This window comes from Caldifermentibacillus hisashii, from assembly GCF_039654145.1.
In the GTDB taxonomy this organism is placed as follows: domain Bacteria; phylum Bacillota; class Bacilli; order Bacillales; family Caldibacillaceae; genus Caldifermentibacillus; species Caldifermentibacillus hisashii.
On sequence record NZ_CP155467.1, the window covers coordinates 353,015 to 468,357 of the forward strand.

The 115,343-nt window shown below is 38.8% G+C and carries 87 protein-coding genes and 3 pseudogenes (1 of these 90 cut by a window edge); 64 read left to right on the forward strand and 26 right to left on the reverse strand.

Features of this window, described 5'->3' with window-relative positions:
• The 4 genes from narI to NSQ14_RS01840 form a co-directional block, all read right to left on the reverse strand.
• Positions 1–112, reverse strand: partial view of a respiratory nitrate reductase subunit gamma gene (gene narI / locus NSQ14_RS01825; protein ID WP_251241651.1) — the 5' end (the start) only. Its footprint begins 578 nt before the window's first position; the window shows 112 of its 690 coding nt (coding positions 1–112); the start codon lies at positions 110–112; the stop codon falls past the left edge of the window.
• A gap of 40 nt (positions 113–152) precedes the next feature.
• Positions 153–668 (reverse strand): nitrate reductase molybdenum cofactor assembly chaperone, encoded by a 516-nt coding sequence (narJ, locus tag NSQ14_RS01830; RefSeq protein WP_251241612.1) that lies wholly within the window; start codon positions 666–668, stop codon positions 153–155.
• 65 nt (positions 669–733) lie between these two features.
• Positions 734–2,206 carry a nitrate reductase subunit beta gene (gene narH, locus NSQ14_RS01835; RefSeq protein ID WP_034767461.1) on the reverse strand — a complete coding sequence of 491 codons (1,473 nt, stop codon included), beginning with the start codon at positions 2,204–2,206 and terminating at the stop codon, positions 734–736.
• Positions 2,196–5,879, reverse strand: a complete 3,684-nt coding sequence (locus NSQ14_RS01840) for a nitrate reductase subunit alpha (RefSeq protein WP_346216798.1) — start codon at positions 5,877–5,879, stop codon at positions 2,196–2,198. Before NSQ14_RS01840 ends, narH begins: the two co-directional genes overlap by 11 nt.
• A 700-nt stretch (positions 5,880–6,579) precedes the next feature.
• Here NSQ14_RS01840 and NSQ14_RS01845 point away from each other — a divergent pair.
• Both NSQ14_RS01845 and norA read left to right on the forward strand, forming a co-directional pair.
• Positions 6,580–7,767, forward strand: coding sequence for a nitrate/nitrite transporter (locus NSQ14_RS01845; protein WP_034767465.1), 1,188 nt, complete (start codon positions 6,580–6,582; stop codon positions 7,765–7,767).
• A 359-nt stretch (positions 7,768–8,126) separates the two neighbouring features.
• The gene (gene norA, locus NSQ14_RS01850; protein ID WP_034767467.1) at positions 8,127–9,308 is read left to right on the forward strand and encodes a multidrug efflux MFS transporter NorA; all 1,182 of its coding nucleotides are present in this window, start codon (positions 8,127–8,129) and stop codon (positions 9,306–9,308) included.
• Between the two features lie 55 nt (positions 9,309–9,363).
• Here the strand turns inward: norA and NSQ14_RS01855 are convergent, their stop codons facing one another.
• Positions 9,364–10,128 carry an ABC transporter permease gene (locus NSQ14_RS01855; protein ID WP_346216799.1) on the reverse strand — a complete coding sequence of 255 codons (765 nt, stop codon included), beginning with the start codon at positions 10,126–10,128 and terminating at the stop codon, positions 9,364–9,366.
• Positions 10,125–10,844, reverse strand: coding sequence for a phosphate ABC transporter ATP-binding protein (locus tag NSQ14_RS01860; protein WP_034767470.1), 720 nt, complete (start codon positions 10,842–10,844; stop codon positions 10,125–10,127). The genes NSQ14_RS01855 and NSQ14_RS01860 overlap by 4 nt, the downstream gene beginning before the upstream one ends.
• Positions 10,845–11,253: 409 nt before the next feature.
• Here NSQ14_RS01860 and NSQ14_RS01865 point away from each other — a divergent pair, with 409 nt between their 5' ends.
• From NSQ14_RS01865 to aceA, 3 genes are all read left to right on the forward strand, one after another.
• Positions 11,254–11,385 (forward strand): hypothetical protein, encoded by a 132-nt coding sequence (locus NSQ14_RS01865; RefSeq protein WP_268753563.1) that lies wholly within the window; start codon positions 11,254–11,256, stop codon positions 11,383–11,385.
• Positions 11,386–11,678: 293 nt separating this feature from the next.
• Positions 11,679–13,256 carry a malate synthase A gene (aceB, locus tag NSQ14_RS01870; protein ID WP_346216800.1) on the forward strand — a complete coding sequence of 526 codons (1,578 nt, stop codon included), beginning with the start codon at positions 11,679–11,681 and terminating at the stop codon, positions 13,254–13,256.
• Positions 13,257–13,324: 68 nt separating this feature from the next.
• Positions 13,325–14,602, forward strand: coding sequence for an isocitrate lyase (aceA, locus tag NSQ14_RS01875; protein WP_034767479.1), 1,278 nt, complete (start codon positions 13,325–13,327; stop codon positions 14,600–14,602).
• A 367-nt stretch (positions 14,603–14,969) separates the two neighbouring features.
• On the opposite strand, the gene NSQ14_RS01880 is transcribed toward aceA, so the two are convergent.
• Positions 14,970–16,667: a methyl-accepting chemotaxis protein gene (locus NSQ14_RS01880; RefSeq protein ID WP_034767483.1), complete on the reverse strand. Its 1,698-nt coding sequence runs from the start codon at positions 16,665–16,667 to the stop codon at positions 14,970–14,972.
• Between the two features lie 539 nt (positions 16,668–17,206).
• Between NSQ14_RS01880 and NSQ14_RS01885 the strand changes: the two genes are divergently transcribed.
• Together NSQ14_RS01885 and ybaK are read left to right on the forward strand one after the other, a co-directional pair.
• Positions 17,207–18,322, forward strand: coding sequence for an NAD(P)/FAD-dependent oxidoreductase (locus NSQ14_RS01885; protein WP_269920136.1), 1,116 nt, complete (start codon positions 17,207–17,209; stop codon positions 18,320–18,322).
• Between the two features lie 226 nt (positions 18,323–18,548).
• The gene (ybaK, locus tag NSQ14_RS01890) at positions 18,549–19,019 is read left to right on the forward strand and encodes a Cys-tRNA(Pro) deacylase (protein WP_034767488.1); all 471 of its coding nucleotides are present in this window, start codon (positions 18,549–18,551) and stop codon (positions 19,017–19,019) included.
• Positions 19,020–19,073: 54 nt separating this feature from the next.
• Here the strand turns inward: ybaK and NSQ14_RS01895 are convergent, their stop codons facing one another.
• Positions 19,074–21,167: a DNA topoisomerase III gene (locus NSQ14_RS01895; RefSeq protein WP_346216801.1), complete on the reverse strand. Its 2,094-nt coding sequence runs from the start codon at positions 21,165–21,167 to the stop codon at positions 19,074–19,076.
• A gap of 182 nt (positions 21,168–21,349) precedes the next feature.
• On the opposite strand from NSQ14_RS01895, the gene NSQ14_RS01900 reads away from it, so the two are divergent.
• The 7 genes from NSQ14_RS01900 to fni all read left to right on the forward strand — a co-directional run bounded on the left by NSQ14_RS01900 (position 21,350) and on the right by fni (position 28,803).
• Positions 21,350–21,802 carry a MarR family winged helix-turn-helix transcriptional regulator gene (locus NSQ14_RS01900; protein WP_034767493.1) on the forward strand — a complete coding sequence of 151 codons (453 nt, stop codon included), beginning with the start codon at positions 21,350–21,352 and terminating at the stop codon, positions 21,800–21,802.
• Positions 21,803–22,864: 1,062 nt separating this feature from the next.
• Positions 22,865–23,134: a hypothetical protein gene (locus NSQ14_RS01905; protein ID WP_034767503.1), complete on the forward strand. Its 270-nt coding sequence runs from the start codon at positions 22,865–22,867 to the stop codon at positions 23,132–23,134.
• A complete protein-coding gene (locus tag NSQ14_RS01910; RefSeq protein ID WP_041903324.1) occupies positions 23,135–24,490 on the forward strand; it encodes a tripartite tricarboxylate transporter permease in 1,356 nt (451 codons plus the stop codon).
• Between the two features lie 31 nt (positions 24,491–24,521).
• Positions 24,522–25,517 carry a mevalonate kinase gene (mvk, locus tag NSQ14_RS01915; RefSeq protein WP_041903325.1) on the forward strand — a complete coding sequence of 332 codons (996 nt, stop codon included), beginning with the start codon at positions 24,522–24,524 and terminating at the stop codon, positions 25,515–25,517.
• On the forward strand, positions 25,501–26,499 hold the full coding sequence (gene mvaD, locus NSQ14_RS01920) for a diphosphomevalonate decarboxylase (RefSeq protein WP_346216802.1): 999 nt from the start codon (positions 25,501–25,503) through the stop codon (positions 26,497–26,499). Before mvk ends, mvaD begins: the two co-directional genes overlap by 17 nt.
• Before the next feature lie 16 nt (positions 26,500–26,515).
• A complete protein-coding gene (locus tag NSQ14_RS01925) occupies positions 26,516–27,622 on the forward strand; it encodes a phosphomevalonate kinase (protein ID WP_041845836.1) in 1,107 nt (368 codons plus the stop codon).
• 149 nt (positions 27,623–27,771) lie between these two features.
• Positions 27,772–28,803, forward strand: a complete 1,032-nt coding sequence (gene fni, locus NSQ14_RS01930) for a type 2 isopentenyl-diphosphate Delta-isomerase (protein ID WP_041903329.1) — start codon at positions 27,772–27,774, stop codon at positions 28,801–28,803.
• Between the two features lie 244 nt (positions 28,804–29,047).
• Here the strand turns inward: fni and NSQ14_RS01935 are convergent, their stop codons facing one another.
• Together NSQ14_RS01935 and NSQ14_RS01940 are read right to left on the reverse strand one after the other, a co-directional pair.
• Positions 29,048–29,359 carry a spore coat protein gene (locus tag NSQ14_RS01935; RefSeq protein WP_041845834.1) on the reverse strand — a complete coding sequence of 104 codons (312 nt, stop codon included), beginning with the start codon at positions 29,357–29,359 and terminating at the stop codon, positions 29,048–29,050.
• A 58-nt stretch (positions 29,360–29,417) separates the two neighbouring features.
• Complete coding sequence (locus tag NSQ14_RS01940; protein WP_034767524.1) at positions 29,418–29,618, reverse strand: hypothetical protein; 201 nt, start codon at positions 29,616–29,618, stop codon at positions 29,418–29,420.
• 152 nt (positions 29,619–29,770) lie between these two features.
• On the opposite strand from NSQ14_RS01940, the gene NSQ14_RS01945 reads away from it, so the two are divergent.
• The 4 genes from NSQ14_RS01945 to NSQ14_RS01960 all read left to right on the forward strand — a co-directional run bounded on the left by NSQ14_RS01945 (position 29,771) and on the right by NSQ14_RS01960 (position 33,290).
• A complete protein-coding gene (locus NSQ14_RS01945) occupies positions 29,771–29,977 on the forward strand; it encodes a hypothetical protein (protein WP_034767526.1) in 207 nt (68 codons plus the stop codon).
• A gap of 12 nt (positions 29,978–29,989) precedes the next feature.
• Positions 29,990–30,352 (forward strand): spore coat protein, encoded by a 363-nt coding sequence (locus NSQ14_RS01950; protein ID WP_034767528.1) that lies wholly within the window; start codon positions 29,990–29,992, stop codon positions 30,350–30,352.
• 14 nt (positions 30,353–30,366) lie between these two features.
• Positions 30,367–31,503 carry a zinc-dependent alcohol dehydrogenase gene (locus tag NSQ14_RS01955; protein WP_216405317.1) on the forward strand — a complete coding sequence of 379 codons (1,137 nt, stop codon included), beginning with the start codon at positions 30,367–30,369 and terminating at the stop codon, positions 31,501–31,503.
• 326 nt (positions 31,504–31,829) lie between these two features.
• A complete protein-coding gene (locus tag NSQ14_RS01960; RefSeq protein WP_108897406.1) occupies positions 31,830–33,290 on the forward strand; it encodes a nicotinate phosphoribosyltransferase in 1,461 nt (486 codons plus the stop codon).
• Between the two features lie 150 nt (positions 33,291–33,440).
• On the opposite strand, the gene safA is transcribed toward NSQ14_RS01960, so the two are convergent.
• Positions 33,441–34,043: a SafA/ExsA family spore coat assembly protein gene (safA, locus tag NSQ14_RS01965; RefSeq protein ID WP_328187652.1), complete on the reverse strand. Its 603-nt coding sequence runs from the start codon at positions 34,041–34,043 to the stop codon at positions 33,441–33,443.
• Between the two features lie 268 nt (positions 34,044–34,311).
• Between safA and NSQ14_RS01970 the strand changes: the two genes are divergently transcribed.
• Both NSQ14_RS01970 and NSQ14_RS01975 read left to right on the forward strand, forming a co-directional pair.
• Complete coding sequence (locus NSQ14_RS01970) at positions 34,312–34,524, forward strand: hypothetical protein (RefSeq protein WP_034767532.1); 213 nt, start codon at positions 34,312–34,314, stop codon at positions 34,522–34,524.
• A gap of 313 nt (positions 34,525–34,837) precedes the next feature.
• On the forward strand, positions 34,838–35,809 hold the full coding sequence (locus NSQ14_RS01975; protein ID WP_343155712.1) for a rhodanese-related sulfurtransferase: 972 nt from the start codon (positions 34,838–34,840) through the stop codon (positions 35,807–35,809).
• Positions 35,810–35,935: 126 nt separating this feature from the next.
• Here the strand turns inward: NSQ14_RS01975 and NSQ14_RS01980 are convergent, their stop codons facing one another.
• The 6 genes from NSQ14_RS01980 to qoxA all read right to left on the reverse strand — a co-directional run bounded on the left by NSQ14_RS01980 (position 35,936) and on the right by qoxA (position 41,127).
• A complete protein-coding gene (locus NSQ14_RS01980) occupies positions 35,936–36,625 on the reverse strand; it encodes an LrgB family protein (protein ID WP_346216803.1) in 690 nt (229 codons plus the stop codon).
• Entirely contained in the window at positions 36,622–37,002 is a 381-nt protein-coding gene (locus NSQ14_RS01985; RefSeq protein WP_346216804.1) for a CidA/LrgA family protein, read from the reverse strand. The genes NSQ14_RS01980 and NSQ14_RS01985 overlap by 4 nt, the downstream gene beginning before the upstream one ends.
• 294 nt (positions 37,003–37,296) lie before the next feature.
• The gene (qoxD, locus tag NSQ14_RS01990; RefSeq protein ID WP_034767540.1) at positions 37,297–37,602 is read right to left on the reverse strand and encodes a cytochrome aa3 quinol oxidase subunit IV; all 306 of its coding nucleotides are present in this window, start codon (positions 37,600–37,602) and stop codon (positions 37,297–37,299) included.
• A complete protein-coding gene (gene qoxC / locus NSQ14_RS01995) occupies positions 37,603–38,208 on the reverse strand; it encodes a cytochrome aa3 quinol oxidase subunit III (RefSeq protein WP_227140303.1) in 606 nt (201 codons plus the stop codon).
• Positions 38,193–40,163: a cytochrome aa3 quinol oxidase subunit I gene (qoxB, locus tag NSQ14_RS02000; RefSeq protein ID WP_034767542.1), complete on the reverse strand. Its 1,971-nt coding sequence runs from the start codon at positions 40,161–40,163 to the stop codon at positions 38,193–38,195. Before qoxB ends, qoxC begins: the two co-directional genes overlap by 16 nt.
• A complete protein-coding gene (gene qoxA, locus NSQ14_RS02005) occupies positions 40,153–41,127 on the reverse strand; it encodes a cytochrome aa3 quinol oxidase subunit II (protein ID WP_041847736.1) in 975 nt (324 codons plus the stop codon). Before qoxA ends, qoxB begins: the two co-directional genes overlap by 11 nt.
• Positions 41,128–41,633: 506 nt before the next feature.
• Between qoxA and NSQ14_RS02010 the strand changes: the two genes are divergently transcribed.
• The 13 genes from NSQ14_RS02010 (at position 41,634) to NSQ14_RS02070 (ending at position 55,118) form a co-directional block, all read left to right on the forward strand.
• Positions 41,634–41,786 (forward strand): YpzG family protein, encoded by a 153-nt coding sequence (locus NSQ14_RS02010; RefSeq protein WP_072012629.1) that lies wholly within the window; start codon positions 41,634–41,636, stop codon positions 41,784–41,786.
• A gap of 599 nt (positions 41,787–42,385) precedes the next feature.
• Positions 42,386–42,997, forward strand: a complete 612-nt coding sequence (locus tag NSQ14_RS02015) for a DedA family protein (RefSeq protein ID WP_034767547.1) — start codon at positions 42,386–42,388, stop codon at positions 42,995–42,997.
• 41 nt (positions 42,998–43,038) lie between these two features.
• Entirely contained in the window at positions 43,039–43,875 is an 837-nt protein-coding gene (locus tag NSQ14_RS02020; RefSeq protein ID WP_041847735.1) for an undecaprenyl-diphosphate phosphatase, read from the forward strand.
• Positions 43,876–44,340: 465 nt separating this feature from the next.
• On the forward strand, positions 44,341–45,036 hold the full coding sequence (locus tag NSQ14_RS02025; protein WP_034767551.1) for a response regulator transcription factor: 696 nt from the start codon (positions 44,341–44,343) through the stop codon (positions 45,034–45,036).
• Positions 45,033–46,469 carry a sensor histidine kinase gene (locus NSQ14_RS02030; RefSeq protein ID WP_041845825.1) on the forward strand — a complete coding sequence of 479 codons (1,437 nt, stop codon included), beginning with the start codon at positions 45,033–45,035 and terminating at the stop codon, positions 46,467–46,469. Before NSQ14_RS02025 ends, NSQ14_RS02030 begins: the two co-directional genes overlap by 4 nt.
• Positions 46,470–46,989: 520 nt before the next feature.
• Positions 46,990–47,715 (forward strand): DsbA family oxidoreductase, encoded by a 726-nt coding sequence (locus tag NSQ14_RS02035; protein ID WP_326973357.1) that lies wholly within the window; start codon positions 46,990–46,992, stop codon positions 47,713–47,715.
• A gap of 341 nt (positions 47,716–48,056) precedes the next feature.
• Positions 48,057–49,370: a HAMP domain-containing methyl-accepting chemotaxis protein gene (locus tag NSQ14_RS02040; protein ID WP_346216805.1), complete on the forward strand. Its 1,314-nt coding sequence runs from the start codon at positions 48,057–48,059 to the stop codon at positions 49,368–49,370.
• Positions 49,371–49,771: 401 nt separating this feature from the next.
• Positions 49,772–50,035 (forward strand): hypothetical protein, encoded by a 264-nt coding sequence (locus tag NSQ14_RS02045; RefSeq protein WP_346216806.1) that lies wholly within the window; start codon positions 49,772–49,774, stop codon positions 50,033–50,035.
• A 545-nt stretch (positions 50,036–50,580) separates the two neighbouring features.
• Positions 50,581–51,129, forward strand: coding sequence for a helix-turn-helix domain-containing protein (locus tag NSQ14_RS02050; RefSeq protein WP_034767557.1), 549 nt, complete (start codon positions 50,581–50,583; stop codon positions 51,127–51,129).
• Positions 51,130–51,339: 210 nt separating this feature from the next.
• On the forward strand, positions 51,340–52,452 hold the full coding sequence (locus tag NSQ14_RS02055) for an ABC transporter ATP-binding protein (protein WP_034767559.1): 1,113 nt from the start codon (positions 51,340–51,342) through the stop codon (positions 52,450–52,452).
• The gene (locus NSQ14_RS02060) at positions 52,442–53,248 is read left to right on the forward strand and encodes an ABC transporter permease (protein WP_034767561.1); all 807 of its coding nucleotides are present in this window, start codon (positions 52,442–52,444) and stop codon (positions 53,246–53,248) included. The genes NSQ14_RS02055 and NSQ14_RS02060 overlap by 11 nt, the downstream gene beginning before the upstream one ends.
• The gene (locus NSQ14_RS02065) at positions 53,248–54,048 is read left to right on the forward strand and encodes an ABC transporter permease (RefSeq protein ID WP_034767564.1); all 801 of its coding nucleotides are present in this window, start codon (positions 53,248–53,250) and stop codon (positions 54,046–54,048) included. Before NSQ14_RS02060 ends, NSQ14_RS02065 begins: the two co-directional genes overlap by 1 nt.
• A complete protein-coding gene (locus NSQ14_RS02070; RefSeq protein ID WP_034767566.1) occupies positions 54,045–55,118 on the forward strand; it encodes an ABC transporter substrate-binding protein in 1,074 nt (357 codons plus the stop codon). Before NSQ14_RS02065 ends, NSQ14_RS02070 begins: the two co-directional genes overlap by 4 nt.
• 977 nt (positions 55,119–56,095) lie before the next feature.
• Here NSQ14_RS02070 and NSQ14_RS02075 read toward each other — a convergent pair.
• Positions 56,096–57,604 (reverse strand): annotated as a pseudogene (locus NSQ14_RS02075) (IS1182 family transposase); the annotation flags it as partial.
• Between the two features lie 889 nt (positions 57,605–58,493).
• Between NSQ14_RS02075 and NSQ14_RS02080 the strand changes: the two are divergent.
• A pseudogene (locus NSQ14_RS02080) lies at positions 58,494–60,002 on the forward strand (IS1182 family transposase); the annotation flags it as partial.
• 584 nt (positions 60,003–60,586) lie between these two features.
• Positions 60,587–62,095: pseudogene (locus NSQ14_RS02085) on the forward strand (IS1182 family transposase); the annotation flags it as partial.
• Between the two features lie 400 nt (positions 62,096–62,495).
• On the opposite strand, the gene NSQ14_RS02090 reads toward NSQ14_RS02085, so the two are convergent.
• On the reverse strand, positions 62,496–63,125 hold the full coding sequence (locus NSQ14_RS02090) for a hypothetical protein (RefSeq protein WP_043988571.1): 630 nt from the start codon (positions 63,123–63,125) through the stop codon (positions 62,496–62,498).
• Positions 63,126–63,425: 300 nt separating this feature from the next.
• Between NSQ14_RS02090 and NSQ14_RS02095 the strand changes: the two genes are divergently transcribed.
• The 3 genes from NSQ14_RS02095 (at position 63,426) to NSQ14_RS02105 (ending at position 67,082) form a co-directional block, all read left to right on the forward strand.
• On the forward strand, positions 63,426–64,346 hold the full coding sequence (locus tag NSQ14_RS02095; RefSeq protein ID WP_034767577.1) for a DUF1002 domain-containing protein: 921 nt from the start codon (positions 63,426–63,428) through the stop codon (positions 64,344–64,346).
• 216 nt (positions 64,347–64,562) lie between these two features.
• The gene (locus tag NSQ14_RS02100) at positions 64,563–65,399 is read left to right on the forward strand and encodes a nucleotidyltransferase domain-containing protein (RefSeq protein WP_034767580.1); all 837 of its coding nucleotides are present in this window, start codon (positions 64,563–64,565) and stop codon (positions 65,397–65,399) included.
• Between the two features lie 621 nt (positions 65,400–66,020).
• Positions 66,021–67,082 carry a hypothetical protein gene (locus NSQ14_RS02105; RefSeq protein ID WP_034767583.1) on the forward strand — a complete coding sequence of 354 codons (1,062 nt, stop codon included), beginning with the start codon at positions 66,021–66,023 and terminating at the stop codon, positions 67,080–67,082.
• A 337-nt stretch (positions 67,083–67,419) separates the two neighbouring features.
• Here the strand turns inward: NSQ14_RS02105 and NSQ14_RS02110 are convergent, their stop codons facing one another.
• Positions 67,420–68,424: an inorganic phosphate transporter gene (locus tag NSQ14_RS02110; RefSeq protein WP_041848389.1), complete on the reverse strand. Its 1,005-nt coding sequence runs from the start codon at positions 68,422–68,424 to the stop codon at positions 67,420–67,422.
• A 241-nt stretch (positions 68,425–68,665) separates the two neighbouring features.
• Complete coding sequence (locus NSQ14_RS02115; RefSeq protein ID WP_034767587.1) at positions 68,666–69,280, reverse strand: DUF47 domain-containing protein; 615 nt, start codon at positions 69,278–69,280, stop codon at positions 68,666–68,668.
• A 205-nt stretch (positions 69,281–69,485) separates the two neighbouring features.
• Between NSQ14_RS02115 and NSQ14_RS02120 the strand changes: the two genes are divergently transcribed.
• The 14 genes from NSQ14_RS02120 to panF all read left to right on the forward strand — a co-directional run bounded on the left by NSQ14_RS02120 (position 69,486) and on the right by panF (position 90,879).
• Positions 69,486–70,625, forward strand: a complete 1,140-nt coding sequence (locus tag NSQ14_RS02120) for a D-alanyl-D-alanine carboxypeptidase family protein (protein WP_346216807.1) — start codon at positions 69,486–69,488, stop codon at positions 70,623–70,625.
• 327 nt (positions 70,626–70,952) lie between these two features.
• Positions 70,953–73,289 (forward strand): RNA polymerase recycling motor HelD, encoded by a 2,337-nt coding sequence (gene helD / locus NSQ14_RS02125; protein ID WP_346216808.1) that lies wholly within the window; start codon positions 70,953–70,955, stop codon positions 73,287–73,289.
• Between the two features lie 211 nt (positions 73,290–73,500).
• Positions 73,501–74,535, forward strand: a complete 1,035-nt coding sequence (gene argC, locus NSQ14_RS02130; protein ID WP_251246093.1) for an N-acetyl-gamma-glutamyl-phosphate reductase — start codon at positions 73,501–73,503, stop codon at positions 74,533–74,535.
• 14 nt (positions 74,536–74,549) lie between these two features.
• The gene (argJ, locus tag NSQ14_RS02135) at positions 74,550–75,785 is read left to right on the forward strand and encodes a bifunctional ornithine acetyltransferase/N-acetylglutamate synthase (RefSeq protein ID WP_346216809.1); all 1,236 of its coding nucleotides are present in this window, start codon (positions 74,550–74,552) and stop codon (positions 75,783–75,785) included.
• A 196-nt stretch (positions 75,786–75,981) separates the two neighbouring features.
• Positions 75,982–76,770 (forward strand): acetylglutamate kinase, encoded by a 789-nt coding sequence (gene argB / locus NSQ14_RS02140; protein WP_346216810.1) that lies wholly within the window; start codon positions 75,982–75,984, stop codon positions 76,768–76,770.
• Positions 76,771–76,812: 42 nt separating this feature from the next.
• A complete protein-coding gene (locus NSQ14_RS02145) occupies positions 76,813–78,015 on the forward strand; it encodes an acetylornithine transaminase (protein ID WP_346216811.1) in 1,203 nt (400 codons plus the stop codon).
• A gap of 23 nt (positions 78,016–78,038) precedes the next feature.
• Positions 78,039–79,112 carry a carbamoyl phosphate synthase small subunit gene (locus tag NSQ14_RS02150; RefSeq protein ID WP_346216812.1) on the forward strand — a complete coding sequence of 358 codons (1,074 nt, stop codon included), beginning with the start codon at positions 78,039–78,041 and terminating at the stop codon, positions 79,110–79,112.
• Positions 79,099–82,296, forward strand: coding sequence for a carbamoyl-phosphate synthase (glutamine-hydrolyzing) large subunit (carB, locus tag NSQ14_RS02155; RefSeq protein WP_346216813.1), 3,198 nt, complete (start codon positions 79,099–79,101; stop codon positions 82,294–82,296). The genes NSQ14_RS02150 and carB overlap by 14 nt, the downstream gene beginning before the upstream one ends.
• 14 nt (positions 82,297–82,310) lie before the next feature.
• Positions 82,311–83,273, forward strand: coding sequence for an ornithine carbamoyltransferase (gene argF / locus NSQ14_RS02160; RefSeq protein WP_346216814.1), 963 nt, complete (start codon positions 82,311–82,313; stop codon positions 83,271–83,273).
• 319 nt (positions 83,274–83,592) lie between these two features.
• Positions 83,593–84,804 carry an argininosuccinate synthase gene (locus NSQ14_RS02165; protein WP_346216815.1) on the forward strand — a complete coding sequence of 404 codons (1,212 nt, stop codon included), beginning with the start codon at positions 83,593–83,595 and terminating at the stop codon, positions 84,802–84,804.
• 295 nt (positions 84,805–85,099) lie between these two features.
• Positions 85,100–86,476: an argininosuccinate lyase gene (gene argH / locus NSQ14_RS02170; RefSeq protein WP_346216816.1), complete on the forward strand. Its 1,377-nt coding sequence runs from the start codon at positions 85,100–85,102 to the stop codon at positions 86,474–86,476.
• A 327-nt stretch (positions 86,477–86,803) separates the two neighbouring features.
• The gene (locus NSQ14_RS02175; RefSeq protein WP_052480345.1) at positions 86,804–87,301 is read left to right on the forward strand and encodes a YckD family protein; all 498 of its coding nucleotides are present in this window, start codon (positions 86,804–86,806) and stop codon (positions 87,299–87,301) included.
• Between the two features lie 1,821 nt (positions 87,302–89,122).
• The gene (locus NSQ14_RS02180) at positions 89,123–89,428 is read left to right on the forward strand and encodes a YhdT family protein (protein WP_227139323.1); all 306 of its coding nucleotides are present in this window, start codon (positions 89,123–89,125) and stop codon (positions 89,426–89,428) included.
• On the forward strand, positions 89,428–90,879 hold the full coding sequence (gene panF / locus NSQ14_RS02185) for a sodium/pantothenate symporter (RefSeq protein WP_346216817.1): 1,452 nt from the start codon (positions 89,428–89,430) through the stop codon (positions 90,877–90,879). The genes NSQ14_RS02180 and panF overlap by 1 nt, the downstream gene beginning before the upstream one ends.
• Before the next feature lie 218 nt (positions 90,880–91,097).
• Here the strand turns inward: panF and NSQ14_RS02190 are convergent, their stop codons facing one another.
• The 4 genes from NSQ14_RS02190 to murB form a co-directional block, all read right to left on the reverse strand.
• Positions 91,098–91,703, reverse strand: a complete 606-nt coding sequence (locus NSQ14_RS02190; RefSeq protein WP_034767617.1) for a response regulator transcription factor — start codon at positions 91,701–91,703, stop codon at positions 91,098–91,100.
• On the reverse strand, positions 91,700–92,824 hold the full coding sequence (locus tag NSQ14_RS02195) for a sensor histidine kinase (protein ID WP_346216818.1): 1,125 nt from the start codon (positions 92,822–92,824) through the stop codon (positions 91,700–91,702). The genes NSQ14_RS02190 and NSQ14_RS02195 overlap by 4 nt, the downstream gene beginning before the upstream one ends.
• Before the next feature lie 223 nt (positions 92,825–93,047).
• Entirely contained in the window at positions 93,048–94,181 is a 1,134-nt protein-coding gene (locus NSQ14_RS02200; RefSeq protein ID WP_041845501.1) for a DUF418 domain-containing protein, read from the reverse strand.
• Between the two features lie 170 nt (positions 94,182–94,351).
• Positions 94,352–95,272: a UDP-N-acetylmuramate dehydrogenase gene (gene murB / locus NSQ14_RS02205; RefSeq protein WP_346216819.1), complete on the reverse strand. Its 921-nt coding sequence runs from the start codon at positions 95,270–95,272 to the stop codon at positions 94,352–94,354.
• 392 nt (positions 95,273–95,664) lie between these two features.
• Here murB and NSQ14_RS02210 point away from each other — a divergent pair, with 392 nt between their 5' ends.
• The 5 genes from NSQ14_RS02210 (at position 95,665) to NSQ14_RS02230 (ending at position 103,040) form a co-directional block, all read left to right on the forward strand.
• Entirely contained in the window at positions 95,665–96,258 is a 594-nt protein-coding gene (locus tag NSQ14_RS02210; protein ID WP_052480344.1) for a DUF4352 domain-containing protein, read from the forward strand.
• Positions 96,259–96,398: 140 nt separating this feature from the next.
• Positions 96,399–96,995 carry a helix-turn-helix domain-containing protein gene (locus NSQ14_RS02215; protein ID WP_227139319.1) on the forward strand — a complete coding sequence of 199 codons (597 nt, stop codon included), beginning with the start codon at positions 96,399–96,401 and terminating at the stop codon, positions 96,993–96,995.
• Positions 96,996–97,017: 22 nt separating this feature from the next.
• Positions 97,018–98,538 (forward strand): class I SAM-dependent DNA methyltransferase, encoded by a 1,521-nt coding sequence (locus NSQ14_RS02220; RefSeq protein WP_346206928.1) that lies wholly within the window; start codon positions 97,018–97,020, stop codon positions 98,536–98,538.
• On the forward strand, positions 98,528–99,766 hold the full coding sequence (locus tag NSQ14_RS02225) for a restriction endonuclease subunit S (protein WP_346206929.1): 1,239 nt from the start codon (positions 98,528–98,530) through the stop codon (positions 99,764–99,766). The genes NSQ14_RS02220 and NSQ14_RS02225 overlap by 11 nt, the downstream gene beginning before the upstream one ends.
• Before the next feature lie 19 nt (positions 99,767–99,785).
• A complete protein-coding gene (locus NSQ14_RS02230; protein WP_346206930.1) occupies positions 99,786–103,040 on the forward strand; it encodes a type I restriction endonuclease subunit R in 3,255 nt (1,084 codons plus the stop codon).
• Between the two features lie 438 nt (positions 103,041–103,478).
• Here NSQ14_RS02230 and NSQ14_RS02235 read toward each other — a convergent pair whose 3' ends face one another.
• Entirely contained in the window at positions 103,479–103,775 is a 297-nt protein-coding gene (locus tag NSQ14_RS02235; protein WP_346206931.1) for a WXG100 family type VII secretion target, read from the reverse strand.
• Positions 103,776–104,456: 681 nt separating this feature from the next.
• Here NSQ14_RS02235 and NSQ14_RS02240 point away from each other — a divergent pair.
• From NSQ14_RS02240 to NSQ14_RS02270, 7 genes are all read left to right on the forward strand, one after another.
• A complete protein-coding gene (locus NSQ14_RS02240; protein WP_343127807.1) occupies positions 104,457–104,768 on the forward strand; it encodes a hypothetical protein in 312 nt (103 codons plus the stop codon).
• The gene (locus NSQ14_RS02245; RefSeq protein ID WP_346206932.1) at positions 104,765–105,445 is read left to right on the forward strand and encodes a pre-toxin TG domain-containing protein; all 681 of its coding nucleotides are present in this window, start codon (positions 104,765–104,767) and stop codon (positions 105,443–105,445) included. Before NSQ14_RS02240 ends, NSQ14_RS02245 begins: the two co-directional genes overlap by 4 nt.
• A gap of 623 nt (positions 105,446–106,068) precedes the next feature.
• Positions 106,069–107,523 carry a transposase gene (locus tag NSQ14_RS02250; protein ID WP_041845943.1) on the forward strand — a complete coding sequence of 485 codons (1,455 nt, stop codon included), beginning with the start codon at positions 106,069–106,071 and terminating at the stop codon, positions 107,521–107,523.
• 630 nt (positions 107,524–108,153) lie between these two features.
• The gene (locus NSQ14_RS02255) at positions 108,154–109,827 is read left to right on the forward strand and encodes a ribulokinase (RefSeq protein WP_216407964.1); all 1,674 of its coding nucleotides are present in this window, start codon (positions 108,154–108,156) and stop codon (positions 109,825–109,827) included.
• 7 nt (positions 109,828–109,834) lie between these two features.
• A complete protein-coding gene (locus NSQ14_RS02260; RefSeq protein WP_034767647.1) occupies positions 109,835–110,533 on the forward strand; it encodes an L-ribulose-5-phosphate 4-epimerase in 699 nt (232 codons plus the stop codon).
• 336 nt (positions 110,534–110,869) lie between these two features.
• Positions 110,870–112,294, forward strand: coding sequence for an L-arabinose isomerase (gene araA, locus NSQ14_RS02265; protein ID WP_346216820.1), 1,425 nt, complete (start codon positions 110,870–110,872; stop codon positions 112,292–112,294).
• 353 nt (positions 112,295–112,647) lie between these two features.
• Complete coding sequence (locus NSQ14_RS02270) at positions 112,648–115,017, forward strand: phosphoketolase family protein (RefSeq protein ID WP_341287078.1); 2,370 nt, start codon at positions 112,648–112,650, stop codon at positions 115,015–115,017.
• The last annotated feature ends 326 nt before the right edge of the window (positions 115,018–115,343 follow it).

A 115,343-nucleotide genomic window follows, 5' to 3' on the forward strand; every position in this document is an offset into this window, starting at 1 on the left:
TTGTCCAGCCAAACTGATCTTTTTGGTAACGATATATGAGACCACCGATAAAGATGGTCAGAACGATATAAGGCAATATAGCCCAAAGGAATATATCGAGTCTGCTCACGATGAACCCCCTCCTTTAAAGATTGATTTTTGCCGTTTCCAAGCTAGATTCCGTTTCTATCCATTAATGCAACGAGTGCATCAAGAAGCTGGGCATAAAAACTTTGATTCTCGTGTAATTTATTTCGTATTTCTAGAATTGATCCATAATGATTTTGTAAAAGATCGTTGCTGACATGGATCGGAACATTGCCGCAAAACTCAAGCATAAGCGGTAAGTAATCCGGTAATTCATTGTCCGTTATAGCGAAACCGTGTTCTTTATAAAATTCTTTTAGCTTTAATAGTTCAATTCCCCGTTCCCTTGCTTCACCGGAATTGAAGTAAGTGACATACAGATTCGTTGTTCTGCCAAAATCAAAGTGTTCAATATAATGTTCAATTAATTGATCTTCTGGAGTCTCAGCTAACACATGCAAAAATTGTGATAGAGGAGCCTGAATCTTGGCATCTTGGAAGTTGTCCACTTCAACTTGCAATTCCGGTAGGGTGGTAAGCAATTCCTCATCCGGGTATTGAAAAAGAATTGAAATCAGTTGATAAATTTCTGTTTGATGCATTTATTATTCGCCTCCTTTTTTAGGGGGAGGGCTCCATATTTAAAAGCCCTTTTGTTGAATTAAAATTAAGCGAGAACCCCACAACCACCAGGTCCGCCAGCAAAGTCTAAGCCGCAAGCACCCTGATCATCGTACAAGTCTTGAACTTCTTCTTTATGGCTTTTTGGAATAACGAAGCGATCTTCATATTTGGCAATCGCAAGCAACCGATACATTTGTTTAATGCCATCTTCCGTTAAACCGAGTTCATCAATAATTTCGGTATCAAAAACTTTTCCGGTCGTTTGGGCACGCATGTAACTACGCATCACCGCCATTTTCTTCAAGACAGTCCGAATATGCGCAGTATCACCGGCAGTCAACAGATTGGCTAAGTATTCAATAGGAATCCGCATGTCATCAATGGCCGGAAAAATATCATACCAGTCTGCATTGCTTCCTTTTCCTTCAATCGTGTTCATGATTGGACTTAAAGGCGGGATATACCAAACCATTGGCATCGTGCGATATTCCGGATGAAGCGGCAAAGCAATTTTCCAATCAATAATCATTTTATAGATTGGGGATTTTTGTGCGGCTTCAATCCAGTCCATTGGAATTCCTTCTGCAAGTGCAGCTTGAATGACTTCCGGATCGTTTGGATTTAAAAAGATGCCAAGTTGTGCATGATACAGTTGTTTTTCATCTTCAACGGATGCGGCTTCTTTTACTTTATCTGCATCATAAAGCATTATCCCAATATAACGGATCCGACCGACACAAGTTTCTGAACAAATGGTCGGTTGCCCGTTTTCGATTCTCGGGAAGCATAATGTACATTTTTCTGCTTTGTTTGTTTTCCAGTTAAAATAAACTTTCTTATATGGGCAGCTTGTTACGCAATAACGCCAAGCGCGGCAAGCATTTTGGTCAACCAGAACGATCCCATCTTCATCCCGTTTGTACATCGCACCGGATGGGCAGGAAGAAACACAAGGTGCATTGATGCAATGTTCACAAATCCGCGGTAAGTACATCATGAACACATCTTCAAATTCGGTTTTGATTGATTCTTCCATTTTGACGACGTTTGGGTCACGAAGCCCGGTAATATGTCCGCCGGCTAAATCGTCTTCCCAGTTCGGACCCCATTCAAGGTCCATAAATTCTCCGGTGATAGACGATTTTGCACGGGCAACCGGTTGATGTTTTCGTTCCGGACTATTTGTTAATGTTTCATAGTCATAGTCCCAAGGCTCAAAATAATCATCCAATTCCGGTTGAGCCGGATTGTAAAATAAGTTTAACAGTCGATTTACTTTGGATCCTGATTTTAAAACAAGTTCACCGTCTTTTAGCTCCCAGCCGCCGCGATATTTGTCTTGATCCTCCCATTGTTTCGGGTAACCGATACCGGGTTTTGTTTCGACATTATTCCAGTACATATATTCTGCACCCGGTCGGTTGGTCCACGTGTTTTTGCAGGTGACACTGCATGTATGGCAGCCGATACATTTATCAAGGTTCATAACCATTCCTACTTGTGCCTTAACTTTCAAGCCAGTCAACCTCCTTTAATTTTCTGATAACAACGTTTAAATCACGCTGGTTTCCGGTGGGTCCGTAATAGTTAAACCCGTAACTTAATTGGGCATACCCGCCAATCATATGGGTTGGTTTCATATGAATGCGGGTTGGGCTGTTATGGGTACCGCCACGATTTTGCGTGAGTTTTGTTCCCGGGACATGAATATGACGATCTTGGGCATGGTGCATAAATGCAACGGTTCTCGGGATTCTGTGCGAGACAACTGCCCGGGCAACGACAACCCCATTTCGGTTGAAGCATTCAATCCAATCGTTATCAGCCACGCCAATTTCTTCTGCATCATCTTTGTTTAACCAAATGGTCGGACCGCCACGGAATAGGTTAAGCATTGGTTTCGAGTCAAAATACATCGAATGGATGGACCACTTGTTGTGCGGTGTCAGGTAATTTAATGTAATTTCTTTGCCTTCCGCTTCCGGTCGATTTGAGTTGAATGGCTTTTGGTTCAAAATCGGTTTGTAAACCGCCATCGCTTCCCCGAATTCCTTCATCATGTCATGGTCAAGGAAAAACGATTGTCTTCCGGTAATCGTGCGAAACGGGATCATTTTTTCGACATTCGTTGTAAACGGTGAATACCGCCGGCCATCTTTTTCCGATCCGCTGAATGCAGGGGATGTGATGACTGTTTGTGGTTGTGCGGTTATTTTATCAAAGGTCATCAGGTCGCCTTCACGGTCTAAAGCCAAATCCTTCAGTTCCAAATTCGTTTGCTTTTCTAATGCTTCCCAAGCACGAACGGCAATTTTTCCGTTTGATGTAGATGAGAGGGTAAGCACGGCTTCACAAGCATTTCTTGCGTCACTGATATCCGGACAACCGTCTGCAATTGTGCCATTGTTAATCGTTCCCAGCCGACGTTTCAATTCGTCATATTCCTTTGCCAGACTCCAATTCATCCCTTTACCGCCGGATGGTTGTTTTTCCACATTCGGACCAAGGGCAATCATTTTATTGTAAATTTGTTTGTAATCTCGTTCGACTACATGAATTTGCGGCATTGTTTGCCCCGGGATTGGTTCACATTCGCCTTTTGACCAGTCGCGAATCTTTCCTAAAGGTTGGGCCATTTCGGCAGTAGTGTCGTGCTGTAGAGGAGTGGCCACAACTTCTTTCATCGGTTCCAGGTCAATTTCTTCAGCCATATCGGACACAGCTTTGGCGATCGTTTTAAAAATTTCCCAGTCTGATTTTGCTTCCCATGGTGATGCGACCGCCGGATTAAATGGATGAATAAATGGGTGCATATCGGTACTTGAAAGGTCATGTTTTTCATACCAAGTGGCGGCCGGTAAAATAATATCGGAATAAAGAGCCGTGCCGGACATCCGGAATTCCAAGTTCACAAGTAAATCTACTTTTCCTTCCGGGGCTTCTTCGTGCCAATTAATTTCTTCCGGCCGAATACTGTCTTCATCAGAATTCAGTAAACCGTTGGAGGTACCGAGTAAATACTTTAAGAAATATTCATGGCCTTTTCCAGAACTGGAAATTAAGTTGGCCCGCCAAACAAATAAGTTTCTCGGGAAGTTAACCGGATTATCCGGGTCTTCAATGGCAAATTGCAACTTGCGATCTTTCAATTGTTTTGCGATATACTCACCGATTTCTTCAGTTGTTGTGCAACCTGCCTCAACTGCCTCATTGTATAGGTCAATCCCGTTTTTATTAAAAGTAGGGTAGGACGGTAACCAGCCGAGTCTTGCGGCCAGGACATTATAGTCGGCCGGGTGCTGATATCTTGCTTTTTCCACAGTTGCGGAAGCCAAGTCACTGACCGGATGTTCTTCAAAGCGCCATTGTTCGGTAGCAAAATAGAAGAAAGATGTTCCGTTTTGCAGTTTCGGTGGTCCTTGCCAGTCTTTTGCCATTGCGATGGTGTTCCAGCCTTCTACCGGACGTAATTTCTCTTGTCCGACATAATGAGCCCAACCACCGCCGTTCACGCCTTGTGCACCGACTAAAAGAACGAGATTGACAATGGCACGATAAATCGTGTCCGCGTTGTACCAATGGTTAATGCCGGCACCGACAATAATCATTGAGCGACCTTTCGTATCAATGGCATTTTGGGCAAATTCACGAGCGATTTTTATAACAAGTTCAGCGTCGACTCCGGTAATTTGCTCTTGCCATGCCGGTGTGTATGGCGTGAGGTCTTCATAAGAACTTGCTGCTTCTCCGCCAAGGCCGCGATCAATTCCGTAGTTGGCCAGCATTAGGTCATAAACGGATGTGACATATTCGGTTTTTCCATCGACTTCAATTTTTTTTACAGGGACATTTCGTGGAATTGCTCGCTTTCCTTGTTCATCAAAATATGGCATATCGACTGTAACCACTTCATCTTCCATACCTAAAAAGCTTAAAACAGGTTCAATTGGTTCCTCTGTATGTTCATCAACTAAATGGAGATTCCACTTACCTTGCTCATCCCAGCGAGAGCCCATGGTGCCGTGTGGAATGGAGAAGTCACCGGTTTTTTTGTTAAACATCGCCGGTTTCCATTCATTATTGGCAGAGTCAATACCAAGATCTTTTGCGTTGAGAAATCTGTCTAGTGTGAACGTTCCATTTTTATTTTTTAAAAGAACAGCAAATGGAAGATCGGTATATTTTTTCGCATATTCTTCAAAGTAGGTGGTCCTATTTTGATGGTAAAATTCGTTTAAAATGACATGTCCCATGGCCATCGCAACCGCACCGTCAGTCCCTTGTCTGACCGATAGCCATTCATCGGCAAATTTCGTTGACTCGGCATAATCAGGGCTAACCGAGATGACTTTTGTCCCTTTGTAACGGGCTTCAATTAAGAAGTGGGCATCCGGTGTCCGGGTTAATGGAACGTTTGAACCCCAAGTAATGATGTAGTTTGAGTTATACCAATCCGAGCTTTCCGGTACATCGGTTTGATCCCCCCAAATTTGCGGGGAAGCCGGTGGCAGATCGGCATACCAATCGTAAAAACTTAACATTGGGCCACCCATTAAATGCATGAAGCGGCTTCCGGATGCGTAACTAATCATCGACATCGCCGGAATTGGTGAAAAGCCGACATTTCGATCCGGACCGTACGTTAAAGTTGTGTAAAGAGTAGATGCGGCGATAATTCTTGCGGCTTCATCCCAGCTCGTACGAACAAGGCCGCCCTTTCCACGTGCTTGTTTATATCGTTTGGCTTTTTCTTTATCCTCGACAATCGACTTCCAGGCATCTAACGGATTATCATAGGTAGCGGTTGCTTCCTTCCATAAATCAAGCAGTTTTTTCCGTATGTACGGATACTTCACCCGGAGCGGGCTGTAAATATACCAGGAAAAGCTGGCTCCTCTTGGACAGCCACGTGGTTCAAATTCCGGCATATCCGGGCCTGTTGTCGGGTAATCGAGACTTTGACCTTCCCAAGTGACAATGCCGTCTTTCACAAAAATATTCCAGCTGCATGATCCCGTACAGTTGACACCGTGTGTGGAACGGATGACTTTATCATGCTGCCATCTTCTCCGGTAGACATTTTCCCAATCACGATTGCCGACTTGCAATTGACTATGGTTGTCGGCGTAGGTCTCTACCGGTTTCAAATATTTGAATCTTTGCCAAAGTGGAGAAGCCTTCTTTTTCATCGTAATCCTCCCTTTTTTGTAAAAGTAAGTGTTTTTGTATTTGCTATTATCATTTAACCATTGAGGTAAGTGGTTTCGTTGTGAAGTACATCACAGGAAAGTGGATAATAGTATTTGTAGAGAAGGTTTTGTGAAAAAGTAGAAATTATTACAAGATGAATTTATCTGAGGAAAAAGAGAGTTTGTACGATTTGAATATAACAACTTAAGTTTCGCATCCAAAAGATGGGTGGGTATTTCGCTTTCTCTTCAAAAAATGGTGACGAGAATGGGTTTCGCCGATTTATTGGTTTCCCTAGGTGAGAAACGGAAGAGAACAATAAGAGGCAATCCTTGTCTTTTCATAGTATAAGAAAGTATAAAAATACAGGTAAATAACTCGGGATCAGTTTTATTGTCTAGCTCCGAGCGCCAGCGACTAGCAAACTTCACTCCCCTCCACTACGATAAGTCAACATCGGCTCGTCCCTCACCGTGTTTCCTTTATCTCATTGCGGGGCGCTCCAGTTTGTACGTCGCTAAGCGGGCGCTCTGCGCTTTTCTTCTTATTTTTCAAAAAGTGGTCACAAAATGAACCATATGAACGGTGAAAATGTGATGTACATCACACAAATACCACCTTTTTACCTTTTAAGATAAAGATAAATAAAAACTAAATCCGTTAAATATAAAAAATTTTTAAGAAGGGAAGATTTTTCCGATGAGAAAACCATCGATTCAGTTAACATTGCAAACAGCTTCACTCGTAACGGGCTTTATGATGTGGGTTTTAATTTCATCGTTAATCCCTAGCATTAAGCAAGATATTCCATTAACAGAAAGCCAAGTTTCAATTATTACGGCGATCCCGGTTATTTTAGGCTCGCTTTTACGAATTCCTATTGGTTTTTACACCGATCGTTTTGGTGCACGTAAATTATTTATGATAAGTTTTACTGTATTATTGTTTCCGGTTTTTTATGTTAGCGTGGCAAATTCATTTATTGATTTAGTCATTGGTGGGTTGTTCCTTGGAATTGGCGGAGCAGTTTTTTCTGTTGGTGTTACATCACTGCCAAAATATTATCCGAAAGAAAAGCAAGGTTTTATTAATGGTGTGTATGGGGTAGGCAATGCCGGAACTGCGATTACCACTTTTGGCGCTCCGATTATTGCTCAATCACTTGGATGGCAAAAAACAGCACAACTTTATTTAATTTTATTGCTTATCTTTATCGTTTTTAACTTCATATTTGGCGACCGGAAAGAAGTGAAAGTAAAACAATCAATGGCTGAGCAACTTAAAAGTGTATGCAAAAATACGACTCTCTGGTTTCTAAGCTTGTTTTATTTCATTACATTCGGTGCGTTTGTTGCGTTTACCATGTTCTTACCTAACTTTTTGGTTAACAATTTCAATTTAGATTCAGTTGATGCCGGGATACGGACGGCAGGATTCATTGCACTTGCGACACTTATGCGTCCGATAGGCGGGTTGTTGGCGGATAAATTCAATTCATTTATTATTTTAATGTTTACATTTATCGCGGTGACCTTGTCAGCAGTTATTCTTGCCTTTTCGCCAAATATTGAATTGTTTACGGTAGGTTGTTTGGCTGTGGCATTATTCGTAGGAATTGGTAATGGAACAGTGTTTAAACTTGTCCCGCTTTATTTTTCAAAACAAGCCGGTGTCGTAAATGGAATTGTTTCAGCCATGGGCGGACTTGGTGGTTTTTTCCCGCCGTTAGTTTTAACTGCCGTTCATAATATTACCGGACAATATTCGATCGCATTTATGGCACTTTCCGAAGTAGCGCTGGCCTGTCTCGTTATCGTCGTCTGGTTGTATGAACAAGAGCGTACGGAAAATCACCGAAAATTCATCGGTAAAACAAAAGAATTATGACTTCATTTTATCCCGCCTTTTCGGGCCGTAAAACCACCACACCTATGGCTGAGAGGGGCTTGCCCGTAACTGGTTATTTAACTGGAGCACTACGTTCGGGCCGTAGGGGTGGCGGGTTCAAATCCGTTGCCCGTATATGTCTGGTTATTTCAACGAACAAACAGGGAATAATCGAATTCCCGCTCATTTAAGGTTAACTTGAGCCTTGATGGGTAATGAAGCGATATTGAAAAAAGATGCTGCAAAGTACAGCATCTTTTTTGATATAATTAAAATTAGGGTTTTTAAGGTTTTATTATTCATTGGTTATCGTTTAAGATAGAGATACGATATTTGAAGATTTTATGTAAGGAGTAAGTATGGATAAGAAAAAGAAAGTCACATTAAGTATTTTACTAGCAAATTTATTTTTAGCATTTTTAGGAATTGGTTTAGTTGTTCCTGTTTTACCAACGATAATGAATGAACTGTCAATCAATGGGGCAGTTGTAGGGTATATGGTGGCTGTATTTGCCTTTGTTCAACTTATATCCTCTCCCATTGCCGGCAGATGGGCAGACCGTTATGGACGGAAGCGAATGATTGTAATTGGGTTGGTTATCTTCGGCCTGTCGGAATTTTTATTTGGAATCGGAAAAACAGTGGAAGTCTTATTCCTTTCTCGTATGTTCGGCGGTTTAAGCAGTGCTTTTATCATGCCGGCTGTTACCGCATTTATTGCTGATATTACGACGGCACATGAGAGACCGAAAGCGTTAGGATATATGTCTGCAGCCATTAATACCGGATTTATTATCGGTCCGGGACTCGGTGGTTTTTTAGCTGAATTTAGTGCACGGCTACCGTTTTATGTAGCGGGTTTTTTAGGTGTTTTTGCCGCAATCTTATCCTTTATCCTATTGAAGGAACCGGAAAGATTAGAGGAGACAAAGGTTCCGGAACATTCACAATCCACAACATGGAAAGTCGCGTTTAAACCAATTTACTTCATACCATTGTTATTAATCTTTATTTCTTCATTTGGACTTTCAGCATTTGAGTCGTTATTTAGTCTATTTATTGATCATAAATTTGGATTTTCACCAAAAGATATTGCGATCATTATTATGGGCGGTGGAATCATTGGTGCTGTTGGCCAAGTGTTTTTATTTGATTACTTAACGAAAAAAATTGGAGAAATCCGGTTAATACGTTGGTGTTTCCTGTTTTCCTCCATCGTTGTTTTTGTCATGACCATAGTCAATCATTATTTCTCAATCTTATTGGTCACGTTTATCGTTTTTGCCGGTTTTGACTTAATTCGTCCGGCGGTTACAACGTATTTGTCGAAAGTCGCCGGAAATGATCAAGGATTTATCGGGGGAATGAATTCAACATTTACAAGTTTTGGGAATATATTTGGTCCGATTGTCGGCGGCATGTTATTTGACATTAATTTAAATTTCCCGTACTATTTCTCGACGATTGTGCTAATTATTGGCACAGCAATGGCAATGTATTGGAAAGAGGCTTCAGCTGTAGCCAATAAAAACAGTCAATGACTTTTAATGGAACAAAGAGTATTGGATATGAGCATAAAACAGCCCCACGGCACGATTAATCCGTGGGGTTTACTTCTTTTACCCGTTGCATTCTCTGGTTAAACAGAGTCGGATAGGATAAGAACCCTAATAAAACACTAGTAATAACTGCAGTGGTAAGCAAAAGAAATAAAACTAATAATTGGAATTGTACCGCCTGGATCGGGTCGGCACCGGCGATAATTTGACCGCTCATCATCCCCGGTAACTGAACAAGTCCCATCGTTTTTTGACTTTCAATTGTTGGTATCGTACTTGCCTTAATGGCTGTAATCAATTGCCGATGAATGGCTTGTTTCGGAGTCCCGCCAAGCGACAAAATAAGTTCAATTTCCTCTTCGTAAGCGTGGACTTCCGACGCAAACCGATTAAGAAACAAAATGGCAAGCACCATGGAATTGCCGACCATCATCCCGCTAATTGGAATCAGGTATTGGGCGGTTGGCGGTGTAATCCCGAATCCTAACAAAATCCCTTGTGTTAACAATTCCACAAACAGAAAGGTAAAAATTAATTTGCCGGTAATGCCGGGGATCGATGTTCCTTTTTTACGGGCATTCGCCGTAGCAGCACCGATGATTAGACCAATCATTAAAATAATATATAGATAATCATTGGATGTAAAAACAAAATGTAAAATATATCCCACTGTCAGAAGTTGAATAATCGACCGGACAACGGCAATAATTGTATCTTTTTCTAAACCAAGATTTAATGTTTTCGATAAAATAAGCGGGATAAGAACAAAGATTAGTGAAAGTGTAAGATTTAAAAAGCTCAATTCTCTTCCCCCTTTACAAACAGCTTGACCCGTTCATTTTTCGGCGCTGTTAATACAGAGATATCTCCGGTTTCAACAACTTCCCCGGCTATCATTACCCAGGTATAGTCTGCTACTTTTACAGCTTGATCAAGATTGTGGGTAATCCAAATAATCGTTGTGCCAAATTTTTTATTAATGTTCATAATTAATTCTTCAATGTCTTGTTGGGAGATACGATCAAGGGCAGAGGTAATTTCATCAAGGAGGAGAATCTCTGGGCGGTTCACCAAAGTTCTGGCAATCGATACCTTTTGCCTTTGCCCGCCTGACAAATCCTTTGCACCGTGAGATAAAAACTGTTCCTCTAATCCAACTAAATTCAGTAACCTTTTTGCCTCAGCTTCTTCCAATTGTTTCCCCTGTAATTTTAACGGAAGTGATAAATTATCGAAAACCGTTCCATCAATCATCGTAGCATTTTGCAGGGCCAGTCCAACTTTTCGTCTTAATGTTACCGGGTCATATTCCTTGATATGCTTCTCATTAATAAAAATATCCCCGGAATCCGGTGACTTCAGCCCGTTACACAGGCGAAACAGTGTTGTTTTTCCTGCACCGGACGGCCCGACAAGTGTGGTTATTTTACCTTTTGGGAAAAAACCGGTTATATTTCTTAAAACATGTAAACCATCAACAGAATAGTTCACTTGCTCAAAGCGGATTGCTGGTTTCATACGTGGCCAATCCTTTCTTTTTCCATAGTAATTCATAAATAGTTTATCATTTTTTAAGGGAATCATTTAACATTTCAAATTGGAAAAAACAAATGCGGGCAAAAAAAGACAGCTGAAAAATATGAAGGATGACTTTTTGAATACTGTATCTAGTGTTATTTTTGCGGTTCACCTTACTATATATTGTGTGAGCAATAGTATTTCAGTGACCTCCAAAAAAATTTTGCATTTTGTCGAAAGAATTTTCTAAAAAGGGGTTGCGTTTTCAGAAATCTGTTATATAATAATTAATAAATAAAGATACTGTAGTAATACAAAAACATGAAAGGGGATTTTATAATGAATTGTCCAACTTGTGAAGGGAACGGAGAAATGCCTTGTACTTGCCATTTGGAAAAGAAGTCAAATCATGCTCATTGCGATCATTGTCATGATTCAGGTATTGTTGATTGTTCCCGTTGTAATGGTACAGGATTATTGGATTAAACTTAGGCACTTAGAAATGTTATCGGAATCTGTAAGTCAATCGGCTTCTTTGTAATATAACAGAATTTACTTTACCAACCTCGGGCGGAAAGACTCCCACCTCGATGTGTGAGTATTCAGGTGGGAGATGAATTTCATTGAAAACCAATGCGGTGTACATAACGGATGAATGCTCCAGCGGCGAAGTGGACACGCATCAAGGAATGAAGATTTTAGTTTTAAAACTTCTTTGGAAATCTCCACTGCAACATTCACCGGGATGTAGGTGTGGATGATTTATAGATTCATAGTTCTATATGTGTGGACAAAATTTTACCAAGTATTCAGATGTGACAAAGGGGTGTAGAAATGGAAAGGATTCAGGAAAGACTGCAATATGAAAAATCTGAAATCTTAACAGACGATGCAGCAGCATTTTTAGAGAAATTGCATGAACGTTTTGAAGAAAAAAGAAAATCATTGTTGCAACTCCGTGAAGAATTACAAAAGGAATTTGACCAAGGCAAGAAACCAACATTTTTAGAAGAGACGAAAGCTATTCGTGAAGGGGACTGGACCATTGCACCAATTCCAAAAGATCTGCAAGACAGACGGGTAGAGATTACCGGTCCTGCAGGGGATCCGAAAATGGTCATCAATGCCTTTAACTCGGGAGCAAAAGTATTCATGGCCGATTTTGAGGATGCAAACGCACCGACATTTGCCAATACGATACAAGGGCAGAGGAATTTACGGGATGCTATCCGAAGAACGTTACAGTTTACGGCGCCAAACGGTAAAGTGTATCAATTAAAAGATGAAATGGCCACTTTACTTGTTCGCCCAAGAGGATGGCATATGGTAGAAAAACATTTTTTAATTGATGGGGAGCCAATTTCGGCAAGTCTCTTTGATTTCGGTCTATTTTTCTATCACAATGCAAAAGAATTGATTAAGCGTGGGTCCGGACCTTATTTTTACTTACCGAAATTGGAAAATGCAAAAGAAGCCCGTCTTTGGAATGATGTTTTCGTATTTGCCCAAGAAGAACTTGGCATTCCTCAAGGGACGATTAAAGCAACCGTACTTATCGAAACAATTACAGCAGCATTTGAAGCGGATGAAATCTTGTATGAATTAAAAGAACATAGTGCCGGATTGAATTGCGGTCGTTGGGATTACATTTTTAGTACGATCAAAAAGTTCAGGAAACACCCGGATTTTATATTACCGGACCGTTCCCAAGTGACAATGGAAGTACCGTTTATGCGTGCCTATACACTTTATGTGGCAAAAACTTGCCATAAGCGGAATGCCCCGGCAATCGGCGGAATGGCTGCCCAAATTCCGGTTAAAAATGATGAGGTTGCCAACGCGTCTGCATTTGAAAAGGTGCGCAAGGATAAAGAACGAGAAGTGAAAGACGGCTTCGATGGAAGTTGGGTCGCCCACCCGGGTCTCGTTCCGGTTGCCAAGGAAGTATTTGACCAATATATGCCGCAACCGAACCAAATCGTTCGGAAACGGGATGACATTGAAATTACCGCTGAGCAGCTGGTGGAAGTACCTGAAGGAGACATTACCGAATCCGGACTCCGCACCAATATCAGTGTCGGGATTCAATATATTGAAGCTTGGTTAATGGGAAAAGGGGCGGTTCCACTGTATAACTTGATGGAAGATGCCGCTACTGCTGAAATTTCCCGGGCTCAAGTATGGCAATGGATTCGCCATCCAAAAGGAATATTAAGTGATGGTCGGAAAGTTACGTTTGAGCTGGTTGATCAAATGATTGAGGAAGAATTGGAAAAGATTAAGCAAGAAATTGGTGCAGAACGATTTAAACAAGGCAGATTTGAAGAAGCAACAGCACTATTTAGAGAATTAATCGAGCAGGAAGAGTTCATTGAATTTTTGACCATTCCCGGATATGAAAAGCTGGATTAATTCGTAGTCTATTATTCTTGGTTTTTTTAAAAATTAATATAAATACATTTTCTTAGGAGGAAATCACAATGAGTAGTAAAGCTGAACAAATCCAACAATTAAAAGAGATTTGGAATTCAGAAAGGTTTAAAGGAATTACCCGCCCGTATACGGCAGAAGATGTTGTTCGTCTGCGGGGAAAAGTACTCGTTGAACATACTTTGGCAAAAAGGGGTTCTGAACTTCTTTGGAAACAATTACATGAAGAAGATTATATTCATTCCCTTGGTGCTTTAACCGGTAACCAAGCCGTTCAACAAGTGAAAGCCGGTTTAAAAGCCATTTATGTCAGCGGTTGGCAAGTTGCAGCTGATGCCAACTTGGCCGGACAAATGTATCCGGATCAAAGCTTATATCCGGCAAACAGCGTTCCAAATGTTGTAAAACGGATTAATCAAGCCTTACAGCGTGCTGATGAAATTGACAGCATTGAAGGTCGTGACGATACAAATTGGTTCGTTCCAATTGTTGCTGATGCTGAAGCAGGGTTCGGCGGTGCGTTAAATGTTTATGAATTAATGAAGGCAATGATTGAAGCCGGTGCTGCAGCCGTTCACTTTGAAGATCAATTATCGTCTGAGAAAAAATGCGGCCATTTAGGTGGTAAAGTATTATTACCAACGCAATCTGCCGTTCGTAATTTAATTTCAGCCCGTCTTGCAGCTGATGTATTAAATGTACCGACTGTGTTAATCGCCCGGACAGATGCAAACGCAGCTCAACTATTACAAAGTGATGTAGATCCTTATGATCATGAATTTTTAACAGGTGAGCGTTCGCCGGAAGGATTCTATTATGTACGAGACGGGATAGAGCAAGCTATTTCCCGAGGACTCGCTTATGCACCGTATGCCGACCTGATCTGGTGTGAAACTTCCGAGCCGAATTTGGAAGAAGCAAAACGTTTTGCGGATGCGATTCATGAAAAATTCCCGGGTAAACTGTTGGCGTATAACTGTTCACCATCATTTAACTGGAAGAAAAAATTGCCTGAAAAAACAATTGCCGAGTTCCAAAAAGAAATTGCAAAAATGGGTTACAAGTATCAATTTGTTACTTTGGCCGGCTTCCATACTTTGAACCACAGTATGTTTGAATTGGCTTATGACTACCGTGATCGCGGCATGGCTGCTTATAGTGACTTCCAGCAAAGAGAATTTGCCAGCGAAGATAAAGGTTATACGGCAACAAGACATCAACGTGAAGTTGGAACAGGTTATTTTGATGAAGTAGCCACCATTGTTACCGGTGGTAGCAGCTCAACCACAGCTTTGAAAGGATCAACTGAAGAAGAGCAATTTGTTTAAGATGGTAGTAGCTCGACAACAGCTTGAAATTATCAACTGAAGAAGAGCAAATTGTTTAAGATGGTAGTAGCTCAACTCAGCTTGAAATTATCAACTGAAGAAGAGCAATTTGATTAAGTTTGTCATGTTAGTTCCTCCATTTGGGGACCCTCCATCCCCACATGGTTATCCCTTTTTGTTTGATTTTATAGACACCTCCATGGCTTTTGGAGGTGATTTTTTATATGAGAGGGAAAGTATCAATTTCCTGCAAAGAAGCGAATTCGACGTAGTTGGAAATTTTAACTTGTAAAAAAACTACCGGGATTTGCGTATCATTAAAAAAATCAGTGGAGATGGAAAATCCCCGCTGATAAAGTTTCTTTCTTTAAAGCTTGAATGTACCGATTAGCTTATTCATTTCATCTGCCAGTTTTGCAAGGAGATTTGAACTTTCGGTAATAATCTCCATCGAACTGCTTGTTTGTTGGGAGGAGGCAGAAGTTTGCTCAATACCGGCAGCTGCTTCTTGGGCGGTGGCGGCAATTTCATGAACAGAGACACTCATTTCCTCACTATTGTTGGCAATTTCGGCCAGATTCATTGATATTTGTTTAATATGATTTGCCATTTCAGTAATAGCCAGATTAATCTGTTTAAAACGTTCCTCTGTCATTTTGATCTGTGAAGTGCCCTGTTCAACCTCCGTGTATCCTTCTTCCAACACATCTGTTACCTCACTGACCTCATTTTGAATATTAGCTACAATTCCTGTAATGTCCTTGACGGAAAAAGATACTTGTTCAGCCAGTTTCCTAACTTCATCGGCGACAACTGCAAATCCTTTACCATGTTCTCCGGCCCTTGCTGCTTCTATTGCTGCGTTTAAGGCTAATAGATTCGTTTGGTCGGCAATCTCTTTAATGACGGAAACCAATTTTGATATTTTTTGCGATTCGGTATCAAGTCCTTGAACTTTTTCTACCGTTTGTTTGACAATCGAATCAATTTTTTCCATTTGAGCAGTTGATGAAGACATGAGTCTACCGCCTTCACTGGACATTTCCAAAATATGTTTCGATGTTTGTTCAACCCGGACTCCATTATCATTTGCTGCTTCTACTTTTTCATGGAAAGATTTCATAATCGATGATAAGCGTTCGGCACGATTTGCTTGTGTTTCTGCATTGGCGGCCAAATTTTGCATGGTGACTGCCGTTTGTTCCGCACCTGCTTTTACTTCATTAGCTGACTGGGTTAATTCCTCACTTTGAGAAGTAACGGTATCGGAGACAGATTTAATTTTGGAAATTAATTCCCGCATTTGCAAATTCATCCGATTTGTCGACTGGATAAGATGACCAGTTTCATCAAGTAATTGTGTTTCCAAAGGTTTCCCGCTTAAATTTCCACTCGCAATCAGGTTCATTCGTTCTTCAACAAGCTTAATCGGTTTTGATATGGACTTGCCGGTAAAAAAGGCAACAATAATGCTCGAAATGATTACAATGATAGAAATAATTACACTAATCATCATACTTGTCTGCCCGCTATGTATAATTTGATCGCCCATATCATTTATTTCTTTTTGTCGTTTTTCGGATTGTGTTGAATAAGCGGTAACTAATTCATCGGATAATGGTTCCACTTTTTCAGATAATGTTTTTAAAGCCTGTTCCTCATTTCCCTTTGATAGTTCTGTATATACATCTTGAACAATAACTCTTTCCCAATTTTCTTGTTTAGCAAAAAGATCTTTTACCTCTTTGGACTTGTCGATTTTCAAAATTTGTTCCTGTATGTTTTTACTTTCACCGGTATATTGATTAAACTTTTTACGGTAATCATTATCACCATATAGAATATATCCTCTAACGAGAGCTAATCTTTCGGAAACATTGTATGCCAATTGATCATTCGCAATGACGAATTGAAGTTGTTGATCCACAATATCTTCAGTTTTTTTGTTCGTTGCGTAAAAGGAAAATAGATTATAGACAACTAACAGTGAGCTGATTAGGATAACAACCGTAAAACCGACAATAATTTTCTTGTTAATTGTTTTAAAATTGAAAAAATGTTTCATATTGACACCTCTGTGATAGATTTGATACTGTTTCTGTTTAATCATACATTTCTAACAATAAAGCTAATTTAACTGCTGCTGGAAATATTAAGAATATTCGATGCGTGAATAAGGGCATACTCGAAAGATTCCTTTCATTTGACGATCTACAAGTCGCGATTCGCACGGGTAAAGTAGTATAATAGGAAAAAATAATATGATTAGCATCCAAAAAAGTTTCCGGGTTATATCTGTAAAACATAAAATATGTATTATATAATTGGGTGTTAACCAATGAATAATAATGTTTTCTGAATCAAACAACAATTACGATGTCGAGAAATAATAAAAATGAATTTAATTATAATTATACTTTTTTAATTTAATTCTGGCTAGGAAAAATCTTACAATCCAGTTCGGGTTTTTCTTGATATTTTTTATATGGGCTAAAATAGATGGAGTAATTTTAGCGGACTTGTCGCTATTCCCATGTTTTTTAATAAAGTTTTTACAGAAAAAGTATTAAAGAGGGTCATTTTTTGAGAAATGGAGGATGTGTAGTGTCAAGGTATATCGTAATTGGTGCAGGAATTTTAGGTGCGGCAACTGCCTATCATTTAGCAAAATTGGGCGCCGATGTCGTAGTTGTTGATCGAAAAGACGCGGGTCAGGCAACAGATGCCGCCGCGGGAATGATTTGTCCTTGGTTATCACAAAGAAGGAATAAAGCGTGGTATCGGTTGGCAAAAAAAGGTGCGGCTTATTATCCCCGGCTTATTAAGCAATTACAAGATGATGAGGAACAAGAGACCGGCTATAAACAGGTTGGGGCAATTAGCATTCATACGGATATCGAAAAGTTGAAACAAATGGAAGAACGGGCAAGAATACGGAAAGAAGATGCACCGGAAATAGGGGAAATTACAATGTTAACAGAAGAGGAGACACAAAATATGTTTCCATTGCTGAAAAAGGGATATGCTTCGGTACATATCAGTGGAGCTGCCCGTGTGAATGGTCGAGCATTACGGGATGCATTGTTACGCAGTGCTGAAAAATATGGGGCAAACATAGTAAATGGTTCGGCAGCGTTAGTAAGTGGGAATGGAACTGTTCAAGGTGTTAAGGTTGGTAAGGAATTGATTGCGGGTGATTGTGTGGTAATCACAGCCGGGGCATGGGCAGATGAACTTCTTGCACCGTTGGGAGTCCGCTTGTTAATTACTTATCAAAAAGGTCAAATTGTTCATTTGAAATTGAGAAATCAACTTACTGACTCTTGGCCGGTTGTTATGCCGCCCGGTGACCAAAGTATCTTGGCGTTTGATGGCGGTGAGGTAGTCGTCGGAGCTACCCATGAAAATCATACCGGATTCGACCTTCGTGTAACAGCCGGTGGTCTACATGAAATTTTTTCAAAGGCATTTGAAGTTGCACCGGGTCTTCAAGACGGAGAAGTTATCGATGTCAGAGTCGGCTTCCGTCCGTTTACACCAAATTTTCTCCCGGTTATTGGTGAAGTACCAAGCTATGAAGGGCTTTATTTGGCAAATGGTTTAGGTGCTTCTGGATTAACAATGGCCCCTTTTCTCGGCAGTCAGCTCGCATGTTTAGTGACCGGTCGGGAGTTTGAGATTGATTTGGCGGAGTATGATATCCGGGGTGCTATTGGATGAAGCGAGAGGAAGAGCCGGGTTGAAACATTCGGATTGGTGGTTTGACGCTTGTTTATAAACAGTTGGCGGCTAGTATTGTTGGAGCGTCGGCTGAAAACAACCGGATTGGTGACTTGACGTAACTTCTGAATAAAGTGGCGTCATTGAACGGAGCGGGAGTCGGTTTGAAACGTTATTTTGGAAATTTTAATTTCAGAGTTACATATTAAAAGGGAGTAATGTGAAAATGAGCATGAAAACAAATGCAATGAGAATATTGGATAAAGATAAAATCCCCTATTCAACATTGTCATATGATGCAAATGATGGAAAAATTGATGGCATGGCTGTTGCAGAAAAAGTCGGGCGGCCACCGGAATCCGTTTTTAAAACATTAGTCACCCATCATGAACAAAATCTGTATGTGTTCGTCATTCCGGTTGAAAAAGAATTGGATTTGAAAAAGGCAGCAAAAGCAGCAGGAGAAAAGAAACTGGAAATGTTGCATGTAAAGGACTTGCAAAAATGGACCGGCTATATTCGCGGTGGCTGTTCACCGATTGGAATGAAGAAAAACTACCCAACTTTTATCGATGCCAGTGCTGAACATTTACCGGAAATCGTCGTAAGTGCCGGAAAAATCGGCATGCAAATAGTAATGGACCCGCACCAATTAGCGAATGTAACGCAAGCCCAATTTGCAGAGTTAACGAAATAGATAAAAAGAGAAAAGGCTTAGGTGATGATCCTAAGCCTTCTTTGTAAGATCCGGTTATTCTTTCCCCTCTAATTTTGCTTTCAACAAATCGCCGAGACTTGTGCCAAAGGATTCATCTTTCTTTGTATATTTTTGCAAAAGTTTCCTTTCTTCCCGTTTGTTTACGGCCATTTTCTTTTCCTCGGCTTTTTCAACGATATTGCAATTCCGGCATTGGAAATACAGACCAGCCTTTCCTTCATGAATTTCCATTTTTTTATGACATTGCGGGCATCTTCGGTTGGACAACTTTGGCTCTTTGCGGCGCCGGTATGAGCAATCCAAACTGGAACAGACAAGGAACTTCCCGTCTTTTGTATTCCGCTCTTTCAAAAATGACCCACATTCCGGACATTTCGAACCGGTTAAGTTTGGCGTACGGTATTGTTTGTCACTTTGTTTAATTTCCGAGACGAGCGCCTCTGTTTGCTTGCGAATATTTTTCAAAAACTGTTTCGGATTGGCTTTACCTCGCGCAATCAGTTCCAGTTCCTTTTCCCATTTCGCTGTCAATTCCGGTGATTTCAAGTCCTTATTAACAAGGTCCATTAGCTGACGGCCTTTTTGGGTTGAATAAAACCGACCATTTTGCCGTTCGACGACCTCCGTTTCAACCAAGCGTTCAATGATTTCAGCTCGTGTCGCCGGTGTTCCGAGTCCGTATTTTTCCATTTGCCCGAGTAAATCGGCTTCCGAATAACGGAGCGGGGGCTCTGTCAATCTTTCTTCCATTTGAATGCCCCGGATGGAATCGTTTTGTCCTATTTTTAATGTTTGAAGATTATTGTGTGCCGGTTCTTCCTCATCATGACCTTGAATTTTTTTAAAACCCCAATCTTTAATATTCCTTGCTTTTGCTGTAAAGGTTTCGCCATTTACCTTGAACTGCGCTTGGACCGTTTCATATTTAAACGGCGGATAAAAAATTGTTAAAAAGCGCCGAACAATTAAATCGTAAATCTTCCGCTCATCCGACGACAGATCATTTATATGGACTTTTTCTTCAGTGGGAATAATTGCATGGTGATCTGACACTTTTTCGTTATTAAATACGCGTTTGGCAATCACTTTCCCTCTGTTTGCCAAAAGTGGTTTGACTTCCTCTTTATAGGCGGAAGAAATGCCGGTTAACCGCTCATACATCGTTGCTTCCATATCTGTCGTTAAATAGCGGGAGTCGGTTCTTGGGTAGGTGACATATTTATGTTCCTCATATAATTTTTGTAATACGCTTAACGTCTTTTTGGCGGAAAAACCGTATCGTTTATTCGCATCCCGTTGTAATTCGTTCAGGTCATAAGGAAGCGGCTGTTGTTCTGCTTTTTCTTTTGTGTTGATCTCGGTGACAACGGCTTTTTGACCATTTAGTTTGGTAATCATTTTTTCCGCCTGTTCTTTATCGAATATCCGTTTTTCCCCGTTCTTTTCCCATTCGACTACAAGAGAACCGCATTTTGCTTTGATGACCCAATATTTTTTCGGGACAAATTTTTGAATTTGTTTTTCCCGGTCGATAATGAGTGACAGAGTAGGTGTTTGCACCCGGCCGGCTGAGAGCGGATCCTTGTATTTTGTTGTCAATGCCCGTGATACGTTCAAACCAATGAGCCAATCTGCTTCAGCCCGGCATACAGCGGACTGATACAGATTCTCAAACTGTTCTCCCGGTTTTAACTGGTTAAAACCGTCACGAATGGCCCGGTCTGTGACAGAAGATATCCAAAGTCGTTTGATCGGCTTTCTCCAATGAATTTTTTCAATAATCCAACGGGCAACCAGTTCACCCTCCCGACCGGCATCAGTAGCAATAATAAGGTCCTTTATATCTTGGCGTTTTGCGAGTCCCTCAATTGCTTTAAACTGATGACTTGTCTGCCTGATGACCTTCAAACCCATTTTATCCGGGATGATAGGCAAATCCTCCAGGCGCCAAGTTTTATATTTCGGGTCATAGTTCTCGGGCATTTTTAGTTCCACAAGATGACCAAGGGCCCAAGTAATGATATATTGTTTTCCCACGATATAAGATTTATGTTTTTCACGCAAATCGAGAACACGGGCAATTTCCCGTGCGACACTCGGCTTTTCTGCGATAATTAATGATTTCATCGAATACTCCTTTCAACCTATGTGTTGCTGGAATGAAAAATCTCTTCCTTAATAGTATAGCAAATAATTTGCGTAACAAAATATAGATGTGCCGGTTTCATTGCTTTTACCTTGACAAACTTGCCTAACTGTTAGTATAATTATTTCGATTTCGAGATATTATTATTAAAGGATCTGATACGATGAGTAACAAAAATGTGGAAAGAGACCAAGATGTTTCTTTAAAACTCTTTATCGTATTATCAAGAGCATTTGAAGCAATTGAAAAGCAAATTGTCAAGAATGTCAAGGAATATGGACTGAATTTGACTGAATTTGCCGTTTTGGAATTGCTTTTTCATAAAGGTGATCAACCGATTCAAAAAGTTGGACAAAAAATTTTGCTGGCCTCCAGTAGCATTACCTATGTTATTGATAAATTGGAGAATAAAAGTTATTTAACAAGAAAAGCATGTCCGACTGATCGCCGGGTTATTTATGCTTCGATTACAGACGAGGGTAAAAAATTAATGGAGGATATTTTTCCAAAGCATAAAGAGGCGATGAGCAAAATTATGGGCGGTCTCACCACCCATGAAAAAGAACTAGTTACGGAAAAATTGAAGAAACTAGGGTTGTATGCACAACAATTATAAAAGAAAGCATAGCGGAATCTCCTGCTTTAAAAAGTGGGGGATTTTTTTTATAGGCTTTATACATGAGAAGGTTATGGCGGGAATTAGCTTTATGGACAGTTTGGTGTTTTTTTTGTAAAAATGTCTAGTAGGGCGGATGTAATGGACAGTTTGGTACATTCTATTTGTAAAACTGTCTAATAGGTCGGTTGTAATGGACAGATTGAAGCATTTTATTCGAAAAAATGTCCAATGGAACGAGTCTCATGGACAAATTCGTGCATTTTATATGTAAAATTGTCTAATAGAGCGTGTCTCATGGACAAATTGGTGCCCTTTTAATCGGAAAATGTCTAATAGAGAGGTTGTCATGGACAGTTTGCTGCATTTTATTCGAAAAAATGTCCAATAGAACGAGTCTCATGGACAAATTCGTGCATTTTATATGTAAAATTGTCTAATAGAGCGTGTCTCATGGACAAATTGGTGCCCTTTTAATCGGAAAATGTCTAATAGAGAGGTTGTCATGGACAGTTTGCTGCATTTTATTCGAAAAAATGTCCAATAGAACGAGTCTCATGGACAAATTGGTGCATTTTATATGTAAAATTGTCTAATAGAGCGTGTCTCATGGACAAATTCGTGCCCTTTTAATCGAAAAATGTCTAATAGAGAGGTTGTCATGGACAGTTTGCTGCATTTTATTCGAAAAATTGTCTAATAGAGCGTGTCTCATGGACAAATTGGTGCCCTTTTAATCGAAAAATGTCTAATAGAGAGGTTGTCATGGACAGTTTGCTGCATTTTATTCGAAAAAATGTCCAATAGAACGAGTCTCATGGACAAATTGGTGCATTTTATATGTAAAATTGTCTAATAGAGCGTGTCTCAAGAACATTTTTGTGCTTTTTATTTCCCCCAAATAGTTTAGCCCAAAATACCCGGCTCTTTCTGTAATAAATAATTGAAAATGATTATCAATATCACTATAATGGAAGTGGCTTTAAACGAGCTGTATACAAATAGTGGAAAATACTGAAACTACCAAAAGAAGCAGTATGTTTTTCCGGAAAGGAGATGCACATGGCAAAATCAAAAGCCGATCCAACTTACCAAAAAACACAGGACCATTCCGAATATGTGGAAGTGTGGGAGGATTTTGTAAGCATTAAAGACCTGGTGATTTCTTTCATTATCTGCAGTATCATGACCCTCGGGGCTTATTTACTGGCTCCGAATGATCCGCCTAAACCGTTATTCTTTGGATTGTCGGGTGCATTAATCGGGTTTATTATTTGCAGTGTTATCATAAAACCAAAACGGAATTTAATCGAAACAGAGGAAGGTAAATAGATGGATGTAAATTTACTTATACAAATGCTTATTGCCGCCATTCTCGGTACGGCAATTTATACAATTATTGGCATCGTCCCCGGTACAGATGAAACGGCAGTGATTGCGCCGATAACGTTAGCCATTGTCTTGGCCGGTGTTGAACCGATTGTCGTCCTTACCTTTTATATGGCTGCGGTTATTGCTCATAAATTAACCGATTCGGTGCCGGTAGCCGTTGCCGGGATACCCGGTGGCGTGATGGCGACACCAATGGTTGAGCATGCCCTTGTTTTAAAAAAATATGGACAATCAGAAACGAGTATAAAGAAAATGATGTCCGGTTCCGTAATCGGCACCCTCGTTTCTGTTCCGGTCAGTTTATTATTGGCAAGTGTATTAGTTCCTTTTGCTGAACGGATCAATGAGTATGCCAATCCGATTTTGTTTGCCGGGGCGGTTTTATTGGCATTACTTTCAACGAATCGCTGGTTGTCTTTGATCATCATCATCCCCTTTGCTTTACTGATACAAGGACTAAGACACTTATATTGGGACCTTGGAATTGTACCGGAAAATAAAAATGTGTTTATCTCTTTTTTTCTCGGTATTACCATTGGTCCTGTCATTGTTACATTGCTTGACTTATTAAGTAAAGAAAGAAGAAAACAACTCATCCGCCATCATCATAAAGAAATTATTTTAAAAAAATCAGCAAAAGAGAAAGGATTCCCGAACCCATTTAAAATTTTAACAAAAAAGGAAGTCGGGATGAGCTCAATTGCATCGCTCGTCGGTACCATTACATTTATGTTCAGTGCGGTTGGAGTGACGACGCTTGTTGGCGAATTATTTTCAAAACAAGAAAAAGAACCCGTGAAAAGATCCTCCCTTGCCATTAGTTGTATGGAGGCTCTGGCAAATGCTACCTATATTGCCGGGTCACTAATCCCGTTGATTGCCTTAGGTTTTCCGCTCTCTTCCGTGGCACTCGGCCCTGCCAATCCGTTGTTCAATGCACCGCCTGTATTCACATTGGATCATAATTTGCATCATATTTTATCGTTCACTGATTTTCTTTGGGCGATTTTCATAGGTGTAGGTATTTCTTTATTTTTCACATATGTCATTATTATTAAATACGCCAATGAAATTTGTGCCTTTGTCTTTAAATGGATTCCCCATGAAGCCATTTTGGGATTATTTGTTGCCCTTGTTTTCTTGCTTGCATTTATGGATGCAGGCTGGCTAAATATTGCCGGTGTTTTATTAATCGGGATTGTTTCCGGCACTTTAAGTCGCTATGGCGTTAATTTTGGTGTACAATTTATGGTGTTATATTCTGCACCATGGCTAGTATCCGTTTTAGCCGGGTAGCGGAGAATCCTTTTGAAAGTAGGGAATTGTATTGCATCATTCAGAGAAACGTGCAGTCGGAACAGCTCACAGTAAAGTCATTTTAATCGGAGAACATGCGGTTGTTTACGGTGAGCCGGCGATTGCTCTTCCTTTTCCTACGTTATCGGCAACCTGTATCGTTGAGCATTCTTATGGTAAGATTTTATTTGAAAGTGAAAAATATACAGGTCCACTTGAACGAATTCCTGAACGTATGAAGGGGCTAGCCCTATGTATCAATGAAACTTTATTGGAATTAGGACAAAAACAAGCAAATTTAAAGATAACACTAATATCTAATATTCCGATCGCACGAGGTCTTGGTTCCAGCGCTGCAACAGCCATGGCGATCGTACGCGGGCTTTCCAATTATTTTGCAACTCCACTGACAAAAACAAAATTAAAGACACTTGGTAATATTGCTGAAAAATATGCTCATGGAAATCCGAGTGGTATTGATATGGAAACGGTGTTTAGCGATGTTCCGATTTTGTTTCAAAAAGGCTTTATGCCAAAACCGCTCTTCATCCAAAAACCTTTTTATCTTGTTGTTGCCGATACGGGCGAAATTAGGAATACAAAACTTGCAGTGGCGAGTATTTTAGCAAAACGAAAACAAGACCCGAAGCATATCGAGCATTCGATTCATTTATTAGGTTTATATACGAGAGAAACGAAAGATGTACTGATGGCAGGGGACCTGTCGCGATTAGGTGAATTGTTAAATTTAGCACAGATTGAACTTAAAAACTTAGGCGTTAGTGATGAACCTATTGACCATTTGGTAAACGTTGCAAAAAATGAAGGTGCCCTTGGTGCAAAGTTGACGGGTGCCGGTCGGGGAGGTTGCATCATCGCGTTAGCCGAAAACGGGGACCACGCATCGATGCTATGTAAAAGGTTACGTGAAGCCGGGGCGACGGAGACATGGTTTTTTAAAGTGGAACAAGACAGCGAACAACTGTCCTGTGAAGAATGGGGTGAAAACATTGAAAGCAACCGCTAAGGCCCATACGAATATCGCATTAATTAAATATTGGGGAAAACGGGACGAGTCGTTGATTTTACCCATGAATAGCAGCTTGTCGGTTACACTTGATACATTTTATACCGTTACAACTGTGGAGTTTGATGAAAAGTTGACAGAAGATGTATTTTTTTTAAATGGTGAAAAGGCTGATCATACGGATACAGAGAGAGTTTCGAACTATTTGAGTGCAATTAGAAAATTCGCGAAAAAACATCTATTTGCTGTGGTCCGTTCTGAAAATCATGTCCCGACAGCAGCCGGCTTTGCTTCATCCGCATCGGGTTATGCTGCTTTGGCCGCTGCCGCTACAAAAGCCATTGGTCTGAACTTACACCCACAGGAATTATCCCAATTTGCCCGCCTTGGGTCCGGTTCAGCCTGCCGTTCCATTTATGGCGGCTTTGTTGAATGGCAAAAAGGGGTGAAGGAAGACGGCTCTGATTCTTTTGCCGTTCCGATTTTGCACGAAGATGATTTTCCAATAGCCGTTTTGTCTGTTATGGTAGCCACGAATAGAAAAAAAGTACTAAGTCGTGCCGGCATGAAGCGGACAGTAGAGACTTCCCCTTTTTACCAAGGCTGGTTAGATACGGTCGAGCATGATTTATCAGAATTGAAACATGCACTTGAGCTCCGTGATTTTACTCTGCTTGGTGAAATCGCTGAAAGAAACGCGCTAAAAATGCATGCAACAACATTAGGAGCAAATCCGCCGTTTTATTATTGGCAAAGTGCGACCATGGAAGTGATGGAAGCAGTTCAAAACATGCGTTCACAAGGAATAGAGGCATATTTTACCATGGATGCCGGCCCGAATGTGAAAGTACTTTGTTTGCCGGAAGATGAGCAAAAAGTTTATGATCAATTAAAGCAAATCCCTTCTGTTAAAAAGATTTTCACCTGTCATCCCGGTCCGGGGGTTACTATTTTACCTACTGGAGAAGCGGATGTTTGTTAAGATAGGAAGATGATATATGGAAAAATCGGTTATTCATGTGAAAGTTCCCGGCAAATTATTTATTGCCGGAGAATATGCCGTGCTTGAGCCGAATCAGTTTGCAATCGTAATCGCTGTTAATCGATATATGAAAGGAACTATTGAGGAAGACTCGATTCATACCATTTCTCTTCCGCAAATCGGTTTTCCGGATATTCAATTTAATTTGCAAGATGGCCAAGTCCTTTTCAATCAAGAAGATGAAAAATTAGTTTTTGTAAAAAATGCTTTATCTATTTTTTATCAATTGTTGAAGGAAAACGGGACCCTCCCTCGGCCGTTTCGATTGACAGTAACAAGTGAACTTGACGATGATTCCGGAAAGAAATTCGGTTTAGGTTCGAGTGCTGCGATTGTTGTTACGGTAATTACGGCTTTGTTAAATTTTTATAAGCTGGAAAATATTAGACCGACAAAGGAATGGATTTATAAATTATCCGCCATTGCTCATTATCAAACACAAGGGAATGGCTCTTGTGCCGATATTGCCGCGTCAACCTATGGAGGATGGCTGCATTATCGAATGTTTCGTCCGGAATGGTTGAACCAAGAATTAAAAAAAGGGACAAGTTTAAGCGATTTGTTGAAAATGGACTGGCCGGGTCTTCATATAGAAAGGCTAACGCCGCCTATTGAGATGCATCTTGCTGTCGGTTGGACGAAAAAGGCGGCATCAACGGCATCGATGGTAAAGACGGTTCAACGTATACGAAATGACAACCCTCCTGTTTATAAACGCTTTTTAAAGGAAAGTACGGATGCTGTTACCCGTATCTTGGAAAGTTTTTTGCAAAAGAGTGTGGAAGGTGTCATTGATGGGATCAAGAAAAATCGAATGGCCTTACAAAAACTCGGTGAACATGTTTCTTTTGCGATTGAAACAAAGGAGCTGAAAAAATTAATCGATATTGCCAATAAATACGGAGGTGGCAAGTCGTCAGGAGCCGGAGGTGGCGACTGCGGTATTGCGCTGGTAAAAAACGATGGATTGCTTGAAGCGCTTACCGATGAATGGAAGAAGTCAGGCATTTTCCCTTTGTCACTACAAATTTCTGAACAGGGAGCCGATCCAGCAGAAATCTGATTGTTAGCGGGACAAACTGGACGTATGCAGGAGCCGGCCTATCTGAATAGTTTTGAAATCTGATTGTTAGTTGGACAAATCGGATGTATACAGGAGCCCGCCCATTTGAGTAGTTTTGAAATAAATATATTGAAAAGAGGGTGATTGGTGTGTCTCATGAGATCAATCAGCGAAAATCTGAACATATAAAAATTGTTTTAAATGAAAAAGTAACCGGAACATCAATTACCACCGGATTTGAGTCCGTTCGTTTTATTCATAACGCCTTGCCGGAAATTGATTTTGCAGAAATTTCGCTGGCTACAAGTTTTTTCGGGAAGCCGGTTAAAACACCGTTTTTAATTAGTTCCATGACAGGCGGGGCTCAGATGGCAGAGACCATTAACCGGAATTTGGCGATTGCTGCTAAAGAGCGGGGATGGGTGCTGGCGCTTGGTTCTACTCGGGCACTAATTGAAAGTAAAGACCATCGTGCTTCTTTTCAATTACGAAAATATGCCCCCGATATTCCAATTGTTGCAAATTTAGGTGCGGTTCAATTCAATTATGGTTTCGGTGTCGATGAATGTAAGCAAATTATTGAGATTACTAATGCCGATGTTCTTGTCCTGCATTTGAATAGTATTCAAGAGGTTATACAGCAAGAGGGAAACACGAATTTTAAAGACCTTCTTGGAAAAATTGAAAAATTATGTTCCGGTTTGAATATACCGGTCGGTGTGAAAGAAGTAGGCTGGGGGATTGCCGGCGATGTAGCAAAACGGTTAACCGAAGTCGGTGTGTCTTTTATTGATGTAGCCGGAGCGGGGGGAACTTCTTGGAGTCAAGTAGAAAAATTCCGTTCCAAAGAAAAAATAAAGAAGGAAGCTGCAGAGGCATTCAGTGATTGGGGAATTCCTACGGTTGAATGTATTATGTCCGTCAGGGAACAATTACCGGAACAAACGATCATTGCAAGCGGTGGCATTCGGACCGGTGTCGATGCAGCAAAGGCGATTGCGCTCGGGGCTAATCATGTCGGCATTGCCAGATCGATTTTAAAACAAGCGACAGAATCACCGGAAGCCGTAATGGAAGTCATGGCGACACGAGAACTGGAATTACAAATGGCGATGTTTGGAATAGGAGCTGCCAATATAAAGGAATTAAGGGAAACCAATCGCGTGCTTTTTACTCGATAATAAAACAAAAATGTAAAAAGGCTATTCAGTTCCTTTCCTATTGAATATCAGGGGTGTACTGTAGAATTCCGGGTACGAACTGCAGAATTCCGTACACCTCTTAATGAAAATTTGGGTTTTATTGTTGAATTGGCGGAAACGACTATTGGAATTTAGCAACAGCTAGTAGACCTCTGTAGAAACTAAGTCTACAGGGTCCTTCTAAAGTCTTGCAGTTATGCAGGGTAATCCCAAATAGCTGTTTTCACGAATTTTGTTTTGATTTCGCCAAGCTTGTTGCTGTATTGGCTGTTTGGACATCGATTTGTAATTGGTCTTTTAATGACCGAGGATGATAATAACCTTTTGCAATCATATAGTCACTGATTTGCTCATGAGTATCAATTGCTTGAAATAATTGATTTTCCAATTCCGCCCGTAATTCCGGTGTCGCTGATTCTGTGAGTGCTAAAGCGGTATTGATTACCCCTGATTTTGTAGAAATTAGAAAATCCGTGGCAATGACTTGATCGGTCATCCCCTTCATCCCCATCATGTTTTTAAGAAACTCAAGCATTTTCTCACCACCTTAACTCCATTTAACGTGTTTGAATAGGCTGAAAGATTCAATATCTTTACTGCCCATCCCATCTAATCAAGTTTTCTAAACGTTTTACACCTTCTTCCCCGGCCTTAACATCATTCAGTAAAATTGTTTTTAATTCCTCGTCCTGAACCAGTCCGGACATCAAAGTTGATTTTGATAAGCATAGCGATTTGAAGGTTAACAGTTCATGAAGTTCCAATGTTTCATGAAGGGCTAAAGATTTATTCATATTCCCACCTCGTAAACAAACTTTTTCATACTATGTTGCAAAAAAACGATTCTCATACATAGGAATTTTTGACGAGTTTGGTAAATGTTTCAACTGATGAAAAGATGTTCAATTTTCCATACTAGAAAAAAATGTGTTTAGAGGTGAAGACAATGACTGAACAACAGTTAGCTTTTCATGAAACGATGGATACGCATGAAATTCTCAACTTCAAGACCGTCTGTTTACTGAAGTCAAAACTCATGCAAGGTGTTGTCTTTGATCAAGATTTACGGGCATTAATGGAAAAAGATGTCCAAATGACAATGAAACATATAAAAGAACTTCAAGATTCCTATCTCCATGCAAAATTACAATAGAGGTGAAAAAACATGTTACAAGATTATTTAGACCCGATCAATGCGGTTGGAATGCCTGATCAAATGGATTCCGCGATCGCGATGGAATTTTTAACAACAGTAAAAACCGGTGTGCGAAATTATGCGATTGCGATTACGGAAACTGCAAATCCGGAGCTAAGAAAAAAGTTGAAAGAACAGTTAAAAGAAGGAATTCAGTTACATAGTGAACTATACCAACTAATGATGGAAAAAGAATGGTTTTACCCTTACGATCTGTCTAAACAGTTTGAAATAGATTTACGTGCGTCAGAGTTGGCTGTAAAAATTGCGGAACTTGACCTATTTCCAAAAGATACAGACCGCTTGGGTAATTTTGCGACGCCGTATAATTGAAGGAGGAACAGGCAATGAAAGCTGTCACATATCAAGGTATTAAAGATATTAAGGTAAAAGAAGTGGAAGCTCCCTCGATAAAAAAACGAGATGATATTATCGTTAAAATTACGACAACGGCAATCTGTGGTTCGGATCTTCATTTAATCCACGGAATGATTCCGAATACACCTGAGGATTATATTATCGGGCATGAACCGATGGGGATTGTTGAAGAAGTCGGTCCGGATGTTACGAAAGTCAAAAAAGGAGACCGCGTTATCATTCCTTTTACTGTCGCTTGCGGGGAATGTTGGTTCTGTAAACATGAACTGGAAAGTCAATGTGACAATGCAAATGAGAATGGAGAAATGGGTGGATATTTTGGTTACTCTGGTACAGCCGGCGGTTATCCGGGTGGTCAAGCTGAGTACTTGCGAGTTCCCTATGCGAATTTTACTCCATTCAAAATACCAGAGGGTTCGGAAGTGGAAGACGAAAAATTGGTACTTCTCGCTGATGTTGTCCCTACCGCTTATTGGAGTGTCGATAATGCCGGTGTGAAAGAAGGAGATACGGTTATTGTTTTAGGCTGCGGTCCGATCGGATTAATGGTGCAAAAATTTGCCTGGATGAAAGGGGCCAAACGGGTGATCGCCGTTGACTATATTGATTACCGTCTGGCACATGCGAAACGAACGAATAATGTTGAAATAGTCAATTTTGAAGAGCATGAACACGTCGGAGAATATTTAAAAGAAATCACAAAAGGCGGAGCGGATGTGGTCATCGATGCTGTCGGAATGGACGGGAAAATGAAGCCGCTCGAATTTTTAGCAACCGGTTTGAAGCTTCATGGTGGGGCCATGGGTGCTATTGTTACAGCTGCTCAATGTGTGCGAAAAGGCGGAACGATTCAGTTAACGGGTGTTTACGGTTCCAGATATAATGCCTTCCCACTCGGCGATATTTTTCAACGTAATGTAAGTATCCGTACCGGTCAAGCACCGGTCATCCATTATTTGCCTTACTTATATAATCTCATTGCAAAAGGGGAGTTTAACCCGGCTGATATTGTCACCCATGTTATTCCGATCGATCAAGCCGAACATGGTTATGAGGTATTTGATACAAAAACCGATGGCTGTATAAAAGTTCTTTTGAAACCTTAATATTGTTTTACCAAAAGGATGTCCAACCCATTAGGCATCCTTTTCTTATACATTAAGAGCTTGTTGCGGTAAGTGAAAAAGTGCACAAGGAAAGCTTCGAAAGCATAGGCTTGGCTGTTGAATAAGCATGTCTTTTTTTACATAGCAACCAAAAAAACTTCTTGGTGAACTACGGCTCTGCTTTGCCTTAACGCCCAAACACTCAAATTTTTTTATTCATATTTCAATTGTAGAGATAATGGATAATGATGGTATAATATAATTACGAATGAAAAGTAAAGACTTTTGAGAAACTGTGAACAAATAGTAAATTGGGGGTAAACAAGGTGAATAGAAAATACACCGATGATTCCTTAGCATTACATACCGACTTGTACGAAATCAATATGGTGCAGTCTTATTGGGAAGACGGTATCCATAATAAAAGAGCGGTTTTTGAAGTTTTTTTTCGTAAAATGCCGTTTGGACACGGGTATGCTGTTTTTGCCGGACTCGAAAAAGTAATCGACTATTTACGTAACTTCAAATTTACCGAGAGTGATTTAGCCTATTTACGGGAAATAGGATATCCGGAAGACTTTTTAACGTATCTTAAAACAGTTCGATTTACGGGAACCTTGCGTTCGGTTGTTGAGGGTGAAATCGTTTTTGGCAATGAACCGCTTATCCGTGTCGAGGCACCTTTGGCAGAAGCACAATTAATTGAAACCGCCCTGTTAAACATCGTGAACTATCAAACATTAATTGCCACCAAGGCTTCTCGAATTAAGCAAGTGGTTGGGGATGAACCGGTTGCTGAATTCGGGACAAGACGGGCGCAAGAAATGGATGCCGCAATTTGGGGAGCAAGGGCTGCAGTCATCGGTGGCTGTGATTCAACAAGTAATGTGCGGGCAGGAAAATTATTTGGTATTCCGGTTTCGGGTACACTGGCACATTCCATGGTTCAAGTTTATCATGATGAGTACACCGCTTTTCATAAATATGCCAGCACTCATAAAAATTGTATTTTTCTTGTTGATACGTATGATACGTTAAAATCCGGGGTACCGAATGCAATACGGGTGGCCAAAGAATTAGGGGATCAAATTCGTTTTGTCGGAATTCGGATTGATAGTGGCGACTTGGCTTATTTATCTAAGAAAGCAAGAAAAATGCTTGATGAAGCCGGTTTTCCGGAAGCAAAAATATTCGCTTCTAATGATTTGGATGAACATACAATTATTAATTTAAAAGCCCAAGGTGCACAAATTGATAGTTGGGGTGTCGGTACGAAATTGATCACAGCATTTGATCAACCGGCGTTAGGAGCTGTGTATAAACTCGTTGCGATTGAAGAAGACGGTAAATTAATCGATACGATCAAAATAAGCGGGAATCCGGAGAAGGTAACAACACCCGGTTTGAAAAAAGTTTATCGGATTATTAATAAACAAAATGGCAAGTCAGAAGGAGATTACATTACTTTAGACTGGGAAAATCCGCAAGAGGAAGAGCCGTTAAAAATGTTTCATCCGGTACATACGTTTATTAGTAAATATGTGACTAATTTTGAAGCAGTTGATTTGCATAAAAATATTTTCGTGGATGGTAAGCTCGTTTATGAATTGCCGACGATTAAGGAAATCCAAAATTATGTAAAGAAAAATCTTGATCTGCTGTGGGATGAATATAAACGAATTTTAAATCCAACGCTATATCCGGTTGACTTGAGCCAAGCGTGTTGGGATAATAAGATGGCTAATATTGAAAAAGTAAGGCAAAAAGTAGCGAAATTGAAATATTAGATCAACAAATCATATGAAAGAGGGCTTCCAAAAATGGAGCCCTTTTTCTTTGATACAAACCGGATTTATACATATAAATCTTCAGTTTGAACATCCCATAAAATTAAAGTTGTACAACTTGAAAATAGTTGTACAACCACTTCTAAATCACTATCTCCTAATAAACATTTGCGTCCAGTAATGTCTTCCGGAACCTCCCGCAGCATAACCGACACCGATCTCTGTAAAGTTTGTACTTAAAATATTGGCGCGGTGTCCGGGGCTGTTCATCCAAGCAGTAACGACCACTTGAGGGGTTGCTTGTCCTTGAGCGATGTTCTCACCGGCAGCGCGGAAACGTATTCCAAAGTTATTGATCATTGTAAACGGACTCCCATATGTTGGTGAATTATGAGAGAAATACCCGCGATCTCTCATATCCATACTTTTATATCTGGCTACTCGCGATAGTTCCCAGTTATGGATAAGTGGCTTTAAACCGGCTTTTGCCCGCTCTTGATTGACCAATTGAACGACTTGGGCCTCAACATTTTTTTCCGAAATTTGGGGGATCGTTAGCTTCTGGTTTGGGTAAATGAGAGCCGGATTTTTAATTTGCGGGTTTGCTCTGATTAGTTCACTCAGCCCCACTTGAAACCGAACAGAAATTCTCCACATGCTGTCGCCGGGTTGAACTGTGTATGTAGTCTGACCGTAAGCGATAGAAGGAAAAATCAAAAATAATGTTAGAAACGTAATGATTAGTTTTTTCATCATGTTCACCTCCTGGATATAATGTTCCCTTTTATTTTTTTAAAAATAAGGAAATTCCCTTATAGAAAGGAGAAATTAGGAAAAACTTTGCCTTTCAAAAATTCCGTAGTCGATAATTGTCAAAAAATTTTTTCTTCAACTGGTTGAAAACCATTTCAAATTCTGGTATTGTAGAATAAAATAATATATGAACATTTTGTGAACATTAATTGAATAAAATTTGAACTATGGTTAAAAAATTTGTAAAAATGATGAACAGGGGGGCGAAATGGGTAAAGTATTGATAGGATTTTATTTCATTGTCGGCTTACTTTGTACCGTTTGTGTACTCGGATCGATTATAAAGGGTGAAGTCTTGCTTGTTTCTTGGCTATTGTTAGCCGGTGGTATTAATTTCTTTCTCTTCTATATTGTTTGGAAAGATGAAAAGGCAAAGATGAAGGAAAGAAGAAAGTTAAAATTAGTTCGGACCTATAATTAAATGTAAAATTTGATTTCCACTGTACAAACAGGTGACCCATCATTGTATAGTGGTTTTTTTATTTAAACTACCTGTTACAGGCCCCGTAAAGTTGTAATATGAAGGATTACCCAATTAATCACTATGCACCATTATTTTTGCTAAAAACAAATGGTGCCAAGTTTTGTGCACGCTCCCGTATTCAATCACAACAAAGATGATGGAACAGGGAAAATCTTCCTTAGATTTTAAGTTCATATAGTTATAAACAACATATAAACTGTGTTAAAATGATTAACAGTGATTTATTATTAGGTAAGGAGCGTAATACAAAATGGACTATCGAGTATTGCTTTATTATAAATATGTTCCGATTGAAGACCCGGAAACTTTTACACAAGAGCATTTGAAGTTTTGCAAGGAATTAGGACTTAAAGGGAGAATTCATATCGCTCATGAAGGAATCAACGGGACGGTATCGGGTACGGTGGAACAAACGAATCTTTATATGGATACATTAAGAAAAGATCCCCGCTTTAGTGATATGGTTTTTAAAGTTGATGAAGCTGAAGGCCATGCGTTTAAAAAGATGCATGTCCGCCATCGGAAGGAAATTGTCAGTCTCCGTTTAGATGAAGATATTGATCCGACTGAATTGACGGGAAACTATCTTAAACCGAAAGAATTTTATCAAATGTTGCAAGATCACGATACAATTGTTATCGATGCCAGAAATGATTATGAATATGATTTAGGTCATTTCCGTGGGGCAGTTCGTCCGGACATTAAAGCCTTCCGTGAATTACCTGACTGGATTCGGAAAAATAAAGAAAAATTTCAAGGGAAGAAGATTTTGACTTATTGTACCGGGGGAATCCGTTGTGAAAAATTTTCCGGTTGGCTGAAAAAAGAAGGATTTGAAGAAGTATATCAGCTTCACGGTGGAATTGTTACGTACGGAAAGGACCCTGAGGTAAAGGGAAAGCTGTGGGATGGCAAATGCTATGTCTTTGATGAGCGGATTAGTGTCCCGATCAATCAAGTTGAACATGTCGTCGTTGGTCGTGATTATTTTGACGGAAAGCCGTGCGAGCGTTATGTTAATTGTGCCAATCCGGACTGTAACAAACAAATTCTCTGCTCTAAGGAAAATGAACATAAATATTTACGGGGTTGTTCCCATGAGTGCCGGGTTCATCCGAGAAACTTGTATGTAAAAGAACATGGGTTGACAGAAGAACAAATACGAGAAAGACTAGCTGCAATTGGTGAGGAATACGACAGGAAAAAAGAAGCAACGGTATAAGAAAGCGGCTTATCCCTGGCAGGAAGGGGATAAGCCATTTTTTAACCTTGGTTTTTTAAAAAAATATAGGATGATTGCGGATGGAGAACCGTGGCCCGGATAAGCCGTTTTTTTTAACTCGATTTTTTAAAAAAGGATCCAAACAAGAAAAGGGATAAGAAAAGAACTTAAAATTGCCGATAAAATCATGCCTGCTGAACTGATTGAACCTGTTTCGAGATTATCTTCAAATGCCTTGGCTGTGCCAATTGCGTGGGAGGCGTTACCAAAAGCCATTCCGCGTGCGATTGTATGGTCAAACTTGAAAATTTTAAGTAAGTACGGCCCGATGATTGCCCCGGTAAACCCTGCGATCATAACAAAAACAGCGGTTAATGACGGAATCCCGCCAATCTGACTGGCTATTTGAACAGCGACAGCGGTTGTAATCGACTTGGGAAGCGCCGTAAAAATCATTTCTTTCGTATAACCAAGAAGATTTAAGATTATGTAAACCGTTATCAAATTCAATGTAACGGCCAGAATAATACTAACCAAGACCGGTTGGAAATATTTCAATAAAAGTTCTTTGTATTTATATAAAGGAAAGGCTAACGCCACGACTGTCGGTCCTAATAATTCATGAAGCCATTTGCCCCCATCCATATATGTTTCATAAGGAATATTCAAGCTTACCAATATAATAATAATGATGATGGTCGTTGTTAATGTTGGATTCAAAATCGGGTTTTTATATTTAACGGCAAATTTTTTCGCTGCAAAAAATACGCCAACGGTTAATAAGAACATGCCGACTCCAATACTTATAGTGTTCATGCCAAATGTTTCTCCTTCTCTTTGAATGTAGTTTTCCCCAATTTTTCACAAACAAAAGCAGAAGCGACAAAGACAATGCAGGTACTTACGATTATACCTATGATAAGGAGTATTCCTTTGCCGTGAAAAATGTGAAAATAATTCATCACCCCAACTGTGGCCGGTACGAGATACAAAGGCATAAGCGATAGCAGAAAATTCGCCCCTTGATTCACCCAGGTTTCCGGAAGTATTTTACCGGACAAGCAGAAAAACAATAAAATTAATCCGATAATACTCCCCGGGATCGATAACCGAAAGATATTTTGTAAAACCTCACCAATGATGTAAAAAAAGGTAATCAATAACATTTGCAAAATAAACTTTATGAATTTCATTTCCCGTTCCCCCTTGAAAATCTTCAGAACTGTTAAATAACAGTTACTTCATTTTACACCCTGTATCAATGAAACTCAATCAAAATGTATGGAAAGTGGATGTTCAAAAAGACCGGGAAAAATCTTAAGTTTTCCTCTTCTCACAGACTGCAACCGCCTCTTAGCACATGCACTAAAAAACGGGTCATAATCAACTTGAAGACATTTCTATATTGACGAAGCGCTCTTAAAACATGGACTAAAAAAACGGGTCCCTTTTGGGAAACCCGTTTTTTACACTGTATCATGATAAGTTTAATGAATTGGATGCCCGGCAGTCATAACCCAGATGGAACCAACGACAATGACAACAGCCATGAACACCGCATATACCGTATGGACCACTTTTGTATCGCGATCTTCGCCTTCTGTCATATGCATGAACATAAATAGTTGCAGTCCTGCTTGAGCAACAGCCAACCCGGCAATAATAATCATCACAATACCTGCTGAAAGACCTGTCTTAAAGGCAACGAATAACGTCGCAATGGTTAAAGCAATGGATAATAAAAACCCGACAACATGCGTATAGGGGAAACTATTATGTGACTTGCTGTTCATCTAAATTAACCCCCCTACATAAACAAATGTAAAGATGAAAATCCAAACAACATCAAGGAAGTGCCAATAAATACCCCAAATATGAACTTTACTTGCTGTTATTGGTGTAATTCCTCTTTGCAGCAGCTGGATGATAACCATTATCGCCCAAAAGATACCTAAAGTGACGTGGGCTCCGTGTGTTCCCAGTAAAGTTAACAAACTGGATGTAAATGCACTTGTTTGAATCCCGGCGCCTGCATGAACATAATGGATAAACTCATTAATTTCCATATACAGGAAGCCGCCACCCAATGCTAAAGTAATGATTAACCAAGTAATTAACCCGCGAACATTTCCACGTCGCATTTCATGAATGACTAATCCGGCGGTAAAACTACTTGTTAACAAAAGCATTGTTTGAATGACAACATCTTTTATAACAAAAATTTCCTCTCCAGTCGGCCCGTCAGAGGTTCTTGTATGAAGAACCCCATAGACGGCAAACAATGTTGCAAATAAAATGATTTCTGCCGCGATGAAAATCCAGAAACCTAATATATTTAATTTTCCTTGTTCTGATTGGTATTCTGTCGGTACAGAGTGATTAATCATTTTGCTTTCCATTTCGAATCACCTCTCCATGTACGCTCTTTCTCGATGATTTCTTCAACCGGAACATAGTAACCATCATCGTATTCAAAGGAGCGTTTAATCATTCCTGCAAAGATGAGGAAAGCGGAAATTGCTGCTAAAGGAATCCATTCAAAGACAAGGAAGAATCCTGCAATTAAGAAGGCTGCCCCCATATATACAGGTAATCCGGAATTACTTGGCATATGAATTGGTTTAATTTTATTTGGATCTAATGCAAAGTTATCTTTATTCTTTTTCATTTCCCAATAAGCATCAACATCGGTAACTTCCGGAACAACAGCAAAATTGTAATGCGGAACAGGTGTTGCAGTAGCCCATTCCAGCGTTCTTGCTGTACCCCACGGATCATTTTCTGTTGTCCGTTTTTCGTAACGAATACTCCAGTAAATGTTATAGCAAAGTGCTGCAAAACCGGCAGCAAGGAAAATTGCACCTACTGCAGATAATGCATATAACGGCCATAATCCGGATTCTTCCGAGTAAGTGTACATCCGTCTTGCCGCTCCCTGTAAACCAAGGAAGAACATTGGGAAGAATGTTAAGTTAAATCCAATGTTAAATAACCAGAAATGCCATTTACCGATTCGCTCATTCAATTTGAATCCAAACACTTTTGGCCACCAGTAATAAAGTGCTGCAAATACTGCGTAAACAACACCAGGAATTAATGTGTAATGGAAGTGAGCAACCAAGAACAATGTATTATGATATTGGAAGTCTGCAGCTGCCATTCCGAGCATAACCCCTGTTACCCCACCGATTAAGAACGTAGGGATGAACGCTAATGTCCACATCATTGGTGCTGTAAATTCTATCCGGCCTTTGCGCATAGTAAAGAGCCAGTTAAACATTTTAATACCGGTTGGAACCGCAATTGCCATCGTTGTAATGGAGAACACAGAGTTAACTGCAGGTCCAACGCCCATAGTATAGAAATGGTGAACCCATACAAGCATACTTAAGGCGGAAATAACAACGATTGCCATAACCATTGATGTATAACCATATAAACGTTTCTTTGAAAATGTTGCAACAACTTCCGAGTAAATACCGAATGCCGGTAGAATAACAATATACACTTCCGGGTGACCCCATAACCAGAACAGGTTAGCCCAAAGCATATCCAGACCGCCATCTGCAACGGTAAAGAAGTGTGTACCGAAAATCCGGTCCATTGTTCCCAATAATAATGCAACTGTAAAGATCGGGAAGGCAATGACAATAATTAATGATGTAATTAATGTCGTCCAAGAAAACATTGGCATTCTCATTAATTTCATACCCGGTGCCCGCATCTTCATAATTGTGACGATAAAGTTAATTCCGCTCATCAAAGTACCGATACCGGCAATTTGCAGGGCAACCATGTAAAAGTTATTACCGATTCCGGGTGTAAACTCTTTACCGGCAAGCGGGAAGTATGATGTCCACCCAGCATCCGGGGAGCCACCAACGACAAACGAGAGGTTAAATAGCATTGCACCGGCAAAAGTCAACCAAAAACTTAATAAGTTCAATTGCGGGAATGCCACGTCCCTAGCCCCGATTTGAAGCGGCATGGCAATATTTATAATTCCGATTAACATCGGCATCGCCATGAATAAAATCATGATTACGCCGTGAGTTGTAAAGACTTCATTGTAATGTTGAGCATCTAAAAATGTATTTTCCGGTACGGCTGTTTGGGCTTTCATCATTAAGCCGTCGACACCACCACGGAAGAACATAAGCACACCCATGATGATGTACATAATTCCAATTCGTTTATGGTCAACTGATGTTAACCATTCTGACCAAAGATATTTCCATTTTTTAAAATAAGTTAGGCCAACAACAATACCGACCATTGTCAGTACAATTGCTATTTGTGAACCTAAAATGAGTGGATCGCCAGTGATTAAAATTTTATCCCATTTAATGTCCACTATGGTCACCTCCATGATGATGGTCACTGTTTTCTGTATCGTTGTCTATATCATTATTTTCATCAGTAAAAGTTTTGCCCGGATAACCATGAACACGGTATAATTCAGGATTTAAATATTCTTTAGCATGATGATCCGCATGATCAACCCATTCAAGATGTGTATTTGAAAACGTCTCTCTACCTAAATGTGAAGGTTTGAGTTTTTCTGCATACATTTCTTCTGTTAATTTAGGTGCTTTTTCCTGAACTTCTTTTACCCATTTATCAAAATCCTGTGGAGATTGGGCAAGTACCTCAAATTCCATTTCTTTGAATCCTTTACCATTGAAGTTTGAGTTTCTGCCAAAGTAAGACCCTTCATGATCTGCTACTATATAAAGTTCTGTTTCCATTTTTGCCATCGTGTATTTTTGACCACTTAATGCAGGGATCCAGAATGACTGCATGGTTCCTGCCGATGTCAATTTAAATAGTACAGGACGGTTAACCGGAATATTTACATAGTTAATGGTTTCAATATTTTGTTCCGGATAACTGAATATCCATTTCCAGTCAGCTGAAGTTGCATGGATAACTAATGGTTCTTGGTCTTCATAACCTGCTGGAACTTCTTCCAGATCAAATAAAGTGGTAACGGTTGGAACCATCAGGATGACCACAATGATGAATGGAATAGCTGTCCAAATAATTTCCACAAGATGATTACCTTTTTCTTGCGGTGGTTCATAATCCGCATTATCCGGACGTGCCCGATATTTCCAGACAATATAAACAAACAAGGCAATAACGACAACCATGATAAGTCCAATCCAAACAAGAGACCAGTTAATTAAATCAAGAATTTTTTCAGCTTGCGGTCCTTTTGGGTTGAATACTACCAGTTCAGCCATTTCACAGCCGCTAAGCAGAAACACAAGCATGACTGAGAATACTGATAAAAGCAGGCTTTTCCTTTTTTTCATACGACTCTCCCTTTCTTAGAAGTTGAAATTCATATAATTGCAATAAAGTTATAGACTTGTTCACACTCTTGACTAAATTTGTTCACATTTTAGACAAAAGTGTTAATTATTTCACAAAGTAGACAAAAACTAGATTTGGAAAGGCTTACCTTTGTGATAAATTACAAAATACATTATTACAATATAGTTAACACTACATCTATATTGTAAACTATAACTTTTTAAATGGAAGCCCTAAATTGTTACAAATTAGTTAAGGATAAAATTGTATTTACTATAAACCACATAAAAAGTATAAATTGGGAAAAACCACCATTGACAAGTTGTTGTAGTTGTTTTTAAAACTTTCTGGAAAGGCTAAAAAATATTGCGGATAAAAACTTGTATGAACTGGTTCTACGGAAATTTTACATGAATTTAATAAAAAAATTCATATATTTTGTGAAGAAATAGCAAAATAATCATGATATTCTTTTGAATATCAAATCCTGCCAAGAGGTGATAAAATGGCTTATTTCCATGATGTTGACCGCACAAGACAATTGTTTCACCATAATTGGACTAGGCCGAAACGGATGAAATCGCAAGTGAACGGTCATACAGAAATGTCACAAAATAATATTATTTTGCGGAGTAATGCCAAGGCACATCGATGGTAGGGTAAGTTCTGCGACGAAAGCGAAAGTCGCACAGTCGCAAAAAAGAGGGCAGGAAAACTTTCCTGTCCTTTTTATAGTATAGAAAATCTTAAACCTTAATTCAGCAGTATCCCTGTTGGATTTAATAGTAAGGTAGCTTGATTCAGCAGTATCCCTGTTGGATTCAATAGTAAAGTAGCTTGATTCAGCAGAATCCCGCCCGATTTAACAGTAGGGTACCTTAATCAACAATCCCCCCGTCCAATTCAACAGTAAAAGCCAAAATTCAACAGTTCCCCTACCAAATTCAATAGTAAAAAAAGAAAAATTCGAACACCGAATTCAGATGAAAACCTTCAAACGTCTTCTCATCGGGGTTATGAAATTAACTTCTTTTGTTTTTCTTATTTTTCTTTTAAATATCTTTTCGGACAAGGAATTTGATGGTAAGATTAAAAAAGTGTATGTATCGTGCCAAAGATCATATAATCATGCTGTTGGGTTCTATGGATTAAATACGTACTAAGCGCGATTTTGAAAGATTATCTAAGCTAAATATCATACTTATGTAGTTGGACAATAAAATAAAATATGGACATGTTTATAAAGGTGGAATAAAAATGGAAAATTGGATTACCGGTTTTATGGAACAATTCGGTTATTTTGGTGTATTTTTATTAATATGTTTGGAAAATGTATTTCCTCCTATACCATCGGAGGTCATTCTTACTTTTGGCGGTTTTATGACGACAACAACCAATCTGACTGTGCTTGGTGTTATTTTTGCTGCGACAATTGGATCGGTCTTCGGTGCCGTTATTTTGTATGCGCTCGGTCGTTGGTTAGATGTTGAAAAAATTGAACGAATTGTCGACAAATGGGGTTATCTCTTACGTGTGAAAAAAGAAGATGTTGAAAAGGCGGACCATTGGTTTCAAAAATATGGCTATTGGACTGTTTTTTTCTGTCGGATGGTTCCGTTAATACGTAGTTTGATTTCAATTCCTGCCGGGATGGCACATATGAACTTTCCGTTATTTTTATTTTTTACAACAGCAGGAACGATTATTTGGAACTCCATCCTTGTCACACTTGGGGCAAAACTTGGGGAATCTTGGGAAAAAATTGTTGAATACATGGATATTTATTCGAACATCGTTTATATGCTGATTGCAATAGCGATAATTGCTGTTATCATTTACTTTATCCGCCGTTCAAAAACCCAAAAATAAAGAAAATAAGTTACATATTATGTGATGAAGGAGAATATTTCATGGATTTTCTTATGTTTTTAAAGACGATTATTTTAGGAATGGTTGAAGGATTAACAGAATTTGCACCGGTATCTTCAACCGGACACATGATTATTGTTGATGATCTTTGGCTACAATCAAAAGAGTTTTTAGGTGGACAATATGTAGCCAATACATTTAAAGTTGTAATTCAATTAGGTTCGATACTGGCCGTCGTTGTTGTCATGAAGGATCGTTTTTTGGACTTATTGGGACTGAAGAAGAGATCCTTTAAGATTGGGCAAAAATCAACCGGTCACCTGCGACTTACCCATATAATAGTAGGAATTTTACCGGCCGGGATTTTGGGCGTCCTTTTTGAAGATATCATTGATGAAGTTTTGTTTGGCTATCAGTACGTTGTATATGCATTGATTGCCGGAGCGATTTTAATGATTTTTGCCGATAAATTCAGAGCCAAGCGACCAGCAGCGGAGACGGTCGATCAAATCACATACAAGCAAGCATTATTGATTGGTTTGTTTCAATGTTTATCGTTATGGCCGGGCTTTTCCCGTTCAGGGGCAACAATTTCAGGCGGGGTTTTAATGGGTCTCAGTCACCGAGCTGCAGCGGATTTTACATTTATTATGGCTGTACCGATTATGGCCGGGGCAAGTCTCATTTCGCTAGTGAAAAATTGGCAATATTTTTCCATCGACGCTTTGCCGTTTTTCATTGCCGGCTTCATTAGTGCATTTATTTTTGCATTGATTTCAATTCGTTTCTTCTTAAAACTAATCAATCGCATTAAACTTGTACCGTTTGCCATTTATCGAATTATCTTAGCGGTCCTTTTACTATTATTGGTAAAATAAAAAAACAGCGGTAATGAATTTCCGCTGTTTTTTAATATAGTGATACCGCTTGTGTAGGATCCTCGTAGATTCAATGACAAAATGATAAAAAAAGAAGGGGCTGCTGAAATGAACAAACAAGTCCATTCCGGCAGCCCAAAATCTATATTAAAAAGGAAGGAGAGCCTTGATGTTTTTTATTGTAAGGGTTAAATATGAAAAAACTATGAACAAACTATTAAGCAATCATTAAAAATAAAAAAGACAGTTACTAAAGCGTTATTTGTATGAATTCACCTTGTTTTGAGCCTATTGAAATCGTCATTTGGGTGCCACTTGTAAATCTGAACTTGTGATTTCTTCCATTCAGTCATCTCTTTGGCCGGAAAAATATCTTTTGAAACTAGAATAAAAAAAGTTGATATTTCTGCTCACTCGTTTTAATTTTGATAGTAAGAGTAAAGGTGAAAAGTGGAGCTGATTAAAATGAAAGTTCTCGTAATAGAAGATAATGAAAATGTTTGCTCAATGATTGACATGTTTTTTATTAATGAAGGAATTAATGGAACATTTGTCCATGACGGGAAAGAAGGTTATGAGCGAGCCATGGCGGAAGATTGGGATTTGCTGATTATTGACTGGATGCTGCCGGGAATGGACGGGGTGACGATTTGCCGAAAAATTCGTGAGGAACAAAATAATGTACCGATAATTATTTTGACTGCAAAGGATTCCGAGTCGGATCAAGTACTTGGGCTTGAGATGGGGGCGGATGATTATGTGACAAAACCGTTTAGTCCACTGGCATTAATGGCTCGTATTAAAGCGGTAATGAGAAGAGCCCAATATACGACTCAGGGGGAAGTTCCAAAAGATGTAGTGCAAACGAAGCATTTTAAGGTTAATAAAGAAACAAGGGAAGTCTGGTTAGATGATGAGCAGATCATGAATTTGACACCAAAAGAATTTGATTTATTAATATTCTTCCTTCAACATCCGCGCCAAGTCTTTTCAAGGGAACAAATATTAGACCAAGTTTGGGGTTATCAATTTTACGGCGATGAGCGAACAGTAGATGTTCATATTAAGCGATTAAGAAAAAAACTGGGAAAAGAAAATCAACCCTTTTTTCATACAGTATGGGGGGTTGGTTACAAATTTGATGAGCTGGTGGACAAATGAAAGTAAAATATATGTATCAACAAATGCTCAGCCATCTCGGTATTATTACTGTTGCCTTCCTCATTTTAAGCTTGCTCGTATCTCAATATGTTGAATCGCTCGTTTATAAAAATAAAGAAGAAGAATTGATTTCCTACGGGGAACAAATTTTAAAAGACTTAAATAATAACTTTTTAACAGATACATTCACATTAAATGATTATCAAGACGTTTTGAAAAAGAGAAACATATATTTAACGATGTTTGATTCAAACGGGCAAATTGTTTATCCGATTGATAATAGAAATTTGCAAATTCAATTTACTGAAAAAGAATGGGAACAAATTTCGCAGGGGAAAAGGGTAGTGGTCAATGTTGATTTTAACCGTTTTGAACAGGCGGTATCCCTTGTGATACTCCCTTATAAAAAGGGCGACTATTTATTAGGCGGAATTTTGTTAACAGCTCCCGTCAGCGGAACCCGGGAGATGATTCAAGAGTTTAACAGCTACTTGATCATAACGGTATGCATTGCTTTAGGTATCTCTTTTATCATCAGTTGGTTTCTTTCCAAAATTCATGTACGACGGATTAAACAGCTGCAAAAAGCGACATCTGCGGTTGCACGCGGCGATTACAATGTAACGGTACGCGATTCTGATTTTGATGAAATCGGGGAATTGGCCAGTGATTTTAATAAGATGGTGGGGAAATTGAAAAAGTCGATGGATGAGATTGAAAGTTTGGAAAATCGCAGGCGGCAGTTCATGGCAGACGTATCCCATGAAATGAGAACACCGTTAACGACGATTAGCGGTATCATTGAAGGGTTACGAAACAATATGATCCCTGAAAGTGAAAAGGAAAAAGGACTGGCACTTGTCAGCCAAGAAACGAAACGATTGATCCGGTTAGTCAATGAAAACTTGGATTATGAAAAAATTCGTTCCAACCAAGTGAAATTAAATAAGGAAGAGATTGAACTCATTGATGTTTTTGAGATTATTAAAGATCAGTTAGCGATTCAAGCGGAAGAGCGAAATGACGAAATCGTAGTGGATGTGGAAAACGATACAATGGTTTATGCCGACTATGATAGACTTGTGCAAATTTTGCTAAATATTACCAAAAATAGTATTCAATTTACCGAAAACGGCTTAATTACCCTTCGCGGGAGAGAGGCTGCCGATAGTACCGTCATTGAAATTGAAGATACCGGTATCGGCATTGACCCGAAAGACGTGGAAAATATTTGGCATCGTTTTTACAAAGCGGATATATCAAGAAAAAGCAATCCTTTTGGTGAATTTGGCCTCGGCTTATCTATTGTAAAGCAGTTAGTTTTACTGCATGACGGAAAAATTGATGTAAAAAGTGAAAAAGGAAAGGGAACGAAATTTACCATTTGGTTGCCGGTCAAACCAAATAAGCCCCTTTTAAAAGCTGAGGAATAGATTGTGGCCGGTAAAATCAAGTAGCTCGTTTTTAAAATCAGAGGAATAGAATGTTGCTGGTTAAATTAAGTAGCTTACTTTTAAAATCAAAGGAATAGATAGTGGTCGGTCAAACCAAGTAGTTCACTTTTAAAATCATACGAATAGATTGTGACTGGTCAAATCAAGTAGCTCACTTTTAAAATCACATGATTAGTACCAAAAAGCTGAGTGGGTTTTTTGCGGAAATTTTGCACAAAATAGAGATATACGGGAAAGTTTTTCTGCAAAATGGACAATTTAGAGGTACTTGTCCTATTAACAATGCCGGTTTTGTCATGTTATTTAGTCTGGTACCTTTTGCCGTGTGGTCAATTTTCATGTACGTGCTTATTTATTCAGTCTTGGCCCTTTTACCAAGTTTCGTATGTATTATGCACGTGCCCCCGGTGCAGATTATTTTTTGCACAAGAACAGGTATGGTAAAATAAATTCACTGTTGGAAAAAGAATCAACAAGAAAAGGAAAATGAGGTGCCGAAATGAAAATAGAAGTTTGGTCGGATTTTGTCTGTCCGTTCTGTTATATAGGAAAAAGGCGGTTAGAAATGGCGTTGGATCAATTCCCCTACCGCAATCAAGTGGAAATCGTGTTTAAAAGCTTTGAACTCGACCCGAATGTTGAAACGAACGATTCGATCACCATTGATCAAGCAATAGCAAAAAAATACGGAATCTCAGTAGAAGAAGCCAAAAATGCAAATCAAAATATTATTGACCAGGCAGCTTCGGTTGGGCTAAATTACGATTTTTCTTCCATGTCGCCAACCAACACGTTTAAGGCTCATCGTTTGGCCAAATTTGCCGAAAAAAAAGGCAAGCTTATGGAGATGACGGAAAGATTACTCAAATCTCATTTCATCGAGTCAGGGCGAATTGATGATATGAATACATTAATCCAGCTGGCAGAAGAAGTCGGATTAAATAAAAATGAGGTGAAAGAAGTTTTGGAAAGTGATCAATTTTCCAATGAAGTACGTACAGACGAAATGGAGGCACAAATGTTGGGCGTCCGCGGCGTTCCATTTTTTGTCATTAATCGAAAATATGCCATTTCCGGTGCTCAGCCGACAGAAGTTTTCACAAATGGATTACAAAAAGCTTGGGAAGAAGAACATTTGAGTACAAAACTTCAGCCGCTTGGCAGTGAGAAAGCTGCCAACTGTACTGCGGACGGGTGTGAGCTTCCCGATAAAAACGAAATATAAACAGGAAGGACTATCGCCAAAGAACAAAGCGATAGTCTATTTTTTTAAGAAAGTACAAAATTTCGTCACATCCACATTGCTCACACTGTGGCAGTTTTTAGCGTGGTAGTGATGAGTCGCCTAATGGCAATGAGTCATTTGACCTAGTACGAAATTACTGAAAAGCTATTGTTGGAAAAGCGAAAAGCGCTTAAAATGGAAATTAAGAACCAAATCCGTATCTATGAATATTGCAACGTATGAAAGTCGACAAGACGACTGCTACTACATAATTTTTCCGATCACGTATATCATATTTTATTTGCTTGGTTTAAAAAAGAAGAATATTGGAGGAATGAACAGTGATAAAGTTTTATCGTAATTTAAAGTTTCGTACCAAGTACCGGATTGCTTTGGCAGGTACGATCATCATATTCTTGATCGCTTCAACAATTGTTGGTATAAATCTATTTCATATTCGTTCAGGGATCGATAATCCGGAAATTCAAGCCCAATTAGCCGGTCTGTCTAATATGTTAATTATTTCAGTTATCATAGCGGCGTTAATCGGTGTTGTTCTTCTACACTTGATCAGCAGGGGTATTGAAAGCAGTCTTAAAAAGGTTGCAACGGTGGCAGATGAAATTGCAAACGGGAATTTGCAAATAGCTGATATCAAAATTACTTCAAATGATGAAATTGGTCAATTAGGACAAGCTGTAAACACTTTGAAAGATAATTTGAATACTATGATTACCCAAATTAACTACGTGTCAAATCTGGTGGCAGATAAAAGTAAATTGCTGAAAACGGGTGCTGAAGATATCAAAGCCGGAAGCGAACAAATTGCCACTACGATGGAACAATTATCAGCGGGGTCCGAAAGTCAAGCATCATCTGCAAATGACCTTTTTGAAAAAATGCAAGAGTTTATGGAAACGATTGCGAATGTGGTGTATAAATCACAGGATGTAAAAAACATTTCTGAAAATATGGTTAATATTACGAATGAAGGAAGTCAAAATTTAGAAGTAACGTCACAAAAAATGGGCGAAATCAATAAAAAGTTTAATCAATCATTGCAAATGGTAAAGGGTTTGAATGAGAAAATTAAAAATATAAACCAGTTGATCGTTGTTATTAAAGAAATCGCTGATCAAACGAATCTCTTGGCTTTAAATGCATCGATTGAAGCGGCACGGGCAGGCGAACACGGTCGGGGGTTTGCCGTTGTTGCCGATGAAGTCAGAAAACTGGCCGAACAAGTCAATGCTTCCATCAGTAATATTAATGTCATTTTAAAAGATATTCAAGATGAGTCGAAAAATGTACTTGGATCATTAGAAGAAGGCTATCAATTAGTGGACGATGGTACAGAACAAATGAAGAAAACCGGAGAAGTATTCCAATTAATGTTCGAAACAATAAATAAGGTTGTTGATCAAATCGAGGCGATGTCAAATTCATTATACGATGTTATTGATGATGCCCACCCGATTAGCAATTTACTGGAGTCTATTGTTTCAGTTACACAAGAGTCCGCTGCCGGGATTGAAGAGACTTCAGCAAGTGTACAGGAATCAAATCAATCGATTAAAAACATCCACAGCCATACACTGGAATTAGAAAAAGAAGTAAGTAATCTAAAAGGTGTAATTCAAGAGTTTAATATATAACTTGATAACTTGAGTTCCGTAACTTAGAAAACTAATAAATCGGCGATGCCCGTTTTTCGTCGCTACTTTTGGGTGAGAAATGCTCAATTTTGGCGACGAAACCCAATCTCGTCACCGTTTTTGGTCTGGGAATGCTCAATTTTGGCGACGAAGCCCGTTCTCGTCACCATTTTGGGGTGAGCAAGCTTCAATTTTGACGACGAGATTCATTCTCGTCACCGTTTTAGGTAGAAAAATGCTTAATTTTGGCGACGAGATTCATTCTCGTCGCCGTTTTGGGTAAAAAAATCCCTAATTTTGACGACGAGACTCGTTCTCGTCACCGTTTTGGGGTAAAAAACTCACTTTTTTGACGACGAGACTCGATCTCGTTACCGTTTTTGGTCTGGGAATGCTCAATTTTGGCGACGAGACCCTTTCTCGTCGTCGTTTTGGGTAGAAAAAAGCTTAATTTTGGCGACGAAACCCAATCTCGTCACCACTTTTGGTTGAGAAATGCTTGTTTTTGGCGACGAGGCCCGTTCTCGTCACCACTTTTGGGTGAGAAATGCTTGTTTTTGGCGACGAGATCCTTTCTCGTCGCCGTTTTGGGTAGAAAAATGCTTAATTTTGGCGACGAAACCCAATCTCGTCACCGTTTTTGGTTGAGAAAGCTTCTATTTTGACGACGAGACTCGTTCTCGTCACCGTTTTTGGTCTGGGAATGCTCAATTTTGGCGACGAGACCCTTTCTCGTCGTCGTTTTGGGTAGAAAAAAGCTTAATTTTGGCGGCGAAACCCAATCTCGTCACCGTTTTTGGTTGAGAGAGCTTCTATATTGGCGACGAGATTCATTCTCGCCACCCATCCGTCTCAAATAAATCTGTCCTCAAGCGCAATCAACGTTCAACAGAAACATTCGCTCTTATTCGTCCTTCAGTAAAAACGTCATGCACATATGACCAGATGTTTTTAAAAACAAGTAGATTTTGTAAAAGAAAAAGATAGCAAGCCATGAAAATCCATGATAATTCCTTCAGCCAAAACCTCATGTTCATTTGACCAAAAATTTTTTTACAAAGAATCTATTTTTATTGAAGAAATGTATTGCAAGCTATGAAAAATCATGTATAATAGAAAACTGAATTAGTAAACTTTATGTTTATAAATAGAAAACTTTCTTTACAAAAGGTTTAGTTTTGGTAAACACTAATTTAAATGAGGTAATGTGATGAATCGGGGAATTGGTAAGAAAATCAAAAATTTACGTTTGAAAAAGGGATTGACACAGGAAGAACTAGGTGAACGGACCGATTTAAGTAAAGGGTACATTTCCCAGATCGAGCGAGACTTAAGTTCACCGTCAATCGAGACGTTTTTCGACATCTTAGAAGTGCTCGGTTGTTCACCTAAAGAATTTTTTGATGATAAGGATAATGGTCAAAAAGTGGTCTACGGGGAAGAAGACCAAACCGAGTATATCGACGAAGAAAATGGCTACAAAATTCAGTGGCTTGTACCGGAGTCGAATGAAAATGATATGGAACCGATTATTTTAACCCTCGAACCAAATGGGAAATTTAAAGAGTTTGAACCATCGCTTGCGGAAACGTTTATTTACGTTCTTAAAGGAGAAATAGCCGTGCAGCTGGGGAGAACGACTTATACAGCGAAGGAAGGGGAATCTGTTTATTTCTATGCTTCCAATGAACACCAAATTTTCAATCATCATGATGGGGTTTCAAAAATTTTACTAGTTGCCACCGATTCTTACTTATAAAAATCAAGTTTGGTGGCATTCGCGAGACCACTGAAGAAGTGCTAAAATCACATGCTTAACACCATATTTAGATGTAACTTTGTGGTCTATCCTACTATATATTGAGTGAGTGAACTTATTCGAATTGTTTTTCAGTGGCCCCGGCATTCACTTGGTTGAAGTTTCATTTATAAAATAGCCTAACGTAAAAAACATAAAGGGGGAGCACCAATGACTGAGCAACCGATTATCCGCTTTGAAAATGTAACAAAACAATATGATGATGACCCACCAATATTGGATAATGTAAGTTTTGAAATGGAAAAAGGAAAGTTTTATACCCTTCTTGGTCCATCCGGATGCGGTAAAACAACGATTCTTCGGCTTATTTCCGGATTAATTGAGGCAACGAGCGGGAAAATTTATTTTAAAGATAAATTGATTAACCATGTTCCCGCCAATAAACGGCAGGTGAATACCGTATTTCAGGATTATGCCCTTTTCCCGCATTTGAATGTTTATGAAAATGTCGCTTTCGGCCTTCGTATTAGAAAAATGAAAAATGACGAAATCGATAAAAAGGTCCGAGAAGCTCTTCGTTTTGTAAACTTGGTAGGATTTGAAAACCGGGAAATTAAAGAAATGTCCGGTGGTCAAAGGCAGCGGGTAGCGATTGCCCGTGCAATTGTGAATGAACCGGAAGTCCTGCTTTTGGACGAGCCCCTTTCTGCACTGGATTTGAAACTTCGGACAGAGATGCAATATGAATTACGGGAACTACAACAACGGTTAGGCATTACTTTTGTTTTTGTAACCCATGATCAGGAAGAAGCTCTGGCGATGAGTGACGAAATTTTTGTTATTAATGAAGGGAAAATCCAACAAAAAGGAACACCGAGGGATATTTATGATGAACCGATTAACCGGTTTGTTGCCAATTTTATCGGGGAATCGAATATCATCAAAGGAAAAATGATACGCGACTTTTTGGTGGAATTTGACGGTAAACAATTTGAATGTGTTGACCAAGGTTTTAGCCCCAACGAGCCGGTAGAAGTTGTTATTCGCCCGGAAGATTTAGAGATTACCACTCCGGACCGGGGGAAACTAAATGTAAAAGTGGACACAGTATTATTCCGTGGTGTTCATTATGAGCTATGCAGTTATGATGAAAACGGCAATGAATGGATCATCCATTCGACAAAAAAAGCAGAAATTGGAGCGGAAATCGGCCTTTATTTTGAACCGGAAGCGATTCATGTCATGAGATTTGGGGAAACGGAAGAGGAATTTGATGCAAGACTAGAAAGCTATGATTCCTATGGTGATAAAGATGCAGACTAGAAGCCGAAACTTTTACCTCATTCCTTATGTGATATGGATTGCAATATTTGTGATTATGCCGATTCTGCTCATTGTTTATTATTCATTTTTGGATATTCACGGGAATTTTACACTGGCAAATTACCAAAAATTTTTTACACCGGTTTATTTAAAAATGACATTAAGTTCATTTTGGTATGCCTTGTTAATTACCGCTGTATCTTTGCTTGTGGCCTATCCAACCGCCTTTTTACTAACTAGGACAAAATATAAACAATTATGGTTGTTGTTAATTATTTTGCCTTCCTGGATTAATCTATTGTTAAAGGCTTATTCGTTCATCGGGATTTTTGGAACATACGGTTTTGCTAATGCCCTTTTGGAAGTGTTTGGTATTGGCAAAAAGCAAATTTTATTTACGGATTTCAGCTTTATCTTTGTTTCTGTTTATATTTTTATTCCGTTTATGATTTTACCGATTTTTAATGCATTGGATAAATTAAATCCGTCGTTCATCGATGCCTCGAGGGATTTAGGGGCTTCCGGTTGGACAACTTTTCGTCGGGTGATTTTCCCGTTAACGTTTGATGGTGTGAAGTCCGGATGTCAGGTCGTATTTATTCCAGCCCTTAGTTTGTTCATGTTAACAAGACTTATTGCCGGAAACCGGGTGATTACATTAGGTACAGCTGTGGAACAACATTTTCTCGTTACACAGGACTGGGGCATGGGTTCGACCATTGCAGTGTTCTTAATTATTAGTATGGTGATTATTATGTTGCTAACCGGGAATAAAAAGCGTGGGGGTGTCGGGTGATGAAGAAAAAGAGTCTATCCACCATTTATTTAACAATTGTTTTTTTGATTTTATACGCCCCAATCTTTTATCTAATGTATTATTCATTCAACAGCGGCGGGAAAATGTATGAATTTGAAAGCTTTTCGTTGGAATGGTATAAAGATTTATTTCAAAATACCCGCCTGTTAATTATTGTTCTAAATACAATTATTATTGCGCTATTATCATCTGCTATTTCTACGATTTTGGGTACAATTGGTGCAGTCGGGATTTGGCATTTGAAAAAAAGACAGACGAAAAATGTTTTATTATCGTTAAATAATATTTTAATTGTTAGTCCCGATGTTATCATCGGTGCGTCTTTTTTAATCATGTTTACTATAGTCGGAATTAAGTTGGGATTTTCATCTGTTCTTTTATCTCATATTGCTTTTTCTGTTCCGATCGTCGTGATTATGGTTTTACCGAAGTTACAAGAAATGAGTTCAACCTTGATTGATGCAGCCAAGGATCTTGGAGCGAGTAATTTTAATGTGTTAACAAAGGTGATTTTACCGTATATTACACCGGGTATTTTTGCAGGATTTTTCATGGCACTAACTTATTCATTGGATGATTTTGCGGTTACCTTTTTCGTAACTGGTAATGGCTTTTCCACATTGTCCGTTGAAATCTACTCGATGGCACGACAAGGTGTTTCATTGACCATTAATGCATTGTCAACGATCTTGTTCTTGTTTACGATATTACTTGTCATCGGCTATTATTTCATTTCAAAACGGAATGGTCGAATCATCGGATTGGGGGCAAGAAAATGAAAAAATTAGTTCAAACATTTGCTGTTATTTTCATTGTTTCCTTTGCCCTCATGTTTTGGGTTCAACGTCTAAATGCTTCTGAAGGTTATGCAGGCGGAAACACAATAACGGTGTACAATTGGGGTGAGTATATCGACCCGGATTTAATTAAACAATTTGAAAAGGAAACAGGAATTAAAGTGATTTACGAAACCTTTGATTCGAATGAAGCGATGATGGTGAAGATTCGCCAAGGGGGAACGTCATACGATGTAGCGATGCCGTCCGAATACGCAATTCAAAAAATGAAAGAAGAAGGGTTGTTGCTTAAACTTGATCAATCAAAGCTGCCGAATTTGAAAAATATTGATGAACGGTTTTTAAACCTACCCTTCGATCCGGATAATGAATATTCTGTTCCTTATTTTTGGGGGACGGTTGGGATTGTCTATAATAAAAAAATGCTTGGTGATCGTACCTTTGATAGCTGGAATGACCTGTGGGCTGACGACTTAAAAAATCAAATCTTACTTGTTGACGGAGCTCGTGAAGTCATTGGCTTTGGGTTAAACAGTTTACATTACTCGTTAAATGATAAAAATAAAGTTCATTTACAAGAAGCAAAGGATAAATTAGTAAAGTTGCAACCAAATATTAAGGCAATTGTTGGCGATGAGATCAAAATGTTGTTGGTCAATGAAGAAGCACCGATTGGCGTTATTTGGTCCGGGGACGCAGCGGACATCATGTGGGAAAATGAAAACTTGGACTATGTTGTTCCGGAAGAAGGCTCCAATCTTTGGTTTGACAATATGGTCATTCCGAAAACATCTAAAAATATTGAGGGAGCTCATAAATTTATTAATTTCATGTTGGATGCGGAAGTTGCGGCACAAAATGCGGAATATGTTGGTTACTCGACCCCGAATAAAGCCGCCATGTCCATTCTCCCAGAAGAGACGGTTTCCGATGAGCGGTTCTATCCTTCACCGGAACTGACGGATCGGCTTGAAGTGTATGAAAATTTAGGGCAAGATATGCTTAGCTACTATAATGATCTTTATCTTGAATTTAAAATGCATACAAAATAAAGAAGGTAAGAGTGGTAAAAGGGTCTTAATAAATGGAGCACGAAACTGTCCAAGAGGGCGGTTTTATTGGGCAATTTTTCGTAAAAAGGTACGGAACTGTCCAAGAGGGCCGCTCTTTTGGACAATTTTTTTTAAAAAAAGTACGGAACTGTCCAGTAAAATCGCTCTATTGGACAATTTTCCTTCCAAAAGCCCGAAACTGTCCAATAGAAGGGTTCTCATGGACAAAAAAAGAGGTCAATCAGGAAAAATTGTCCAATAGAAGGGTTCTCATGGACAAAATGGAGGCTCAATCAGGAAAAATTGTCCAATAGAACGGTTCTCATGGACAAAATGGAGGCTCAATCAGGAAAAACTGTCCAATAGAAGGGTTCTCATGGACAAAATGGAGTCTCAATCAGTAAAAACTGTCCAATAGAACGGCTATCATGGACAAAATGGAGTCTCAATCAGGAAAAATTGTCCAATAGAAGGGTTCTCATGGACAAAATGGAGTCTCAATCAGTAAAAACTGTCCAATAGAACGGCTATCATGGACAAAATGGAGTCTCAATCAGGAAAAATTGTCCAATAGAAGGGTTCTCATGGACAAAATGGAGTCTCAATCAGGAAAAACTGTCCAATAGAAGGGTTCTCATGGACAAAATGGAGTCTCAATCAGGAAAAATTGTCCAATAGAAGGGTTCTCATGGACAAAATGGAGTCTCAATCAGTAAAAACTGTCCAATAGAACGGCTATCATGGACAAAATGGAGTCTCAATCAGTAAAAACTGTCCAATAGAACGGCTATCATGGACAAAATGGAGTCTCAATCACGAAAAACTGTCCAATAGAAGGGTTCGTGACCACTGAAAAAAGCCATTTTTTTTATGTAAAATTTGCTGTGTAGTGTAAGAAATTTTCTGTAAATGGTATTTTTTACAATAGAATTTAGATGAATTTTCTGTAAATGGTACTCTTTACCATAGAAATTAGTAAAAATGACAAATGTTTGGATATAATTCGCCTTTTTAGAGGATAGTATGGCGGCTATCCTCTTTAAATTTACTGCCAAGGCTGTGAGCTTGGCTTGTAAGCCCATGCTTTTTAGACCGTACCATTTGGCACGATCTAACCCGTGGAAATTCTTCATTTCGCCATTTTTCCCTTCTTGGCATGCTCTTTTTTTATACTTCTCTTTAAATCCCTCCGATTTCTGTTGTTGACTATACTCATAAAATTCTGGGGTGTTGATTCCGATCCCTAATACTTTCCCGACTGTTTTTCCGGTTATGCAAACTTCTCGCATTGGGCAATTTCTACATTGTTCTCTGTCAAAATAGTAATTATACGTTTCTTTTCCACATTTTCTTATGTAGTGTTTCTTTTTGATTGTTTTGTTTCCTTGACTACAGAACCACTCGTCAGAATCTTTGTTATAACTGAATCTTTCTTCGTCTATGCGATATGCAGCTTCACTTACAGGGATGTATGCCTTTGCTTTAAGTTCAGAGATTTTGTCTAAGATTGGCTTTTTAAAATAGGCTTTATCACCGTACACTTCTGGTATTTTTATTCTCGTTTTCTTGGTTAACTCTAATAATTCATCAAACTTCGTGCCATCCACATAAGCTCCATTACCAGTATGTACAGCTGTAATTATTCGATCTTCTGTTGTCATCATAAATTCCGTTTTATAACCAAAGAAAGGATCATTTTTGCTTTTATACCCTATTCTCGCTTCTTGGTCGACAATCGATCGTACCCCTCTTTGCTCTATAAACTTCGGGTCTGCTAAAATTTCTTTCGCATTATTAACGAGTGCTTTTGTTTCAGGTGCTTTCTCTAGTTCAACTAGTTCTTCTACCTTTGATACCGTTTCTTCAAGATAGGACTTCATTGTTTTTCTAGCTTCATCATGGTTTTCTATTTCTTTATAATCAGGGATTTCTTGGTTGATTTCACTTGGTATTTCTCCGTTTTCTTCTTTAACCGTTTTAAAGATTTTTTTCGCTAATTGTTTCATGACTCGTTCCGGTCTATATTTTTTGGTGTTGGCTTCTGTATGAGTGGAATCAATCGTTATACCAGAAACCTTTTGTAAAATTCCTTTTTCAATGCATTGGTTTATGATTTCAATAATAATTTCATCTATGGTGAGATTGCCTTCTAATCTACTTTTACGAAATTTTGTCAAAAGACTTGGGTGAGGGAGGTCGTCTTCCGGATTGATTCCTAAAAAATACATATATGCAAGGTTTAATGAGCAATTTTCTATAACTTTCTCATCAGATAAGTCATAGAGTTTTTGTAACACCAAGATTTTAACCATAAGTTCGGGCTCTTTTGCTGGCCTTCCATATTCTTTACAGTAAGTTTTTTCAAGCATTTTATTGATAAAACTAAAATCTACTTCATCTCTTAATAATTTAAGTGTATGATTTTCAGGAATTTTATCGTATAATATGGAATAGATGCTTAATTGATTATCTTTTTCTTTAAGCATGATAGATACCCCCAGTTTGGTTTTGGTTTGTAGTATAACTTTATTATACCAAATATTGGGGGTATTTTTTTCAATTTATTATACATATAATTATTTCGAATTTTCAGATTGACTTTTTCAGTGGCCCCGAAGGGTTCTCATGGACAAAATGGAGTCTCAATCAGGAAAAACTGTCCAATAGAAGGGTTCTCATGGACAAAATGGAGTCTCAATCAGGAAAAACTGTCCAATAGAAGGGTTCTCATGGACAAAATGGAGTCTCAATCAGTAAAAACTGTCCAATAGAACGGCTATCATGGACAAAATGGAGTCTCAATCAGGAAAAATTGTCCAATAGAACGGCTATCATGGACAAAATGAGGAGTCAATTAGCAAAAATTGTCTAATAGAAAGGCTCTCGCGGACAAAATGGAGTCTCAATCAGGAAAAATTGTCCAATAGAACGGTTCTCATGGACAAAATGGAGGCTCAATCAGGAAAAACTGTCCAATAGAAGGGTTCTCATGGACAAAATGGAGTCTCAATCAGGAAAAATTGTCCAATAGAACGGTTCTCATGGACAAAATGGAGGCTCAATCAGGAAAAACTGTCCAATAGAAGGGTTCTCATGGACAAAATGGAGTCTCAATCAGTAAAAACTGTCCAATAGAACGGCTATCATGGACAAAATGGAGGCTCAATCAGGAAAAATTGTCCAATAGAACGGTTCTCATGGACAAAATGGAGGCTCAATCAGGAAAAATTGTCCAATAGAACGGTTCGGGGCCACTGAAAAAGTCAATCTGAAAATTCGAAATAATTATATGTATAATAAATTGAAAAAAATACCCCCAATATTTGGTATAATAAAGTTATACTACAAACCAAAACCAAACTGGGGGTATCTATCATGCTTAAAGAAAAAGATAATCAATTAAGCATCTATTCCATATTATACGATAAAATTCCTGAAAATCATACACTTAAATTATTAAGAGATGAAGTAGATTTTAGTTTTATCAATAAAATGCTTGAAAAAACTTACTGTAAAGAATATGGAAGGCCAGCAAAAGAGCCCGAACTTATGGTTAAAATCTTGGTGTTACAAAAACTCTATGACTTATCTGATGAGAAAGTTATAGAAAATTGCTCATTAAACCTTGCATATATGTATTTTTTAGGAATCAATCCGGAAGACGACCTCCCTCACCCAAGTCTTTTGACAAAATTTCGTAAAAGTAGATTAGAAGGCAATCTCACCATAGATGAAATTATTATTGAAATCATAAACCAATGCATTGAAAAAGGAATTTTACAAAAGGTTTCTGGTATAACGATTGATTCCACTCATACAGAAGCCAACACCAAAAAATATAGACCGGAACGAGTCATGAAACAATTAGCGAAAAAAATCTTTAAAACGGTTAAAGAAGAAAACGGAGAAATACCAAGTGAAATCAACCAAGAAATCCCTGATTATAAAGAAATAGAAAACCATGATGAAGCTAGAAAAACAATGAAGTCCTATCTTGAAGAAACGGTATCAAAGGTAGAAGAACTAGTTGAACTAGAGAAAGCACCTGAAACAAAAGCACTCGTTAATAATGCGAAAGAAATTTTAGCAGACCCGAAGTTTATAGAGCAAAGAGGGGTACGATCGATTGTCGACCAAGAAGCGAGAATAGGGTATAAAAGCAAAAATGATCCTTTCTTTGGTTATAAAACGGAATTTATGATGACAACAGAAGATCGAATAATTACAGCTGTACATACTGGTAATGGAGCTTATGTGGATGGCACGAAGTTTGATGAATTATTAGAGTTAACCAAGAAAACGAGAATAAAAATACCAGAAGTGTACGGTGATAAAGCCTATTTTAAAAAGCCAATCTTAGACAAAATCTCTGAACTTAAAGCAAAGGCATACATCCCTGTAAGTGAAGCTGCATATCGCATAGACGAAGAAAGATTCAGTTATAACAAAGATTCTGACGAGTGGTTCTGTAGTCAAGGAAACAAAACAATCAAAAAGAAACACTACATAAGAAAATGTGGAAAAGAAACGTATAATTACTATTTTGACAGAGAACAATGTAGAAATTGCCCAATGCGAGAAGTTTGCATAACCGGAAAAACAGTCGGGAAAGTATTAGGGATCGGAATCAACACCCCAGAATTTTATGAGTATAGTCAACAACAGAAATCGGAGGGATTTAAAGAGAAGTATAAAAAAAGAGCATGCCAAGAAGGGAAAAATGGCGAAATGAAGAATTTCCACGGGTTAGATCGTGCCAAATGGTACGGTCTAAAAAGCATGGGCTTACAAGCCAAGCTCACAGCCTTGGCAGTAAATTTAAAGAGGATAGCCGCCATACTATCCTCTAAAAAGGCGAATTATATCCAAACATTTGTCATTTTTACTAATTTCTATGGTAAAGAGTACCATTTACAGAAAATTCATCTAAATTCTATTGTAAAAAATACCATTTACAGAAAATTTCTTACACTACACAGCAAATTTTACATAAAAAAAATGGCTTTTTTCAGTGGTCACGAACGGTTCTCATGTACAAAAAAAGAGGTCAATCAGGAAAAATTGTCCAATAGAAGGGTTCTCATGGACAAAATGGAGGCTCAATCAGTAAAAACTGTCCAATAGAGCGGTTCTCATGGACAAAATGGAGTCTCAATCAGTAAAAACTGTCCAATAGAAGGGTTCTCATGGACAAAATGGAGTCTCAATCAGGAAAAATTGTCCAATAGAAGGGTTCTCATGGACAAAATGGAGTCTCAATCAGTAAAAACTGTCCAATAGAACGGCTATCATGGACAAAATGGAGTCTCAATCAGGAAAAATTGTCCAATAGAAGGGTTCGGGGCCACTGAAAAAGTCAATCTGAAAATTCGAAATAATTATATGTATAATAAATTGAAAAAAATACCCCCAATATTTGGTATAATAAAGTTATACTACAAACCAAAACCAAACTGGGGGTATCTATCATGCTTAAAGAAAAAGATAATCAATTAAGCATCTATTCCATATTATACGATAAAATTCCTGAAAATCATACACTTAAATTATTAAGAGATGAAGTAGATTTTAGTTTTATCAATAAAATGCTTGAAAAAACTTACTGTAAAGAATATGGAAGGCCAGCAAAAGAGCCCGAACTTATGGTTAAAATCTTGGTGTTACAAAAACTCTATGACTTATCTGATGAGAAAGTTATAGAAAATTGCTCATTAAACCTTGCATATATGTATTTTTTAGGAATCAATCCGGAAGACGACCTCCCTCACCCAAGTCTTTTGACAAAATTTCGTAAAAGTAGATTAGAAGGCAATCTCACCATAGATGAAATTATTATTGAAATCATAAACCAATGCATTGAAAAAGGAATTTTACAAAAGGTTTCTGGTATAACGATTGATTCCACTCATACAGAAGCCAACACCAAAAAATATAGACCGGAACGAGTCATGAAACAATTAGCGAAAAAAATCTTTAAAACGGTTAAAGAAGAAAACGGAGAAATACCAAGTGAAATCAACCAAGAAATCCCTGATTATAAAGAAATAGAAAACCATGATGAAGCTAGAAAAACAATGAAGTCCTATCTTGAAGAAACGGTATCAAAGGTAGAAGAACTAGTTGAACTAGAGAAAGCACCTGAAACAAAAGCACTCGTTAATAATGCGAAAGAAATTTTAGCAGACCCGAAGTTTATAGAGCAAAGAGGGGTACGATCGATTGTCGACCAAGAAGCGAGAATAGGGTATAAAAGCAAAAATGATCCTTTCTTTGGTTATAAAACGGAATTTATGATGACAACAGAAGATCGAATAATTACAGCTGTACATACTGGTAATGGAGCTTATGTGGATGGCACGAAGTTTGATGAATTATTAGAGTTAACCAAGAAAACGAGAATAAAAATACCAGAAGTGTACGGTGATAAAGCCTATTTTAAAAAGCCAATCTTAGACAAAATCTCTGAACTTAAAGCAAAGGCATACATCCCTGTAAGTGAAGCTGCATATCGCATAGACGAAGAAAGATTCAGTTATAACAAAGATTCTGACGAGTGGTTCTGTAGTCAAGGAAACAAAACAATCAAAAAGAAACACTACATAAGAAAATGTGGAAAAGAAACGTATAATTACTATTTTGACAGAGAACAATGTAGAAATTGCCCAATGCGAGAAGTTTGCATAACCGGAAAAACAGTCGGGAAAGTATTAGGGATCGGAATCAACACCCCAGAATTTTATGAGTATAGTCAACAACAGAAATCGGAGGGATTTAAAGAGAAGTATAAAAAAAGAGCATGCCAAGAAGGGAAAAATGGCGAAATGAAGAATTTCCACGGGTTAGATCGTGCCAAATGGTACGGTCTAAAAAGCATGGGCTTACAAGCCAAGCTCACAGCCTTGGCAGTAAATTTAAAGAGGATAGCCGCCATACTATCCTCTAAAAAGGCGAATTATATCCAAACATTTGTCATTTTTACTAATTTCTATGGTAAAGAGTACCATTTACAGAAAATTCATCTAAATTCTATTGTAAAAAATACCATTTACAGAAAATTTCTTACACTACACAGCAAATTTTACATAAAAAAAATGGCTTTTTTCAGTGGTCACGAAGGGTTCTCATGGACAAAATGGAGGCTCAATCAGTAAAAACTGTCCAATAGAACGGCTATCATGGACAAAATGGAGGCTCAATCAGTAAAAACTGTCCAATAGAACGGTTCTCATGGACAAAATGGGGAGTCGATCAGGATGAACTGTCCAATAAATCCGTTCTAATGGACAATTTTTCAAAAAAGAGCACCAAACTTTCCCAATCATTATCATGACTTTTGGCTACTCCTTTTCAACCCGATTAAAACTAAAATGGTCACCATTACAGCAGTATTTTTTTTAGAAAAGCAATTGGTTTTATATCGTATAAAGTATGTCCAACGATTGTATTTGAAAGAATCTCTTCATCAAGTAAAGGGTAATCATACAGTTTTCCTTCATAAACATATTCGAATCTAGGATGCAGTAAAAAATCATTAGGTGTTACTAATGCCGAATGAAGCGGTCCCCACAAATCAACACCGCTTTCCTTAAAAACTTCCGCAACAAACTGTGAACAGAAATAGGCGTTATTCAAGGCTATCGGATAACTGAACAGTACGCCAAGCAAACCGATAAGATTATAAGAAAATAAGTCTTTATTATTTTCGAAAGCCCGAATTTTATCACGAATTTTATGATATTCATTTTCAGTAACATCCAGTTTCAGTAGTAAACAGTTGGTATTGCGAAAGTATCGATAGGTTCCGAAATAGACATCTTCTTTTATAAACCCGGCAATGAGTGGATTTCTCGGCCGTTTTCGCCCAAAACTATATATTTCATCAAGTTTTTCATCAAAAACAATAGAAACATGACTATATGGAGCGCCGGTAAACCATTTAATGGCTCTTGCCAAGAATGTTCCTGTATCAGTTAAAAGAACATAGATTGTTTTCTTATTTTCCTTCATAATCTCTTCTCCCTAACGCGTTTGTCTATTGACAGATAAAATTTATCAGAAAAATCCTATTCTGTTATCATATTTTATGAATGTTTTACGTATTTTAATGATTAAAAGTTTCATAAACTAACTATCTGACTTTAAATCCTGTACAAATCACATATTCCATAAGTGCTTTAAAGGTATTTTATCATGAATATAACGAAAATTATAATGGCAGTATATTTTGTTCTGGTTACACTTATGATATAAATAGTATAGTAAAGAGTGATAGATTTGTAAAAGTTGTTTATAAAGGAGTAGATATAAATGTTTAAAAAAATGCTAAAAGTCCTATCTATATTCATTATATTTTTCGGATTAAGCGTTAGCCAAGTTGTTTTGGCAAGCGAGGGTGAGAAGGAAAAGGTAATCGATGAAAAAAATGGTCCGGCCATCGTCGTTCTAGGTGAAAGATTATCGGAAGCACAAAAAGAACAGACGAGAAAATTATTGAAGGTGGATGAGGAAGCAGAGGTAAAAGAAATTATCGTTACCGGTGCAGATGCGGCTAAATACATTAAAGGGGATCCGAATTCCAACATGTATTCATCCGCCAAAATTAAACGGCTTGATAAGGGAGAAGGGATCCGGGTTATCCAAGTGACGCCGGAAAATATCACGGAAGTTACGAATGATATGTATGCGAATGCACTGCTTACGGCAGGTGTGGAAGATGCCCAAATTGAGGTGGCATCCCCGGTAAAAGTAACCGGACATTCGGCTTTAACAGGTATTTTTAAAGCTTATGAGGTAACTGGTGAAAAACTGGATACGGATCGCTTAAAAGTTGCAAATGAAGAATTGGATGTTGCGACCAAATTGGCAGAAGATGCCGGTGTTGATCAAGACAAAGTCAGTCAATTATTAACGGAAATTAAACAGGCCATTGCGGAACAAAACCCGGCAACAAAAGAAGAAGTTGAGCAAATCGTTCAGGAACAATTGAAAAATTTAAATATTGAATTATCCCCGGAATACAAACAAATGTTGATCGACTTATTTGATAAAATTCGTTCATTGGATATCAACTTTGATGAAGTAAAAAGCCAGTTGGAAAACTTGGCAGGTGATATTCAAAAGAAATTGGAAGATGCCGGAGTAGATAAAGGATTTTTGCAAAGTGTCGCTGATTTTATAAAACAAATATTCCAATCAATTGCCGATTTCTTTAAGTCGCTGTTCAGCTAACAATTGACAGAGGTTTGGCCATCATTTTGAAAGATAAATGTAGATATTTATAATAATCAAAGCGTCAACAGATATTAAAAAAATGATGTAAGTTTACGGTTATCAAAATTAATTCAACCTGAACCCTAACAATGTCAGATTTTTACAGAAGCGGAGGAGAAGAAATGGATAAGTAAAAAGAATAAAACATGAATATGATTTGGAGATGGAAATTTTATGACTGTACAAAAGGTGATTAATCAAATATGTAAAGAACTAGATGGAATAGCTGGCATTGTTGGTGTGGTTTTAGGCGGTTCAAGAGCAAGAGGAACAAATCACGCTACTTCTGATATTGATATTGGAATTTATTATGATGAGTCGGCAGGTTTTGATATCAACGAAATTAGAAAAATCGCCACAAAAATAGATGATGACCATAGGGAAAATATTATCACTACTTTAGGTGAATGGGGTCCTTGGATAAATGGCGGTGGGTGGCTTGTTGTTCAAGGGTATCATGTTGATTTCATATTTCGTGATATAAAACGAGTGTCCCGTGTGATTGATGATTGTTTGAAAGGAGTTGTTTCGGCACATTATCATACCGGACATCCCCATGCTTATATAAATGTTATGTACATGGGAGAAATCTCTATTTGTAAAATATTAATTGATCCAACAAATCAAATTGCCGAACTAAAGGCTAAAACCATGCCTTATCCAAAATCACTAAAAGATGCAATTATTGGCTATTTTATGTTTGAAGCATCTTTCTCGTTAATGTTTGCAAAGGATAATGTGGATAAGGATGACATTTCGTATGTGGCAGGTCACGTCTTTCGCACGATCTCATGTTTAAACCAAGTATTATTTGCATTGAATGAAGAATACTGCATCAATGAGAAAAAGGCTGTTCGAATGATTGAAGGCTTTAGAAAAAAACCAAATGATTATAAGAAAAAGATAGACCAAATAATAACATTAATTTCCGTAAATATGGACAGTACAAAGGAAGGTATTCAAATCCTGCAAGAACTTATTTCAGAAACCGAAAAGTTATTAAGTAAATAATTGTCTGTCCATGAACTTTGCGTTTTATCAAGTAATTAATCAAAGAAGGAAACCCTTTTTGAAATTGGGTTTCCTTTATTTTTTATACGTTAAGAAAGTATAAATTTCCAGCAAAGAAGCGAATTCGACGTAGTTGGAAATTTTAAGAATTAAGTATAAGTGCACAAGGAAAGCTTCACGGGAATACATCGCAGCCGAAAAAATTTTATATTTTTTCGGTGAACTACGGCTTTGCCATCGCCTAAAGGCTGGGCAATCGCCGAGTTTTCTTTATAGAAAAAGAACTTTCGCTTCGGATTCCAAAAAAGGTTTCTACGAGTTCTTGTCCAAATGGCGACGAGATGAGTTACCGGCTTTCTAAGATGCGAAACTCTAGAAAGTATGCATCTTTGACCAAACTACGAAAGCAGTAATTTGCGTTTTTCTCACTACAGCCGGCGAATTGGAATAATAAAAATTTTCCCTCATATAATTGTATCATTGCGCTATTTTGTAAAGCGACATACAGAGAAATTGGTAAACAAGACACGAATTAAAATGACTTTCATACAATGAACATTGTTTTGGTTTGTCGCTGCAATTCCACGACAACAGAGAGTAGGCAACAGGGGGAGAGCGAAAATGAAAGGCAGAAGAAAATTATTTTTCCGTATTATTTTATTAGGATTTTTCCTATTATGTATAGGGGCATGTTCATCGGAAAGTGAGAAAAAAAGCCAAGTTGACGATGAGAAAAAGGAAACAAAACAAGTAGAAGATAAGAAAGCGAAAAAAGACAAGGGAATACCGACCGATGAAGAATTAATTGCGGTGTTAGATAAAAACTTAGAAACGATGCAGGCGGGAGATATAGAAGGATATATGAGTACCATCCACGATGAATCACCCAGTTATGAATCGACAAAGCAACTAATTGAGCAAATTGCTTCCCAATATACATTCGATATTGAAATTTCCGATGTCGAAGTCGTAGAAAAGTCAGTTGATGAAGCAAAAGTCACTTTTACACAAAGAACGATGAAAGTAAAAGGTCCGGAGTATAAAAACAATGAAGTAAAAGGGTATCATATTTTGAAACCGTATAAAGGAAAATGGAAAATTTACGAATCGGCCCAATCATCCGTTCAGTATTTAGACGAAAACGGTAATCCGGTGGAAGATACAAGTGGAGTAACCGGACCGGATGTTCCCGCTTTTAACCCGGGTACGGGCGACAATGTTTATTTTTCAGAAATAGAAAAGTTGAATTTTACGATTGATGAGCGAAACTGGAAACTTGACTATTATGATGAGGATACCAATAATGGAATGGCTATTGCCGAGTTTGTTTTGGAAAATGAAACAGTTGAAAATTGGTCGGAACTTTACACCATTCATTATTATGAGGATGGAAAATTGTACTCGACACCAGAAAGTTTTATCAGTAATATGGATGCTGCCATTCGTGAAGAAGTAACCGGACAAATTGACTTTCAAAGTTATGATGTGACGGCAGAAGAAGGATTTTATGAATTTTATATTCATGACGATCAGATTGAACAGAATCAACATGAAGTGGCAAGGCTGTTTTATGCAGGCGATGATATGTTTCTTGTTCGCTATACACGTATAGGCGAGCCGATGGATGACGCAACCAAAATGAAATGGGTCACGAGTTTGAAGCAAGTGACGGCAGGTCAATAATTGCGTACTGTTGCGATAAATGAATTGGCGTAATTCTATTCAAGGGGCAAATCCTTCATGCTGTAAAAATGTATAGAGGGAGCATAAAAAAATCGAAAAAATGGCGGCCGAAACCGTGCCTCCATTTTTTCCTGTTATCATATTTCACAACCCGCAAACGTTTAGTGCAGTAAAAACCATTTTCTTCATGTTGATCTTTTTATCGGAAATCCGCAAATGTTTAGTGCAGTAAAAACTATTTTTTCATGCTAAACGATTTATCGACAACCCGCTTACGTTTGTGGCAATAGAAACCATCTTTATTTTCATACATATGTATCATGAAGAACAGAATCAATTAAAATCCCAGAACAAAATGTAAAACCCGATAACACATAAATGCTAATATGGCGGAAATTGGTAAAGTGATAAACCATGTTATGATCATTCTTTGGGCTGTGTCCCATTTGACACCGCGGATACGATGGGCTGAACCGACACCTAAAATGGCTGATGAAATAACATGGGTTGTACTGACCGGTAAATGTAAAAAGGTTGCACCGAAAATTACCGTAGCCCCGGTCAAATCTGCAGCAACACCGTTAACGGGGCGGATTTTCATAATCTTTGAACCAACCGTTTTAATAATTCTCCAACCACCGACAGAAGTACCTAACCCCATTGCCGTGGCACAAGCAGCTTGTACCCAAAAAGGAACATCTCCTCCACTAATGTAATTGCCGGTCATTAACGCCATTGTAATAATACCCATTGTTTTTTGAGCGTCGTTTGTCCCATGCGTATAAGACTGAATAGCGGCCGTCAAAATCTGGAAATAGCGAAAATTCCGGTTCGTTTTTGCCAAGTTATAGTTTTTAAAAATAACTTTAAAAAGACTGTAGACAAGATAACCGACAGCAAAAGCGATAATCGGTGAAAAAATAAGTGCTTCAATAATGTTGATAAATCCGTGATAGTTAAGAACGCCAAAGTCGGCACTGGCGATGGCGGCTCCGGCAACAGAACCAATCAATGCATGGGAGGAACTGCTCGGGATGCCAAAATACCAAGTAATTAAATTCCATGTAATTGCGGCAATTAACGCTGCTAAAATGACAAGGGTTCCATTCGGTAATGAAAAGGGGTCAACAATATCTTTTGTGATTGTCTTTGCAACTCCAGTAAATGTCATCGCACCAAGAAAATTCATAGTGGCAGCCAAAACAATTGCATGTCTCGGTTTCAAAGCCTTCGTTGAGACACTTGTCGCAATGGAATTTGCCGTATCATGAAAACCATTGATAAAGTCAAAGGCCAGTGCAAAAATGACAATTAGTGTAATAATCAGAAAATTTCCTTCCATATATGTAATTCCTTCTCTTTCAGTTTTATCTAAGGCTCTTCTCTAAGATTGCTACTTTTTGCATGAAAAGTGGTCTTTAATAAAGCAATTGGTGGTTTGCCAATTGCTTCTATTCTGGCTTCTAACCTCAGGGAACGATGACAAGTTTTGTCTATCTGCATCTGTATCCAATCGTAACAAAGATTAAGAAAATAGCCTTATTCAAGTATGTTATTTCCTTTTCAAATCGTCTCTTTTCCATTTACGCATTTTTCATAACAACGGTTTCTAATGTATTTGCGACAGATTGACAATAGTCAGCAATATTTTCTAATGTTTCATAAACTTCTTTATATTGCATGATTTTAATCGGGTTTTCTTCTGTTGCAAAAAGTTCTTTTATCGCAATTCGTAATAAATGATCACAATTTGATTCATATTCTTTAATTTTCACAGCATGCTCATGAATGTCACCATATTTTTTATTGGCAAGTAATTCCGTACAATGATCCATTTCGATTGTCATATTTTTTATCGCTGTGACAAATGATTTCATATGATCAGTCGGATGAATAATGGAATACATTTCGAATAAAGCAGCACATTCCTCCAACCCATCGATGACATCATCTAAGGTTATCGTTAACATCATGATGTCCTCTCGCTCAATCGGTGTGATAAACGCACTGTTTAATTCTTTTGTAGTTCTATGTACAAGTGAATCTCCCTTCGCTTCGTGTTCTTTCACTGTATCATAAAAAATTTTCAGATCCCGTACATTATTGATTTTAAAATCATAAAAAAAAGTGGCCGCTTCCTTAATATTACTTGATATATCTGTTAATAATAACGCGAACTTGTCTTTCTTTTTTGCCATCTAAATGCCTCCAAATCCCAAGGTTGATATAAAAGCACGATTTTAGTATAGCTTATTGTTTCACATTTTTCCAGAACCTTCGAAGCTGAAAATGTTTTTTTATCTTATGAAAGTAAAATTTTTGTTATACAAATGAAAAATAATAACCATAAATAATATAGTAGAATAAGTCTAGTTAAGATTTTAATGTAGAAAAGGTGTTTGAATGAAAGTTTACAGTATTCTTTTGTTCTGTGCTGCTATATTACTGCTTATGCCCGGTCGCCATGTATTTGCCCAAGAAGAGTTGCAACTAATGAGTGAATCCACTGTACTAATGGATGCAAAATCCGGACAAATATTATATGGAAAAAACGAAACGGAAAGAATGAATCCCGCCAGCATTACGAAAATTGCCACAGCGATTTATGCGATCGAACATAGTAATCTTGATGAGCAAGTAACCGTTAGTGAGCAGGCAACAATGGTAGAAGGGACTAGGGTTTACTTGGAAGCAGGCGAAGTAGTCTCAATGGAAAAACTATTAACGGGCATGATTATGAACTCAGGTAATGACGCAGCAGTTGCCATCGCTGAACATATTGACGGTTCTGTAGCTCAGTTTTCGAAAAATATTAATAAATATTTGACGAATAAAATTGGAGTTACCAATACCCATTTTGAAAACCCCAATGGTCTATACAATGAAAATCACTATACAACCGCAGCAGATATGGCAAAAATTACCAAATATGCACTAGCAAATGATACATTCCGAAAGATTTTTGGAATGAAAGAGTATCATTGGGATGGACAATCTTGGGATACCACATTGTTAACACATCATCGATTGTTAAAAGGTGAATTTCCTTATGAAACAGCAACAATCACCGGCGGGAAAAATGGTTTTATCAATGAGGCCGGATTTACTCTTGTAACAACGGCCGAAAAGGATAATCTTGAACTGATTGCCGTTACCATGAAAACAAATTTCAAAGATGCACCTTATTCGGACACAATTCAATTGCTGGATTATGGATTCAAAAATTTTACATCGGAAATGATTCCAAAAGGGACGATATTTACTGAAGACGAGATGAAATATATGGTGGAGGAAGATCTTTATTTTACGACTAAAAATGGACAAGATTATAAGCAAACGGTCGATTCGCACGGTGTTTTGCACATAGAAGGCAATGATACGAATCAATTGATCGTTTCAGTTCCATTACATCCATTAAATGCACCGGAACCGGCAAAAAAAGATGATCAAGGAATATTTGCACCCGTAATGGACCATTTCCTTCATTACTTATCGGCTGTTCTCATCCCTACTACAGGTATCGCTTATTTATTCCACTTTTAACCCGAGGAGCATGACCTGTATCGAAAGCATAAGCGGTAAATAAAAGTCTCTCAACGCAAGATTTAAGTGACGAGTGAGAGAGGGACAACCCGGGATACGCCCGACTTCTTCAACAAAAGTTTAAATCAAAACTGTTTCATTGGATGAATTTGTGTATGAAAGGACTGAAATCACATGAATGGAAATGAATGTTGATTTTGGTCCTTTTCTTATAGATATGAAAAAGAGAGAAGATGTATGGGATGTATAAATGAATGGCAAAGTATATAATATTTATAAGTTTTCGGGAAGAATTTGTAATGAATTTAAAACCAGGGGTGTTAAACAATGCAGGAAAATCATGAGAAAGCAAAGGAACAGGCAAGGGTCAATCATGTTCTTGAAGTCATCGAAAAGAAATTGCGTACACTTGAAGAAAAAACCGGGGGCCTGAAACAAGACATTGTCTCGCTCCGAAAAACATTTTGGGAAGATGTAACAGTGAACCTCGATGAACCGGATGATGTAATAGAAACCCATACAAGTTTACGGCAACAGGCAGAACTTCTATCGGAGCGGGAACGAAGCCATAGGCAATTTTTTAAACAGCATAAAAATCTTGAACGATTGAAGGCATCTCCTTATTTCGGACGGATTGATTTTTTAGAAGATGGCGAGGACAAAAGTGAAAAAATATATATCGGCCTTTTTTCCCTGATGGATGAGAATGATGAAGAGTTTCTAATCTATGATTGGCGAGCCCCGATTTCCAGTATGTACTATGATTTTGCCCCTGGACCTGCGAATTACAAAACAATGGACGGAGACATTACGGGAAATATTGAATTAAAGCGTCAGTATATAATCCGTCAAGGGGAAATTAAAGGGATGTTTGACACCGGCATAACAATCGGTGATGAGGTTTTACAGGCAGTGTTGAGCGATCAAGCAGACACACAAATGAAATCGATTGTTGCAACGATTCAAAAGGAGCAAAATGAAATTATTCGGAACGATCGAAAAAAATATTTAGTTGTCCTGGGAGCGGCCGGGAGCGGGAAGACATCCGCCGCCCTTCAAAGAGTAGCCTATCTTCTTTACAAGTATCGGGAAATTTTGCGTGCCGATAATATCTTGCTGTTTTCACCCAATCAGCTATTCAGCAGCTATGTCGCTACGGTTTTACCCGAACTCGGAGAAGATAACATGGATCAAAGCACATTTTATCAGTATTTACAACATCGCCTTAAAGATTATGAAATTGAGAACCTATATGAACAACTTGAATATATATTGAGCGGGAAACGGGATGAAAATTATTGGGTAAGAAAAAAGGCCATCCGCTTTAAGGCTAGTTTATCATTTAAACAGCTGATCGATGCTTATGTACACAACTTGCAAAGCGATGGCATGATGTTTAAAAATATTTCTTTTCGCGGCGAAGTGTTTATTTCCAAACAAGAAATTAAAGAGTACTTTTATTCATTGGGTAAACAAATTTCAATTCCAAATCGGATTCAGCTGTTAAAAGATTGGTTGCTTATAAAGATGGATGAAAAGGAAAAGGAAGAGAAGGGGAAAGAATGGGTACTCCAAGAAAGTGAATTGCTTGACCGGGAAGATTTTTTGAAAGTATACAGGAAATTGCAAAAAGAGCAACGTTTTAGCGAAAATACATTCAATGATTTTGAACGTGAGGAAAACATGCTGGCTGATTGGATTATAAAACGAAAGCTGGCACCGTTACGGAAAAAAATTAATGAGTTGGCCTTTGTCGATGTCAGGGGCCTTTACATCGATTTATTTACCTGGGCAAGGAAAGCTCAGCATTCCGTTCAGTTACCGAATGAATGGGAAAAAATCGGGGAAATGACGGCAAAACAAATAAAGCGACGAATATTGTGCTATGAAGACGCAACACCATATCTGTATTTAAAAGACCGATTGGAAGGAAAACTTATTTACAAAAAAATCCGTCATTTGTTCATTGATGAAGCCCAGGACTATTCGCCTTTTGAATTTGCCTTTTTTCGAGAAATTTTTCCAAACAGTAGAATGACGATTTTAGGGGATATCAACCAATCGATTTTTACGTTTGCCATTGGTGGTCAAAACGGATTTACCCTTTCCAATGAACTCTTTCCCGATGAGGAATTGGAAAAAATTATTTTGGCGAAGAGCTACCGTTCAACAAAACAAATTGTTGAATTTACAAAGGAAATATTGAATGATGAACAAGAAATTATTCCGTTCAATCGAAACGGGAATTTGCCTCGGTTAACAATTGTCGAAAATAAACAATTATTGCATCAAGCGATTATAAAAACGTTGGGCGACCTTCAAAGTCGGGGCTATGAGACGATAGCCGTGATCTGCAAAACCGCCCGGGAAGCAAAGCAGGCATTTGATGAATTAAGTCAAGCAATGGATTTCCATCTTATTAAAAAGGAAACTCGCTCGTATGAAAAAGGTTTACTTATTATACCTAGTTATTTAGCCAAAGGAATCGAATTCGATGCGGTAATTATTTATAACGCCTCGTCGAATATTTATTCAGATGAAGAAGAACGAAAATTGTTTTACATGGCTTGTACCCGGGCCATGCATGAACTGTTTCTTTTTTCAATTGGAGAATCGAGTCCCTTTTTAAATCAGGTGAGTGAGGATAAGTATGTACGAGGTTAAAAAATAAGTTCTCCGGAAATGGCGGATTCTGCTAATTAAACAGCGGAATCCGTCTTACTTTTCCTTCATAAAAGTAGGCCGGCTTTTGTATCATATCCCCATAAAACTAATAAATTATTAATATTGATATTTTTTTTTTTTAAATTAGATTGTATTTTTATGCATTGGTTGTTATAATAATTCATACAAAATTTATTAGGAGCTGGTTGGAATGAAAGTTGGTATTGTTGGGGCGAATGGATACAGCGGAGTCGAGTTAATCCGGCTTTTACAACAACATCCCTATGTAACGATTGAAAAAATTGTTTCACATTCCACCCATGGTAAAAATATTTTGGAATTATATCCGCATTTGTACGGTGTCAATGAGATGATATTGGAAAAATGGAATCTGGATGAGCTCAGCAACTTAGATTTTGTTTTTTTTGCGACACCGTCCGGGGTTTCAAAAGATATCATTCCGCCGCTTTTGGATAAAGGAGTTACTTGTATCGATCTTTCAGGTGACTTTCGGTTAAAAAACGCCGGCGATTATGAAACCTGGTATAAAAAGACATCGGCACCGGCAGAATATTTGCAAAAAGCGACCTATGGGTTATCAGAAGTTTATCGGGATAAGATTAAACAAGCCAAACTGATCGCCAACCCGGGATGTTTTCCAACGGCAACACTACTGGGGTTACTTCCGGCATTAAAGAAACAAATTATTCATGCCAATACCATTCATGTTGATGCGAAAACAGGCGTTTCCGGTGCAGGTAGGAATGCCAATTTGACGAATTTGTTTACGGAGATCAATGAAAACATAAGAGCCTATAAATTAGGAGAACATCAACATATCCCGGAAATTGAACAAGTAATCAGTGATATATCCGGAGAACAAGTACCGATTACATTCATTACACATTTAATCCCCATCAATCGGGGAATCATGTGTACGATGTATGCCGACTTAGTTGAACAAGTAACGACTGAAGAAGTCCATCAAATATACAAAGATATGTATAAAGATGAAATGTTTATTCGGATTCGTCCAATTGGCGAATGGCCGACGACAAAAGAAGTAATGGGAAGTAATTTTTGCGATATCGGTGTGATGGTAAACAGGCGAACGAATAAACTGATTATAATATCGGTAATTGATAATCTCGTAAAAGGTGCGGCAGGTCAGGCGATGCAAAACATGAATATTATTAATGGGTGGGAAGAACATATCGGGCTCAATAATTCCCCACTATATCCATAATTGGAGGTCACACAATGGGCATTAATCAAAAAGAAATTTTACAAGAAATAAAGATTTTAGATGGCGGTCATATTTGTACACCAAAAGGGTTTTTCGCCGGCGGTTTACATTGTGGACTAAAGCGGAAAAAGCATGACCTGGGCTGGTTATATTCAATTGTCCCGGCAAATGCAGCGGCGGTTTATACAACCAATCTCATCCAAGCTGCCCCGATCCTTGTTACTCGGGAAAGTATTGAAGTAGACAAGCAAATTCAGGGCGTAATTGTGAACTCGGGAAATGCCAATGCATGTACCGGGGAAGAAGGATACCGTCATGCACTGTTAATGCGCCACTATTTTGCAAAAAAAATGAATATGAAAGAAGAACATGTTGCGGTCAGTTCTACCGGAGTAATCGGTGAGCAGCTTCCGATAAATAAAGTACTTGATGGGATCAATATGATCGGAAAGGTTGAAGAATCTGTCGCAAATTTTGAAAAGGCAATTTTAACCACGGACACAACGCAAAAGCGTGCGTGTGTTCAACTTGAAATCGATGGAAAAATGATTACGATTGGCGGTGCAGCCAAAGGTTCCGGGATGATTCACCCGAACATGGCCACGATGCTCGCCTTTATTACAACCGATGCCAATGTCGAGCAAGAAGCATTACAGTCTGCGTTGAAAACAGTGGTTGATGAAACATTTAATATGATTACGGTTGATGGCGATACAAGTACGAATGATATGGTCCTATTACTGGCTAACGGATTGGCGAAAAATACCATGCTCACACCGGACAGTCCGGATTGGCTCCACTTTATTCAAGGGTTAGAAACGGTATGTCAATTACTTGCCAAAGAAATTGCAAAAGATGGAGAAGGGGCAACAAAATTAATTGAAGCAAAGGTAATCGGAGCGGCCAGTGAAGAGGACGCCAAAAAGCTGGCCAAATCTGTAATTGGTTCAAATCTCGTAAAATCGGCGGTTTTTGGAACAGATCCGAACTGGGGAAGAATTGTCTGTGCGCTTGGTTATAGCGGCGTCGATTTTGACACAGAAAATATTAGTGTTTATATCGGTCCATATCAACTGTTTGCCAACGGACTACCTGTCTTGTTTGAAGAGTCTGAGGTAAAAACCTATATGGAAGAAAATAACGAGATTCAAATATTGGTAGAATTGCATGAAGGAGAAAGCAGTGCCATTGCGTGGGGATGCGATTTAACCTACGACTATGTAAAAATTAATGCCTCCTATCGAACTTAGTTGACCGGAAAAGCCAATTCAAAAGGTATTTCAGCAATTGCATCCTGTCAAACCTAGTCGGTGGCCAGAGTCAAGTTACCAGCAATGCGCTAAAGTAATTCTTGCTCGTCGCACTTAGGTTGGCGGAAAAGTCAAGTTAACAACAATGCGCGTAAACAATTCTTTCTTTTCGAACTTGTGGGGTGAGGGTAAAGCAATGGGTTATGTTGTCATAAAATGTGGCGGAAGTATTATGGATGGACTTCATCCGAGTTTTTATGAAAATATTGTCATGATGATGGAAGAAAACCATGTTAAGCCGGTCATTGTCCATGGCGGCGGTCCGGAAATATCCAAGATGTTGGATCAATTAAAGATTGAAACCCGATTTATCGACGGTATGCGGGTCACGACGAACCAGGTATTGGATGTTGTAGAAATGGTTTTATCCGGGACGATGAATAAAACCATTGTCCGGAATTTAATGACGTGTGGCGGCCGTTCAATCGGATTAAGCGGTGTCGATGGAATGTTGCTCGAAGCCGGACCGATTCATCAAGAAAATCAGCTGGGATTTGTCGGCAGAGTCCATTCGGTAAATACAAAGATCATTGAAAGGTTGTTGAATGAAAAATTAATTCCGGTTATCTCACCTGTTGCCACCGATAAACATGGCGGACGCTGGAACGTGAATGCAGACCTGGCCGCGGCTGCTATCGCCAAAGCGTTACAAGCACCGTTATGTCTTGTGACAAACGTACCCGGTATTTTAAAAAACGGAAAAGTTCTTTCAAATCTTTCCCATCTCGAGGTTCAACAATTGCTTGACGATGGCACGATTACCGGTGGCATGATTCCAAAAGTGAAGGCGGCCTTGGATTGTTTACAAGAAGGAATCCGGGAAGTTGTCATTTTAGACGGGACGGAAGAGAATGCTTTAAAAAGATTTATAGACAAGGAAAAAATTGGTACGTCAATAAATTTAGAACTAACTTATGCAAAATAACGGAGCAGGCAACTCGCTTGCCATACGCTAGAGGGTGAAAAAATGCAGGCAGTAAAAGAATCTTACTTAATGAACACATATAGTCGTTTTCCGATCAAAATTGTCAAAGGGAAAGGCTGCTATGTTTGGGATGATGAAGGGAATAAATATTTAGATTTTACTTCCGGAATTGCGACATGCAATTTAGGCCATGTACCGGAACCGGTTAAACAAGCACTTAACGAACAATTGGATAATCTTTGGCATTGTTCTAACTTGTATCATATCCCTTCACAGGAAATATTGGCATCTTTACTCGTCGAAAACAGCTGCTTTGATCAAGTTTTTTTCTGCAACAGTGGGGCTGAAGCAAATGAAGCAGCGATTAAACTGGCACGAATGTATGCAAATCAACATAAAAAATCAGCAGATATTGTTACATTCACCCAATCATTTCATGGCCGGACCTTGGCCACATTAACAGCAACCGGTCAGGAAAAAATTCAACACGGTTTTGCACCACTGGTCCCAGGGTTTACTTATTTGCCTTATAACAATTTGGCATCGCTGGAGCAACTTAGAAAGCTCAAACCGGCAGCGGTACTGTTAGAGTTCGTTCAAGGGGAAGGCGGGGTTATCCCGGCAGATAAGGATTGGCTTCGTGAACTTGCGAAGATATGCCATTCGGAAAATATTTTATTAATAGCCGATGAAGTCCAAACCGGGATGGGGCGAACCGGGGAGTTGTTTGCCTATGAACATTATGGTATTGAGCCGAACGTGATGACCTTGGCGAAAGGATTAGGTTCAGGCTTTCCAATCGGTGCCATGTTGGCGAAAAAAGAAGTGGCTGAATACTTTAAACCGGGAACCCACGGCAGTACATTCGGCGGCAATCCGCTGGCAACAACTGCCGGTATTGCAACGGTAAAACAGTTCCTTGAAACGGATCTACTCATTTCTGCACAAAACCAAATGGAACTTTTAAAAAATAAATTGATCAAATTACAAAGTGAATTTCCTTGGATAAAAACTGTTCGCGGTGTAGGGTTTTTACTTGGTCTGGAAATAGACGGGGAAGCAGACAAGGTAGTCAAACTCGCGATTAAAGAGAAGACTCTTATTTTAACAGCAGGTCCGCGAGTCATCCGAATTTTGCCACCTTTAATTGCGACAGAAGCAGAGATCGACCTGTTTATAGCGCGATTAAAAACGGTACTTGCCGCATATGACCATGAATCCAGTAAAATTTCTGGTGCCAAATGAAGGGAAGAAATGGGGGAAAACATGTGACAACAGGCTATGTCATATTAGAAACCGGTGAAATTTTTCCCGGAACATTGATCGGAAATAGAAAAAGTCAAACCGGTGAAATTGTCTTTAATACAAGTATGACCGGTTATCAAGAAATCATCACCGATCCATCTTACGCCGGTCAAATCATTGTATTTTCGTATCCGTTAATCGGTAACTACGGTATGAATCATTTATTTACAGAAAGTGACAAACCACATGTGCGCGGAATTGTCACCGGTGAAATTTGCGGTTCACCAAGCCATTATCAATTGGCAGAGTCAGCAACCACACTCTTGGAAAAATACGGCATTCCATGTTTAACCGATGTTGATACACGGGCACTTGTGAAAACGATTCGGAAAAAAGGAACGGTGAAAGCAATTATTTCCGATCGATCTGATGTGAAACCTGTAAGTTCGGATGAGAAACAACTAGTCAAGCAAGTGACAACGAAAGAATTGCTGTTTTACGATAACGAAGGCCCGCATGTCGTTTTAGTCGACTTCGGTTATAAAAAATCAATATTAGCCTATCTTCAGCAAATAGGTTGTAAAGTAACGGTCGTTCCATTCGACTATCCGTTTGAAAAAATTCGTTCACTGAATCCGGATGGAATTGTGTTAAGTAATGGTCCGGGCAACCCAATCGACTTAGCCGATCATTTGGATAAAATTCATATGTTAACGCAATGTTATCCAACTTTGGGGATTTGTTTAGGTCATCAATTGATTGCTCTTGCTTATGGAGCCAAAACCGAAAAATTGCCTTTTGGTCATCGCGGGGCCAATCATCCGGTCAAAGATTTACGTACCGGGAAAGTATTTATCACATCACAAAATCACGGTTACGTTGTTATCGATGGAACTATGAATGAAAATGAATTTACAGTAACTTTTCAACATGTCAATGATCGGACGATTGAAGGTTTTACGCATAAAACATTACCGATTCAAACCGTACAGTTTCATCCGGAAGCACATCCGGGACCACAAGATACGGAATACATTTTTCACAACTTCATCGAATCCATTCATAAAATAGGGGAAATGAAATATGCCGTTAAATAAAGAGATAAAGAAAGTGCTAATCATCGGATCCGGTCCGATTGTCATCGGTCAGGCGGCGGAATTTGATTATGCCGGTACGCAAGGCTGCCTTGCCTTAAAAGAAGAAGGTGTTGAAGTTGTCCTGTTAAATAATAATCCGGCAACGATTATGACCGATCAAAAAATAGCCGATCGCATTTACATTGAACCGATGACTTTGGACGTTTTGGAAGAAATAATAAAAAAAGAGCAACCGGATGGTGTTATTGGAACGTTGGGTGGGCAAACAGGGCTCAACTTAAGCGTGGAACTGGCAGAATCGAAAATTTTAGAGAAGTATGGGGTTCGTCTGTTAGGTACCCCGGTCGAATCGATTCAAAAAGGGGAGGACCGGGAAAAATTTCGTGAATTAATGATTGAAATTGGCGAGCCGATTCCGGAGTCAAAAATTGTTCATACGATTGAAGATGGCCTTGAGTTTGTTCAGAAAATCGGTTTTCCCGTCATTATCCGTCCTGCTTATACTTTAGGTGGAGAAGGCGGCGGTTTTGCCAATAATGAAGCGGAATTATACACCTTATTGAAAAAAGGATTAGCTTTAAGCCCGATTCACCAAGTATTAGTTGAACGCAGCATTAAAGGATGGAAAGAGATTGAATATGAAGTCGTTCGCGATGCCAATGATACATGTGTGATTATTTGTAATATGGAAAACATTGATCCGGTCGGTGTTCATACCGGTGATTCCATTGTGGTTGCCCCGAGTCAAACATTATCCGATGAACAATATCAAATTTTGCGGAATGCTTCGGTGAAAGTTATCCGTGCTTTAGGTGTGATCGGTGGCTGTAATATTCAATTTGCCATGGATCCGAACTCGAATCAATATTATATTATTGAAGTCAATCCGCGGTTAAGCCGTTCCAGTGCTTTAGCGTCAAAAGCAACCGGGTATCCGATTGCGAGAATTGCGGCGAAATGTGCTTTAGGCTATTACCTTGATGAAATCCTTAATCCGGTAACCGGGAATACATTTGCATCCTTTGAACCTGCGCTCGACTATGTCGTACTTAAACTGCCACGCTTCCCTTTTGATAAATTTAAGGAAGCCAATCGGACACTTGGTACACAAATGCAGGCAACCGGAGAAGTTATGGCGATCGACCGCAGTTTTGAGGGGGCATTAAATAAGGCGTTACGCTCGTTGGAGTATAAAGTATCCGGGTTGTTTCATCCGGCAGTGTCCGCTATGACAGTTGAAGAATTATCTGAAGCGATGGGTAATGCGAATGACTTACGATTATTCGTAATTGCCGAGGCATTTCGTAAGGGAACGGGGATTGAAGAAATCCACCAATTAACAGCTATTGATCCATGGTTTTTATATAAAATTAAATACTTAGTCGATTATGAGAAAAAATTACATTCATATACACTGGAAACTTTGCCAAAATCTATTTTACTAGAAGCGAAGAAATTGAATTTCAGTGATAAATATCTAGCCATGTTGCTGAATTGTTCGGAACAGAAGATTCGGGAAAAAAGAAAAGCATGGGAACTTATCCCTTCTTATAAATTGGTTGATACATGTGCGGCTGAATTCGATGCCGTAACCCCTTACTACTATTCAACTTGGCACGGAACGGATGAGGTAGAAGTTTCAAACAAGAAAAAAGCACTGATTATCGGCTCCGGACCAATCCGAATCGGTCAGGGAATCGAATTTGATTATACATGTGTCCATGCGGTTATGGCACTGAAAACGCTCGGCTATGAAACAATTGTCGTTAATAATAATCCGGAAACGGTAAGCACTGATTATTCGATTTCCGACAAATTATATTTTGAGCCAATTACGACGGAAGATCTTTTACACATTATCGAAAAAGAACAGGTGGAAGGCGTTTTTGTTCAATTTGGCGGGCAAACGGCTATTAATTTGGCCCAAGAATTGGAACAGGAAGGTGTTCATATTTTTGGAACATCGATTGAAACCATTGATTTATTGGAAGACCGGAAGCAATTTTACAAGTTGCTGGACCGAGTAGATATTCCGCATATAAACGGTGAAATCACCTATTCCGTTGATGAGTTAAAAGCAGCAGCGGAAAAACTTGGTTACCCTGTCCTCGTTCGCCCATCTTATGTGATTGGCGGGCAATCAATGGAAATTATTTACCAAGTGGAAGAATTAGACCATTATATCAAGCTTTTGCAGTATGCCGAAAAACGTTCTTGGCCGCTTTTGGTGGATAAATATTTACCGGGTCTTGAGTGTGAACTTGATTGTATTAGTGATGGAGAGCATGTGTATATTGCCGGGATTTTTGAACATATTGAACGGGCCGGGGTCCATTCTGGAGACAGTATTAGCATATACCCGTCAATCCACCTTTCAGCGGCACAAAAAGAGATTTTGGTTGATTATACAAACAGAATTTGTACAGAAGCCGGTATCGTTGGAGTAGCCAATATTCAATTTGTGATTTATGAAAATCAAATTTACTGTTTGGAAGTAAATCCGCGGGCTTCCCGGACGGTCCCAATTTTAAGTAAAGTCACCGGCATTCCTATCGTTGAAATGGGTGTACGGGTTCAACTCGGTGAAAAACTTGGCAAAACTGGTTTGGCAACTGAAGTACCGTTCCATACCGTTAAAGCACCCGTCTTTTCTTTTACGAAATTAAAAAATGTCGATCCGATTATGGGTCCGGAAATGAAATCAACCGGCGAAGTTCTTGGAATTGGGCAAACACACGAAGAGGCATTGAGAAAAGCGATTGGAAGAACATCGGATAAAAAGGAAGGACCAGTGACCATTTTTTGCTCGGTAGCTGATCGTAATAAAGAAGAGCTGATGAATATTTTACGACAAGTTTGGGACGACAATATGCAAATTTATGCCACAGAAGGAACGGCGAAATTTTTAAATGAATTTGGCATTGCAGCGAAACAGGTGAAGAAGGAATTTTCCGGGTTGGAAGATGTATTCAAGAAAGTTTCATTTACTGCCGCAATCATTTTGCCAACGAAGGCAGGAAACCATGAAACGGTCGGTAAATTTTTGCGGGAACTGGCGATGCGTTACCAAGTTCCTTTATACACGTCATTGGATACATTTCAGTCAATCATGGAGTTGTCTCACTTACACGGAGATATTCGTGTAAAGGCAATTAATGATTATTTATATGAAATTGCTTATTAAAGAGGAGAGAAGAAATGTCAAATTACTTGATTGAGAAGCCGGGTGAAAAGAAACCGGCGAAAAAGGATTTTTTAACACTCGGGGAATTAACGAGTGAGGAAATACGATTTTTACTAAAAGATGCGGTTTATTTGAAACAATTGCAAAAGTCCGGAAAGCCTCATCCTTTTTTACAAGGAAAAGTACTTGGGATGATTTTCGAGAAATCGTCGACTCGTACAAGGGTTTCGTTTGAAGTCGGCATGTATCAGCTGGGCGGGCAAGCTTTGTTTTTAAGTTCAAGGGATATTCAATTAGGCAGAGGGGAAACGATCCATGATACGGCCAAAGTTTTATCCCGCTATATTGATGGTATTATGATACGAACCTTTGAGCATGAGAAGGTGGAGGAGCTGGCAAAACATGCAACGATTCCGGTCATTAACGGCTTAACCGATGCACACCATCCTGCACAAGTGATGGCTGATTTGCTGACCATCTATGAGCATAAAGGAAAGCTACAAGGCTTGAAATTATGTTATGTCGGTGACGGGAATAATAATATGTGTCATTCGTTGTTGGAAGGAGCGGCAAAAGTTGGGATGGATATCACAGTGGCTTGTCCGGCCGAGTTTGCACCGGATGAGACCATCGTTAATCATGCCAAGGAAACGGCCCAAGAAACCGGATCCGTCATTATTATCGGTGAAGACCCATATGAAATGGTGAAGGATGCAGATGTTGTTGTCACCGATGTATTTGTCAGCATGGGTCAGGAAGCGGAGACAGAAGAGAAGCTAAAGAAATTTTCAGCTTATCAAGTTAATGAATCATTATGCAAATATGCGAAAGAAGATTATATCTTTTTACATTGTTTACCGGCTCACCGCGGTGAAGAAGTAAGTCCGGAAATTATTGACGGCATCCATTCAGTCGTGTTTGACGAGGCAGAAAACCGCCTCCACGTCCAAAAATCCATTTTGAAAAACTATATGTAGGTGGGGTTACGTGTTTGATGTTTACATGGAGATGAGGCAGAAAATTGTCTTCATGTTTAAAATCCATTTTTGGAGCGTTTTACGTATTTGACGAGGTAAAAAACCAGCTTCATGTTCAAAGCTAAAGGTCTGACGAGAGAGAAAACCACCTTCATATTCAAAACAAAATTTTAGAGCTTTTTCGGTTTGACGAGGCAGAAAAACGTCTTTATGTGTAAAAATCATTTTTGAAAAACTTTTTGTAGCATTTTGAATCGTTTTGCGTTAAAATGAATAATAATACAATTTCATTCATCTTTATTCAAGGGGAGAGAAATAAATGGCAAAAGAAAAGATTGTGCTTGCCTATTCAGGCGGTTTAGATACATCGGTTTCGATTAAATGGTTACAAGAAAAATACGGTTATGATGTCATTGCCCTTGCCATTGACGTGGGTGAAGGGAAAGACCTGGATTTTATAAAAGAGAAAGCATTAAAAGTGGGAGCAATCAAAGCCATTACAATTGATGCGAAAGATCTGCTCGCCAATGAATATATTTTGCCAAGCTTAAAGGCAAATGCATTATATGAGGGGAAATATCCGTTGTCTTCCGCTTTAAGCCGCCCGCTCATTTCCAAGCTGCTTGTGGAAGTTGCAGAAACGGAAGGTGCGGTGGCGGTTGCCCACGGATGTACCGGGAAAGGGAACGACCAAGTCCGTTTCGAAGTTTCCATCCAAGCATTGAATCCGAAATTGTCGGTAGTTGCGCCGGTACGTGAATGGGGCATGAACCGTGATCAAGAAATTGCTTATGCCGAGAAACACGGGATCCCGATTCCGGTTGATTTGGATAATCCATTTTCCATTGATGCGAATATTTGGGGCCGTGCATGTGAAGCAGGTGTCCTGGAAAATCCGTGGAATGAAGCACCGGAAGAAGCTTTTGCTTGGACGAATCCGGTTGAAAACACGCCGGATGAGCCGGAATATGTTGAAATTCGTTTTGAAAAAGGCGTTCCGGTTGCTTTAAATGGTGTGCCGATGAAACTGGCTGCTTTAATTCAGGAGTTGAATGAAATTGCCGGCAAACATGGGGTAGGGAGAATTGACCATATTGAGAATCGTCTCGTTGGTATCAAATCCCGTGAAGTGTATGAAAACCCGGCAGCTCTTGTTTTAATCAATGCGCATAAAGAGATGGAATTTTTAACATTGCCACGTGAAGTAACCCAGTTTAAAACACAAATCGAATCCCAATATGCAAAAATTATTTATGAAGGTCTCTGGTATTCACCATTACGTCCGGCAATCGATGCGTTTATTGAACAAACCCAAAAATCAGTTACCGGTACGGTTAAGGTGAAGTTATTCAAAGGCAATCATGTTGTTGTTGCCCGTAAATCCCCAGTTAGCCTGTATAATGAGGAACTGGCAACGTATTCGGCTGGCGACTTGTTTGATCATAATGCAGCAGTCGGATTCATTAAATTATGGGGAATGCCAACAAAAGTATATTCCGAGATTCATACGAAGGAAAAAGTATTGAAATAATTGAATGAAATCTATTTAGGGCCCTCGTGTCAACCATGAGGGCTTGTGATTTTAAACCGTGAATGGCTAGTAAAAAAAGCCTAAATCATTTTCTTGCGACAAAGATTGGAGTTTGTGATTTTAGGCTTGAATGGCAATAAAAAAAGCCTAAATCATCTTCTTGCGACAAAGATTGAAGTTTGAGATTTTAAACCGTGAATGGCCAGCTAAAAATTAAACATAAACCATTATCTTGTGAGAATCATGAGGGCTTGTAATTTTAACGATACGATTCAGTCATTTGGAGGTCAATAAAATGAGTAAATTGTGGGGCGGACGCTTTACAAAAGAAACCAATCAACTTGTAGAAAACTTTACAGCATCAATCGAGTTTGACCAAAAACTTGCATTAGAAGATATTGAAGGCAGTTTAGCCCATGTTGAAATGCTCGGATCATGCGGAATTATACCGGCTAAAGATGTGGAGCAAATCAAGAAAGGTCTTACATCCATCCGTGAGAAAGTCCTTAATCATGAAGTTTCTTTTTCTGTAGAAGATGAAGATATCCATATGAATATTGAACGGATGTTAATTGAAGAAATTGGACCGGTCGGCGGGAAACTCCATACCGGTCGGAGCCGTAATGACCAAGTAGCAACCGATATGCACTTATACTTGCGGAATCAAACGAAGGAAATAATCGAGCTGATTCGTTTTGTGCAAGAAGCTATCATCAGCCAAGCAAAACAACATGTGGAGACAATTTTACCGGGGTATACCCATCTGCAACGGGCTCAGCCGATCAGTTTTGCTCACCACTTATTGGCTTATTTTTGGATGTTTGAACGAGATAAAGAAAGATTGCAAGATAGCTTGAAGCGGATTAACTGGTCACCATTAGGAGCGGGAGCCTTGGCCGGGACGACATTCCCGATTGACCGCCAATTTTCAGCAAAACAGTTAGGGTTTGAAACCGTCTATCCGAACAGCTTGGATGCGGTTAGTGATCGCGACTTTATTTTAGAATTTTTATCAATCGCATCGATTCTAATGATGCATATTTCCCGTTTGTCGGAAGAATTAGTTTTATGGTCGAGCCAAGAATTTCAATTTGTTGAGTTGGATGACTCTTTCTGTACCGGTTCGAGCATTATGCCACAGAAGAAAAATCCTGATGTTCCTGAATTGTTACGTGGCAAGACCGGACGTGTGTATGGAAATTTGATTGGTTTATTGACTACGTTAAAAGGTTTGCCGCTCGCTTATAATAAAGATTTGCAGGAAGATAAAGAGGGCATGTTTGATACGGTAGAGACATTGGCGGGATCTTTACAGTTATTGGCGCCAATGATTGAAACAATGACTGTAAAAAAAGAAAATATGTGTAAAGCTGTCAGCCAGGATTACTCGAATGCAACCGATCTTGCCGACTATTTGGCGGGAAAAGGTATACCATTCCGCGAAGCCCATGAAATCATCGGACGAATTGTGTTATATGCGATTCAACATGATAAATATTTGCTTGATTTAAGTCTTGGTGAATACCGAAATTTTAGTGGTGCTTTTGAAGAGGATATATTTGAAGTGTTGCAACCGAAAAATGTGGTGGCCGCTCGGAACAGTTATGGCGGAACCGGTTTTAGTCAAGTAGAAACTCAATTGAACTTAGCGATAGAGAAACTGGAAAAATAAATTCCCTTGAAAAAGAATCGCACTTATTTTGAAATCGGTTATGAACGGAAAACTGCACATATTATCAAAATCGTTCATGAACGGAAAAATTGCTCATTTTTTCGGATTGGCTATGTTTAAAAGATGCTCGTTTTTTCACAAAGATACTCAAAAATTTTTTAATTTGCCCGTAAATGGGGGAATTCGCAAAAATACAATGTAGGCAAATCCCAAAATGTGAGAGGATTTGCCTATTTTTTTTCAAGCCTTTTAAAGAAGTTGGTATATTTTGGTGAACATTACACAACATAGCATTAGTTTGAAACAAAATGAATGGAGATGTTGTGAATGTTCAATGGATTATCAATTTTACCATCAATGCTATTGGCGGGTTCGTTAGCTTTGGCGAGTGCACCGGTGGAATCTGTACAAAAGCAAAGTATGACACCATCAAATATGGAGGAAAGAGTAGCTTCTGAAAACAATCAAAACGAAACTGGGAAATCCGGAACATGGAAAACTGCACCTTCAGAGGCTGAACTTGGTCCAAACGAACAAGTACAGGGGCAACAACCTGAAAATGCAGGAGAAGAACAAAAAAATCAACAGGTCAAGTTAACGGAAGAACAAATTAAAGAACTTGATCAAATGGTGGGCGAGTTGACGGAAAAACGGAAAGAACTTATTGACAAATATGTTGAATTTGGTGTATTTCCAAAAGAGAAAGCAGAGGAAATAAAGTCCCATATTGACGAGCATTACAAAAGAATGAAAGAAGAAAACTTTTTACCCAGCCCGCATAAGCATACGAGAAAAAATGTACCACCGAAAGAGGGCGGAGAGTAATATGGCAGGCCTCAACCATGCGATGAGAACATCCCTCGAAACCTTGGTAATATCCGGACAGTAATAATGACAGGCTCTCACTCGGATGAAATCTAGCTGAGAAAATGGGGATAACCCCAAGAAAAAGAAGGACGAGCTGTCTATGGGACAAAACCATCAAAAATTGGAATAGAAATGTCTCATAGAACGGCTGTATGGGACAAAATTAGTTGAAAAATAAGCCAAACTGTCCCATAGGATTGCCCGACTCGCGGTCTATGGGACAAAACCATCAAAAGTTGGAACAGAACTGTCTCATAGAACGGCTGTATGGGACAAAATTAGTTGAAAAATAAGCCAAACTGTCCCATAGGCTTGCCCGACTCGCGGTCTATGGGACAAAACCATCAAAAGTTGGAACAGAACTGTCTCATAGAACGGCTGTATGGGACAAAATTAGTTGAAAAATAAGCCAAACTGTCCCATAGGATTGTCCAAATAGCTGTCTATGGGACAAAACCATCAAAAAATGGAACAGAACTGTCTCATAGAGCGGCTGTATGGGACAAAATTAGTTGGAAAATAGTCTGAACTGTCCCATAGGATTGTCCAAATAGCTGTCTATGGGACAAAACCATCAAAAAATGGAACAGAACTGTCTCATAGAGCGGCTGTATGGGACAAAATTAGTTGAAAAATAAGCTAAACTGTCCCATAGGCTTGCCCGACTCGCGGTCTATGGGACAAAACCATCAAAAGTTGGAACAGAACTGTCTCATAGAACGGCTGTATGGGACAAAATTAATTGAAAAATAAGCCAAACTGTCCCATAGGATTGTCCGAATTGCTGCCTATGAGACAAAACCATCAAAAATTGGAGTAGAAATGTCTCATAGAACGGCTGTAAGGGACAAAATTAGTTGGAAAATAGTCTGAACTGTCCCATAGGATTGTCCAAATAGCTGTCTATGGGACAAAACCATCAAAAATTGGAGTAGAAATGTCTCATAGAGCGGCTATATGGGACAAAATTAGTTGGAAAATAGTCTGAACTGTCCCATAGGATTGTCCAAATAGCTGTCTATGGGACAAAACCATCAAAAGTTGGAACAGAACTGTCTCATAGAGCGGCTATATGGGACAAAATTAGTTGAAAAATAAGCCAAACTGTCCCATAGGCTTGCCCGACTCGCGGTCTATGGGACAAAACCATCAAAAGTTGGAACAGAACTGTCTCATAGCCCGGCTGTATGGGACAAAATTAGTTGAAAAATAAGCCAAACTGTCCCATAGGCTTGCCCGACTCGCGGTCTATGGGACAAAACCATCAAAAGTTGGAACAGAACTGTCTCATAGCCCGGCTGTATGGGACAAAATTAATTGAAAAATAAGCCAAACTGTCCCATAGGATTGTCCGAATTGCTGCCTATGGGACAAAACCATCAAAAAATGGAACAAAAATGTCTCATAGCCCGGCTGTATGGGACAAATTTGGTTGAAAGGTAAGCCAAACTGTCTCATAGAAACGAACAATCAGCTATCTATAGGACAAAACCCATCTGAAAATTAATGAAAATGTCCCATAGAAAAGCCAATATGAGAGAAAAATTAGGGAAAAGTGTCCCATATCTCTAGCGGATAAAGCAGCAACAGAAAAATAAGGTGAACCGTCCTCCCAAAACGAGACCCCAGAAGCACCACCTCACAAGAACAAAACCAGCTTCAAAAAAATATCGCCAAACACGTCGGGCAACAAGGTTGATAAACTTGTTGCCCGATGTTTATGATAGAGGTAAACTATAGCGTGAACGGCAAATTGAATTAATTTGGAAGGTGCATTGAATGGAAGATAAAATGTTTTCAAAAGATCCACGTTTTAAAGTAGCGAAAAGAGAGGCATGGATAGGTGTGGGGCTCGTAGTTATTAATTTTCTTTGGTGGTTTGGTTTCGCTTATGGTCTTTCGAAAGGTTCACCAACCGAATATACATACATACTTGGATTCCCCGCCTGGTTTTTCTACAGTTGCATTGGCGGCTTAATCATAATGTCCATTCTTATTACATTTGTCGTAAAAGTACTTTTTAAAGAAGTCCCCTTTGATGAAGAGGAACAATCAGCTGAGGAAGCAAATAAAGGGGGATTATGATGAGTTTGGGGATTTTATTACCGCTATTATTTTTTCTTTTTATCATATTCTTTGTTGGAATGTGGACGAATAAATATGTCAGCCAATCTGATTCGTTTCTCCACGAATATTTTCTCGGTAGCCGTAATATGGGCGGATTTATACTAGCCATGACGATGATGGCAACTTACGGAAGTGCCAGCAGCTTTATCGGCGGTCCGGGCGTAGCATATTCCACCGGCCTCGGTTGGGTTCTTTTATCGATGGCCCAACTTCCTGCAGGCTATTTTGTCCTGATGATTCTTGGAAAAAAATTTGCCATCGTTGCCAGGCAATATCATTCAGTAACTTTAATTGATTTTTTAAAAAGTCGTTATCAAAGTGAACTTGTCGGACTATTGGCTGCACTTAGCATTATTATTTTCCTGTTTTCATCAATGGCAGCACAATGGGTCGGTGGTGCAAGATTGATAGAATCACTGCTCGATATACCGTACTGGTTAGCATTATTGATTTTTGCCCTTTCCGTCATGATTTATGTTGTTGTCGGGGGATTCCGTGCGGTTGCCTTAACAGACACGATTTTAGGTGCGGTGATGTTTTTTGGAACATTGATTTTACTGGTGGCGACGATTATTGCAGGTGGTGGGGTAACGAATATTATGGAAAAACTTGTTGCCATTGATCCGGACCTGATTAGTCCGTTTGGCGCAAATGGGGAATTAAGTCCGTTATATGTGTCTTCTTATTGGATATTGGTTGGTGTCGGGGTCGTTGGCTTGCCGCAAATTGCTGTCCGGGCAATGTCGTATAAAAATGCAAAAGCGATGCATCAAGCCATCATCATCAGTACTGTTTTTGTCGGTATTATTATGCTCGGAATGCATTTAATTGGAGTGTTTGCACGTGCCATTAATCCGAATATTGCTGTAGGTGATACGGTGATGCCTACAATTGCGATGGAAGTTTTACCGCCCGTATTAGCCGGTGTTGTTCTTGCCGCACCAATGGCAGCGATTATCTCAACGGTGAATGCGCTCCTAATTATGGTCAGCTCTGCAGTTGTTAAAGATATATACTTAAGCTACATCAACCGGGATGCGCAAGAACGGACAATTCGGAAAATCAGCTATACCGTAACGGCTGTGCTGGGAGTTATCGTTTTCTTTATGGCATTATCACCACCGGACTTTCTTATTTGGCTGAACTTATTTTCCTTTGGGGGATTGGAGGCAGCGTTTATTTGGCCGGTGATTTTAGGGCTATATTGGAAAAAAGGCAATCGCTACGGTGCCATTTGGTCCATGATTGTCGGCGTTAGTTCTTATATTTTATTTCATACGTATTACCCGAACGCATTCGGTATGCATACAGTTGTCATGCCGGTCGTACTGTCACTAATCACCTTTGTTGTTGCCAGTATTTTTACAGATAAAAAAATTGTGTACAAGCCATTAAAGCAGGTTGATTAGACACAGCAGATAAAAAAGTTCACCAAACGAAAACCCTGAGAATGTTAATGTTTTACATTCACGGGTTTTCCGGTTTTGGCATCGAAGGACAGGACCTTGAAACTTCACTTCATTAAAAAAAGATTATTAGGACCCTGATAGATATCGCATTACTACGGTACAAAATATTATACTTTGAGCGCTCGGATTATAAAAAATCGGCTTTTTAGTGCTAAAAATTATATCCACCCATTTTCACGTGCTTTTTCAATTGCTTGCTGTCTTGATTCGACTTCAAGCTTTTGAATGGCGGAAGAAAAATAGTTTCTAACGGTTCCATTTGTTAGAAATAGCGTTTTACCAATGTCATGCGTCGTCTTTCCTTCCTTAGCCATTCTTAATACTTCAATTTCACGATCGGTTAAAGGGTTTTCTTGTTTTATAAAAAGGGTCGCAGCTAAGTCTGTACTGATTACACGTTCGCCATTCATTACTTTCCGAATAGCTTCGATTAAATAATCAATCGGTTCATCTTTTAACAAATAGCCTTCCACTTTTGCATCCATCGCCTTTTGTAAATAGCCTGGGCGCGCAAAAGTTGTTACAATAATAATTTTGCATGTGCTTCCCGCATGTCTAAGTTTTTCAGCTAATTCAAGACCCGTTATTGATGGAATTTCAATATCAAGTAAACAGACGTCTGGTTCATATCTCTGAATTGCCTCCCAAGCTGCTTTCCCATCGGATACTTCTGCTAGGACTTCAATGTCATTTTCCAATTTTAATAAAGAAGTGAGTGCACCACGAAGCATTTTCTGATCTTCTGCAATGATCACTCGTATCATATGGCATTTCCTCCTTCATTTGTATGAACCGGAACTTTTAAAGTGATGGAAACACCTTTATTCAAAGAACCATTCACTTCAGCCGTACCGTTCAGCTTTTCCATTCGTTCTTGTATCGACCGGATGCCATTCCCATATCCCTTTTTTAAATCACCGTTTCCATCATCCCATATTTGAATATGATACATTTTATCTTGATAATATTTTGTAATCATACAATGCTTTGCTTGACTATGTTTTATTATATTTGTAATTGATTCCCGTAGAGAAAGTGCCAGCATCGTTTCCGTGACACTTGATAATAAAGGAAGTTTTTCTTTCTCCACAATCGTTAATTCGATCCCGACTGTTTGTAAAATCTTTTTTGATTCTTCAATCTCCTTCTCCAGTGAAACAAAATTCATATCTGTCACCAGTTCTCTTATTTGTTTTAGCGCAAATCGAGAAGAGTTCAGAATATCTTTCATCTCTTCCTTCGCTTGTTTTGCATCTGTTTCTACTAATTTTATCGTCAGTTCGCTTTTAAGCTTAATCATTGTTAATGTTTGACCAAGTGTATCATGAAGGTCTCTGGCAATCCGATGCCTTTCCTCTTCTTGTATATAACGTTCCAGCTGAGCATTTGCTGTATCGAGCTTTCCTTGAAGAGCCTTTGCCTTTTCCTTTGTATAAACGACAAATGGAATAAATAGTTGGACAATCATAAAAGGAAGTAACATCGAGTTGGCAAAAAGGAAGGGATGTCCATCAGTCAGCCAATTAAATAAGCAATACACCATGACAATTCCAACCATCCCTATACCAATATAGATTTTGCGTTTTGCCCTTCCTAACAGATCGGCATAAATAAACCCATATAAAAGCAGCCACTTTTGTAGGAAAACTCCTAAAATGACAAGACTACCGAACCCGGAAAAACAACCTACAAGCAAACGCCAATCTCGATACCATAAACAAACATAGTGAGATAATAACACAATGGAGATGAGCAAAAGCTTTCCCGAAAGACCAAGGCTGCTTTCTGTTTTTATAACTTTATAGATTAAGAAAACAATTGCAACTATATCAATAATTAGATATTTTTCTACTTGATCAATAGGGTATAGCTTTTTAAAAGTCATGCAAAACACCTCTTCTCGTTCGCACTGAAAAAGTCCATTTTTATAAAAGATAACCATCATATACAATTTTTGTGGTTCACCAAATGAAGTTATTGTAGATATCTGATAAAATCTATTTGGATGCTAATCCTTTTTTGTCTTTCGGGGGTTTTTGATTGTCTGTAAACCTGTGTAGTTTTCCCATCCCTTACTAAATGTAGGGTTTCCTCTATCTCTGCTATAATTACTGCCGAATAAAACTTACTATATTTTTTCTTGTTGTTTCCATGGGCCCTAGTTTAAATTTTTGCAACCACAAGGAAGCAAATCCAATTTGGAAAGACGTAATAAGGAACCATATTAAAACAATCGTTACTGAGTCAACTTTATTTCCTAATCCAAATCCCCATCCGTAAAATAGAATCGAACAAATTAAATTTTGCATCACATAACAGCTTAATGACATTCTTCCGACCTTTTCGAGTTTATTCCATAACCAAAACTGTGCTGTTCTTTCAAAGACTTTTGAAATGAGTGCTAAATATCCTAAAGACAAGATAGGAGCAAATAAATAACGAATTGGAAAATCAAACACACCACCTGGAACAAAATAAAGTAAATTCAATGGCAATCCTATATAAAAACCGAGTTTAAATAATTTCTCCCGTTTTTTCTTCCCTTGGTCATCTGGCGCAAAGAAACCTGCTCTCATTAGCCGTACGCCTAATAAGAAAAGAAAAATATTCATAGGAATCACAAATAAAACCTCAATTCTAAGCAAAATAAAATTCATGAACCGATATTGTATCTGCTCGAACCAGCTTCCATCTTTATAAAGTGACACGATACCACTCATTTCACCTAATGATATATTCGCAGATGAACCAAAATAAACCCCGATGATTAAAAGAGATAGCATGATTGTTGCATGAAAACCGCCAATCATTTTCATCGCTTTCGAAATTACCCGGTCTCCTCGTTTTACAATCCATGCAACAATAATCGCAGCAATACCATAACTCATTAAAATATCGTATTCCATCACCAATATAAAATGGATGAAGCCTTCTGTTATTAAAATTATAGAAGTCCAAATATACAACCCTGGCCAAGCTGTGTTATTTTTTAATGATTGCCGGTATTTTAATTCAAGTCCTACACCAAACATTATCGTTAATAAACCGAGCATTTTTCCATTCACGAAAAATAATACTAAAATTCTAATAAAATCTTGAAAGGAAGTCCACCAATAGTGATCAAATGTAAATATATAGGACAAATCCCCTAAGTGAGCAAAAATCCAAATATTTGTTCCAAGTGTACCAAGCACTGCAAAACCTCTCAGTATATCCAGTAAGCGAATTCTTTTTTCTGACATATGTCCGTTCAGTCCCCTTTCGTCATAAGTTGCTTTTATTATAGATGCGAAAGGAAAGTAGCGGTATTCACAGGAATCAGGACTGTTTTAATGACATGTGTCATATTGCAAATAAAAAACCGGACAGCAACTTATGCATCCGGTTTTTTTCTCAGATATGGTGAAAAAGTTTATTTCTTTAAATCTTCCCCAATAATACGCACTTCTCGTTCCAAAGAAACGCCGAATTTTTCCTTCACGGTTTTTTGAACATGTTCGATTAACGAAATATACTCAGTTGCCGTTGCATTATTAATATTAACAATAAAACCGGCATGTTTTTTCGATACTTCTGCACCGCCAATTCGCGTTCCTTGTAAACCACTGTCTTGGATTAACTTTCCGGCAAAATACCCCGGCGGCCGTTTAAAGACACTGCCACAAGATGGATACTCGAGCGGCTGTTTCGACTCACGCTTAAATGTTAAATCATCCATAACGGCTTTAATTTCTTCATAATTTCCTTCTTTTAATTGAAAAGTCGCCTCTAAAACAAAATCACCATTTTCAGAAATATTACTGTGACGATAGCTGAGATCCAAGTCCTTGGCGTCCCGTTTAACTATCTCACCATGTTTATCCACAACAAGACAACTTTCGAGAACGTCTTTCATTTCCCCGCCATATGCACCGGCATTCATAAACACCGCACCGCCAACCGTTCCGGGGATCCCACAGGCAAATTCCAAACCGGTTAAGTGTGCTTCCAAAGCTTTTCTTGAAGTATCAATGATTGAAGCGCCACTTTGAGCGATGATCTTTTTACCTGTTGCCGTAATTTTATTTAAGTTTGCCAAAGAAAGAACAACACCACGGATCCCGCCGTCCCGAACAATTACATTTGAGCCATTCCCGATCAAAGTTAACGGGATATTTTCACCATGGCATAGCCTAACAACCTTTTGTACTTGTTCATATTGATCCGGGGTTACAAAAAAATCTGCCTTGCCACCTAATTTTGTATACGTATGTTTTCGCAAATATTCGTCACAAGCAATATGTTTTTCATCAAGGATATCTAATAAACGATTGTAAATTCCAGTCTTCATCATCGAGTCATTCCTTTTTTTGGGTAAGTAAAAAAATAAAAATGGAGCGCTAAAAATTATCGTCACTCTTATTTATATTACGTGGAAAAAGATGAATTCGCAATAGGGCATAAATATTAGTAACTGACAAAAGAAAATATATCATTTTCCCGGGTATGTTAAGTAAAAAACCGACTTATCTACAACTGGTATCACTTTCCGGCTGGACCATCCCTTTTAAAAATGAACATAAAATAAAATTTGCCTAATTTTAATTCCAATAATATTCGAGGGATTAATTTATGCAACTATAGAGCGTCCTTAATAAATGAAAAATATTGACTGAGACAATAAAATTGTGTAAAGTAAATATTGTCTAGGACAATAAATTAAAAAGTGAATTAGGAGGAGAACTTATGAAAAAAATAGGAAAATTCATTTTGTGGGTAGTTGGTATATTCATTATACTTGGTGTCATTGGGGCTTTGATGGGTGATGATGGAGACTCTACGAAAGGCAATAATTCAACTACCGCCTCATCAAAAGTAGATTCTGAGGTGAAAAATACTGATCAGAAAGAGGAAAAGAAAGTCCATGCGATTGGTGAAAAAGTTGAAGTTGGTAAACTTGCTTACACCGTTTCAAACGTTGAAACAACGAATGAATTAAAATCTGATAATGAATATATTGAACCTGCAACAACGGACGGACAGTTTGTTGTCATTGATATTGAAGCATTTAATAACGATAAAGAAACAAGAATGGTCGATAGCAGCATGTTTAAAATCAAAGACAATCAAGGAAGAGAATTCGAGCCGACAACGGATACGGACGTCATGATGGTATTGGGAGATTTTGCCGATTTTTTCTTACAAGATATCAATCCGGGAATCTCAAAAACTGGAAAACTTGTATTTGAACTGCCAAGTGATGCAAACAATTTCTCTTTAGAAGTTTCCAGTGGCTTTGGTTTTGCTGGCGGCGATTATGAAACGATTCAACTTAAATAAAGATACAATGAGGGGCATAATCGCCCCTAGCCATTTCCTCTTAATTACCCAAAATATTCATCCCCCCACATTGTAAAGCCTATTTAAAGCTTGTATAATAAAGACATATTGACTAGGACAATAGTTTGTGGGGTGAAAGATTGAATGGCCTCGAATATATTCTCAGCTTATATCAAGTCCAACATATTGAATTAGCGGAAAAGTTAGGAATCAAAAAACAAAACATCAATTTATGGATTAAAGGAAAGCAAAACATTCCCAAAAAATATTTACCGGTACTAGAAGGGTTATTCGGCATCAATCGAAGCTATTTTACAAAAGAATTAACGGATATTGATAAACTAGAAATCCAAAAAGAAAAGTTAAAACAAGACTTAAAGCCAATTGTTGAACGACAAAAAGAAGAGTTTCGCGTTGATGAAGAGTCCGATTACTTAGTGAAAGTACCTGTTTATGATAAAGAAGAGCTAAACACGATCGAGCGTGCCATTGAAAAAGCGAAACTAGTAGAACGATTTAAGCAGGTCATTGATATTATTGATGAAAATCCGTATATGGATACGTACGCTTTAATTGTTGAACTACTGGAGAAAGCACAACATGAAGCGATTTTCCATAAAACGATTGAAGCTTTAGCCCATTATTTAGAAGTGTTACCGGAGTGGATTAATAGTGATCCGGAGCAAGAAGAATTTGAACGTGAGATTTTTGAAGTTTTTGATGACTACAATCATTGAATGTTGGAGGGAACGGACAAATATGGCAACAACCGCAAACGTAGGATTTGAAGAGACATTATGGAAAGCAGCAGACAAATTACGTGGCAGCATGGATTCCGCTGAATATAAGCATGTGGTTTTAGGTCTGCTTTTCTTAAAATACATATCAGATAAATTTGAAACAAAGTATCAAGAACTGGTAGATGAAGGAGCGGGCTTTGAAGAGGATCGCGACGAGTATGAAGCAGAAAATATTTTCTGGGTCCCGAAAGAAGCACGTTGGGATTTCATTAAAGACCGTGCGAAAGATGTGAAAATCGGGCAATTCATTGATGATGCGATGATTTTAATTGAAAAAGAAAATCCGACCTTAAAAGGGGTGCTTGATAAACGGTACGCCCGCCCGGAACTTGATAAACGCCGGTTAGGTGAGCTCATTGACCTGATTTCTACGATTAAATTACATGATCAAAATGAACAAGATTTACTCGGTCGAGTATACGAATATTTTTTAGGCAAATTTGCCAGCGCAGAAGGAAAAGGCGGCGGGGAATTCTATACACCGACAAGTGTGGTTAAAACATTGGTTGAAATGATCGAACCGTATGAAGGTCGCATCTATGACCCGGCTTGTGGAAGCGGCGGGATGTTTGTCCAAAGTCAAAAATTTGTGGAAGAACATCGCGGGAAAATCAATAATTTGTCCATATATGGTCAAGAACTGAATTCAACGACTTGGAAACTGTGCCGGATGAATTTAGCCATTCGCGGATTAGAAGCGGATCTTGGAGAAAGCCATGCGGATACATTCCATAATGACTTACACCGGACGTTGAAAGCCGATTACATTTTAGCCAATCCACCGTTTAATGTGAGTGACTGGGGTGGCGATAAATTAACCGATGATGTTCGTTGGGCTTTTGGTATCCCACCGGAAGGCAATGCGAACTTTGCTTGGCTCGAGCATATGATTTATCACTTAGCCCCAAATGGCGTGGCAGGAACGGTCCTTGCCAACGGGTCCTTAAGTTCGAACACTTCTAATGAAGGAGAAATTCGAAAAAATATTATCAATGCAGATTTGGTGGATTGTATTGTCGCCATGCCGGATCGGTTATTTTATTCGACAGGGATTCCGGTTTCTCTCTGGATTCTCAACCGAAATAAAAAAGAACATGGAAAATATCGCAAACGGGCAAAAGAAATCTTGTTCATTGACGCACGAAATCTTGGCGAAATGGTCGACCGCCGCCACCGGGAATTAAGCGACAAAGATATTGCCAAAATTGCGGATACGTACCATAATTGGCGTAATCGTGACGGAAAATATGAAGATGTCCAAGGTTTCTGTAAAGCTGCTAGCATTGATGAAGTCCGCGAAAATGACTATGTCCTCACACCGGGCCGCTATGTCGGCATTGAAGAAGCGGAAGACGATGGCATCCCGTTTGAAGAAAAAATGGAACAATTGACAAGTGAACTAGGTGAACTATTTAAAGAATCCCGCCGATTAGAAGAAGAAATCCGGAAGAACCTAGGGGAGATTGGGTTTGAAATATAAAATTCATGAATTATGTGAAATAAATAAAAATACCCTTTCTAAAAATGATAATTATCAATTTATTAATTACTTAGATACATCAAATTTAACAGAAGGTACCATATCTGACTTACAACGTTTAGATGTAAATGTAGATAGGATACCAAGTAGGGCAAAAAGAATAGTGAAGGAACATGACATTCTAATCTCTACTGTAAGACCAAATCAAAAACATTATGGTATTATTCATAAACCAATTGAAAATATGATTGCTTCAACTGGTTTTGCTGTTATCACACCGGATAAAAGCAAGGTATATCCAGAATATCTTTATAGATTTTTGATTCAAGATCAAATTACTCAATATTTACAAGCTGTTGCAGAGACAAGTACATCAACATATCCATCTATAAAACCTAGTGTAATTGGTAAGCTTGAAATTGAATTACCAACGATAAAGGAACAAATTGCAGTTGCTAATATCTTGGCATCTTTAGATCAAAAAATAGGAATCAACAACGAAATTAACAAAAAGCTAGAAGAAATGGCTCAGGCGATTTTTAAACATTGGTTTGTGGACTTTGAATTTCCAAATGAAAATAGTGAACCGTATAAATCCAGTGGCGGGGAAATGGTTGAAAGTGAACTGGGGATGATACCTAAGGGGTGGAGAGTAGTTAAATTAAAGGAAATCATTGAATTTATAAAAAATAGCACTAAACCTGGAGAGCAACTAAATAATAGAAAGTATGTTCCAATTGATACGATGCCGATAAAAAAGCTCATATTAAATTCATACAAATCATATAAGGAGGCAAAGAGTAGCTTAATTTTATTTGAAAAATATGATATTTTAATTGGTGCAATGAGAGTATATTTTCATAGAGTTAATTTAGCTCCTTTTAGAGGGGTCACACGTACTACAACATTTGTATTACGTTCAAAGTCCTTAGAAGACATATCTTATAATTTACTATTGCTAAATATGCCATCAACGATTAGTTATGCAGATCAATCTTCCATAGGATCTACAATTCCCTATGCTGTTTGGGAAGGAGGATTAGGAGAAATGCTGTTAGCTCAACCACCAATAGAAATTAGAAAAAAATTTAATAATGTAATATTTCCACTTCTAGAGAAAATGATCTTAAATTCACAACAAAATATCAGAATACAAAAAATTAGAGACACCCTCCTCCCAAAACTCATGTCCGGGGAGATTCGTGTGCCTGTTGAGGAGGAAAAATAATGGAAAGGGGGATTCCCCGTTGACACATTTTGAAAATTTTACCGAAGATTCGCTAGAGAAAGCAGTTATCGAAACTTTACAGGAAATGGACTATGAATATGCCTTTGGTCCGGATCTTAGTGTGGATGGGCCAAGACCTGAGCGGAAAGATTATCGGGAAGTAATTTTAGAGGGGAGACTTCGTGATACGCTTTACAAACTAAATCGGGATTTGCCGCCGGATGCCATTGAAGATGTATATCGGCGGGTCATTACTTTTAATAGCCCTTCTCTTATCGAAAACAACCGGCATTTCCATAAACTTTTAACAGAAGGCGTAGATGTGTCTTTTCATAAGAATGGTGGGATCAAAACCGAAAAAGCGATCATTATTGACTTTGAACATCCGGAACGTAATGACTTTCTCGTAGTTAATCAATTTACCATTATCGAAAATGAAAATCGACGGCCGGATGTCCTCATCTTTGTTAACGGTTTGCCGCTTGTCGTTATTGAGCTGAAATCAACCACTGATGAAAATGTTGGGATTGAACAAGCCTACAATCAAATCCAAACGTACAAGCAAGATATCCCATCGCTTTTCTATTATAATACGTTTTGTATTTTATCTGATGGGATTAATGCGAAAACCGGAACGATTACATCGAACGAAGAACGGTTTATGAATTGGAGGAGTGTTGACGGGGTTAATGTGGCATCTCTAGATGTTCCGCAATATGAGGTTATGATTCGCGGAATGTTAGAAAAAAGCCGATTCCTTGATATTATCCAAAACTTTATCCTTTTCCAAGAATCAAAAGAAACCGAGTACGATGCAGCTGGAAATAAAATAGGTGACAAGAAAACGATTATTAAAATCATGGCTGCCTACCATCAATATTTTGCCGTCAAAAAAGCGGTGGAAAATACAAAAATTGCTACATCAGCCAAAGGTGACCGGAAAATCGGGGTCGTTTGGCATACACAAGGATCAGGAAAAAGTTTTACGATGGTTTTTTATACAGCATATCTTGTTAAAGAATTAAATAATCCGACCATCGTTGTGATAACTGACCGTAATGACCTGGATGATCAACTCTATTCAACATTTGCCAAATCCGTAGATATATTAAGGCAAACACCGAAACAAGCGGATGTTCGTAGACTCACAGAAGAACAAAAGAAACAACAAGCGAAAAGTAATGCAAAAGAAATCAACGGCTTATACGATCTATTAAATGAACGGGAATCGGGCGGGATTATTTTTACAACGATTCAAAAATTCCAACCTGAAGAAGGGGAAATGCCGGTTTTAACTGATCGGCGGAATGTGATTATTATTGCCGATGAAGCCCACCGTAGCCAGTACGGATTTGAAGCAAAAACTAACAGCAAAACCGGTGATTTGAAATACGGGTATGCCAAATATTTACGGGATGCACTCCCCAATGCTTCGTTTATTGGTTTTACCGGAACACCGATTGAATTTGATGATAAATCTACACCGGCTGTTTTCGGGAACTACATTGACATTTATGATATGACAAGAGCGGTGGAAGATGAAGCAACGGTAAAAATTTTTTATGAAAACCGCGTCATTAAAGTTGAAACTGATGATGAAGAACTGAAAAAGATTGACGATGAATTTGAAGAAATCACGGAAGGGCAAGAAGAAAACGTTCGGGAAAAATATAAAACGAAATGGTCCCGGCTTGAGGCGGTTGTTGGTTCGCCTAATCGCATCAAGCAGCTTGCAAAGGATATTGTTGAGCATTTTGAAGAAAAACAGAAGACGATTGACGGAAAAGCGATGATTGTCTGTATGAGTCGTCGGATTTGCGTTGATCTCTATGATGAAATTATTAAACTCCGGCCTAGTTGGCATAATGATGATGTGAATAAAGGGGTTATTAAAGTCGTTATGACCGGTAGTGCCGCCGATGAAGAACGTTTGCAAGAACATATTGGTGGAAAGCAACGCCGTGATACATTGGCAAAACGGATGAAAGACCCGAATGATGAATTGAAACTTGTTATTGTTCGGGATATGTGGCTAACCGGATTTGACGTGCCATCTATGCACACGATGTATATTGATAAACCGATGAAAGGTCACACATTAATGCAAGCCATTGCCCGCGTGAATCGGGTATTTAAAGACAAACCGGGTGGCGTTGTGGTTGACTATATTGGAATTTTAGAAAGTCTGAAAAAAGCATTGAAACAGTATACCGACAGTGATAAAGAAAATACCGGGATCGATACGAGTGCAGCGGTTCAGGTCATGCAAGAAAAACTGGAAATATTACGTGCAATGTTTCATGGCTTTGATTACTCTGATTTTATGGGGAACTCCCAAAAAGATCGAATGCGGGCAATTACGGGTGGGATGAACTTTGTCCTTGGATTACCCGAAAAGGAACAGAAAGAATTTAAACAATTTGCTTTAGAAGCAGCGAAAGCCCATGCCCTCTGTGCCGCAACCGAAGAAGGAAAAGCAGCGGCCCTTGAAGTCAGTTATTTTAAAGCTGTAAAAGCAAGTTTAGCCAAACTGGGCGAGAGAAAAGTCCAGAAAAATTCCAAAAAAGAAATCGAAACAAGAGTGAATCAAATGCTGCAACGGTCGATTTTATCAGAAGATGTTATTGATGTATTCGATGCGTTAGGACTAGAACGACCGGAAAATGTTTCCTTATTATCTGAAGAATTTTTACAAGAAGTTCGCGGGCTAAAATATAAAAACTTAGCCGTTGAAATGTTGAAAAAGCTTCTTGAAGGTAATTTAAAAGTGATGGAAAAACGCAATCTTGTTAAGTCCGAAAAGTTTTCCGAGAAATTGAAAAAGGCGATTAATAAGTATCGCAATCAAGCCATCACCAATGCGGAAGTCATTGAAGAATTAATTAAAATGGCAAAAGAATTTAAGAAGGCCCGAGAAGAAGAAAAAGATTTAGGCTTAAATGAAGACGAAATTGCTTTCTATGATGCCTTAACAGCAGACAATATTGTCAAACAATTTATGGATGATGAAACATTAAAGAAAATAGCTCAAGAACTGACGAATGCTATTAAACAAAACATCACGATTGACTGGAGCGTCCGAAAAAGCGCACAAGCCGGGATGAGAAGAATTATTAAAAGATTATTGAAAAAGTACGACTACCCGCCAAAACAAGCAAAAACGGCCCTCGAAATCGTCATGAAGCAAGCCGAATTAATGGCCGGACATACCGATCCAAGGGAAATTGATTTGGAATTGGGGAATGTGGCCGAAACATCACCAGATTATAAATAGTAAATAGAAAAAGAACCATTCGAATGTTAGCAGAAGAAAATTTTTTCCGGAAATTCTTCTGCTTTTTTTTATGCATGGTAAAAGCAGTAGGGTTGGTGGAAAAGTGATGATAAAAGGAGCGGTTGTAGGATTCTTATTTTGCAAAATAATTTTAATAAAATTCAGAATTAAACAGAATGAAAAACAACAGCACCATTCGCTCCTTATACGATCAGGTAGTGAATGGTCCAATTGCGCAAAATTGGGTTTAGTAAATAAAGAAGGAGATAGGAGATAACGGCCTCCTTTTTTTATGCAGGAACCGGTGCTATGAAAAAAAGTTAAGGCTGTGTTTATAAATGCAAAGGACCTAATAACTATTCATAGCGGCTAATCACGATTCTATGCAAGAAGCAATAGGCACCCTGTTAAATCTGGGGGAATGAAGCCCACCCTAAACTAACCTAGTTTTGCAGCCGAAATAATTTCCTTTTGGGTATTCCGGTATGTTTTTGCAGTTTTTTTCAAAATCTCTGAGTACTGCTTCATACTTTGTGTCATTTCTTGAAGATCGTCCATAAATCCTTTAATTTGGTTAACAAAATCTAAGTTATCTTGTCCTTGCCATACAACACCCATTCGATCAACCTCGCTGTATAGGGATACATAGATTCTTTCATATTCAAAAGAATGTCGATCGAATTTTGCTGCTGTTGATTCAAGTTTTGCAGGATCTACCGAAATGGAACGCACCATTTTTTACCTCCTTAAGGGCATATCGCAATAGATTCGATACACGTGGTTTTCCTTATTTTCCGTTAAAAAATATACTATAATCATATACTAAATTGAAAAAATTTTCAATATTAGTATGGGTTGTTTGTAAATTATTAGGGCCTAATATGGAAAATTCGATTACTGAATATAGTATTATACATAAAGTTAAGATTTAGATTAATTGGAAATTTTAACAGGAGTATAGGGCCCTGTACCTACAATGTTTAACACACTTATATACAATCAATATAAAGACAGGCGAGCACAAGCAAATTACCTTTCCGGAGAATGACGAAATGAACATGGATTCACAAGTAATAGATTCCAAACTGACTTGGTTGTGAAAAAAGAAAACGAAGACCTTGGTAATGTTTGAATGGAATATGCTGTTTTGTGAAAAATTGCTATGCTTAAATTGGAATAGTACTTTTTCATGTCTATGTCATTCACGATTGTGACCATTCAGTTCGTTCGCATCTAATAAATATGGGCAAGTGGACATATACACAATATAGGGGGAGCCTTTTAAACTATGGGTAGTAGAAAATAGCACTTTTTTCCTGATTTAAAACTTAGCTTTATGACTTTTTGACCATTTTAATATTTTTACCCTATTGGTAAAATTTCCATTATAAAGAATTTGCTAAAGGGGTAGGAATTATGGAGCTTTTAGACGAAATTGAAAGGAAAATACAGCGCGGGAAGTTTTTACTGATGGTGGAAATTTTAGAAGGCTACCGTTCCAATGTTCATCAGGCTGTAAACAGAATCGATAGCAGTTTACAAATGTATCGATCCGCAGATAGCTCTTACGCAAATCATTGGGAAGGGGAAACAAGGAACAAGTATGAAGAAATCGCAGCTGAGATTCATCATATCGAGAATAAAATTGATCAACAAGGCGATCAACTCATAAACGCCATCAACAAAGAGATACGTAGTTTGCTAGCCAAATGTGAGGCCTTGCGATGAGTAAAATTAAGGTAAAATTCGATGATTTGGAGGAGTTTGCGGATAAAATAGGAAAAGTGGAGCGGGAATGTGACGAAGCCCTGGAAGCCCTTAACTGGCATTTCACCTCGCTTTTGGCCAACTTCCCGGGTGTACTTCCGGATTCGATCCATGCCTTAGAATATGAATTGAGGTATTCGATTAACGAATACAAAAATAAGCTTGATGAGGCCCAAAGATTAATTAGGCTCACGGCTGCCGAAATGGAAAAAGATGAACAAAAGATGGGGAACAAAGTAAGCGAGTTTTTACTGGAACTCGTCGGATGGAACGACGCACAACGGATAGTCAGTGAATATGATCCGGTTACTGGTAAGAAGCTTTCTTTTGGCGATCGTGTACTTGCGGGAGGTTTTCTGGCTCTTTCGTTACTTCCCCCGGCAAAAGCAGCAGGGGTTGGCGGGAAAACGTTGATAAAAGGTGTCGATGCAGGAATCCCAGCCCTTGCCAAAACACCGGGAGTGCTCAAGAAAATTCGAAATGTCCTAGACCCAAAGAAATTCCACCAAGCCTTTCGCTCCGTGTATGATCAGGTAGTAAATTCGCCAATTGCCCTGACCAAGGCTTGGTTTGATACAATAAAGAAGGAGATTGGAGAAATTCGGCTTCCGCAATTAATGCAGGAAGTTTATGCATGAATCGGTGTGGCTGTCTACATGGAGGGGGAAGTTATGGACAGGGAATGGCAAAAAACTAACGAGAATGACAAGATTTACGGCGATAATGTATGGCGAAATTAAAAAAATTTATATTTTACACCATCAAAATAAAATTTAGGGTTGTAATTCCTCTTGGGACGGTCGTATCATGCACGATACTATTTGTTTTAAAAATGTTCATTTAGAAAAGTTGGATAATTTTCACCGCCCCTTTAAGCAAATTAAAATCATTCCTATTAAATCGTTTTTTCTAAGAGCCTTTGCCAAAATGCTGTATCTCCTGAAGCAGTAGGCAGTCAGACAATTAAAGATCGTGGATTTATTCCACTATAGAAAAAGGTATTTGCACGAATATTATGACAAGTATAAAAGAAAAAATGGTGAGTTTTAATTTCAGTGGATAAATTCGCTTATTATCAATATCTGAATTTTTCCATTTCAGTCGGTTTTAGACGAGTTTTAATAGATTAGGCTACTCATTCCCCTGGTAAATATTGTAAAATGGAAAAACATAATTATTTTTGAAAAAAAAGTGCCATGAAAGTCACTCCTTTGGTAAGATATAAGTACTACCCAATATCCAGTATCCAAGGAGTGATTTCATGACTACTTCTATTCTAACACAAACCAGAGATTTATCAATACAACAAAATTTGATTCCCCACAATTGGCAAGACTATGCCGATATACCCTTTGTCATTCCGGCCATGTGTTTTCCATGGGAGATTTTTAAACCGGTTGAACGAGATTACTACACCTTTTTATATTTGCACCTAAAAAAGGAAAGAGCACATGATCATTTTAATGAAATACAACCAGCACTATTTTCAATACCGGAGGAAGAAGATAAGTCTACGTCTTCCTTATTTCATTCCTCTCCTGCCGGGAGAAAACCGCATCCTTTCATGCCCTTTTTTCGTGCTTTTGAACTGGCCTCTTTACAATATATTGAAGTGATGGTTGAAAGTGTCTATTTACAAGTGAAATCAAACCCGCTATTTGCCGCCATGTGTGGATTTACGGAGAAAATTCCGAGCTACCGTTCCTTTGCTCGCTTTGATCAAATCATGACAACAAATGATCTTTGGGAAAAAGCCCGGCTATTGGTGGTTGAATATAATAAAAGGGAAGGCGTGGTTGAAACTTTTGAGAAAGCAGTCGCCGTGGATACATCACATATAGAGGCAGAAGCAACGTTGAATAAAACAAGGAAGACGTGTTCTTGCAAAGGTGATTGCGATTGCCCCAGAATCCTTACAGATGATAACGCAGGGGTGATGCGTAAAAGCAATGCAGTCTCCTATATTGCGCATAAATTATCAATGGTATGCGGGGTGAAATCCGGCTTGCCTTTGACGCGGGAAGTATTCAAAGGAAATACACCTGATGGGAAAACATTAGAAACGACATTGGAGACGTTTAAGGCGGAGCACCCCGAGATGGCTGAGCAGTTGGACTTTATCTTGGCAGATGGAATCTACCAAACGCCGGAAAATCAAAAAGTGACAAAGGACGTATTACAGGCGAAATTGGTGGCACCCATCAACCCACGGAACCGTAAAGATAAACCAACTTCCGCCCGGGGAATTGAAAAAATCAATCGGTACGGCACCCCCATCTGTATCAGTGAACATAAAATGGACCTTAGAGGATCTGATCGGGAAAAGGGGCAATATATTTACACTTGTCCTGTATTTCATCCAAATGCTAGGCAAGAAGGACTCACCTGCCCGCTGTCGAATCACGTGGAATGTTGTAATGGGGCAGCACAAGGAAGAGTATTTCGGCTGGACTTTGATCAAGCGCCTCAAGTAGACGTCGAGTTGCCCCAACATGGGCGGAAATTTAAAGTGTTATATAGTGCCAGAACGATCATCGAACGAATCTTTGGCATTCTAAAAGACGGATATAGTCTCCGTCGTGTTCACAAGCGTGGAAAACAGGCAGTTGAAGCGCATGTGGATCGTTGCATGATATCTATGCATATCATGGCAAATATGGCGTATCATCAGACAGGAAAGGCCAATTGTGGATGGACACGCCATCGACTGAATTAAGTTATTCACAGGTGGATATGTGAATAAGTCAAATGCAGCGTCTCCTTTCCACAAAGGGCAGTGAAAAAAACCCATTTTGTGAAGGCAGGATACGTATGCCCTTTTTTGGAGAAAAATAGCCATTTTATTTTTATTAAATTTAAAAATCTGGAAGAAAAGGCAAAAAACGAGATAATTAATTTTCCAGAGCCTCGCTCAAGGGTATATTTTTTATTTTGGCAGAGGCTCTAAGAAATTGTAAGTCATTTTGAACATACAATTTTTTTGAAAAGACGGTTTTTTTATGTTTAAAAACCACTAGTTTATACATAAAAACCTTTCGACTTCCAGCTACATACATCTATAATCAACTGATTTAAGTATGTACTTACAAATTTAGAATATAAACAAAAGAAAATAAAAATTGTTCGTATAAAAAACGATTAGATTTTTAATGTGAATAAAAGCAAGTTTATTTTTGTTAAAAATCATTATTTGTGTTGAGATATCTAATAGATTCCTATAATAAGCGAAACCAACATGTAAGTATTAATTCATTATAAATAACGATACTCTATTGACTTATACGTACATCTATACTACAATAAAACCAGTTAGTTGTAAGCGTTTAAAAATATAGGAGGTGCGCTTATGCCCAAATATACCATTGGTGTTGATTTTGGTTCATTATCAGCCAGGGCCGTATTAGTAGATGTATCAAATGGCAATGTCATATCTTCTGCTGTGAAGGATTATCCGGATGGCGTGATTGATGACTTTTTACCAAATACGAATATTGAATTAGGAATTGACTGGGCCCTGCAAAATGCAAATGATTATATCGAATGTTTTATTGATACTGTAAAAAGAACCGTTGCGGACAGTGGTGTAGATGTAAATGACATCATTGGTGTTTCAATCGATTTTACTTCTTGCACCGTACTTCCGGTAAAAAATGACGGAACACCGTTAATGAACTTGCCCGAGTTCAAAAATAACCCGCATGCCTGGGTAAAATTATGGAAACATCATGCTGCACAATCTCATGCGGACAAGTTAAATGAAATTGCCCGCCGTCGTAATGAACCATGGTTGAAATACTATGGCGGTAAAATTTCTTCCGAATGGGTATTTCCGAAATTGATGCAAATTGTAGACGAAGCACCGGAAATTTATGATGCAATGGATACATTTATGGAAGGAACAGACTGGGTCACTTGGCAATTAACCGGTAACAAAGTGAAAAATTCCACAACTGCAGGATATAAAGCAATGTGGGATGCTGAAACGGGATTCCCAAGTAAAGACTTCTTTAAAGAACTTCATCCAAAAATGGAAAATGTTATTGAGGAAAAAATTGGCACAGAGTTCCATCCAACCGGATCAAAAGCGGGTGAACTTACCGCGGAAATGGCGGCAAAAGTCGGATTAAATCCGGGAATTGCGGTTGCGGTCGGAAATGTGGATGCACATGTTTCTGCTGCGCCAACAGGTGTAATTAAGCCGGGTACAATGCTTAATATTATGGGAACATCCACATGCGACATTATTTTAGGAGATAAAAAGATTCCTGTGAGAGGAATGTGCGGGGTTGTCAAAGATGGGGCCATTCCGGGATACTATGCTTATGAATCGGGCCAAAATGCAGTAGGTGATATTTTTGCATGGTTTGTTGACAATGCTGTTCCGGGCGCCTATTTTGACGAAGCGAAAGAAAGAGGCCTTAACATTCACCAATTATTAGAGGAAAAGGCGAGCCAATTAAACATCGGGGAAAGTGGTCTTCTCGCTCTTGATTGGTGGAATGGAAACCGTTCAATCCTTGTTGACACGAACTTGACCGGACTTCTTTTGGGAATGACTTTGGAAACAACACCGGAAGAAATTTATCGTGCATTAATTGAAGCGACCGCATTTGGGAAACGCAGAATCATAGAAGAATTTGAATCCAGTGGCATTGAAATTAATGGGCTCACTGTCTGCGGCGGCTTGCCACACAAAAACCAATTACTTAACCAAATTTACGCCGATATTACCGGAAAAGAAATTACAATCTCTGAGCACCTGCAAACGCCTGCCATCGGTGCAGCCATGTTTGCCGCGGTTGCAGCAGGTTCCGAAAACGGCGGCTATGATTCAATTGAAGAAGCTTCCAAAAAAATGGCGAAATTAAGAAAAGAAAAAGTGAAACCAATTCCGGAAAATGTAGAGAAATATACTGCAATTTATGAAGAATACAAGATTTTACATGATTATTTTGGCACCGGTGTAAATGATGTCATGAAACGTCTGAAAGCAATCAAAAATAATGCCTCAAAGGAATGATTTAGCAATGCTGGAAAAATTAAAGCAAGAAGTCTATGAAGCGAATATGTTATTGCCCAAATACAACTTGGTCACATTTACATGGGGCAATGTCAGCGGAATTGACAGGGATAGTAATCTTATCGTCATTAAACCAAGCGGTATCCCGTATGAAGAATTGAAGCCGGAACAAATGGTTGTTGTGGATTTGAACGGAAATGTGGTCGAAGGGGACCTGAACCCGTCCAGCGATACAGCGACCCACATTATCCTATATAAGGAGTTTCCTAATATTAAAGGAATTGTCCATACGCATTCCCCGTGGGCCGTTACATTTGCTCAAGCGGGATTAGATGTTCCGGCAGCCGGGACAACCCATGCGGATACGTTCTATGGCCCTGTTCCGGTCACCCGTGCTATGAAAGAAGAGGAAGTCATCCGAGATTATGAAAAACAAACCGGGGACGTCATTGTTGAAACTTTCAAGGAGCGCCAAATTGATCCCGATCAAGTTCCGGCCGTTTTAGTCAATGACCATGGACCTTTTACGTGGGGGAAATCAGCAATAGACGCGGTTCATCATTCAGTTGTCTTGGAAGAAGTGGCGAAAATGACGTATCACACGCTACAGCTGAATCCGTATCAAATTGATATGGACCAATATCTTTTAGACAAACATTATTTACGTAAACATGGCAAAAACGCCTACTATGGTCAAAAGAAATAAGAGTGTTTATCCCGCACAAACGGACAATAAATCTTCCTCCTGAGGTTTAAGAGGAATCATCGATGTTGAAGGAGGAAGAAAAGTACCCGATTGGTTCAACTATCATCCGTGGGAGACACCCATTGTTGGAAGTTTCACTTTATTCCACCTTAACGCCGAGTCAAGACCCCTACCTCAAAATTTTCGAGTTTACAAAGAAGGTAGCTGGGGACGGGCTGCCAGCATGCGTCTGATTAGTTCAACTAACCATCAGTGGGAAACCCCTATGGCTGGAAGTTTCACTTAATTTTTCTATAAAAGTTTACACAAATATGAGAGCCTACAGGAGTGATACACGTGTTAAAAATTAGAGATTACGAGTTTTGGTTTGTTGTTGGAAGTCAGCACTTATATGGTGAAGAGGCGCTTCAAGCCGTACAAAAAGATACAGAAGAAATTATTAACGAATTAAATAAAAGCGGGAACCTGCCATACCCGGTTGTTTTTAAAACCGTCGCCACAACAGCTGACAGTATTACCCAAGTCATGAAAGAAGTCAACTACAACGATCATGTAGCCGGTGTCATTACATGGATGCATACATTCTCACCGGCGAAAAACTGGATTCGCGGCACAAAATTATTGCAAAAACCGTTACTTCATTTAGCAACACAATTTTTAAATAATATTCCATGGCAAACGATCGATATGGATTATATGAACTTGCATCAAAGCGCCCACGGTGACAGAGAATACGGCTATATTAATGCACGTTTAAATAAAAATAATAAAATTGTCGTCGGTCACTGGAAAGACCACGATGTACAAGAACAAATTCGTAAATGGATGGATGTGGCTGTAGCTTATAATGAAAGTTTCCATATTAAAGTAGCCCGGTTCGGTGATAACATGCGGAATGTAGCTGTTACGGACGGGGATAAAATTGAAGCGCAAATTCAATTTGGCTGGACGGTTGACTACTATGGGATTGGCGACTTAGTTGCCGAAATGGAAAAAGTATCGCCGGAAGAAATCGAAAAAACATACCGAGAATGTCAAGAAGCATATGACTTTGTCGTTGGCAATAATGATCCGGAATTTTTCGAGGAACATGTGAAGGAACAAATTAAAATCGAAATAGCGTTAAGAAGATTTTTAGAACGCGGAGGTTATACGGCATTTTCAACTAACTTTGAAGATTTATGGGGAATGAAACAATTACCCGGTATGGCTGTCCAACGTTTGAACGCGGAAGGTTATGGCTTTGCCGGTGAAGGAGACTGGAAAACTGCTGCTCTCGATCGCTTGCTAAAAATCATGGCACATAACGAAAAAACAGGATTCATGGAAGATTATACGTATAATTTAATAAAAGGTCGGGAAACTATTTTAGGAGCACATATGTTAGAAGTTGACCCAACACTTGCAGGTTCAAAAATCCGTGTGGAAGTTCATCCATTGGGAATTGGCGGTAAAGAAGATCCGGCCCGTCTTGTGTTTGACGGTTTGGATGGAGAAGCAGTCAATCTAACCATTTCTGATTTTGGGGATCATTTTAAATTAGTCATGTATGAAGTGGAAGGGAAAAAACCGGAAGAACCGGCTCCACATTTACCGGTGGCAAGACAAATGTGGACACCAAAATGTGGATTTGAAAAAGGCGTTCAGGAATGGATTAAAAATGGCGGCGGTCACCATACGGTCCTTTCATTCAATGTGACTGCAGAACAAATTGAAGATTTTGCGAAAACGGTAGGGTTGGAAGTAGTTCATATTAAATAAACTGTAAAAAATTTAATAATAGTAAATAGATTAAAAATGTTATAATGTTGATATACCCAAAACTCCTTCTCAAAAGTATCTACAGATTATCGAAAAGAGTTTAGGATACCCGAGTAGGAATTCTCCTCTATTCATTGAGGAGATGAAAGCTCGGTCAGATATGATGGGCAAAGGCAAATTCCGAAGAAAGTATCTGAAAGAGTTAAACACTCAATCAGTAGTGGTATTGGGCACACCTGTGAAGTACCTACAACTTTCTAGGGATTCCGAAACTTGCTATGTTTAATAGCGGGTAGTTCATGGAGGATGTTTTGGGTAAAAAATATTGAATTGTTGTGAAGGGGTGAACAAAGATGACGATTGATTACTCGTCCAAAGAATATTTAGCAAAAGTAGATGCGTACTGGCGTGCCGCAAATTATATTTCAGTTGGTCAACTTTATTTGAAAGATAACCCGCTGTTAAAAGAACCGTTAAAGGCTTCTGATATTAAAGCAAAACCAATCGGTCACTGGGGCACAATTTCCGGACAAAACTTTATTTATGCCCATTTAAATCGAGTCATTAATAAATATGACTTAAACATGTTTTATATAGAAGGACCCGGACATGGCGGACAAGTCATGGTTTCCAATTCCTATCTTGATGGCAGTTACACGGAAATTTATCCGGAAATGACGCAAGATGTGGAAGGAATGAAAAAACTGTTCAAACAATTTTCATTCCCGGGAGGAGTGGCTTCCCATGCAGCACCGGAAACACCGGGATCGATTCATGAAGGCGGCGAATTAGGGTATTCTCTTTCCCACGGTGCCGGGGCTGTTCTTGATAACCCGGATTTAATTGCGGCTGTTGTTGTCGGTGATGGGGAAGCAGAAACCGGACCACTTGCAGCATCTTGGTTCTCCAACCGTTTTATCAACCCGATTCGTGACGGTGCGGTTTTACCAATCTTAAACTTGAACGGATTTAAAATTAGTAATCCGACCATTCTTTCTCGTATCGACAATGAGGAATTAGCGAAATACTTTGAAGGGATGGGTTGGGAACCTTATTTCGTTGAAGGTGAAGACCCTGCAGAAATGCATGTAAAAATGGCAGCAACACTTGATAAAGTCGTCGAAAAAATTAAAGCCATCCAAACAAATGCACGTGAAAATAGGGACCAAACACGTCCGATATGGCCAATAATTGTCTTTCGTGCACCAAAAGGCTGGACAGGCCCGAAAGAATGGGGTGGCGTACCGATAGAAAATTCTTTCCGTGCTCATCAAGTGCCAATTCCAGTCGACCAAGACCATATGGAACATGCGGATGAGTTGGTAGAGTGGATGAAGAGTTATCAGCCGGAAGAATTATTTGATGAAAATGGGCGGTTAAAACCGGAAATCGCAGGAACAACACCAAAAGGCGATAAACGGATGGCCATGAACCCTGTCACAAACCCGGGTAAATTAATTAGAGATCTGCGTTTGCCGGATATTCGGGACTATGCAGTGGACAACTCTGTTCCGGGACAAGTAGAAAAACAAGATATGATTGTGTTAGGAGAATATTTGAAGGATGTCGTGAAATTAAACCGCGACAATCATAATTTCCGTATTTTTGGTCCGGATGAAACTGCATCAAATCGGTTGGCTCCTGTTTTTGAAGAAACGAAACGTCAATGGTTGGGGGAAATTGAAGAACCTCAAGATGAATACTTAAAATCTCATGGCAGGGTTATTGACTCACAGCTTTCCGAACACCAAGCGGAAGGGATGTTGGAAGGGTATGTGCTAACCGGTCGTCACGGAATTTTTGTCAGCTATGAAGCATTTTTACGAGTGGTTGATTCCATGTTAACACAACATTTCAAATGGTTGCGGAAAGCCTCGGAACAACCATGGCGGACAGCTATTCCTTCCTTGAATGTCGTTGCAACTTCAACGGTATTCCAACAAGACCATAACGGCTACACCCACCAAGACCCGGGGATGCTTGGCCATTTAGCCGATAAAAAACCGGAATTTATCCGTGAATATTTACCTGCAGATGCCAATACATTACTTGCCGTCTTTCATAAAATTTTGAATGACCGGCAAAAAATTAACCTAGTGGTGTCATCCAAACATCCGCGGGCACAATGGTTCACGATGGATGAAGCAAAAGAATTGGTCGATAATGGATTGAAAATGATTGATTGGGCTAGTACGGATTTTGGTGATGAACCGGATGTAGTGATTGCTTCCAGTGGTACCGAACCGACCATAGAAAGTCTTGCTGCTATTTCCATTTTGCATAAAAAAATGCCGGAGTTAAAAATTCGTTACATCAATGTTGTGGATATTTTAAAATTAAGAAGTCAAACATTGGATCCACGTGGCTTGACGGATGAAGAGTTTGATATGTATTTCACAAAAAATAAACCGATTATTTTTGCCTTCCATGGGTATGAAGGTTTAGTAAAAGACTTATTCTTTGATCGTCATAACCACAATCTGCATGTGCATGGTTATCGTGAAAACGGCGATATTACCACACCGTTTGACATGCGTGTGTTAAACCAAATGGACCGCTTTGATCTTGTGAAATCGGTCGTGAAAAACTTGCCAAATGCGGAAAAATATGCACATATCGTCCAAGAAATGAACGGCATGATTGCCAAACATAACCAATACATCCGCGACGAAGGAAGAGATTTACCTGAAGTAGAAAACTGGAAATGGGAAGGGTTAAAATAATCATTTTCAGTAATTTTTCGTCTGTACCCTAGGTGCCTGGATCATTTCAGGTACCTTTTTTTACCGATAATAAATAGCGGCAAAAGCCACAAATGCCGGGGAATTGATGTTAAATAGGAGTTAAAATTAATCGTTCTAAGTAATGTTTCGTTGTACATCGAGGTGCCTGAATCATTTCAGGTATCTTTTTTTACTGATAATAAATAGAGGCAAAAGCCACAAATACCGGAGAAGTTATGCTATAATAATATGGAGTATGAATGTTATAATCAGAATATTAATAATAATATTGTAGATAAATTAAAAATTTTTAGATAGGAAGAGTG

Bases quoted from the DNA above. Each gene is read 5' to 3' on its own strand.
- narJ (WP_251241612.1), bottom strand. From the start codon at position 668: ATGCATCAAACAGAAATTTATCAACTGATTTCAATTCTTTTTCAATAC.
- NSQ14_RS01840 (WP_346216798.1), bottom strand. From the start codon at position 5,879: ATGAAAAAGAAGGCTTCTCCACTTTGGCAAAGATTCAAATATTTGAAA.
- NSQ14_RS01845 (WP_034767465.1), top strand. From the start codon at position 6,580: ATGAGAAAACCATCGATTCAGTTAACATTGCAAACAGCTTCACTCGTA.
- norA (WP_034767467.1), top strand. From the start codon at position 8,127: ATGGATAAGAAAAAGAAAGTCACATTAAGTATTTTACTAGCAAATTTA.
- NSQ14_RS01860 (WP_034767470.1), bottom strand. From the start codon at position 10,844: ATGAAACCAGCAATCCGCTTTGAGCAAGTGAACTATTCTGTTGATGGT.
- NSQ14_RS01865 (WP_268753563.1), top strand. From the start codon at position 11,254: ATGCTCATTGCGATCATTGTCATGATTCAGGTATTGTTGATTGTTCCC.
- aceB (WP_346216800.1), top strand. From the start codon at position 11,679: ATGGAAAGGATTCAGGAAAGACTGCAATATGAAAAATCTGAAATCTTA.
- aceA (WP_034767479.1), top strand. From the start codon at position 13,325: ATGAGTAGTAAAGCTGAACAAATCCAACAATTAAAAGAGATTTGGAAT.
- NSQ14_RS01880 (WP_034767483.1), bottom strand. From the start codon at position 16,667: ATGAAACATTTTTTCAATTTTAAAACAATTAACAAGAAAATTATTGTC.
- ybaK (WP_034767488.1), top strand. From the start codon at position 18,549: ATGAGCATGAAAACAAATGCAATGAGAATATTGGATAAAGATAAAATC.
- NSQ14_RS01895 (WP_346216801.1), bottom strand. From the start codon at position 21,167: ATGAAATCATTAATTATCGCAGAAAAGCCGAGTGTCGCACGGGAAATT.
- NSQ14_RS01900 (WP_034767493.1), top strand. From the start codon at position 21,350: ATGAGTAACAAAAATGTGGAAAGAGACCAAGATGTTTCTTTAAAACTC.
- NSQ14_RS01905 (WP_034767503.1), top strand. From the start codon at position 22,865: ATGGCAAAATCAAAAGCCGATCCAACTTACCAAAAAACACAGGACCAT.
- NSQ14_RS01910 (WP_041903324.1), top strand. From the start codon at position 23,135: ATGGATGTAAATTTACTTATACAAATGCTTATTGCCGCCATTCTCGGT.
- NSQ14_RS01925 (WP_041845836.1), top strand. From the start codon at position 26,516: ATGGAAAAATCGGTTATTCATGTGAAAGTTCCCGGCAAATTATTTATT.
- NSQ14_RS01935 (WP_041845834.1), bottom strand. From the start codon at position 29,359: ATGCTTGAGTTTCTTAAAAACATGATGGGGATGAAGGGGATGACCGAT.
- NSQ14_RS01940 (WP_034767524.1), bottom strand. From the start codon at position 29,618: ATGAATAAATCTTTAGCCCTTCATGAAACATTGGAACTTCATGAACTG.
- NSQ14_RS01945 (WP_034767526.1), top strand. From the start codon at position 29,771: ATGACTGAACAACAGTTAGCTTTTCATGAAACGATGGATACGCATGAA.
- NSQ14_RS01950 (WP_034767528.1), top strand. From the start codon at position 29,990: ATGTTACAAGATTATTTAGACCCGATCAATGCGGTTGGAATGCCTGAT.
- NSQ14_RS01955 (WP_216405317.1), top strand. From the start codon at position 30,367: ATGAAAGCTGTCACATATCAAGGTATTAAAGATATTAAGGTAAAAGAA.
- safA (WP_328187652.1), bottom strand. From the start codon at position 34,043: ATGAAAAAACTAATCATTACGTTTCTAACATTATTTTTGATTTTTCCT.
- NSQ14_RS01970 (WP_034767532.1), top strand. From the start codon at position 34,312: ATGGGTAAAGTATTGATAGGATTTTATTTCATTGTCGGCTTACTTTGT.
- NSQ14_RS01975 (WP_343155712.1), top strand. From the start codon at position 34,838: ATGGACTATCGAGTATTGCTTTATTATAAATATGTTCCGATTGAAGAC.
- NSQ14_RS01980 (WP_346216803.1), bottom strand. From the start codon at position 36,625: ATGAACACTATAAGTATTGGAGTCGGCATGTTCTTATTAACCGTTGGC.
- NSQ14_RS01985 (WP_346216804.1), bottom strand. From the start codon at position 37,002: ATGAAATTCATAAAGTTTATTTTGCAAATGTTATTGATTACCTTTTTT.
- qoxD (WP_034767540.1), bottom strand. From the start codon at position 37,602: ATGAACAGCAAGTCACATAATAGTTTCCCCTATACGCATGTTGTCGGG.
- qoxC (WP_227140303.1), bottom strand. From the start codon at position 38,208: ATGGAAAGCAAAATGATTAATCACTCTGTACCGACAGAATACCAATCA.
- qoxA (WP_041847736.1), bottom strand. From the start codon at position 41,127: ATGAAAAAAAGGAAAAGCCTGCTTTTATCAGTATTCTCAGTCATGCTT.
- NSQ14_RS02010 (WP_072012629.1), top strand. From the start codon at position 41,634: ATGGCTTATTTCCATGATGTTGACCGCACAAGACAATTGTTTCACCAT.
- NSQ14_RS02015 (WP_034767547.1), top strand. From the start codon at position 42,386: ATGGAAAATTGGATTACCGGTTTTATGGAACAATTCGGTTATTTTGGT.
- NSQ14_RS02020 (WP_041847735.1), top strand. From the start codon at position 43,039: ATGGATTTTCTTATGTTTTTAAAGACGATTATTTTAGGAATGGTTGAA.
- NSQ14_RS02025 (WP_034767551.1), top strand. From the start codon at position 44,341: ATGAAAGTTCTCGTAATAGAAGATAATGAAAATGTTTGCTCAATGATT.
- NSQ14_RS02030 (WP_041845825.1), top strand. From the start codon at position 45,033: ATGAAAGTAAAATATATGTATCAACAAATGCTCAGCCATCTCGGTATT.
- NSQ14_RS02035 (WP_326973357.1), top strand. From the start codon at position 46,990: ATGAAAATAGAAGTTTGGTCGGATTTTGTCTGTCCGTTCTGTTATATA.
- NSQ14_RS02050 (WP_034767557.1), top strand. From the start codon at position 50,581: ATGAATCGGGGAATTGGTAAGAAAATCAAAAATTTACGTTTGAAAAAG.
- NSQ14_RS02055 (WP_034767559.1), top strand. From the start codon at position 51,340: ATGACTGAGCAACCGATTATCCGCTTTGAAAATGTAACAAAACAATAT.
- NSQ14_RS02060 (WP_034767561.1), top strand. From the start codon at position 52,442: ATGCAGACTAGAAGCCGAAACTTTTACCTCATTCCTTATGTGATATGG.
- NSQ14_RS02065 (WP_034767564.1), top strand. From the start codon at position 53,248: ATGAAGAAAAAGAGTCTATCCACCATTTATTTAACAATTGTTTTTTTG.
- NSQ14_RS02070 (WP_034767566.1), top strand. From the start codon at position 54,045: ATGAAAAAATTAGTTCAAACATTTGCTGTTATTTTCATTGTTTCCTTT.
- NSQ14_RS02090 (WP_043988571.1), bottom strand. From the start codon at position 63,125: ATGAAGGAAAATAAGAAAACAATCTATGTTCTTTTAACTGATACAGGA.
- NSQ14_RS02095 (WP_034767577.1), top strand. From the start codon at position 63,426: ATGTTTAAAAAAATGCTAAAAGTCCTATCTATATTCATTATATTTTTC.
- NSQ14_RS02100 (WP_034767580.1), top strand. From the start codon at position 64,563: ATGACTGTACAAAAGGTGATTAATCAAATATGTAAAGAACTAGATGGA.
- NSQ14_RS02105 (WP_034767583.1), top strand. From the start codon at position 66,021: ATGAAAGGCAGAAGAAAATTATTTTTCCGTATTATTTTATTAGGATTT.
- NSQ14_RS02110 (WP_041848389.1), bottom strand. From the start codon at position 68,424: ATGGAAGGAAATTTTCTGATTATTACACTAATTGTCATTTTTGCACTG.
- NSQ14_RS02115 (WP_034767587.1), bottom strand. From the start codon at position 69,280: ATGGCAAAAAAGAAAGACAAGTTCGCGTTATTATTAACAGATATATCA.
- NSQ14_RS02120 (WP_346216807.1), top strand. From the start codon at position 69,486: ATGAAAGTTTACAGTATTCTTTTGTTCTGTGCTGCTATATTACTGCTT.
- helD (WP_346216808.1), top strand. From the start codon at position 70,953: ATGCAGGAAAATCATGAGAAAGCAAAGGAACAGGCAAGGGTCAATCAT.
- argC (WP_251246093.1), top strand. From the start codon at position 73,501: ATGAAAGTTGGTATTGTTGGGGCGAATGGATACAGCGGAGTCGAGTTA.
- argJ (WP_346216809.1), top strand. From the start codon at position 74,550: ATGGGCATTAATCAAAAAGAAATTTTACAAGAAATAAAGATTTTAGAT.
- argB (WP_346216810.1), top strand. From the start codon at position 75,982: ATGGGTTATGTTGTCATAAAATGTGGCGGAAGTATTATGGATGGACTT.
- NSQ14_RS02145 (WP_346216811.1), top strand. From the start codon at position 76,813: ATGCAGGCAGTAAAAGAATCTTACTTAATGAACACATATAGTCGTTTT.
- carB (WP_346216813.1), top strand. From the start codon at position 79,099: ATGCCGTTAAATAAAGAGATAAAGAAAGTGCTAATCATCGGATCCGGT.
- argF (WP_346216814.1), top strand. From the start codon at position 82,311: ATGTCAAATTACTTGATTGAGAAGCCGGGTGAAAAGAAACCGGCGAAA.
- NSQ14_RS02165 (WP_346216815.1), top strand. From the start codon at position 83,593: ATGGCAAAAGAAAAGATTGTGCTTGCCTATTCAGGCGGTTTAGATACA.
- argH (WP_346216816.1), top strand. From the start codon at position 85,100: ATGAGTAAATTGTGGGGCGGACGCTTTACAAAAGAAACCAATCAACTT.
- NSQ14_RS02175 (WP_052480345.1), top strand. From the start codon at position 86,804: ATGTTCAATGGATTATCAATTTTACCATCAATGCTATTGGCGGGTTCG.
- NSQ14_RS02180 (WP_227139323.1), top strand. From the start codon at position 89,123: ATGGAAGATAAAATGTTTTCAAAAGATCCACGTTTTAAAGTAGCGAAA.
- panF (WP_346216817.1), top strand. From the start codon at position 89,428: ATGAGTTTGGGGATTTTATTACCGCTATTATTTTTTCTTTTTATCATA.
- NSQ14_RS02190 (WP_034767617.1), bottom strand. From the start codon at position 91,703: ATGATACGAGTGATCATTGCAGAAGATCAGAAAATGCTTCGTGGTGCA.
- NSQ14_RS02195 (WP_346216818.1), bottom strand. From the start codon at position 92,824: ATGACTTTTAAAAAGCTATACCCTATTGATCAAGTAGAAAAATATCTA.
- NSQ14_RS02200 (WP_041845501.1), bottom strand. From the start codon at position 94,181: ATGTCAGAAAAAAGAATTCGCTTACTGGATATACTGAGAGGTTTTGCA.
- murB (WP_346216819.1), bottom strand. From the start codon at position 95,272: ATGATGAAGACTGGAATTTACAATCGTTTATTAGATATCCTTGATGAA.
- NSQ14_RS02210 (WP_052480344.1), top strand. From the start codon at position 95,665: ATGAAAAAAATAGGAAAATTCATTTTGTGGGTAGTTGGTATATTCATT.
- NSQ14_RS02220 (WP_346206928.1), top strand. From the start codon at position 97,018: ATGGCAACAACCGCAAACGTAGGATTTGAAGAGACATTATGGAAAGCA.
- NSQ14_RS02235 (WP_346206931.1), bottom strand. From the start codon at position 103,775: ATGGTGCGTTCCATTTCGGTAGATCCTGCAAAACTTGAATCAACAGCA.
- NSQ14_RS02240 (WP_343127807.1), top strand. From the start codon at position 104,457: ATGGAGCTTTTAGACGAAATTGAAAGGAAAATACAGCGCGGGAAGTTT.
- NSQ14_RS02245 (WP_346206932.1), top strand. From the start codon at position 104,765: ATGAGTAAAATTAAGGTAAAATTCGATGATTTGGAGGAGTTTGCGGAT.
- NSQ14_RS02250 (WP_041845943.1), top strand. From the start codon at position 106,069: ATGACTACTTCTATTCTAACACAAACCAGAGATTTATCAATACAACAA.
- NSQ14_RS02255 (WP_216407964.1), top strand. From the start codon at position 108,154: ATGCCCAAATATACCATTGGTGTTGATTTTGGTTCATTATCAGCCAGG.
- NSQ14_RS02260 (WP_034767647.1), top strand. From the start codon at position 109,835: ATGCTGGAAAAATTAAAGCAAGAAGTCTATGAAGCGAATATGTTATTG.
- NSQ14_RS02270 (WP_341287078.1), top strand. From the start codon at position 112,648: ATGACGATTGATTACTCGTCCAAAGAATATTTAGCAAAAGTAGATGCG.